The organism is Nocardia sp. NPDC004711 (genome assembly GCF_053601595.1).
This window is the reverse complement of record NZ_JBSGCB010000012.1, coordinates 112478-213377: the sequence shown is the minus strand read 5'-3', so window position 1 is coordinate 213377 and position 100900 is coordinate 112478. Positions and strand designations below refer to the sequence as shown.

General features: G+C 69.0%; 89 protein-coding genes and 2 pseudogenes (1 of these 91 only partly in view). 46 read left to right on the top strand and 45 right to left on the bottom strand.

The features are described 5' to 3' along the window. From ACWEKS_RS14670 to ACWEKS_RS14635, 8 genes are all read right to left on the bottom strand, one after another. Positions 1 to 500 (bottom strand): serine/threonine-protein kinase (locus ACWEKS_RS14670; RefSeq protein WP_452340533.1); only part of this gene is annotated, 500 nt, incomplete at its 3' end. A gap of 150 nt (positions 501 to 650) precedes the next feature. Next, positions 651 to 1418: a hypothetical protein gene (locus tag ACWEKS_RS14665; protein WP_452340532.1), complete on the bottom strand. Its 768-nt coding sequence runs from the start codon at positions 1416 to 1418 to the stop codon at positions 651 to 653. 16 nt (positions 1419 to 1434) lie between these two features. After that, positions 1435 to 2034, bottom strand: a complete 600-nt coding sequence (locus ACWEKS_RS14660) for an RBBP9/YdeN family alpha/beta hydrolase (protein ID WP_452340531.1) — start codon at positions 2032 to 2034, stop codon at positions 1435 to 1437. Positions 2035 to 2078: 44 nt separating this feature from the next. Continuing rightward, positions 2079 to 2903 (bottom strand): SDR family NAD(P)-dependent oxidoreductase, encoded by an 825-nt coding sequence (locus ACWEKS_RS14655; protein ID WP_452340530.1) that lies wholly within the window; start codon positions 2901 to 2903, stop codon positions 2079 to 2081. A 64-nt stretch (positions 2904 to 2967) separates the two neighbouring features. Then, a complete protein-coding gene (locus ACWEKS_RS14650; RefSeq protein WP_452340529.1) occupies positions 2968 to 4521 on the bottom strand; it encodes a long-chain-fatty-acid--CoA ligase in 1554 nt (517 codons plus the stop codon). A 67-nt stretch (positions 4522 to 4588) separates the two neighbouring features. Then, positions 4589 to 5926: an MFS transporter gene (locus tag ACWEKS_RS14645; protein ID WP_452340528.1), complete on the bottom strand. Its 1338-nt coding sequence runs from the start codon at positions 5924 to 5926 to the stop codon at positions 4589 to 4591. A gap of 118 nt (positions 5927 to 6044) precedes the next feature. After that, entirely contained in the window at positions 6045 to 7094 is a 1050-nt protein-coding gene (locus tag ACWEKS_RS14640; protein ID WP_452340527.1) for a 3-keto-5-aminohexanoate cleavage protein, read from the bottom strand. Between the two features lie 46 nt (positions 7095 to 7140). Next, positions 7141 to 7491: a carboxymuconolactone decarboxylase family protein gene (locus ACWEKS_RS14635; RefSeq protein ID WP_452340543.1), complete on the bottom strand. Its 351-nt coding sequence runs from the start codon at positions 7489 to 7491 to the stop codon at positions 7141 to 7143. 166 nt (positions 7492 to 7657) lie between these two features. Here ACWEKS_RS14635 and ACWEKS_RS14630 point away from each other — a divergent pair, with 166 nt between their 5' ends. Then, the gene (locus ACWEKS_RS14630; protein ID WP_452340526.1) at positions 7658 to 8653 is read left to right on the top strand and encodes an AraC family transcriptional regulator; all 996 of its coding nucleotides are present in this window, start codon (positions 7658 to 7660) and stop codon (positions 8651 to 8653) included. Positions 8654 to 8726: 73 nt separating this feature from the next. Beyond that, complete coding sequence (locus ACWEKS_RS14625) at positions 8727 to 10880, top strand: ArnT family glycosyltransferase (protein WP_452340525.1); 2154 nt, start codon at positions 8727 to 8729, stop codon at positions 10878 to 10880. 160 nt (positions 10881 to 11040) lie between these two features. On the opposite strand, the gene ACWEKS_RS14620 is transcribed toward ACWEKS_RS14625, so the two are convergent. Further along, a complete protein-coding gene (locus tag ACWEKS_RS14620) occupies positions 11041 to 12297 on the bottom strand; it encodes an alpha/beta hydrolase (RefSeq protein ID WP_452340524.1) in 1257 nt (418 codons plus the stop codon). Between the two features lie 97 nt (positions 12298 to 12394). Between ACWEKS_RS14620 and ACWEKS_RS14615 the strand changes: the two genes are divergently transcribed. From ACWEKS_RS14615 to ACWEKS_RS14600, 4 genes are all read left to right on the top strand, one after another. After that, complete coding sequence (locus ACWEKS_RS14615) at positions 12395 to 12850, top strand: MarR family winged helix-turn-helix transcriptional regulator (RefSeq protein WP_452340523.1); 456 nt, start codon at positions 12395 to 12397, stop codon at positions 12848 to 12850. A gap of 139 nt (positions 12851 to 12989) precedes the next feature. Continuing rightward, positions 12990 to 13745 carry a 4-hydroxy-tetrahydrodipicolinate reductase gene (gene dapB / locus ACWEKS_RS14610; protein WP_452340522.1) on the top strand — a complete coding sequence of 252 codons (756 nt, stop codon included), beginning with the start codon at positions 12990 to 12992 and terminating at the stop codon, positions 13743 to 13745. Next, positions 13742 to 14248: a hypothetical protein gene (locus ACWEKS_RS14605; RefSeq protein WP_452340521.1), complete on the top strand. Its 507-nt coding sequence runs from the start codon at positions 13742 to 13744 to the stop codon at positions 14246 to 14248. Before dapB ends, ACWEKS_RS14605 begins: the two co-directional genes overlap by 4 nt. A 55-nt stretch (positions 14249 to 14303) precedes the next feature. Continuing rightward, on the top strand, positions 14304 to 14951 hold the full coding sequence (locus tag ACWEKS_RS14600) for an SRPBCC family protein (protein WP_357006906.1): 648 nt from the start codon (positions 14304 to 14306) through the stop codon (positions 14949 to 14951). Positions 14952 to 15210: 259 nt separating this feature from the next. Here the strand turns inward: ACWEKS_RS14600 and puuE are convergent, their stop codons facing one another. From puuE to ACWEKS_RS14570, 6 genes are all read right to left on the bottom strand, one after another. Beyond that, the gene (gene puuE, locus ACWEKS_RS14595) at positions 15211 to 16128 is read right to left on the bottom strand and encodes an allantoinase PuuE (protein ID WP_452340520.1); all 918 of its coding nucleotides are present in this window, start codon (positions 16126 to 16128) and stop codon (positions 15211 to 15213) included. Positions 16129 to 16201: 73 nt separating this feature from the next. Continuing rightward, a complete protein-coding gene (alc, locus tag ACWEKS_RS14590; protein ID WP_452340519.1) occupies positions 16202 to 17233 on the bottom strand; it encodes an allantoicase in 1032 nt (343 codons plus the stop codon). Beyond that, positions 17230 to 18444 carry a DUF6986 family protein gene (locus ACWEKS_RS14585; protein WP_452340518.1) on the bottom strand — a complete coding sequence of 405 codons (1215 nt, stop codon included), beginning with the start codon at positions 18442 to 18444 and terminating at the stop codon, positions 17230 to 17232. The genes alc and ACWEKS_RS14585 overlap by 4 nt, the downstream gene beginning before the upstream one ends. Next, complete coding sequence (locus tag ACWEKS_RS14580; RefSeq protein ID WP_452340517.1) at positions 18441 to 19187, bottom strand: aspartate/glutamate racemase family protein; 747 nt, start codon at positions 19185 to 19187, stop codon at positions 18441 to 18443. The genes ACWEKS_RS14585 and ACWEKS_RS14580 overlap by 4 nt, the downstream gene beginning before the upstream one ends. A gap of 75 nt (positions 19188 to 19262) precedes the next feature. After that, positions 19263 to 19997 (bottom strand): GntR family transcriptional regulator, encoded by a 735-nt coding sequence (locus ACWEKS_RS14575; RefSeq protein WP_379383699.1) that lies wholly within the window; start codon positions 19995 to 19997, stop codon positions 19263 to 19265. A gap of 88 nt (positions 19998 to 20085) precedes the next feature. After that, complete coding sequence (locus ACWEKS_RS14570) at positions 20086 to 20532, bottom strand: MarR family winged helix-turn-helix transcriptional regulator (protein WP_379443048.1); 447 nt, start codon at positions 20530 to 20532, stop codon at positions 20086 to 20088. Positions 20533 to 20618: 86 nt separating this feature from the next. On the opposite strand from ACWEKS_RS14570, the gene ACWEKS_RS14565 reads away from it, so the two are divergent. From ACWEKS_RS14565 to ACWEKS_RS14555, 3 genes are read left to right on the top strand one after another with little or no spacing between them, the layout of a single operon-like run. Beyond that, a complete protein-coding gene (locus ACWEKS_RS14565) occupies positions 20619 to 22103 on the top strand; it encodes a DHA2 family efflux MFS transporter permease subunit (RefSeq protein ID WP_452340516.1) in 1485 nt (494 codons plus the stop codon). Positions 22104 to 22107: 4 nt separating this feature from the next. Then, complete coding sequence (locus ACWEKS_RS14560) at positions 22108 to 22692, top strand: DUF6817 domain-containing protein (RefSeq protein ID WP_452340515.1); 585 nt, start codon at positions 22108 to 22110, stop codon at positions 22690 to 22692. Positions 22693 to 22743: 51 nt separating this feature from the next. Continuing rightward, positions 22744 to 23901 (top strand): lipase family protein, encoded by a 1158-nt coding sequence (locus ACWEKS_RS14555; RefSeq protein ID WP_452340514.1) that lies wholly within the window; start codon positions 22744 to 22746, stop codon positions 23899 to 23901. Positions 23902 to 23998: 97 nt separating this feature from the next. On the opposite strand, the gene ACWEKS_RS14550 is transcribed toward ACWEKS_RS14555, so the two are convergent. From ACWEKS_RS14550 to ACWEKS_RS14540, 3 genes are read right to left on the bottom strand one after another with little or no spacing between them, the layout of a single operon-like run. Continuing rightward, complete coding sequence (locus tag ACWEKS_RS14550; protein ID WP_452340513.1) at positions 23999 to 25003, bottom strand: PHP domain-containing protein; 1005 nt, start codon at positions 25001 to 25003, stop codon at positions 23999 to 24001. A gap of 40 nt (positions 25004 to 25043) precedes the next feature. Beyond that, the gene (locus ACWEKS_RS14545; protein WP_452340512.1) at positions 25044 to 25331 is read right to left on the bottom strand and encodes a hypothetical protein; all 288 of its coding nucleotides are present in this window, start codon (positions 25329 to 25331) and stop codon (positions 25044 to 25046) included. A gap of 42 nt (positions 25332 to 25373) precedes the next feature. Then, positions 25374 to 26030: a TetR/AcrR family transcriptional regulator gene (locus tag ACWEKS_RS14540; protein WP_452340511.1), complete on the bottom strand. Its 657-nt coding sequence runs from the start codon at positions 26028 to 26030 to the stop codon at positions 25374 to 25376. 70 nt (positions 26031 to 26100) lie between these two features. Here ACWEKS_RS14540 and ACWEKS_RS14535 point away from each other — a divergent pair, with 70 nt between their 5' ends. Next, complete coding sequence (locus ACWEKS_RS14535; protein ID WP_452340510.1) at positions 26101 to 26571, top strand: VOC family protein; 471 nt, start codon at positions 26101 to 26103, stop codon at positions 26569 to 26571. Between the two features lie 10 nt (positions 26572 to 26581). On the opposite strand, the gene ACWEKS_RS14530 is transcribed toward ACWEKS_RS14535, so the two are convergent. Then, complete coding sequence (locus ACWEKS_RS14530; RefSeq protein WP_452340509.1) at positions 26582 to 27517, bottom strand: alpha/beta hydrolase; 936 nt, start codon at positions 27515 to 27517, stop codon at positions 26582 to 26584. Beyond that, positions 27517 to 28929: a flavin-containing monooxygenase gene (locus ACWEKS_RS14525; protein ID WP_452340508.1), complete on the bottom strand. Its 1413-nt coding sequence runs from the start codon at positions 28927 to 28929 to the stop codon at positions 27517 to 27519. Before ACWEKS_RS14525 ends, ACWEKS_RS14530 begins: the two co-directional genes overlap by 1 nt. 99 nt (positions 28930 to 29028) lie before the next feature. Between ACWEKS_RS14525 and ACWEKS_RS14520 the strand changes: the two genes are divergently transcribed. Then, positions 29029 to 29676: a TetR/AcrR family transcriptional regulator gene (locus ACWEKS_RS14520; RefSeq protein WP_452340507.1), complete on the top strand. Its 648-nt coding sequence runs from the start codon at positions 29029 to 29031 to the stop codon at positions 29674 to 29676. A gap of 71 nt (positions 29677 to 29747) precedes the next feature. Then, positions 29748 to 30227, top strand: a complete 480-nt coding sequence (locus ACWEKS_RS14515) for a DnaJ family domain-containing protein (protein ID WP_452340506.1) — start codon at positions 29748 to 29750, stop codon at positions 30225 to 30227. Between the two features lie 183 nt (positions 30228 to 30410). Here ACWEKS_RS14515 and ACWEKS_RS14510 read toward each other — a convergent pair whose 3' ends face one another. After that, a complete protein-coding gene (locus ACWEKS_RS14510; RefSeq protein WP_452340505.1) occupies positions 30411 to 30890 on the bottom strand; it encodes a MarR family transcriptional regulator in 480 nt (159 codons plus the stop codon). A gap of 178 nt (positions 30891 to 31068) precedes the next feature. Here ACWEKS_RS14510 and ACWEKS_RS14505 point away from each other — a divergent pair, with 178 nt between their 5' ends. Further along, the gene (locus ACWEKS_RS14505) at positions 31069 to 31911 is read left to right on the top strand and encodes an NAD(P)H-binding protein (protein WP_452340504.1); all 843 of its coding nucleotides are present in this window, start codon (positions 31069 to 31071) and stop codon (positions 31909 to 31911) included. 28 nt (positions 31912 to 31939) lie between these two features. Here ACWEKS_RS14505 and ACWEKS_RS14500 read toward each other — a convergent pair whose 3' ends face one another. Then, complete coding sequence (locus ACWEKS_RS14500) at positions 31940 to 33127, bottom strand: cytochrome P450 (RefSeq protein ID WP_452340503.1); 1188 nt, start codon at positions 33125 to 33127, stop codon at positions 31940 to 31942. A 568-nt stretch (positions 33128 to 33695) separates the two neighbouring features. Here ACWEKS_RS14500 and ACWEKS_RS14495 point away from each other — a divergent pair. The 4 genes from ACWEKS_RS14495 to ACWEKS_RS14480 all read left to right on the top strand — a co-directional run bounded on the left by ACWEKS_RS14495 (position 33696) and on the right by ACWEKS_RS14480 (position 37242). Further along, entirely contained in the window at positions 33696 to 34148 is a 453-nt protein-coding gene (locus tag ACWEKS_RS14495; RefSeq protein ID WP_357006853.1) for a flavodoxin family protein, read from the top strand. Positions 34149 to 34224: 76 nt separating this feature from the next. Continuing rightward, a complete protein-coding gene (locus ACWEKS_RS14490; protein WP_452340502.1) occupies positions 34225 to 34923 on the top strand; it encodes a LuxR C-terminal-related transcriptional regulator in 699 nt (232 codons plus the stop codon). Then, positions 34920 to 36209, top strand: coding sequence for a sensor histidine kinase (locus ACWEKS_RS14485; RefSeq protein ID WP_452340501.1), 1290 nt, complete (start codon positions 34920 to 34922; stop codon positions 36207 to 36209). Before ACWEKS_RS14490 ends, ACWEKS_RS14485 begins: the two co-directional genes overlap by 4 nt. Further along, a complete protein-coding gene (locus ACWEKS_RS14480; RefSeq protein ID WP_452340500.1) occupies positions 36196 to 37242 on the top strand; it encodes a hypothetical protein in 1047 nt (348 codons plus the stop codon). The genes ACWEKS_RS14485 and ACWEKS_RS14480 overlap by 14 nt, the downstream gene beginning before the upstream one ends. A 4-nt stretch (positions 37243 to 37246) precedes the next feature. On the opposite strand, the gene ACWEKS_RS14475 is transcribed toward ACWEKS_RS14480, so the two are convergent. Beyond that, complete coding sequence (locus tag ACWEKS_RS14475; protein WP_452340499.1) at positions 37247 to 37696, bottom strand: hypothetical protein; 450 nt, start codon at positions 37694 to 37696, stop codon at positions 37247 to 37249. A 146-nt stretch (positions 37697 to 37842) separates the two neighbouring features. Here ACWEKS_RS14475 and dapA point away from each other — a divergent pair, with 146 nt between their 5' ends. Further along, positions 37843 to 38751, top strand: a complete 909-nt coding sequence (gene dapA, locus ACWEKS_RS14470; RefSeq protein WP_452340498.1) for a 4-hydroxy-tetrahydrodipicolinate synthase — start codon at positions 37843 to 37845, stop codon at positions 38749 to 38751. Further along, positions 38748 to 40763, top strand: coding sequence for a ribonuclease J (locus ACWEKS_RS14465; protein ID WP_452340497.1), 2016 nt, complete (start codon positions 38748 to 38750; stop codon positions 40761 to 40763). Before dapA ends, ACWEKS_RS14465 begins: the two co-directional genes overlap by 4 nt. A 203-nt stretch (positions 40764 to 40966) precedes the next feature. Here the strand turns inward: ACWEKS_RS14465 and ACWEKS_RS14460 are convergent, their stop codons facing one another. After that, positions 40967 to 41527 carry a hypothetical protein gene (locus ACWEKS_RS14460; RefSeq protein WP_364614829.1) on the bottom strand — a complete coding sequence of 187 codons (561 nt, stop codon included), beginning with the start codon at positions 41525 to 41527 and terminating at the stop codon, positions 40967 to 40969. A gap of 38 nt (positions 41528 to 41565) precedes the next feature. Then, on the bottom strand, positions 41566 to 41955 hold the full coding sequence (locus ACWEKS_RS14455; RefSeq protein ID WP_379398493.1) for a DUF4189 domain-containing protein: 390 nt from the start codon (positions 41953 to 41955) through the stop codon (positions 41566 to 41568). Positions 41956 to 42202: 247 nt separating this feature from the next. On the opposite strand from ACWEKS_RS14455, the gene ACWEKS_RS14450 reads away from it, so the two are divergent. From ACWEKS_RS14450 to ACWEKS_RS14425, 6 genes are all read left to right on the top strand, one after another. Further along, positions 42203 to 42820 (top strand): TIGR03085 family metal-binding protein, encoded by a 618-nt coding sequence (locus ACWEKS_RS14450; protein WP_452340496.1) that lies wholly within the window; start codon positions 42203 to 42205, stop codon positions 42818 to 42820. A 126-nt stretch (positions 42821 to 42946) separates the two neighbouring features. Further along, a complete protein-coding gene (locus tag ACWEKS_RS14445; protein WP_452340495.1) occupies positions 42947 to 45799 on the top strand; it encodes a BTAD domain-containing putative transcriptional regulator in 2853 nt (950 codons plus the stop codon). A 216-nt stretch (positions 45800 to 46015) separates the two neighbouring features. Then, positions 46016 to 48616 (top strand): DNA translocase FtsK, encoded by a 2601-nt coding sequence (locus ACWEKS_RS14440; RefSeq protein ID WP_452340494.1) that lies wholly within the window; start codon positions 46016 to 46018, stop codon positions 48614 to 48616. Between the two features lie 185 nt (positions 48617 to 48801). Beyond that, entirely contained in the window at positions 48802 to 49608 is an 807-nt protein-coding gene (locus ACWEKS_RS14435) for a class I SAM-dependent methyltransferase (protein WP_452340493.1), read from the top strand. A gap of 232 nt (positions 49609 to 49840) precedes the next feature. Next, complete coding sequence (locus ACWEKS_RS14430; RefSeq protein ID WP_452340492.1) at positions 49841 to 51400, top strand: alpha/beta fold hydrolase; 1560 nt, start codon at positions 49841 to 49843, stop codon at positions 51398 to 51400. Between the two features lie 76 nt (positions 51401 to 51476). After that, a complete protein-coding gene (locus ACWEKS_RS14425; protein ID WP_379383748.1) occupies positions 51477 to 52706 on the top strand; it encodes an acyl-CoA dehydrogenase family protein in 1230 nt (409 codons plus the stop codon). Positions 52707 to 52714: 8 nt separating this feature from the next. Here the strand turns inward: ACWEKS_RS14425 and hutH are convergent, their stop codons facing one another. From hutH to hutU, 5 genes are all read right to left on the bottom strand, one after another. Further along, positions 52715 to 54304, bottom strand: coding sequence for a histidine ammonia-lyase (hutH, locus tag ACWEKS_RS14420; protein ID WP_452340491.1), 1590 nt, complete (start codon positions 54302 to 54304; stop codon positions 52715 to 52717). Between the two features lie 64 nt (positions 54305 to 54368). After that, positions 54369 to 55778: an amino acid permease gene (locus ACWEKS_RS14415; protein WP_452340490.1), complete on the bottom strand. Its 1410-nt coding sequence runs from the start codon at positions 55776 to 55778 to the stop codon at positions 54369 to 54371. Between the two features lie 117 nt (positions 55779 to 55895). Continuing rightward, positions 55896 to 56855, bottom strand: a complete 960-nt coding sequence (gene hutG, locus ACWEKS_RS14410) for a formimidoylglutamase (RefSeq protein WP_452340489.1) — start codon at positions 56853 to 56855, stop codon at positions 55896 to 55898. After that, entirely contained in the window at positions 56852 to 58039 is a 1188-nt protein-coding gene (gene hutI, locus ACWEKS_RS14405; protein WP_452340488.1) for an imidazolonepropionase, read from the bottom strand. The genes hutG and hutI overlap by 4 nt, the downstream gene beginning before the upstream one ends. A 6-nt stretch (positions 58040 to 58045) precedes the next feature. Next, complete coding sequence (gene hutU / locus ACWEKS_RS14400) at positions 58046 to 59716, bottom strand: urocanate hydratase (protein WP_452340487.1); 1671 nt, start codon at positions 59714 to 59716, stop codon at positions 58046 to 58048. Positions 59717 to 59913: 197 nt separating this feature from the next. Here hutU and hutC point away from each other — a divergent pair, with 197 nt between their 5' ends. Beyond that, positions 59914 to 60669: a histidine utilization repressor gene (gene hutC, locus ACWEKS_RS14395; protein ID WP_452340542.1), complete on the top strand. Its 756-nt coding sequence runs from the start codon at positions 59914 to 59916 to the stop codon at positions 60667 to 60669. 4 nt (positions 60670 to 60673) lie between these two features. On the opposite strand, the pseudogene ACWEKS_RS14390 reads toward hutC, so the two are convergent. Together ACWEKS_RS14390 and ACWEKS_RS14385 are read right to left on the bottom strand one after the other, a co-directional pair. Then, positions 60674 to 64018, bottom strand: a pseudogene (locus ACWEKS_RS14390) (NAD-glutamate dehydrogenase); the annotation flags it as partial. An 83-nt stretch (positions 64019 to 64101) separates the two neighbouring features. Continuing rightward, positions 64102 to 64899, bottom strand: a complete 798-nt coding sequence (locus ACWEKS_RS14385) for an IclR family transcriptional regulator (protein ID WP_452340486.1) — start codon at positions 64897 to 64899, stop codon at positions 64102 to 64104. A gap of 141 nt (positions 64900 to 65040) precedes the next feature. Between ACWEKS_RS14385 and ACWEKS_RS14380 the strand changes: the two genes are divergently transcribed. Next, positions 65041 to 65463: a hypothetical protein gene (locus tag ACWEKS_RS14380; RefSeq protein ID WP_452340485.1), complete on the top strand. Its 423-nt coding sequence runs from the start codon at positions 65041 to 65043 to the stop codon at positions 65461 to 65463. 63 nt (positions 65464 to 65526) lie between these two features. Here the strand turns inward: ACWEKS_RS14380 and ACWEKS_RS14375 are convergent, their stop codons facing one another. Then, positions 65527 to 66417, bottom strand: coding sequence for a DUF5995 family protein (locus ACWEKS_RS14375; protein ID WP_452340484.1), 891 nt, complete (start codon positions 66415 to 66417; stop codon positions 65527 to 65529). A 116-nt stretch (positions 66418 to 66533) separates the two neighbouring features. On the opposite strand from ACWEKS_RS14375, the gene ACWEKS_RS14370 reads away from it, so the two are divergent. Further along, positions 66534 to 67019 carry an FKBP-type peptidyl-prolyl cis-trans isomerase gene (locus ACWEKS_RS14370; RefSeq protein ID WP_452340483.1) on the top strand — a complete coding sequence of 162 codons (486 nt, stop codon included), beginning with the start codon at positions 66534 to 66536 and terminating at the stop codon, positions 67017 to 67019. 108 nt (positions 67020 to 67127) lie between these two features. Here ACWEKS_RS14370 and ACWEKS_RS14365 read toward each other — a convergent pair whose 3' ends face one another. Both ACWEKS_RS14365 and ACWEKS_RS14360 read right to left on the bottom strand, forming a co-directional pair. Further along, positions 67128 to 68141, bottom strand: coding sequence for a fatty acid desaturase family protein (locus ACWEKS_RS14365; RefSeq protein WP_452340482.1), 1014 nt, complete (start codon positions 68139 to 68141; stop codon positions 67128 to 67130). Between the two features lie 298 nt (positions 68142 to 68439). Next, positions 68440 to 69789: a carboxylesterase/lipase family protein gene (locus ACWEKS_RS14360; protein WP_452340481.1), complete on the bottom strand. Its 1350-nt coding sequence runs from the start codon at positions 69787 to 69789 to the stop codon at positions 68440 to 68442. 29 nt (positions 69790 to 69818) lie between these two features. Here ACWEKS_RS14360 and ACWEKS_RS14355 point away from each other — a divergent pair, with 29 nt between their 5' ends. Further along, positions 69819 to 70043 carry a hypothetical protein gene (locus ACWEKS_RS14355; protein ID WP_452340480.1) on the top strand — a complete coding sequence of 75 codons (225 nt, stop codon included), beginning with the start codon at positions 69819 to 69821 and terminating at the stop codon, positions 70041 to 70043. On the opposite strand, the gene ACWEKS_RS14350 is transcribed toward ACWEKS_RS14355, so the two are convergent. The 4 genes from ACWEKS_RS14350 to ACWEKS_RS14335 form a co-directional block, all read right to left on the bottom strand. Further along, on the bottom strand, positions 70017 to 70607 hold the full coding sequence (locus ACWEKS_RS14350) for a DUF4291 domain-containing protein (RefSeq protein ID WP_452340479.1): 591 nt from the start codon (positions 70605 to 70607) through the stop codon (positions 70017 to 70019). The two genes, ACWEKS_RS14355 and ACWEKS_RS14350, sit on opposite strands and share 27 nt — an antisense overlap. A 111-nt stretch (positions 70608 to 70718) precedes the next feature. After that, positions 70719 to 71018, bottom strand: coding sequence for a hypothetical protein (locus ACWEKS_RS14345; protein WP_452340478.1), 300 nt, complete (start codon positions 71016 to 71018; stop codon positions 70719 to 70721). 260 nt (positions 71019 to 71278) lie between these two features. Continuing rightward, a complete protein-coding gene (locus ACWEKS_RS14340; protein WP_452340477.1) occupies positions 71279 to 72160 on the bottom strand; it encodes a sulfite exporter TauE/SafE family protein in 882 nt (293 codons plus the stop codon). 160 nt (positions 72161 to 72320) lie between these two features. Further along, complete coding sequence (locus tag ACWEKS_RS14335; RefSeq protein ID WP_452340476.1) at positions 72321 to 74675, bottom strand: hypothetical protein; 2355 nt, start codon at positions 74673 to 74675, stop codon at positions 72321 to 72323. Between the two features lie 80 nt (positions 74676 to 74755). Here ACWEKS_RS14335 and ACWEKS_RS14330 point away from each other — a divergent pair, with 80 nt between their 5' ends. Both ACWEKS_RS14330 and ACWEKS_RS14325 read left to right on the top strand, forming a co-directional pair. Next, positions 74756 to 75661, top strand: a complete 906-nt coding sequence (locus ACWEKS_RS14330; protein WP_452340475.1) for a LysR family transcriptional regulator — start codon at positions 74756 to 74758, stop codon at positions 75659 to 75661. 141 nt (positions 75662 to 75802) lie between these two features. Then, positions 75803 to 77401 carry a GMC family oxidoreductase gene (locus tag ACWEKS_RS14325; RefSeq protein ID WP_452340474.1) on the top strand — a complete coding sequence of 533 codons (1599 nt, stop codon included), beginning with the start codon at positions 75803 to 75805 and terminating at the stop codon, positions 77399 to 77401. A gap of 161 nt (positions 77402 to 77562) precedes the next feature. On the opposite strand, the gene ACWEKS_RS14320 is transcribed toward ACWEKS_RS14325, so the two are convergent. After that, positions 77563 to 78264, bottom strand: coding sequence for an SDR family NAD(P)-dependent oxidoreductase (locus ACWEKS_RS14320; RefSeq protein ID WP_452340473.1), 702 nt, complete (start codon positions 78262 to 78264; stop codon positions 77563 to 77565). 136 nt (positions 78265 to 78400) lie between these two features. On the opposite strand from ACWEKS_RS14320, the gene ACWEKS_RS14315 reads away from it, so the two are divergent. The 6 genes and pseudogenes from ACWEKS_RS14315 (at position 78401) to ACWEKS_RS14290 (ending at position 83881) form a co-directional block, all read left to right on the top strand. Then, positions 78401 to 79240 (top strand): helix-turn-helix domain-containing protein, encoded by an 840-nt coding sequence (locus tag ACWEKS_RS14315; RefSeq protein ID WP_452340472.1) that lies wholly within the window; start codon positions 78401 to 78403, stop codon positions 79238 to 79240. Between the two features lie 164 nt (positions 79241 to 79404). Then, positions 79405 to 79611, top strand: coding sequence for a hypothetical protein (locus ACWEKS_RS14310; protein ID WP_452340471.1), 207 nt, complete (start codon positions 79405 to 79407; stop codon positions 79609 to 79611). A 1-nt stretch (position 79612) separates the two neighbouring features. Next, a complete protein-coding gene (locus ACWEKS_RS14305; RefSeq protein ID WP_452340470.1) occupies positions 79613 to 80464 on the top strand; it encodes an alpha/beta fold hydrolase in 852 nt (283 codons plus the stop codon). A 34-nt stretch (positions 80465 to 80498) separates the two neighbouring features. Then, positions 80499 to 80945, top strand: a complete 447-nt coding sequence (locus tag ACWEKS_RS14300) for a VOC family protein (RefSeq protein WP_452340469.1) — start codon at positions 80499 to 80501, stop codon at positions 80943 to 80945. Between the two features lie 22 nt (positions 80946 to 80967). Further along, the gene (locus tag ACWEKS_RS14295; RefSeq protein WP_452340468.1) at positions 80968 to 82443 is read left to right on the top strand and encodes a dihydrolipoyl dehydrogenase family protein; all 1476 of its coding nucleotides are present in this window, start codon (positions 80968 to 80970) and stop codon (positions 82441 to 82443) included. After that, positions 82440 to 83881, top strand: a pseudogene (locus tag ACWEKS_RS14290) (aldehyde dehydrogenase). The gene ACWEKS_RS14295 and the pseudogene ACWEKS_RS14290 overlap by 4 nt, the downstream one beginning before the upstream one ends. A 99-nt stretch (positions 83882 to 83980) precedes the next feature. On the opposite strand, the gene ACWEKS_RS14285 reads toward ACWEKS_RS14290, so the two are convergent. Continuing rightward, positions 83981 to 85030, bottom strand: coding sequence for an alpha/beta fold hydrolase (locus tag ACWEKS_RS14285; RefSeq protein WP_452340467.1), 1050 nt, complete (start codon positions 85028 to 85030; stop codon positions 83981 to 83983). 69 nt (positions 85031 to 85099) lie between these two features. After that, positions 85100 to 87814: an ATP-binding protein gene (locus ACWEKS_RS14280; RefSeq protein ID WP_452340466.1), complete on the bottom strand. Its 2715-nt coding sequence runs from the start codon at positions 87812 to 87814 to the stop codon at positions 85100 to 85102. Positions 87815 to 87943: 129 nt separating this feature from the next. On the opposite strand from ACWEKS_RS14280, the gene ACWEKS_RS14275 reads away from it, so the two are divergent. The 5 genes from ACWEKS_RS14275 to ACWEKS_RS14255 all read left to right on the top strand — a co-directional run bounded on the left by ACWEKS_RS14275 (position 87944) and on the right by ACWEKS_RS14255 (position 92613). Next, positions 87944 to 88372: a hypothetical protein gene (locus ACWEKS_RS14275; RefSeq protein WP_452340465.1), complete on the top strand. Its 429-nt coding sequence runs from the start codon at positions 87944 to 87946 to the stop codon at positions 88370 to 88372. Beyond that, positions 88372 to 88491 carry an alpha/beta fold hydrolase gene (locus ACWEKS_RS14270; protein WP_452340464.1) on the top strand — a complete coding sequence of 40 codons (120 nt, stop codon included), beginning with the start codon at positions 88372 to 88374 and terminating at the stop codon, positions 88489 to 88491. The genes ACWEKS_RS14275 and ACWEKS_RS14270 overlap by 1 nt, the downstream gene beginning before the upstream one ends. 5 nt (positions 88492 to 88496) lie before the next feature. Beyond that, positions 88497 to 88637, top strand: coding sequence for a hypothetical protein (locus tag ACWEKS_RS14265; protein WP_452340463.1), 141 nt, complete (start codon positions 88497 to 88499; stop codon positions 88635 to 88637). Positions 88638 to 88686: 49 nt separating this feature from the next. Continuing rightward, positions 88687 to 89274, top strand: coding sequence for a DUF308 domain-containing protein (locus tag ACWEKS_RS14260; RefSeq protein WP_452340462.1), 588 nt, complete (start codon positions 88687 to 88689; stop codon positions 89272 to 89274). Positions 89275 to 89394: 120 nt separating this feature from the next. Further along, positions 89395 to 92613, top strand: coding sequence for a BTAD domain-containing putative transcriptional regulator (locus ACWEKS_RS14255; RefSeq protein ID WP_452340461.1), 3219 nt, complete (start codon positions 89395 to 89397; stop codon positions 92611 to 92613). Here the strand turns inward: ACWEKS_RS14255 and ACWEKS_RS14250 are convergent. From ACWEKS_RS14250 to ACWEKS_RS14240, 3 genes are read right to left on the bottom strand one after another with little or no spacing between them, the layout of a single operon-like run. After that, on the bottom strand, positions 92603 to 93040 hold the full coding sequence (locus ACWEKS_RS14250) for a nuclear transport factor 2 family protein (protein WP_452340460.1): 438 nt from the start codon (positions 93038 to 93040) through the stop codon (positions 92603 to 92605). The two genes, ACWEKS_RS14255 and ACWEKS_RS14250, sit on opposite strands and share 11 nt — an antisense overlap. Before the next feature lie 36 nt (positions 93041 to 93076). Beyond that, positions 93077 to 94033, bottom strand: a complete 957-nt coding sequence (locus ACWEKS_RS14245; protein WP_452340459.1) for an alpha/beta hydrolase — start codon at positions 94031 to 94033, stop codon at positions 93077 to 93079. Between the two features lie 27 nt (positions 94034 to 94060). Beyond that, positions 94061 to 95461 carry an MFS transporter gene (locus ACWEKS_RS14240; RefSeq protein ID WP_452340458.1) on the bottom strand — a complete coding sequence of 467 codons (1401 nt, stop codon included), beginning with the start codon at positions 95459 to 95461 and terminating at the stop codon, positions 94061 to 94063. On the opposite strand from ACWEKS_RS14240, the gene ACWEKS_RS14235 reads away from it, so the two are divergent. From ACWEKS_RS14235 to ACWEKS_RS14220, 4 genes are all read left to right on the top strand, one after another. Further along, positions 95460 to 96989 (top strand): aldehyde dehydrogenase family protein, encoded by a 1530-nt coding sequence (locus tag ACWEKS_RS14235; RefSeq protein ID WP_452340457.1) that lies wholly within the window; start codon positions 95460 to 95462, stop codon positions 96987 to 96989. The two genes, ACWEKS_RS14240 and ACWEKS_RS14235, sit on opposite strands and share 2 nt — an antisense overlap. A gap of 29 nt (positions 96990 to 97018) precedes the next feature. Beyond that, the gene (locus ACWEKS_RS14230; RefSeq protein WP_452340456.1) at positions 97019 to 97381 is read left to right on the top strand and encodes a nuclear transport factor 2 family protein; all 363 of its coding nucleotides are present in this window, start codon (positions 97019 to 97021) and stop codon (positions 97379 to 97381) included. Positions 97382 to 97445: 64 nt separating this feature from the next. Further along, on the top strand, positions 97446 to 100778 hold the full coding sequence (locus ACWEKS_RS14225) for an AfsR/SARP family transcriptional regulator (protein ID WP_452340455.1): 3333 nt from the start codon (positions 97446 to 97448) through the stop codon (positions 100776 to 100778). An 84-nt stretch (positions 100779 to 100862) separates the two neighbouring features. Continuing rightward, a protein-coding gene (locus tag ACWEKS_RS14220; RefSeq protein ID WP_452340454.1) for an MFS transporter crosses the window boundary here: on the top strand, positions 100863 to 100900 show its 5' portion. 1201 nt of this gene lie beyond the right edge of the window; only the first 38 of its 1239 coding nucleotides appear in the window; the start codon lies at positions 100863 to 100865; its stop codon lies beyond the right edge, outside the window.

Below are 100900 nucleotides of genomic sequence, written 5' to 3'. Positions count from 1 at the left end.
ATCCCGAAATCGGTCAACGCGGGCTCACCGTAATCGGTGAGCAGGATGTTTCCCGGCTTGATATCGCGGTGCAGCACCTGCGCTCGATGCGCGGTCTCCAGCGCCCCGGCGATCTTCACCCCCAGGTGCAGCACCTGCGCCAGCGACAACGGACCGTCGCGGCGCAGGCGCGCATCCAGGGACCCACGCGCGTGATAGGGCATGACCAGGTACGGGTGACCACTCGCGGTCTCACCGACCTCGAGCATGTCGACGATGTTCGGGTGCCCGGTCAACCGCCCCATCGCACGCTGCTCGCGAAAGAAACGCTCCCGATTCTCATCCAGCTCACCGGTCAGCACCTTCACCGCGACCGTGCGACCCGCAGCCGGCTGGCTACAGCGGTACACCTCCCCGAAACCGCCCCGCCCGATCTCCTCGGCCTCCTCGAAACCCGCAGCACGCAACTCCGTGACGACATCGACATCACGCTGCGTCATGAACAGATCTCTCTCGACCATCGGTCACTCGTGATCTCCCCACCGGGCACCAGCCACAATATCCCGACTGGTCTGTCCTCCGCACGCTGTTCGCCGTCTGGCGGAGGCGGCCTTCCTACCGTCGGCCGTCCCGGTGTGGCGGCCGACGGTTTCGGGGACCGTCGTGGGTTGTTACTTGCCGGGGTTGGTGGCCTGTGCGGGGTCTTTGCAGTAGGCGAGGTCGGGCGGGCAGGGAGCAAGGATCGTGGAGAAGTACTGGATCGCGGAGAACAGTGTGATGGGCCCGCCGGCGACGACGAGTCCGGCCATCGTTCCGACGGCGCCGAGGGTGGCGGCACCCAGGACGCAGCCCGCGATGGTGGCGCCGACGAAGGGAACGAGCAGTGCCATGACGGGACTGGTGAGCACGGCACCGGCGGCCGCACCGACCAGACACCCGACGCCCGCGCCGAGTACAGCGCCCAGGACCGCGCTGACGGCGGCTCCGATGGCTGCGCGCTGGGCGAACACGCCGAGGGCTTGGTTGTCACGGGGAGTGAACGATTCGGCGATCTGGGTGGCGGCCCGATCGGTGGTGATGGTCTGGTCGGGGGTGACGGCCTGCGCGGCCGGCACGGGTTGTCCGGCCGTCTTGTCGGGGGTGAGTGTTGCTGTGCCACCGTCGATTCGGGCGGCGATCGGGTAGGCGGTGTTGTCGATGCGGTAGGTGAGCGGGACCGCGGCGACCGGCCGGTCGGTGGGATCGGTGAGGACGAGTTGGTCTCCGGCGAGCTTCAAGGCTCCGCCGCTGATGGTCAGCAGCGCGGCATCGCCTTGACGCGTGACTTCGTAATGGACGTCGGCATTTTCGGCGTGGCCGGGTTGCGGGGCGGCGTTGGCGGTCGCGGCGGTCAGCGCGAGGGCGGTCGCGGCGAGCACGGCGGTGGTGGTTTTCCTCATCGGGTGTTTCCTTGATTCATCGGTGTACTTCCGTGGTGGAAGGCTTTGTGCGCGTGACCAGTCCGGTCAGCAGTGAGGTGGCCCGCGGCCATGGCCCGTAGCCGGCGGCGGAGTCGAGGTGCCCGACCGGACCGAGATCGACCGGCCTGCTTCCCCAGGCTTCGGCCATCCCGGTCACCCGCCGGACGTTGGCGAACGGGTCGTTGGTGCTGGCCGCCAGAGTGGTTTGGAACGGCAGGCGACCGCGCGGGATGGGGCACCAGCCATGTGCTGTGCCGATTCGCCGAATCCCCGGATCATCCGTGGGCGGGTTTTCGAAGTCCGGCGGTGTGACGAGCAACGCCGCACGGATCGGCCGGCTCGGCCGCTGCGCCCAGTGCACGACAGTGAGAACCCCGGCGCTGTGCGCGACCAGAACGAGGTCGTCCGGGATGGCCGACACCGTGGTCTCCAGGCTTGCCACCCAGGCGTCCCGATCCATGTGTGTGCCATCGGGAGGACGTGGGACGGTGTGCGTGCGGGTATCGGTGGCGGCCAGCCGGTGCAGCCAGTGGCCCGGGGGCGGGTCGTTGAGCCCCGGGACGATGACGACGGCGGGCTCGGGGGAGTAGTTCAAATCGATGCTCCGATAAGACTTTCAGGTGTTCGCGAGCGCGCAGCTCAGATCACGACCCCGCCGTTGGGGCTGATGATCTGCCCGGTGAGATAGTGGTTCTCGCTCGCGAGGTAGACGGCCAGCGAGGCGTATTCCTCGGGGGTGCCCAGTCTTCCGACAGGGATCATCTGGTAGAGGCTGTTCTTCTGTTCCTCGGTGGCCGTGGCGAGGTATGCCAGGAATGGTGGGGTGGCGACGCCACCGCAGGCGATGGCGTTGACCAGGACACCGGCTCCGGCGACATCGAGCGCGACGGTCTTGGTGAGGCTGGCGACCGCGGCCTTGGCGGCGGAGTAGCCGGGGCTGTGCGCGCTCGCCGCCGAGATCCCGGCGACGGAGCTGATATTGATGATCCGGCCGTAGCCCTGCGGCTCCATGTGCCGCAGGGCGGCGCGGGTGCACCAGAACACGCCGTGCACGTTGACGTCCCACCACCTCAGCCAGTCGTTATCGGTGAGACTTGTTGTGATGCCCAGGGATTGGCGCTCGATCGGGGTGGTCAGGTAGGCGTAGTGCCGGTTGCGGCGCGCTACATCGGCCGGTGAGTCCGGTACCAGGGCAGCGTTGTTGACCAGGATGTGAACCCCGCCGAAGCGGTCGGCGGCCTCGTCGACCATCGCGTCGACCGCTGCCCGGTCGGAAACGTCGACCTGAGCCGGCATGCAGCGGCGGCCGATCGCGAGGATCTCATCGGTGACGGTCGCGAGTGTGTCGGGCCGAATGTCGCAGGCGACGATATCGGCGCCTGCGTGCGCCATCGCGACCGCGATGGCGCGGCCCAGTCCCTGGCCCGCACCGGTGATGACGGCAGTTCTGCCGACTAGCTGCATGATGTTCTTCCTTTCGGTTACCGTCTCACGTCCGGGCGGTGATGATGTTGCGGCGCAAGCGGTTTCAGTGGTGGGCGCGGAGTTCGCGTTTGAGGATCTTGCCGGTCGAGGTCATCGGCAATGCGGACACGAGTTCGATGTGGCGGGGGTACTTGTAGGCGGCCATGCGCTGCTTGGCCCAGTCGATGAGCGACCGTTCGGACGGTGCCGTTCCGGGCGCGGCGATGATGTAGGCCTTGATCTCTTCGCCGTGGCGCGCGTGCGGGATCCCGACGACCGCGGCCAGCGACACCGCTTCGTGGGTCATCAGTGTTTCTTCGATCTCACGCGGATAGACGTTGAGTCCGCCGCGCACGATCATGTCCTTGGCACGGTCGACGATGTAGTAGTAGCCGTCGGCGTCGCAGCGGGCCAGATCGCCGGTGCGCAACCAGCCATCGTGCATGACTTCGCGCGTTGCGCCGGGTTTGCGGTGGTAGCCCTTCATCACGTTGTGGCCACGAATGGCGATCTCACCGACCGCGCGCTCGCCGGTGACCGTCTGCCAGTCGTCGTCGACCAGGCGCACCTCGACGCCCCATACCGGTCGCCCGATCGAGCCGGGGCGCGGCTCGTCGGCCAGGTCCGCGAACAATGCTAGCGGCGAGGTTTCCGACAGCCCGTAGCCTTCGGCGATGGTCACCCCGAACCGTTGCCGGAAGCGGGTGTGGATCTCGACGGGCAGCGCGGCCCCGCCGGAGATCGCCAGCCGCAGACTGTTGCCGACCGCGCCTACGTCATCGGTGCCGGTGGGGGCGTCGAGCAATGCCCAGTACATGGTCGGGACACCGGCGAACAGGGTGATGTGTTCGGCGCGCAGCAGCTCGAGTGTCGTCGTGGCGTCGAAGCGGGGTTGCAGGACGAGGGTTGCGGCGACGGAGAACCCGGCGTTCATGTTGACCGTCTGCCCGAAGGAGTGGAACAGCGGCAGCGTCACCAGATGCCGGTCGTGGATCCCGGGATCGCTGCTGAACTGCCGGTTGGCGGTGAAGGCGTTGAGCAACATATTGGCGTGGGTCAGCTCGGCGCCCTTGGGCGTTCCGGTGGTGCCGGAGGTATAGAGGATGACCGCCGTGTCGTCGGGATTCATGGCCCGCGTGCCGAATTCGCCGGGAAATTCCCGCAGCATGGTGGCCAGCTCGCCGGGCCCGCCGACCTCCCCGGGGGCTGGGGAATCGATGAGGAAGAAGTGGCGGCAACTGGGGGCCCGGTCGAATCCGGCACGACCGTACTCGCCCATCGCAAGCTCAGCGGTGTCCTCGAAGCAGAAGAACGCCTTAGCCTCGGAATCGTCGAGGTGGTACGCGATTTCGCGGTCCTTGAGCAGAATGTTGAGCGGTACGACCGTTGCTCCCGCTTTCAGGATGCCGTAGTAGATGATCGGGAACCACGCCAGATTCGGGCATGACAGCGCGACCTTGTCACCCCGCTGGATGTCGCGGGCGGCGAGCAGGTGGGCGATCCGGTTCGCGGCGACGTCGACCTGGGCATAGGTCAGTCTCTGATCGCCGGCGACGATGGCATCGTGCCCCGGATGACGGCGGGCTGTGTCTTCGAGCAGCACAGCGAGATTGAGCATGGGAAGACCTCACGGAATTGATGGGACCGGATCGGTTGCGGCCGAACGGCCGGACAGGGCGGCGTGGTCAGGCGGCCGGACGGCTCGTTTCCAATCGGGCGAGGCGGCGCAGTCCGGCCGGGTAGGCGTATCTGCCCACGGCCAGGGCGGCGATGGCGCCGATATAGGCGAGCGGAACCAGGCGCAGCGCGGCGGCGAGCCCGTAACGGTCGGCGAGGAGGCCCACGACCAGCGGCCCGAGGGCGAGCCCGAAGATGTTGTTGGCCAAGGTCACCGTGGCGAGCGCGGTCGCCCGCAGGCTGGCGTGGGTGAGGCTGGCGACCATCGAGGTCGTCGCTCCCGCCGATCCGGCGGCGGTCACTGCTCCCAGTGCCAGGATGGTCAGCTGGGCGGCACCGGTGCCGAGGCTGAACGCGATGGTGAGCAGGACCAGCGAGACCGCGCAGTAGACCAGTGCAGTGCTCCATTGACGTATCGGGTGCCGTCGGCCGACGCGGTCGGTGATGATGCCGCACATGATCATTCCGGTCCCGATGAGCAGCACATATCCCGAGGCCACAAGTCCGGCGCGGTCGGTGGGCATGGAATAGGAGCGGTTGAAGAAGCTCGGCAGCCAGGCCATCAGCACGGCCGCGACGAACAGTTGCAGACCGCCGCCGACGTAGGCGCACCACACCGACACCGAGGAGAACAGGCTCGAGAGCGGTGCCCGCACCGCGCCGCCGGTCGGCGTGGCGGCCGCTGCGCCGGTCGCCGGTGATTCGGCGAAAGTGTGTCGGCGCAAAGCGGATTCGGTGACCACCGTGCGGAACGCGCCGACCAGCAGCAGCCCGAGGCCGGCCATCAGGGCGAAGGTCCAGCGCCAGCCGATGTGCGAGGCGACGACACCGCCCAGCGCGACACCCAGGACCGACCCGAACGAGCCGCCCGCCAGGAACGCACCGCTCAGGGAGGCGCGCAGGTGCGGGGCGAACACCGCCAGCATCACCGCGGCGCCTACGCTGCCATAGGCGGCTTCGCCGACTCCGACCAGGAAACGCGCGCCCAGCATCTGCCCGTATCCGGTGGCGAGCGCGCACAGCAGAGTGGCCAGACTCCAGACCGTCGCCATGATCAGCATGCTGCGCACGCGTCCCCAGCGATCCGCCACCAGGGACAGGGGGAACGCCAGCAGCCCCACCATCAGGGCCACGATGCTGCTCAACGAGCCCAGCCGTGAATCCGACAGTCCCCATTCGTTTTTCAGTAGCGGGAACACCGCCGATAGCACCTGACGGGACATGTAGTCCGACAGCATCAATCCGAAGGTCAGTCCGAACACGACCCACGGGAAGCTCCGTGAGCGGACTCGCGATGGTCCGGCGGCCGTCGCCGACAAGTCGGTGGGGGTGGTGGAGATGTCCATGGCGCTTCCTCGAGCCTGGTGGAACCGACGGACCGGCGCGGCCGGATCCTGTCGACGAACAAATCTGCGTGGTGCGCCGGCCGCACCGAGTGCGACCGGCCCACTCACCTGCGAAAGATCAAGCGTGGTGCAGGAATCCGACCTGGCCGGGCTGCCGGTTGGGCGGGTATCCGATCTTGGCCAGCGCGTCGTCGGTGCCGGAGTAGATCTCGTCGAACAGGTAGATGTCGCGTGCCTCCTTGCAGGAGGCCACATCGCGGCCGAGTTCGTCGGCTATGCGGACCATCTGCTCGACCTGTTCGACCGAGGTGCGTCGTTCGCCCTTGCGGCCCCACAGGTTGTCCTCGATGCCGACTCGGACGTGCTGGCCCAGCGCGATCGCGATGGTGCACATCGGGGTGACATTGCGCATGATCGTTTCGATGGTCAGCACCGCGCCGTCCGGAGTGCGGCGGATGAACTCGAACAGGTCCGCCGGATGCAGGCCCGCCGCGCCGCCGCCGATCGCCACGTAATTCAGCACCAGCGGGCCGGTGTAGAGGCCACGGCGGATCAACCGCTCGACGGTCTCGAGCTGATGCACCGAGCCGAGCATGAAATGCGGCTGGATACCCGCCGCGGTCAGCCGCCGCAGATGCTCGATATAGAACTCCGGGCCCGCCTCGACGACCATGTCGCGATACGCCTTCTGCAGCACGGGATTCTGCAGCGAGGTGCCGGCGATGTCGTCATCGGTCAGCAGCTCCATGAGGTTCATCTGGCTCGTGTTGATGGCGATGGTGACCTGGTCGGGTTTCGGATCCAGCTCCGCCAGCAGGTGGCGGGTGTCGTAGTCCAGCCACTGCGCCTGGTCGCCGCCTTCCGGCGGCGCGAACGAAATCGAGCCGCCGACCTGGAGAATCATCTCCGGTACCGCTTCGCGCAGGCGGCCCAGCATCTCGTTGAACAGCTCGAGCCGCTTCGACCCGTGTCCATCGGCTTCCCGCACGTGGACGTGCAGCACCTGTGCGCCCGCGTTGTAGCAGTCCACCGCCTTCTGGATCTGCTCGTCCATCGTCACCGGGATGTCGTCGGAGTCTCCGGGCAGGAATTCCGGGCCGTACGGCGCTACCTGGATGACCAGTTTCTCCTGGTTCTCCGGTAGCAGCGAATCGTCGAGATAGTGCATGATCGTCCTTCCTGATTCTGGTGAGTTGCGCTTTGCCGCAGCGGATTCACCGCTGTTGCGCGCGGCGACGCTCGAAGGCGTCGAGTTCTTCGGCGAGCACGGGGACCCCGATGTTGCACGCGTGAATGCCCAGCACACTGGTCAGCTCGAGGACGGCGAGGATCTCCTCGCGGGACACGCCCAGCTCCAGGGCGGCGCGAATGTGGCGGCGCACGCCCGGCGAGTACATGTGGGTGCACGCGGCGTCGACCGCGATGCTCAGCAATTCCACGAACTGTGGGGACAGCACGCCACGGCGGACCGGCAGCGTACCCATGGACATGAATTGCTCGGTCCACTCCGGGTCCCAGTCGGACAATTTGTCCCACAACGGATTCCATGCTCCTTGTGCGCGCATGGCGTCGACGACGGGCGTGGGCACGGACGCGGGCTCGGTGGTCACGGGCAGCTCCTGTGATGCGGTGAACGTGATAGCCGTCACGCTATGTGTGCACGAGTCATCATGTTTGACTGAGCGGGACCGAAAGATTGACAATCTGGGACATCATGAAGGAGGGATGCCGATGGCTCCGATGATCCGAAGCGCCGTCCTGTCCGGCTATGTCGATTTGACCCTGTCCTTGGGGGTCGATCCGATGCTGATGTTGCGATCGGTGGGCATCGGCGCCGGGGCGGTCAGCGCCAGCGATACCTGGCTGCCCGCCGCCGCGGTGGATCTGCTGCTGGAACGCACTGCGCGCGAAGCGAACTGCGAGGAGTTCGGCCTACACCTGGCCGAGCGTCGCAGCTTGGCCAACCTCGGGCCGGTCGCGCTCGTCGCCCGCGAGGAACCCGACGTTCGCAGTGCCCTGCAGATCGCGCTCCGCTATATCTCCTTGCACAATGAGGCGCTGCGCACCAGCCTCACCCAGGCCGACAGTCTGACCACCATTCGCATCCAGGCCGCACCCGGCGCCTCGCTCGGCCGGCAGGCCACCGAGCTCGCCGTCGGTGCCACCTGCCGCATCCTGCGAGAACTCCTAGGTCAGGACTGGCATCCGTTGTCGGTCTGCTTCACCCACGGCGCACCCGAGCGGCGCGGCGATGCTCACCGGATCCTCGGGCCCGCAATCGAATTCGAGCAGAGCTTCAACGGCATCGTGTGCTACACCCGCGACCTCGACACCGCCAACCCGCTTGCCGACCCCCTGCTCCGCCCCTATGCCCGCGAATACCTGCGATCCCTGACCCCGGTCGGCGAATCCACCGCCGAGCAGGCACGCGCCATCATCGAAACCCTGCTGCCCACCCATCAGTGCTCGGCCGCCACCGTCGCCGCCCGCCTCGGCATCGACCGCCGGACTCTGCACCGATACCTGGCCCGCAGCGGAGAAACCTTCACCACCCTCCTCAACAGCACTCGCCTCGATCTCGCCCACCGCTACCTCACCCACCACGACCGCACCCTCACCGCCATCGCCACCGAACTCGGCTTCTCCGAACTGAGCGCCTTCTCCCGATGGTTCCGCCACCACACCGGCCAGAGCCCCACCCACATCCGCACACCCCGACTCCAGTAGGGCGCAGCTGCGGCCGCGGCTCACCGGAAGCTCCCGGCGGGCTCACAGGGTTCATTGGACTCCGGGGCGCTGAATGGTCAGCGTGACCACATCACTCCAGGACAACCCGCCAGTGGTTCCGCCGCCGCCCGCGGCGGCTGCACAGGAGGCCGGACGGTTCGGCGGTAAGACCGCCGAACGTGCCGGTCTGGCCGCGCTCCTAGTCGCGACGGCGGTGATGTATCTGTGGAACATCACCATCGATGGGATGGGCAATCAGTTCTACGCCGGGGCCGCGTGGGCCGGGTCGAAGAACTGGGAAGCGCTCCTGTTCGGTTCACTGGATCCCGCGAACTTCATCACCGTCGACAAGCCGCCGGTGTCGCAGTGGGTGATGGGGCTGTCGGGGCAGATCTTCGGGTTCTCCAGTGCCAGCATGCTGATTCCGCAAGCCCTGATGGCGGTGGCCGCGGTGGGGCTGCTGTACGGCGCGGTGCGGCGGCTGACGGGTAGCCATTACACCGGGCTGCTCGCCGGAGCCGCGCTGGCGTTGACGCCGGTCGCGGCGTTGATGTTCCGGTTCAACAACCCGGACGCGGTCATGGTGCTGCTGATGATGGCCGGCGCGTACGCCACGGTTCGCGCTCTCGAACGCGCCTCGACCAAGTGGATTCTGCTGGCCGGTGTGGCGCTGGGGTTCGCGTTCCTGGCGAAGATGCTCGAGGGCCTGATGGTGCTGCCCGCGCTGGGGCTGGTCTATCTCGTCGCCGCGCCGAATCCGATCCGCGCCCGCCTCGTGCAGCTGGTCGGGGCGCTCGTCGCGCTGGTGGTGTCGAGCGGATGGTACGTGCTGGTCACGCTGCTGTGGCCGGCGTCGAGCCACCCGTATCTGGCCGGGTCGACCGACAACAACTTCATGAATCTGGTGCTGGGCTACAACGGCTTCGCCCGCGTGCTCGGCCGCAACCACCGTGGTGCTCCGGGCGGCGGCGCGCCGCACGACCCGGCCACCGCGGCACCCGGCTTGACCACTGCGGCACCCGATCCGGCCGCCGCGGCGGACACGGCCGCGCAGGCCGGTCCGGGCGGACACGGCGGCGGTGGATTCGGCGGCTTCGGCGGGCAGGTCCGCGGCGTGGGACGCCTGTTCACCGGTGAATTCGGCTTCGAGATCGGCTGGTTGCTGCCGGCCGCGCTGCTGGCCATGGTGCTGGTGCTGGTCTCGCGGGGCCGGGCGCCGCGCACCGACCCGGTGCGGGCGGCCGCGATCCTGTTCGGGCTGTGGATCCTCATCGACGGCGGCGTGCTCAGCTACATGAGCGGCACCGTGCACCCGTACTACTGCCTGTCGATCGCACCGGCCGTGGCCGGCATGTTCGCGGTCGGCATCCACGAGATGTGGACCGGGCGGGACACCATCCTCGGTCGCTTCGGCCTGGCCGCGCTGGTGGCGACCACCGGCGTGTGGAGTTTCGTACTGCTGCACCGCAACAGCGGCTGGTACCCCGAACTGCGCTGGGCGGTTCTGGCACTGACCGTCGTGGCGACCGTGCTGCTCGTGCTGCCGTGGGTCCGGGACAACCGCCGTCTCGCCGCCGCGGCACTGGCGCTCGGCCTGTTCGCGAGCCTGTCCGGCGCGACCGCCTACTCGATCGCCACCATCGCCACCCCGCACGGTGGCGGCGGTCCGACCGTCGGCCCGGCGAGTGCCGCGGGCGGCCGGGGCGGCGGCTTCGGCGAGTCCCGGCCCAACCAGCAGCTGGCGGCCCTGCTGAAGACATCCGACTCGACGTGGGCGGCCGCGATCAACGGCTCCTCCGCCGCGGCGGGCCTGGAGTTGCAGACCGACAAGGCGGTCATGGCCATCGGCGGCTTCTCCGGCAGCGATCCGACCCCGACCCTGGCGGAGTTCCAAGCCGATGTGAAGGCCGGCAAGATCGGCTACTACATCGTGCAGAACAACAACGACCGTGGCGGCAACGGAAACGGCAACGGCGACAACGGAAACGGCAACCGCGATCCCGGCGCCCCCGCCGGTGCCGAGCACAACCGGCAGCAGGGCGGCGGCCAGAACCCCGCCGATCAGTCGGCCCGCCAAGGCGCCCAGCCCGAGCAGGGCGGCCCGGGCAACCAGGGTGGCTTCGGTCGCAACCAGCACACCGACATCACGGACTGGGTGACCGCAACCTTCACACCCCAGCAGATCGGCAACACCACGGTCTACAAGCTGACCGGCTACACCGGCTAGTCCACCGACCCGAAAGGCCGGGCGCGCAATGGAATCCCTTGCGCACCCGGCCTTTCGAGTCCCGGTCGGCCATGATGTCGAACGGCTCGCGGTGTGCCGCCCTCGGACCGGGCCTCAGCGCGCAATTACGCTGAGCGGCAGGCGACTTCGGGATCGGTGCTCACGCCGAGCGCAGCCGTTGGATGGCCGACGGCACTGCGCCCGACCACCATTGCGGATCGGCGGTGCCGTCGGTGGTGCGTCCGTCGCGGTGGACGTAGTGCCGCACATCGCGCCCCGGCGTCGTGAATTCGCCGGTCAGGGCTCGTTCCAGCCATTCGGCGCCGAATCGGAAGACCTCGGCCGCCACGCCTCCCAGTGGATGGAATTCGCCCTCGTAGACGCGAATCTCCTTGGGCGCGCGAACGAGTTCGTAATTGGCGAGCGCCTGTTCGAGTGGGGTCAGCTCGTCGAACTCGCCGATGCCGTACAGCACCGGGCACGCGATGTCACCGACCAGATCATCCAGCGGCATCCGGTCCCGTAATTCCCGGTCGAAGGCCGCTTCGTCGTCGTAGCCCGCCATATACATGTAGTTGTTCTTGAAGGTCGGCTGCGCCTGCTCGAAGATGGTCCGGAAATCGCCGGTCGGCGCCTCGAAGGCCGCCAACGCCGCCAGCCTCGGCTCCGTCGCGGCCGCACGCGATCCCCAGTACCCACTCATGCTGATGCCGAACATGCCGATGCGGAGCGGATCCACTTCCGGCAGTTCGCTCAGATAGTCGATGTAATGCCGCACGGCGCGCTCATAGTTGGTGAGATCGACGGTCAGGCCGTGCGCCCGGCTCTCGCCCTGCCCAGGACCCTCGATGGACAGCGCGACCACGCCCCGCGAGGTGTAGTACCGCTCGGCCGCGGCGATGTAGTCCTCCTTGATCATGTCCATGCCGGGGCCGAGAATCACCGCCGGAGCCCGATGCACCGGCCCCGCCGGCAGATGCAGCAGTGCGAAAATCTGCTTGCCCTCGAAGTCCAGCGCTACCCGCCGGACCAGTCCGCCGCGCAGTTCCCCCAGCCGTTCGACGCAATGGTTGGTGCGCTCGCGGAAGGCGAGTTTGCGTGGATCGGCCGCCTCGAAGATCGAGTACTGGGCCCGGCCCCACATCACGGCCGCCCGGGTATAGAGGTCGGCGGCGGTGCGCGCGAACCCGTTTCGCTCATGGTGGGCGGCGCGCTCCTCGGCCTGGGCGGCGATACTCACCCACGCCTTCGGCAGCATCGCCCCGCTCCGCACGAGTTCGAAGACCTTGTCGAAGTCGGTGTGGTCGTGACCGAGTTGCTCCATGGTGCCCTTCGCCTGTGGATGCAGGGCGTCGAATCCGCCCTGGGCGAGGGCGATGTCGAGGGCCCAGCTCTGGCCCAGGGATCGAGTGGTCATGGTGAGTGCTCCTATCGATAAGCTAAGTACTTATCTATTAAGTACTTAGACTAAGCTGCTGTCAACCCCGCACGATCCGCCGACAGGAGAACCCACCGTGACCGAAGACCTCGATGCGGACCGCGCGACAGCCCTCGATCTGCTGGCCCGGGCCGCCTACCGGCTCAGCGCGGCGGATTCCCGGCTCCGGGGGCGCGCGACCCGATCCCCCAAGGCGCTGTCGCTCACCCATGCGCGCGCCCTGCGCGCGCTGGCCGACCACGGGCCGCTCACGATCGGCCAACTCGCTGCCCTGGCCGAAACAACCGGCGCCGCAACCACTCAGCTGGTCAACGGCCTGGCCGCGGCGGGATATGTCACCAGGGAACGCCCACCCGGCGACAAACGCTCGGTGCTGGTCACGCTGACCGAGGCCGGGCGCACCCGGTGCCGCGAGCGCATGACGGCCATGACCGACGCCCTGCGAGACGAACTGGCCGATCAGGACATCGCCGCACTGAGATCCGCCACCGAGGTCCTCGACCGGCTCGTCGCGGTCTACGACCAGCTGTGACCACCGACCCGGAGCAGGCCGGCCGCACCTGTGCCCCGTAGCCGGTGGCCGACTCGTCCGAAACGGCCGCGCGGCGTGGCGTTTCGCCGACCCGATAGGCTCGAACCGTTCCTTGATCGGTCATAGCGAAGGAGACCAGGTGACCACGAACCGGATCCGGGTGGGTGTGCTCGGGGCGCGCGGCAAGGTCGGGCAGGCCATTTGTGCCGGGGTCGAGGCGGCCGCGGATCTGGAGCTGGTGGCGCAGGTCGACAAGGGTGACTCGCTGGAGGCGTTCACGGCCGCCGGAACCGAGGTCGTGGTCGACTTCACGCACCCGGACGTGGTGATGCCCAATCTGAAGTGGCTGGTGGAGAAAGGGATTCACGCCGTGGTCGGCACCACCGGCTTCGATGCCGAGCGGCTGGAGCAGGTGAAGGGCTGGCTGGCCGCCGAGCCGGAGGTCGGGGTGCTGATCGCGCCGAACTTCGCCATCGGCGCCGTGCTGAGCATGCGGTTCGCCGAGCAGGCCGCGCGCTTCTTCGACTCGGTGGAGGTCATCGAGCTGCACCACCCGAACAAGGCGGACGCGCCGTCGGGCACCGCCTTCCGGACCGCCGCGCTCATCGCCGCGGCCCGGGAGAAGGCGGGTGTGGGCCGCAGCCCCGACGCCACCAGCCAGGAGCTGGAGGGTGCGCGCGGCGCGGACGTGGACGGGGTGCGGGTGCACTCGGTGCGGCTGGCCGGACTGGTCGCGCACCAGGAGGTGCTGTTCGGCACGCAGGGGGAGACGCTGACCATCCGCCACGACTCGCTCGACCGCACCTCCTTCGTACCCGGTGTGCTGCTGGGCGTGCGCAAGACGCCGCTGCGCCCCGGTCTCACCGTGGGCATCGACCCGCTGCTCGACCTGTGAGCACGCCCGCCGCGAATCCCGCCGACGGCAACGGCCGCGAGGTCTTCAAGCGGGTCGGTTTCATCGCGGCCCTGGTGGTGGTGCTCGGGTTCTACTTCGTGCTGCTGGGCCGGATCGGGATCGACCTGATCGCCACCGGTAAGCCGGCCGCGGTGGGCCTGGGCATCGGCGTGTTCATCCTGCCGGTGCTGGGCGTGTGGATCGTGGCGACCAGTGTCCGCGCCGCCTTCGCTCACCAGCACCTGGCCCGCCGCATGCACGAGGAGGGCGGCGAGCTGGATGTCTCCGATCTGCCGCGCCGCCCGTCCGGACGCATCGAGAAGGCTGCTGCCGACGCGCTTTTCGAGCAGGTGAAGCAGGAATTCGAGGCGGACCCGCAGAACTGGCGCACCAACTACCGCGCCGCCCGCGCCTACGATTACGCCGGCGACCGCACCCGCGCACGCGAAATGATGAAGCGCGCAGTGGAATTGGAGCGTGGGGACCGGCCCGGGGCACGGTAGCCGCGATTTCGCAGGAAACCTGCCGGTAGGTTGCGACCGGGGTAAAGTCCGGCCGGTGAGGTTCAAGGTGGGTTATGCGCTGGCGATAGCCTGCGCGACGATGGGGTCGCCTGCGGTGGGGTCGGCGATGGCACGCGCGGACGACGCGCCGTCCTGCATCGAGTCGGAGAACGACTACAAACTGGAATGGCAGGTCAGCTGGTCGATCTACGAGGCCGAGCAGCAGAATCCGGCCGACGGCCGATCGGTGACCGAGGTGGATCTGCCGGTCACCATCGCCGCGCCGCTGGACAAGGTGTGGGACGTGTACACCGATGTCCGCAACGGTATCGGCCGCCACTCGTTCCTGAAGGACATCATCGTCCACCGCACCTGCGATGACGGTGACACGCAGATCGCGGATTTCACCGCGCTCGAGGACATTCCGATGGGCCCGGTCACCTTCCCCGGGCACACCCAGGCCGAGCAGCGCCTGCACCCGGACGAGCACTACTACACCACCGACAGCTGGGACGTCCCGAACGTGACCACCCACCAGCTGATCACCTTCGCCGACAACGGCGATGGCACGACCACCGTCAACGAGCATCTGACCTTCGTCGCCGATGCGGCCCTGATCGACTTCACGGCCGGCAACGGGGTGGCCGCGCACCAGGCGACGCAGGAGGGCATCAAGCGCGATATCGAAAGCGGCGCGCTCTGAGGCGGTTTCGCCCGACAGCAGCGAGCGGTGATATCGCCGGCACGCAAATACGGCCCGGAACCTGGTGGTTCCGGGCCGTATTCGTGGTGCCGCCGATGCGTCCGGCGGTACCCCACACCGGAAGGGAGATCCGGGCACCCGTGACGGGCGGGTCCCCGGTGGAGAGTCGGTGTGCGGTTCCGGCCGCACCGGCGTTCCCGGTACCGGGGTGATCGCGCAATCACCCCGGGCCGCAGTGGTTTTCGGGTTCTCCCGGGCGTCAGGACGCGGGATGCACCGTGCGCCAGTGCTCGGCGATGTCGATGCGCCGCGCCAGCCACACCTGCTCGTGTGACTGCACGTAATCCAGGAAGCGCTCCAGCGCCTTGGCCCGCGCCGGCTTGCCGATGATGCGGCAGTGCAGGCCGACCGACAGCATCTTCGGCGCACCGGCCGCGCCCTCGGCGTAGAGCACGTCGAAGGCGTCCTTCAGATAGGTGAAGAACTCCTCGCCGTTGGCGAATCCGGCGGGGGAGGAGAAGCGCATGTCATTGGATTCGAGCGTGTACGGCAGCACGAGGTGATCCTGGCCGGCGACCTTCACCCAGTAGGGGAGATCGTCGGCGTAGGAATCGGAGTCGTAGACGAAGCCGCCGTGCTCCACCACCAGCTCGCGGGTCTGCGGCGAATCGCGGCCGGTGTACCAGCCCTTGGGCGCCTCACCGAAGAGCTTGGTGATGATGCGCACCGCCTCTTCCAGGTGCGCGCGCTCGGTCTCGGCATCCACCATCTGGTAGGAGATCCAGCGCAGACCGTGCGAGCAGATGTCGTAGCCATTGCGTTTGAACGCCGCGACGGCCTCCGGATTGCGTTCCAGCGCCCGCGCCACCCCGAAGATGGTCAGCGGGATATCGCGGGATTCGAACAGCCGCAGCACCCGCCAGAGTCCGGCGCGGGAGCCGTACTCGTAGATGGTCTCCATCGACATGTGCCGGTTCGGGAACGCCGCTGCCGGAACGATATCCGACAGGAACGTCTCCGAGGCCTCGTCGCCGTCGAGGACATTGTTCTCGCCGCCCTCCTCGTAGTTGAGCACGAAGTTGACCGCGATGTTCGCCTCACCCGGCCACTGCGGGTGCGGCGGGTTGGGGCCGTAGCCCACCATGTCCCGCGGGTAGTTCAGATCGAAATCGCTCATGGCTGCATATCCTTTCGGCGCGCTCGGGGGCCCTCCGTGGTTACGCGAGCTTCCGCCTCCGGGCCCTGACCGATCACGCCAGGTCATTTTCCAGCTCGGCGCGCAGTCGCGCCCGAGCTTCGTCGGTCAGGGTGCCGAAGAGCCGCAGCCGGGCCAGGCCGCCGTCGGGGAAGGCGTCCAGGCGCACCTGCACGACCGCCGCCTCTGCGTCGATCAGGAAGCGGTGGCGGGTGTCGGGCTGCAGGCGGGTGCGGCCCAGCAGTTCGACCTCGGTGCCGTCGGCGCGAATGCCGGTGAGGGCGCCCGCGCCCGGGCTGTTGAACAGGAAGTACGAGGTGTCGATCTCGGCGGCGGTGATCACGCCCTCGGCGGCCAGCTGCACCAGCACCCAGTCGTTGGTGTTCTTGTCGCGGCGGCGCGCGGTCTCCCAGCCATCGCCCATGCTGCGGGCGCGGCCGGGCATGAGCACGTTCTGCGGGTGCGAGAAGAAGCGGTTGGAGCAGTCGGCGACCAGGCCGCCGTTCTCCACCGCGGCCAGGTCGAACGGGCCGGACTCCAGCCAGGCCAGGTCGGGCTTGGCGACGCCGTGCACGCGCAGGCGGGCGATGCCGCCGTCGGGGAACATGCGCAGCCGCACGTGGGTCCAGCGCTTGGGGGAGTCCACGGCGAACGGGTTCTGCGAATCGCCGGACACCTTGGCGCGCTCGACGATCGTGGTCCAGCCCTCGGCGGCGACCAGCTCGTCGACCGACGGATTGCCTTCCACCGCAATGGCTTCCACCGACACCTCGGGCGGGTAGTTGCCCTTGAACCAGGCGGTGTCCACCACGACGCCCTTGATCACGCCGGGCACGCCCAGGCGGACGATCGCGGTGTCGCAGTCGTCGCCGGCGGGGTGGTCGCCCTCGGCGCTGCGCCGGCGGCGGGTCTCCCAGCCGTCGTACACCTGGCCCTTGTGGCCGAAGGTGGCGGGGGAGTAAGTGGCCTGCTCGGGCCGGATCAGGTTCTCCTTCTCGGCGAAGGACTCGTCGTTCGCCCACAGCACGGCGCCACCCAGGGTGCGCACGGCCAGATCGGGAAGCAGCGTGAAATCAACGTCGCTCATAGCGCCGGAATCTTCCTCTCTCGCAATTGATGCAATACCTCGACAGTGGCTTTGGGGGCGATCGCGGTGACCTCGGCGGGTTCGAAGGCGCCGCACTCCAGTCCGCGCAGCACCACGGTCGCCAGCGCCTGCGCGGTGGCCGGTTCGTCCATCACCGCGCCGCCCTGGCGATCCAGGTAGCGGCCGATGCGCGGGGCGGCGATGCCCAGCCCCTCGCGGAAGAACGCGAAGGTGGCCAGCCAGCGGGTGACCAGGTGGCCCGCGCCCATGTCCCAGCCCTGGTAGTAGCCGCGCTCGAGCGAGCGGGTGACCAGGCGGAAGTGCCGCGACACCGCCGCGCGCACCTCCGCGTCGGTGCCGATCGGCAGCACCTGGGTGGAGCCGTCGCACACCCACACCCCGGTGGTGGCGGCCGCGGCCTGCATGACCGCCTTGGCGTGGTCGGCGACCGGGTGCTCCAGCGACTGGAACTTCGGGGCGATACCGCAGGCGGCGCTGTAATCGTAAGTACCGTAGTGCAATCCGGTGCAGCGTCCGGCCGAGCGCTGGATCAGCTGGGCGACCGGGGCGGTGCCGTCGGCGGCGATGATGGCCTGCGGGCTCTCGATCTGCAGCTCGAACCGCAGCGATCCGGCGGCCAGCCCGTGGGCCGATTCGATGGCGTCGCACAGCTGCACGGTGAGATCGGCCTGCTCGACATGGCGGATCTTCGGCACGGTGAACACGAAGCCCTCGGGCACGCCGCCCGCGCCCTCGAGGACCTTCTCCAGGGTGCGCACGGCGCGCGCCCACTCCAGGGTGGTGAGGCCCTTCATGCGGATACCGCGCGAGAATACTTCGGCCGGAAGGGCTTTCAGCACCGCGCCGGCGTGCAGGGCGTCGCGGTCCTCGACCTCGTCGCCGCGGGTGCCGTAGCCGTCCTCGAAGTCCAGCCGCAGGTCCTGGATGGGGCGCTCGCTCAGGGTGCGGAAAACCCGTGCGACGACATCCTCGCCGGCCAGCCCGACCAGCAGCTCCCGCTGGCTCTCGGCGAGTTCCAGTGCGGCCGTGCCCCATTGGGCCGGCAGGTCGATCGAGGAATCCGCGCCGGAGGCGTACGCGGTGTGCACCGGCTGGCCCGGGCGGTCGCCCGGATAGAGCCGCAGCAGCTCCGAATCCACAGCCTGCAAACGGGATTCGATCCCGTTCCATGTCTCCGGTGGCAGCGTCACGCCTGAGCCTCCTGTTCTTCGATGCCGAAATCGGCGAGCAATCCCACATACGTCTTCGGTAGTGGGGCCGCGAATTCCCCGCGGCCGGACTTACGCAACTTCATGGTGACCAGCGACTGCACGGTCAGCGTGGCGGCGGCGACGCCGTCCACCACGGGCACCCCGACCTCCTCGGTCAGGTACTCGCACAGGTCCGCCATCCCCGCGCAGCCGAGCACGATGGCGTCCGAGTTGTCCGCCAGCACGGCCTCGCGGCAGGCGTCGGCGATGATCTTGCGCGCCTCGGGATCCTCGAGTTCGAGCACCGGGATCTCGCAGGCGTGCACGTTCGCGCAGAACCGTTCCATCCCATAGCGTTCCGCCAGCTCCCAGGCCCGGCCGGCGGTGCGGCCGAGGGTGGTGACGACGCTGAATTTCCGGCCCAGATGGCTGGCCGCCTGCATGGCCGCCTCGGCGATGCCGATCACCGGGCCGCGCGCCAGCTCGCGTGCGGCGTCCAGGCCGGGATCGCCGAAACAGGCGATGACGTAGCCGTCCGCGCCCTCGGCCTCGCCGCGCGCGATCTCGGCCAGCAGGCCGGGCACGGCCAGCGCCTCGTCGTAGTGGCTCTCGATGGAGGCCGGGCCCATGTCCGGGTTGACGGCGTCGACCACCGTGCCGGGCGCGGCGACCAGGCGCGCGCTGTCCCCGATGAGCGCCGTCATCGCGGCGGTGGTGTTGGGATTGATGACCCGGATCCGCATGGATCCACGCTATCGAACAGAAATGGCTCCGGCGTTGCTTGAACCGTATATGTTCGAAAGCCCCAGGCTCAGGGGTTATATATCTTCTTCACCTGCGGGTTCGGCGAACAAACCGGTGTCGGTGGGCAGGTGCGAGAGGACGCCGTTCAAGCGTGCGTGATGCCCCTCGGTGGCAGTCAGCAATGCTTCAGCATCCCTCGCGAGGAAGGCCTGCAGCTGCTTGCTGTGGTCGGCGTGCAGCACCACGCGATCCATCGTCGACACATGCACCATGGGCTGCACGGGTTCGGTGATGTTCCAGGCGTATTCGAGCATGTGCACCACGCGCGGCATGCCCGACGGGCGCACCAGGGCCAGGTGGAAGTTGCGGGTCTCGCGGTGATAGGCCACCGCGTTCTCGGTGAGCACCGCCTGCTCGAGGCGGGCGTGGATCTCGCGGGCCAGCTGATGATCGGCCTCGGTGGCATTGTGCACGGCCGCGGCCAGCGCGGCGGACTCCAGGCGCTCGCGCACGATGTACAGCTCGCGCAGCTCGTCGGCGGTCAGCATGGTGACCTGGTACCCGAAGTTGGGCCGGTGCTCGACCAGGCCCTCACCGATCAGGGTCTGCAGCGACTCGCGCACCGGAATGGCGCTCACGGTGAATTCGCGTGCTATCTCGCCCAGCGGCAAACCGGTGCCGGGCGGCAGGTTTCCCTCCAGGATCAGCCGGCGCATTTCGCCGAGAATCTCCTGCTGGGAGTAGCCGCGGCGGGCGTCCAGCGGCGGGTTGAGCTGGGGCAAACGGGGTAGGCGGGGTCGAGAAGGCACGGCCCCAACCCTAGCCCTACGCGTAACCGGGTTCACAGCCGTCACCGGTTGTGAGCCATTTCGCGGCGGTTGCCCGGCCGGGTGTGGGTCAGCTCTCGTCGGTGTCGTAGCCCAGGGCCTTGAGTGAAAGCCGGTGCAGGGTATCCCTTTCCGCCGGGGTCAGGCGGGCGAGCAGCACATCGGTGGCGGCGGCGATCTTCGCATCGGTCTCCGCGCGGACCCGATTGCCGGCGGCGGTGATAGCCAGCCGGTATTTCCGGCGGTCGTGCGGATCGCGGGTGCGGGTGACCAGACCGGCCTTCTCGAGGCTGTCGATCAGCCGCACCACTTCGCTGCGGTCGATCTCCAGGACGTTGGCCATCTCCTGCTGGGAGATCTCACTGCTCTCGGCGAGGTAGGTGAGCACCCAGTGCTCGCGCAGGGGTGTCCCGAGGTGGGAGTGCATCGCCTTGTGCAGCTTGCCCAGTGCGTAGGTCGGGTGGCGCAGCAGGCTCGGGGGGTGGGCCTCGGCCGGGACGGAAGGTTCTTCGGGCACCCGCTGATTATATCTATTGTTGAGCTACTCAATCATTGGTACTCTCTGCAATTGAGTTGCTCATCAACTATTGAAGGAGAGGTCCGATGACGCAAATGCGTTCGGACACCAGGACATCCGGTGCCGGGGGAGCGCCCGCCCGAGCTCCCGTGCCCGCCGATTCCGGCAAGATCCCCGCGCATGTCTGGCGCACCGCCGGCGTGGTGGTGTTCGGCGCGGTCATGGGCATGCTGGACACCTCGCTGGTCAATATCGGGCTGCACACCATCGGCGCGGATCTGGGTGCGTCGCTGGCCACGATCCAGTGGGTGGCGAGCGGATACCTGCTGGCCCTCGGTGTTTCGCTCACCGTGTGCGGCTGGCTGGCGCGGCGGGTCGGCGTCACCCGGCTGTGGATGGGGGCGCTGGTCGCCTTCACCCTGACCTCGGCGGCGTGCGCCTTCGCGCCGACCGCGGGGTGGCTGATCGGAATGCGCGTCCTGCAAGGACTTGCGGCGGGACTCATGATCCCAGCCGGGCAGACCATCCTGGGTCAGGCGGCCGGGCCGCAGCGCATGGGCCGGGTCATGGGTGTGGTCGGCATCGCGGTGGTGGGCGCGCCCGCCATCGGGCCGACCATCGGCGGGCTCATGCTGGCGCACTGGAGCTGGGAGTGGTTGTTCCTCATCAACATTCCGTTCGGACTGGCCGGATTGGCGCTGGGGCTGCGGTATCTGCCACGGACCAGCGGGGTGGCGACACAGCCGCTCGACGTGACCGGGCTGGTGCTCGCGGGTGGCGGCGTATCCGCCGTGGTGTACGGGTTGTCCGAGGTCGGGACCACGGGGTCGGTCACCTCGCCGTCGGTGTGGCTGCCCGTCGTGCTCGGGCTCGCGGGCCTGGCCGGATTCATCACCCGTGCGCTGCGCGGTGAACGGCCGCTGCTGGACATCCGGATGTTCGGCAACCACGCTTTCCGGGCCGCCACCAGCGCCAGCTTCTTCGCGGGCGGCGCCATGTTCGGCGTGATGGTGTTGCTGCCCTTGTACTTCCAGGTGCTGCACGGCACCGGGCTCATTCGCACCGGCGTCGATCTGCTCAGCTACGGCCTGGGCGGCATCATCATGCTGCCGCTGGGCGGACGGCTGACCGACCGGTTCGGCGGCGGCCGGGTCGCGGTGCTCGGCAACCTCGCCATCGCCTGCGCCGTACTGCCGCTCGCGTTCCTGCCGGTCGGCGCGAACGAAATCCTCATCCAATTCCTGCTGTTCGCGGCGGGTATGGCCACCGGTGTCGGCGCCATGCCGCTGGTCTCGGCGGCGTATGCGGCGGTCCGGCACGAGCAGCTGCCCGACGCCACGGCCTTCGTGAACATCCTGCAGCGGGTGGGCGGCGCCGTCGCGGTGGCGCTGGTGGCGGTAATCCTCTCCCGGGCAACGTCATCCGGCTGGGCGCCGGTGTCCGCCTACCACCTCGCCTTCGGGGTCCTCGCCGCCCTCTCGGTGGCTGCGTCCGCGGCGTCGCTCGTCCTGTACCGGCTGCAGCGGCGGGTGAGAGCGGCTGCCGCCGAACCGGTTCCCGCGCGACAATGAACAGATGAACGAGCCGGAATCCCTCGCATCCCGCAGGAACCGCGTCGAGCGGTTCCTGCGGGATCGCGGCACACAGACCATCGATCATCCCGGCGGGACGCTGCTCGCCCACCTGGGCCGGGTCGCCGACACGCTCGCGGCGTGGGGACACGACGGCGACCTCCAGCTCGCCGGCCTGGCCCATGCCGTGTACGGCACCGACGGATTCGGTGTCTCGCTCGTCGAATTATCCGATCGCGCAACGGTTGTCGAGCTGGTCGGCGCCCGGGCCGAGGGATGGATCTATCAGTACGCCGCCTGTGATCGCGGAACGGTCTATCCCCGTATCGACGCGGATCCGGTGCGGTTCCGGGACCGCTTCACCGGCGGCGAATTCGAGCCCTCCGCGGCCGATTTCCGGGCCTTTCTGGAGCTGACGATCGCCAACGAGCTGGACGTGTTGGCGCAAAACGCCGAACTGGCAGCGAAATACAGCGCGGGGCTCTACGAGCTCTTCGCGCGCGTCCGCTCCCACCTCTCGCCGTCCGCCTGGTCCGCTTGCGAAGGTCAGCTGACCTCCTTCCCCGGCCGGGGCCGTCGCAACAGCTAGATTCGAGTTAATCGAGGCGGCTGTCATCGAACCCCGATCCGAAGGAGCGGCATGCGAGCAGCGATTGTCTTCCCGGTACTGGCTGCCCTGTTTCTGACCGCCTGCGGCGCCACCTCCGACACGACCACACGAGCGGTGGAATCTCCTGGGAAGCTGGTCTCACAGCGATCACTGGGCAATCTCGACCCCGCCCTGACGGCCGCGATGTCCTCGGCCACCTACATCCGCTATCAATCCACCTCCCCGACAGGGAAACCGATCGAGGTGTCGGGCGCGGTCTTCCTCCCCACCGGGGACGCCCCCGCCGGCGGCTGGCCCGTCATCGCCTTCGCCCACGGCACCTCCGGAGTCGTCAGCGCCTGCGCACCCACCAATTCGCCCACCCTCTTCGGCTCCGCCGCCACGGTGGCCGGACTCCTGGCCGGGCACCGCGCCGTGGTGATGACCAACTACCAGGGCCTCGACGGCCCGGGCAACGCCCCGTACCTGGACTCGCGATCCTCCGGCTACGACGTCCTCGACTCGATCCGCGCCGCCCACTCCACCGGCCTCCCGCTGTCCTCCGACACCGTGCTCCTCGGCGTCTCCCAGGGCGGCCGCGCCGCCGAATCGGCCGCCGAAACCGCGAAATCCTATGCGCCGGACCTGAACCTCCACGGCGTCGTCCTGCTGTCACCCGCCCTGCAACTCCAGCTCGTCGACACCGTCCGCACCGGCACCCTCAACGCCCCCGACCAATACCTGATCATCCCGTATCTCGTTGCCGCAGTACGCGACACCACCCCCGACTACCGCTACGACCAGGTCCTGCACGGCGACCTGCTCACCGCCGCACCGCATCTCGAATCCGCCTGCAGCGGCACCCTCACCCCCGCCGACATCGCCCTCGGCCAGGCCGCCACCCCCGCCGAGGCATCCTTCACCGACGACGCCGCGGCCCGCCCGTTCACCGACTTCCAATCCCGGACGAACCTCCCCCGATCCGCCACCCCACTGCCCATCTACATAGCCCGCGGCGACGCCGACAAACTGGTCGACACCGCCTGGTCCACCGCCGCGATCTCCACAATGTGCGCCCTGGGCACCCCGGTCCACGACCTCACCGTCCCCGGCGGCCACGACGCCCCCGCCACCGTCACACCCCAGTGGTCGTCCTGGATCGCAGACCTGTTCGCGAACAAGCCCTTTCAGTCCACCTGCCCGCACTGACCCGCCGATTTCGTCCCACGCCCCGAGCGTCAGGGAGCTCTCACTGCGGCTTCTCGCACAGATTCCCGCGCTCGGAGCTCCCCGATCTTGATCGGGGCTAGGAACCCGCCCAGCTCAGCAGCTTGTCGAGTGGCCAGGTGTTGATGATGCGGTCGGCGGGAACGCCGTTGTCGAGGGCGCGCTGGGCGCCGTAGCCGAGGAAGTCGAGTTGGCCGGGGGCGTGGGCGTCGGTGTCGATGGCGAAGTGGCAGCCCAGGTCGAGGGCCAGGTTCAGGAGGCGGGTGGGTGGGTCGCGGCGTTCGGGGCGGGAGTTGATCTCGACGGCCACGCCGTGGTCGCGGCAGGCGGAAAAGACCTGTTCGGCATCGAATTTCGATTCCGGGCGGGTGCCGCGGTTGCCTTCGACGAGGCGGCCGGTGCAGTGGCCGAGGACCGTGGCCCGACCTCCGGATACGGCCCGCACCATGCGGCGGGTCATGGCGGCGGCGTCCATCTTCAGCTTGGAATGGACGCTGGCGACCACGATGTCGAGGCGGTCGAGCAGTTCGGGTTCCTGATCGAGTGCGCCGTCGTCGAGGATGTCGACCTCGATGCCGGTGAGAATGCGCATGGGCGCGAACCGGTCGCGGAGCTCGTCGAGCACATCCAGTTGCTGCCGTAGCCGATCCGGTGAGAGTCCATTGGCGACGGTCAGGCGGGGTGAGTGGTCGGTGAGTGCGCAGTATTCGTGCCCCAGCGCTTGCACGGTGGCCATCATCTCCGTGATGGACGCCGATCCGTCCGACCAGTTCGAATGCACGTGCAGGTCGCCCTTCAGCGCGGCCCGCACCTCGCCGCCCCCGAGATCCTTTGCGGCGGTCCGCAATTGGATCAGCGTGTCCGGCTCCCGTCCGGCCCATGCCTGCGCGATCACCGCCGCCGTCTTCGGCCCGATCCCCGGCAGCGACTGCCAGTCACCGGTCCGCCCCAGCCGTTCCCGCTCGGCATCGTCGAGCCCCTCCATGATGTCGGCGGCATTGCGATAGGCCATCACCCGCCGGGAATCCTCCCGGTCCCGGTCCTTGAAGAACGCGATCATCCGCAACGCGACGACAGGATCCATGTCTTCAGTGTGCCCGCGGAACCCGGCGAAGTGGTTGCGGTTACGCGCGTGTGGTGCGGCGTAGCAGGACGGCTGAACCCGCCGCGACCACCAGACCGCCGACGATGAGGAAGCCGTCCGTCGAATCGCGCAGGGACCGTTGCTCGTTGAAGGTCCTGACCACCTGCCGCCCTTTGACGGTGTCGTGGCATTCCTGCCCGGGTTCGAGGGTGTGGCCGGAGCATTCCAGGGGCAGGAACAGCCGGACGATTCCGGCGATCAGCAGCACCAGGCCGACGGCGACCCCGATGGTGTGGGCGATTCTGAGTGAGCGCCGGGTGGGCGGCATGGCATTCCTCGAGCATGGGCACTGCGTTCCGCAGCGCGTGGATCAGGCTTCCGGAAGCGTAGAGGGCGTGGTCGCCAGGCGCAGCCAGGTGCCGGACAGCCACCGCTCGTAACCGTCCGGGTCCATGCCGAGGGTGCGGACCATGAGGTTGTAGGTGTCGGCCTGGCCGAGCGGGCCGACGGTGGCGATGATCCAGTCCAGATCGGCGTTCGGATGCAGCAGCCCGTCGGCGTGCATATGACGCCAGATGTCGGCTATGTGCTGCTGCGTGGCGGCGCGCCCGGCCTGGGCGGCCTCGGCGATCAGTGGTTCGCTGGCCTCGGCGGCGACCGCGGCGGCGATGACCGGGGCGGCGCGTTCCATGAGTTCGCGAGCGCCGCGCGCGTAGGCGGTGATCCGTTCGTCCAGGGTGGGCGCGGTGGCGGCCCGGATGTGCCAGTCGCGGTGTGCCACATCGATGTCCTGCATGTCGCCGACGATCGCCACGTCGATCGTCCGTTTGAGCAGTTCCGCCTTGGACCCGAAGCGCAGGTAGACGGTCCGCGAGCCCACCTCGGCGGCCTCGGCGACCGCGGCCAGGGAGGTCACCGCGTACCCGTCGGCTATGAACAGCCGGCGCGCCGCGTCGAGGATCTTCCGTTCGGTCTCGGCCTTGCGAGCGTCCCACAGCGGAGACGTCTTCTTGACACCGGGGCTCATTTGCTGCATCCTTACTGCATCACTGCAGTGATGCTGCATCATTACACTGATACTGCAAAGGATAGCAGCGATGATCCCCACGCTCGCCGGGGTGCATCACCTCAAACTCCCCGTGTCCGATCTGGCGCGGTCCATCGACTGGTACCGCACCCGCCTCGGCTACACCGTCGGCGTCGAATTCCGTGAGCAGGGCGACCTGAGGGGTGTCGCCCTGCATCACCCGGCCGGTGGCCCCATACTCGGTCTCCGGCTCGACCCCGAAAAGGCCGCCGCCGCAGCCGGATTCGACTACTTCTCGATCGGCGTACCCGACCGGGCCGCCATGCGGGCGCTGGCCGCGCATCTCACCGCCCTCGGCGAACCCCATGCCGGCGTCCATTTCGCCACCATCGGCTGGATCCTCCCCGAGCTGCGCGACCCCGACGGCCACGAAGTGCGCTTCTACTCCGTCGAATCCCACACCGAGCTCGGCGACGACCCGCTGGCCATCGACAATGCCCGCGAAACCGCGGAAGCTCTGGAGCGCAACGAGACTCGCTGACCACGGTCGATCATGCCCGCGGTTCTCCATCGACTGGGACGTGACGGTGCAGGAAGTCCAGCTGATCGGCGACCACGTGATCGAAGGCCGCGCCGCGGTAGATGTCGAAATGCCCGGCGGCGTAGGTGCGGACCTCACCGCGCGGCGCCCGGGCCGCGTAGCGCAGGGTGGCCTCGGCCGGTGCGACGGAATCGGTTTCGCACACCGCGAACAGGATCGGCACCTCGATGCGGTCGGTGAACCGGCCGGGCCGATCGGTCAGGATGTCGAAGACGACGCGGGCCGCGGCTTCATTGCGGAAGTCCGTGCCCGGCGGAACCAGTGCGAGATAACCGGATTCGGCGTCGGGCGCGGTCATCAGGGCGGTACCGTCCACGGGCCCGGCGGTCGTGATCATGTGCGGTGCGCGGCCGAACAGCGCACCGGCGATGTCACGGACACCGGCGAGGGTGGCCTTGACCGAGTTGACCGGCGGAATGGCCAGGGTGGAGGCGATGCCGTCGGTGAACGGGCACTGGGCGATGGCCGCGACCAGTCCGGCCGGGCGCCGGGCCGCGGTGTAGATGGCGTGCCCGCCGCCGAAAGAGGTGCCCCAGGCCACGATTCGCGCGCCGTCGACCTGCGGCAGCTGCCGGGCGAAGGCGATCGCGGCCGCCCAGTCGGCGCGCTGTCGGCGGGTCGACAGCAGATACCGCGGCATGCCCTCGCTGTCGCCGAAGTGGCGGTAGTCGAAGATCAGGCAGGCGTATCCGGCGGCGGTGAAACGTTCGGCGTAGGCGGCCAGGCCCATCGCGCGGATCGCGCCGAGCCCGTGCGCCATGACGATCACCGGCGGACGGCTCCCGGGCCGCTGGTCCGGCAGATAGAGGGTCGCCGCGCAGTGGTTCCCGTCCTCGGACGGGAACCACACCTCGTGTTCGCTTGCGCCCGTGGTGTTCTCGCGCATCACGCCACCGTCTCGCCGTCGCGGGCGCGGCGGGCGGCGACGCTCGCGGTCGGGCGATCGACCCGGGAGAGCCCACCCGGGCGTTGCGCGCCACGGCGTCGTTCCAGCCGCAGATCGCGCATGTAGTCGTCGAAGTCGACCTGGATGGTGTGGCGCTTGGAGGCCACGTAGCGACGCTGGATGCCGCGCCGGTGTGTGGTGATCTCCCGCTCCATCTCGGCCGGGCCGGGCAGGTGGTAGCGGCCCTGCAGGTGGTCGGCGATGAGGTGGGCCTGGCGTTCGGCGATCGGCATGATCGCACCCAGCGGCTGCACCAGCCCCACGAAGTACAGACCCGGCACCTCCGGATGGAAGACCCGGCGGTACAGGCGTATCCGATTGTCACCGGACGGGTCCAGGAAGCCGGGTTCGAAGAACGGGAAGCTGATCTTGTATCCGGTGCAGAACACCACCAGATCCGCGGTCACCCGGCGGCCGTCGGTGAACACCACCTCGTCGCCGTCGAAGCGATCGATGGTCGGCATCGGCGTGATCGCCCCGTGTGCGAGCCGATCCAGGATCCGGCTGGACATGGTCGGATGCGCCTGGGCGAACTTGTGATTCGGCGCGGGCAGCCCGTAGCGGGTCATCGGCCCGGTCGCCGCGGCCATCAGCTTGCGGGCCAGCGGCCAGCGCAGGAACGACGGGAACCATTCGGCCGCTCCGATCCGGTCATAGGGGCGGCCCCACACGTACTTCGGGATCACGTGCACCCCGCTGCGCGCCGAAAGATAGGTCTCCGCAGCGTGATACGAGGCATCGACCGCGATGTCCATCGCGGAGTTGCCCATGCCCAGCACCACGACCCGTTTGCCGGTCAGCTGCGCTTCCTCGATGTAGGCGTGCGAATGCATGATCGTGCCGCGGAATTCGCTGGCGCCGGGGAACATCGGCTCGGGCAGGCGGGGATCCCAGTGGTGGCCGTTGGCGACCAGCACCGCGTCGTAGCCGACGGTCTCGCCGCTCGACAGCGTCACGCGGAAGGTGCCGTCGGGCAGCGGCTGCACGCGGTCGACCCCGGTGCGGAACCGGATGCGGTCGCCGAACCCGAAATGGCGCACGTACGCATCGAAGTAGTCGGCGATCTGATCGTGACGGGCGAAGTCGGGCAGGTGCGCGGGCATGGGGAAGTCGCTGAACTCCATGCGCTGACGCGAGGTGTTGATGTGCAGCGACCGATACGCCGCCGACACCCCGTTGCTGTTGCCCCACACCCAGTTGCCGCCGACCCGGTCGGACAGCTCGTAGCAGTGCACGTCGATCCCGGTTTCGGTCAGCACCTTCACCGCCGCGATACCCGCGGAGCCCGCGCCGATGACGCAGACCCTCGGCTCGTCGGCGCGGGTTCCCGGCTCGTTGGACTTGGTGGACATGATTCGGACTCCTTTATGACCAGCGGTCATATGACCGCCGGTCACTGTAGGATCGAAACCGTCGCACAGTCAATAGCCCGCGGGCAGAGGAGATCGGTGATGCCGACAGGAACTTGGGACCGGCTTGCCGCGCCGCGCCGGGCCGCCGTGGTGGCCGCCGCCGAGGCCGAATTCGCCGCCCGCGGGTTCAGCGGCGGCAGCCTCAACACCATCTGCCGCGAGGCCGGCGTCTCCAAGGGCAGCCTGTTCCAGTACTTCGCCGACAAGGCCGACATGTACGTCTACCTGGCGGAACTGTCCAGCGAACGGATTCGCTCGACCATGGAGGCGACCGTGAGCGAACTCGACTGGGACAGTGACTTCTTCGGCTCCCTCGACGTCCTCCTCGAAGCCTGGATCCGCTACTTCTACGACCACCCGCTCGAGCGCGCGATGACCGCCGCCGCCAACCTCGAACCCGACCCCGTGGCCCGCACCGCCGTCCGGGAAGCCGTCAACCGCCATTACGTGGCAGTGCTGCAACCCCTCTTCGACGTGGCGACCGCGCGCGGCGCCCTCCGCCCCGGCACCGACACCCAGGCCCTGCTCGCCCTGCTGCTGGTCATGCTGCCCCACCTGGCCCTCGCTCCCCACGTCCCCGGCCTGGACCCGCTGCTCGGCCTGGCAGAGGGCGACGCCGGCCACGCCGTCGCCACCGCCCACCGCATGGTCACCACCGTGTTCGACCCCTACCGCGCCGGCAACTGACCCCGCGCCGGAAGGGATCTCGCCATCGCGCGCTCACCCGGCTGTCCCGCGGTGATCGGTAGGATCGGGTCATGACCGAGCGCAAATCGCCCGGGCTCTCCTTCGAATCGTGGATCGACAAGCAGGTCCGCGAGGCAACGGAGCGGGGTGAATTCGACAACCTGAAGGGCGCGGGCCAGCCCATCCCGCCCGGTGCGGCCGACGAAGACTGGTGGCTCCGCAACTATCTGAAGCGCGAGGGCCTGGGCGGAGACGCCCTCCTCCCCGAATCGATCATCCTCCGCCGGGAACGCGAACGAATCCAGGAAACCGTCCGGGACATGTTCTCCGAGCAGGATGTTCGCGCAACCGTGGCCTCCCTCAACGACCGCATAGTCCACTACCTCCGCATGCCCACCGGCCCCCACGTCCCGATCGGCCCCCTGAAGGTCGACGACGTCGTCGAAACCTGGCGCGCCGAACGCAAATCCGCCCGCCCACCCCGCGTTTCCGCCCCGCTCGAACCCATCGCTACCGAACGGTCTTGGTGGCGAGGACTTTTCAGGCGCTGAGTCGCCAGAACAGACTCCTGGACCTGGACATTCTCGGCCGACGTCCAAGCGACACAGGGTGGGCTCCGCCCCCATCGGCTGCACCATTGACGCCGACCGGACCTGAGCCTGGTGGGCGTTGTGACCGTAAGCGGGTGCCGTTGCCGCCGTGGGGATTCTGTGATGGGCGAAGGTGGGTGGCGGTTATTGGAGTTCGCGGCCGGAGTCGTGGCCTGCGATGGCGCTGCGGCGGAGGAATTCCGCGATGAGCTGGAGTTGCTCGGTTGTGTAGTCCGCGCAGATGTCGTCCAGTGAGCTGTTCATGCCCGACAGTAGGTGGTAGAGCTCGCCGAGGCGGTCGGGGAGGGTGCGGACCACGACCGAGCGCCGGTCGGTGGCGGCGCGTTCGCGGACGATCCAGCCGCCGCGCTCCAGCCGGTCGAGGATGCCGGTGAGGGTGGCGGGGTGCAGTCCTGCGGCGCGGGCCAGGGCGGTGGGGCTGATGGGGCCCTGACTGTTGATCACGTCGAGGCAGTCGACGTCGACGTCGCGCAGTTCCAGGCGTACCCCGACCTGACGGTTGAGCATGGCCAGGTTGCTGCGCAGCCCGCGCATCGCGCCCTTGATATCGCCTGCTGCGCGCCGCCGCAGCCGGGCTTCTTCGCGATCCGCCGCCGCACCCACCACGCCTCCCGTCGGCTCGTATGAGCTTCGTACTTTACGTCACCCGTAGTTGGCACTGGATGGGCCTCGACCTGCGATTGTGCTGACAAATGAGTGATCCAGCTCACCTTGTAGTACGAAACTCGTAGCATCTACCCTTTGAATTATATGAATTTCGTACAAAAGATTGGAGTTCACGATGATCGTCATCACCGGTGCGACGGGAGTCGTCGGCCGCGAAACCATCCAGCTCCTACTGGAATCCGGACAGCAGGTGACCGCCGTCAGCCGCAACCCGCAGCGGGCGGCGCTGCCCGCGGATGTGCGTGTGGTCGGCGGGGATCCCTCGGACCCGCGCTCGCTGGGTCCGGTGTGGGACGGCGCGGAAGCGGTGCTGATCAGCCCGCGTGCGGCCGGAGCGGCGGCCGGTGACCTGCTGGGCGCGGCCGCCGGAGTGGGCGTGCGCCGCGCCGTGGTCATCTCCGCGCTGACGGTGCAGTACCCGGCGGGAGAACCGCGCTTCGCCGACGGATTCCGGGCCGCGGAACAGGCCGCGCGGGACTCCGGCCTGGAGTGGACGGCCTTGCGCTGCGCGGACTTCGACGCCAATGCGCTGGCCTGGGCCCCGCAGCTGCGCGCCACCGGAACCGTCCGCGGTGCGTACGCCGCCGCGGCCACCTCGCCGATCCACCAGCGCGATATCGCCGCCGTGGCGGTTCGCGCGCTCACCGAATCCGGCCATGGCGGAAGCGCTTACGTCCTCACGGGCCCGGAGTCACTCGACCAACGTGACAAGGTGCGCATCCTGGGCAAGGCCCTCGGCACCGACCTGTCGTTCGCCGAAGTCGCGCCGGACCAGGTGCGGGCCGCGCTACTGGCCCAGGGCCTGCCCGAGGAGGTTCCGGACCGGCTGCTCGGCTCGCTCGCCGACTATGCCCGCACCCCTGGCCCGACCACCGGCACCGTCGCGGAATTGCTGGGCCGGCCCGCGCTCACCTTCGCGCAGTGGGCCGACGAGAACACCTCCGCATTCCAGAACTGAAGGGATCCACCGAATTCCGTAGGGGTACTCACGAGGTCGGGACGGCCAGCGGCAGGGCGGGCGGGAAGATCACCGGAACCGCGGCGGGTGCGCGGTGGAATGCGCTCGGCCGCCATTCGAGTTGGTCTGCGGGCATGGCCAATTCGATCTCGGGAAGCGCGTCCAGCAGTTGGTCCAGTGCCTCCTGCACGATGACCAGGGTCACGGATTGGGCTGGGCACGACCGTGATCCAGCGCCCCAAGCCAGATGCGAGCGGTTGCCGATGCGGTCGCCCGCCACCGCCGGATCGGAATTGCATCCGGTCGAGCTGATGATGACCGGGTGGTCGGCCGGCACCCACACATTCTCGACCAGCTGCGGCTGACGGGGATAGCGGGCACAGGAGTTGGCCAGCGGGGGATTGACGAACAGCACCTCGTCGATCGCGTCCCGCACGGTCAACGCACCGGCGAGCAGATCATCGTGGAACTGCTTGTCCGTCAACATCAACAGCACCGTATTGACGATCAGATTCCAGGTGGGCTCGCTGCCGCGGGCATAGAGGACCGCGAGCTGCGCCACGATCTCGGCGTCGTCGAGCCCGGCCGGGTGCGAGATGAGCCGCGAGATCACGTCCGTGCCGGGTTCGCGCCGCTTGGCGGAGACCGCCTCCAGCAGGTCTCCGGTCAGGCGCTGGTTGTAGCGGTCCGAGGTCTCCTCGTCGGGGGCGTCGCGCAGGACGGCCATCGCGTCGAACACCCGCTCGCCGACCTCCGGGGACAGGCCGAGCAGATTGTTGACCACCCGCACGGTCAGCGGCACCGCGAACTGGCCGAGCAGGTCGGCCTTTCCCGCACTGCAGAATTCGTTGATCAACGGCACCGCGGCGGCCTCGACCTCACGCCGCAAGGTGAAGAGATCGACGGCGCGCAGCGTCTCGAGGTAGGCGGGCCGATAGCGCGTGCGGTGCTCCTCCTCCGCGCCGGAACCGATCGTCCCCCACTCCATGATCGGCAGGACGGGACAGTTCTGGGGGAGGCTCGACTCCCAGGCTCTCGGATCGGCGGGAAAGCGGTCCGGATCACTCAAAATACGCAGTGCCGCACGGTATCCGATCACCAGCGTCGCCGAGACTCCGGCCGCCACTTCGACCGGGGCAAGGTGGCCGTGCTCGCGCCGCATCCGGTCGAACGCGGTGCGGGGATCGGCGGTGAACTCGGGCGAATACAGCCTCATGCGGCCTCGAACACGTCAGTTACCAAGGTGTAGCTCCCATGGACGGATGAAATGCGACCAGTTCCACGACCCTCGGTGCAACGATCACACAGGATCGAGAACGGTCGGTATTGCTGCTGGAATGCTGGTGGCGCGTATCCACTTGCCGGGCAATCGGATACATCGATGCCGTCTTCAGTTCGCCAGCAGCACTCCAGTTTCGAGTCAATGATCAGCGTTCACTGCCCGAACACGTCCATTCGTGAGATATGTTTCGCTGGAACGTGTTTCGGTGATGCGGGAATCTTACCGCAATCCTCGATGAAGGCGCAGCGAACTCTGAGGTCGACGGTTGCGTCCGTCATCGCCCACGGTCACGGCCGCTGCCGCGGCCAATTGCCGAGGCGCGGGAACATGGAGTCCGACACCGGCTCGGCCACAACGGCTCAGGCGTTCAGACCGATGTTGCAGCGCGTTCACCGCCATGTGAACTACAAACTCTCGCGGCCTCGACCGACGCGCGGATCGGGGCCGCCGCCGGACGGCCGAGGGCCCGGGCTGGGCGGCAAAGGAGGGTTAGGCTCGGGACGTGCCGACTCTGTTGATCATTCATCACACGCCGTCGCCGTTCATGCAGGAGATGTTCGAGGCGGTGGTGGCGGGCGCCACGGATCCCGAGATCGAAGGGGTCGACGTCGTACGGCGGGCCGCCCTGGGCGTGACGGCGAGTGATGTGCTCGCGGCGGACGGGTACCTGCTGGGGACGCCCGCGAATCTCGGCTATATGAGCGGAGCGCTCAAGCACGCATTCGACACCTTCTATTACCCGTGCCTGGATTCGACCCGGGGCCGGCCCTACGGGCTGTACATCCACGGGAATCAAGGGACCGAGGGGGCCGAACGGAGTGTCGAGAGCGCGACGACCGGACTCGGCTGGGAGAAAGCGGCCGCGCCGGTGATCGTGTTGGCGAAGCCGGAGAAGGCGGAGATCGAGCGCTGCTGGGAATTGGGGGCCACCATCGCCGCACAGCTGATGGGTTGAGCCCCCGATTTCTGGTGGCTGACATATTCGGCGGCTCGCCCGTCATACTCGTGGGGGCGTTCTCGGGGAACGTCACTTGGGAGTGTGGGAAGAGGTGACGGCCGCCGTGGAGGCGCAAGAGTCGGGGATACAACGCATCGGGCTGGTCGAGGACCATGAGTCGGTGGCGATCGGGTTGTCGGCCATGCTGGCCCCGGAAGCCGATCTGGAGTTGGTGATCACGGCGGGGACCGTGGCGGAATTGCTGTCGGCGGGGCCGCGATTGGATCTGGTGGTGCTGGATCTGCGGCTCGCGGACGGGTCCTCGCCCGATGACAATGTGCGGGCGCTGCGGGCGCGGGGGATCGAGGTGCTGGTGTTCACCGGGGCGGACAATCCGTTCCTGGTGCGGTCGGCCGCCCGGGCGGGCGTGCTGGGTGTGGTGCGCAAGTCCGAGGACATGCCGACCGTGGTCGCGGCGGTACGCCGGGCCGCGCACGGCGAACAGGTGGTGACCACCGACTGGGCCGCCGCCATCGACGGCGACCCGCAGCTGTCCGATGTCGGGCTGAGCCCGCGCCAGCAGCAGGTGCTGCAGCTGTACGCGTCGGGGGAGAAGGCCTCGCGGGTCGCCCGCATGACCGGCCTGTCGGAGCAGACCGTCAACGACTATCTGGGCCGCATCCGGCAGAAGTACGCCGACGCCGGCCGCCCGGCCCCCACCAAGACCGATCTGTACAAGCGGGCCGTCGAGGACGGGTGGCTGCCCGTTCCCGAGCGGAATCCGCGGACATGACGGCCTCGGGCACCCTGGAATCCCCGGCCGCACCCCGGCCGATGCCGTCCCTCGCGGCATTCACCCAGCGCCTGCGCGCCCGCCTCAGCATGCGGGAGGACCCGGCCACCGCCGCCTACGACCGCATCATGCGGCGGCTGGGCATCTCCATCGGCATCGCCGGCATCATCGTCGGCGGCGTCGAACTGCCGGAGGTGGCCGAACAGGGCCGCTACGCGCCGGGCTGGTGGACGGTGACCGCGGTGATGCTGGCCTTCGGCTGGTATCCGATCATCGCCGTGGTGTCGGCGGTGTCGGGTCCGCGGGCCATCCGCTTCGTCTGCGGCTGTGCGGCACTGAGTTTCCTGGGCGCCCTGGCCTCCATCCCGTTCGGGCTGGAAATTCACACCGTGGACGCCACCACGGTGTGGCCGTACCGGGTGACCGCGCTGGCGGTCACCGCGGCGGTGCTGGCCTGGTCCAGCCGAGTGACCGTGATCTATCTGCTGGCCGCCGCGACCTCGGCGGCGCTGGCCACCGTGTACACGCTCAGCTCGGTCACCCCGCAGCATGTGACCGAGAACTTCCTGCGCTCAGCGGGTTTGGCGGCCCTGTTCGTCTGGTGCGGCACCGCCGCCACCGGCGCCGCGGCCCGGGTCGACCGCGAATCCGCCATCACCAGCCGTCGCGCCGCCGCCCAGGCCGCCGCCCAGTCCCGCGACCGGGAGCGCGCTCGCTTCGCCGCCCTCATCCACGACGCCGTGCTCTCCACGCTGCTCGAGGCGTCCCGGGCCGGCACCAAATCCGATGTGCTGCAACGGCAGGCCGAACGCACCCTGGAGCAGCTCGACGCGTGCCGCGGCGCCCAGCGTGATCCCGATCTGCTCGACGCCCGCTCGGCGGTGCTGTTCCTGCGGGCCGCGGTGCAGGAGATCAATCCGAGCGTCCGTTTCGCCACCCGCACCTGGCCCGGCTACGACGATCTGCGCATGCCCGTGCACTCGGCCAGCACCATTGCCGCCGCGCTCACCGAGGCGGTGCGAAACAGCCTGCGGCACGCCGCCGTTCCGGGCCGGGAGGTGCGCCGCACCGTCACCGCCACGGTCAGCGCGGGCAGCATTCGCATCGTCTTCAGCGATGACGGCGCGGGTTTCGACCTGGCCGCCGTCTCCGCCGACCGCCTCGGCATCTCCATGAGCATCCTGGGTCGCATGCGCCAGCTGGCCGGCGGCTCGGCGTTCGTGGAATCCCAGCCGGGCGAGGGCACCACCGTGACACTGGTATGGGGTGGCGATGGCTCACGCTGACAGCTCCGGTATCGACCTGGAACCCCGGTTCGGGCTGCGCGATCTGCTCGGGTTGCGCGGCAGCACCGCCTGGCTGTTCCTGCTCATCCTCGAGGCCGTCATCGCGCTGTACATGATGCGCAATTTCGGCCAGTCGCCGCCGTGGGCGGCCTTCGCGAGTCTCGTGCTCATGCTCAGCGCGGGCGCGCTGGTCACCGCGATTCCGGTGGACCCGCTGCCGATCCCGGTGGCGTTGTACGCTGCGGCCGCACCGCCTGTCGCCACCGCCCTCACGGTCATGACCCCCACCCACGATCTGCCGAACGAGTCGGTGTGGTCGGCCTTCGCCTCGTCCTATGTCCTCGCGGTCCTGGTGCTGCGCGGGCGGATTCGCACCGCGTGGCTCGGCGTCATCGCCGTCGCGACGGTGCTGGTTACCCTCGGTCTGGGCTCGCATCTGCAACCCGGCACCCTGGTCGGCTCGCTGGTCCCGGTCGGCACCGTCACCGCCATCTCGGTGTTCACCGCGGTCATGCGCCCTATGCAGCGGTCACTGCGCATCCTGCGCGAGGACGCCATGATGCGGGCCGCGGCCGAGGCCACCATGGCCGCCGCGGACAGTGAGCGCACGCGTCAGCTCGCCCGTCTGGACCGGGTGGCCCGGCCGATCCTGGAACGCATCGCCGAGGGTGCGGAGCTGACCGCCGCCGAACGTGAGGAATGCCGGCTGCTGGAAGCCGAACTCCGCGACGGCCTGCGCGCACCGCAGCTGGTCACCGACGAGCTCAGCGGCGCGGCCCGCGGTGCGCGGGCGCGCGGCGTGGAGGTCGTGCTCCTCGACGATGGCGGTTTCGCAGGCGTCCCCGAATGGGTGCGCAAGCGCGTGATCGATGCTGCCACAAGGGAACTCGACGCCATCAACGCCGGCCGCATCACGGTCCGGGTGCTGCCGCTGGGCCGTCACGTATTGGCCACGGTGCTGGCGACGGCCCCCGACGAGGATCGCCGCACCGAGATCGACACCGACGGCAAGGTCACGACCATCACCGATTGATTGGTCACGGTGCGTCGCAGCGGCCGGGGCCACCCCGCTTCATCTGGTCGCGCAGCGCGGACTGCACGGTGGTCGACAGCCACGAGTTCAGCGACTGCCCGCTCTGCGCGGCCGCCTCCTCGGCACGGGCTTTGATCTGCTCCACCAGCCGCAGTGTCACCCGGCTGATATCACCGGTGACCTCGTCGAAGGTGGGGTGTTCCTCCTCGCCCGCGGTCTTGCGCACGTCGATGTGGGCATCGGTCCGGTCGACCGACACGTGCACCGTGCGGTCGGGGAGAGTCGTGCTCACCTCGGCGGCCAGTTCCGAGAGCGCGGCCAGCAGGACCAGCCGGGCGGAGTTCTCGGTGGCGGCGGCCAGGGCGGCGGCTGTAGCCTGGGTTTTCTCATCGCCGAGTGCCGCGGCGGCAATCAGGTTCTCGCGCAGCTGGGCGGTGTATTTGTTGAGATCCATGACACCAGTGTGACGTCGTCTCCGACGTCATTCAAGGAAACTTCTGACGCCAGAAGCGGTCGCTTGACGCGAATCGCCATCGCGCCGGGCGCGGTTCGGGTATAACGATGCAAATCCCGTTCCGGCGAGGCTGTAGCCTTCTGACTATGACGAACGGTGAATCGACGCGAACCGAGCTGCACGCGTCCGGCACAGTAGGTGTCGCGATGGTGACCCCCTTTACCGCCGAAGGCAAGCTCGACGTCGATGCCGGTGTCGCGCTGGCCGCCCGCCTGATCGACCGTGGCGTCGATCTGCTCGCCATCTCCGGCACCACCGGGGAATCGCCGACCACCACCGAGTCCGAGAAGTTCGATCTGCTGCATGCCGTCGTGGACGCCGTGGGCGACCGTGCCACCGTCATCGCGGGCGCCGGCACCTACGACACCGCGCACAGCATCGAACTGGCCCGCAACGCGCAGCGCGCGGGCGCGCACGGCCTGCTGGTCGTCACCCCGTACTACTCGCGTCCCAGCCAGGACGGCCTGTTCGCCCACTTCACCGCCGTCGCGGACGCGACCGACCTGCCGGTCACCCTCTACGACATTCCGCCGCGCTCAGTGATTCCCATTGCCACCGACACCATTCGCCGGCTCGCCGAGCACCCGCGCATCGTCGCGGTCAAGGACGCCAAGGGCGACCTGGGCGCCGGCGCCGAGCTGATCGCGGAGACCGGGCTCTCCTTCTACTCCGGCGACGATGTGCTCAACCTGCCGTGGCTGTCGGTCGGCGCGACCGGATTCATCAGCGTCATCGGCCATCTCGTGCCGGACCGCCTGCGCGCCTTGATCGACGCCTACCGCGCCGGCGACGTGCAGCGGGCCCGAGAGATCAATGTCAGCATGGCCCCGCTGAACCGGGCTATGGCCCGCCTCGGCGGCGTCGCCATGACCAAGGGTTCGCTGCGCCTGCTCGGCGTCGAGACCGGGGAACCACGGCTGCCACAACTCATGCCGACCCAGGATCAACTCGACGAACTCGCGGTGGACCTGCGCGCGGCCGGGGTGATTGCATGACCGGCCCCGCTCGTCGCCCCCGCCGTACCGCCAGCCGCGCCGCCGGTGCGCCCGCCCCGGCTGCGGAGACTCCCGTGCAGCCCGCGCCGGCTCCGGCCCAGGCCGAACCCGCCGCGCAGGCGAGCGCCGCTGCCGCGCCGCGGGAATCGGTGAAGGCCGCCGCCGCGCCGCAGGAATCGGTGAAGGCCGCCGCCCCGCGCACGGAATCGGCTGCGGCCGAACCGGTTCGGGAGCGTGGCGGCCGTGGCGGCCGCGGCGGTGACCGCACCCGACGCGGCGGCGGCCGGTCCCGGCAGGGCGGCCGCGATCGCGAGCCGGCCCCGGCCCCGCGCGACCCGCACGCGATGGGCACCCCTCCCAAAGCGCCCAAGGGCGGCCTGCGGGTGTTCGCGCTCGGCGGCATCGGTGAAATCGGCCGCAACATGACCGTTTTCGAGTACGACGGCAAGCTGCTGATCGTCGACTGCGGTGTGCTGTTCCCGGAGGATCAGCAGCCCGGCGTCGACCTGATCCTGCCCGACTTCGGTCCGATCGAGAACCGCATGGACGATATCGCCGCGGTCATCCTCACTCACGGTCACGAGGATCACATCGGCGCGGTGCCATTCCTGCTGCGCCTGCGGCGCGACATTCCGGTCATCGGTGCGAAGTTCACCCTCGCCCTGGTGGCGGCCAAGTGCCGCGAACATCGGTTGCAGCCCAACCTGATCGAGGTCACCGAGGGCGAGCGCACCCAGCACGGCGCGTTCGACTGCGAGTACTTCGCGGTCAACCACTCGATCCCGGACGCCATCGCGGTCGCCATCCGCACACCCGCGGGCATCGCGCTGCACACCGGTGACATCAAGCTCGATCAGCTGCCGCTCGACGGCCGCCTCACCGACCTGGCCGGGTTCTCCCGCCTGGGCGACGAGGGCGTCGACCTGTTCCTGGTCGACTCCACCAATGCCGAGGTGCCGGGCTTCGTGACGCCCGAGCGCGAGATCGGCCCGGTGCTCGACAACGTGATCGGCAAGGCCAAGGGCCGGGTCATCGTGGCCTCCTTCGCCTCTCACGTGCACCGCATCCAGCAGGTGGTGGACGTGGCGCAGCGCTACGACCGCCGGGTGTGCTTCGTGGGCCGGTCCATGGTCCGCAATATGCAGATCGCGCAGGACCTCGGCTACCTGGACATCCCGGACGGCCTGGTGGTCGACCTGGATCAGGCCGCCAACCTGCCGGTGCACAAGCTGGTGCTGATCTCCACCGGCTCGCAGGGTGAGCCGCTGTCGGCGCTGTCGCGCATGGCGCGCGGCGACCACCGCCAGATCAATATCCGCCCGGACGATCTGGTGGTGCTGGCCTCCTCGCTGATCCCCGGCAACGAGAACGCGGTCTTCGCGGTCGTGAACGGCCTGGCCCGCCTGGGCGCCACGGTCGTCACCCAGCAGAACGCGAAAGTCCATGTCTCCGGCCATGCTTCGGCGGGTGAGCTGCTCTACCTCTACAACGCGGTCCGCCCGACCAACGCCATGCCCGTGCACGGCGAGTGGCGGCACCTGCGCGCCAACGGCGCGCTCGCGGTGGCCACCGGCGTGCCCGAGGAGCGGGTCATCCTGGCCGAGAACGGCGTGGTGGTGGACCTGGTGGACGGCATCGCCACCATCTCCGGCCGCGTCCCGGTCGGCCAGGTCTACGTGGACGGCCTGTCGGTCGGCGACGTCGGCGAGTCCACCCTCTCCGACCGCCTGGTCCTGGGCGAGGGCGGCTTCATCTCCATCAACGTCGCCGTCGACTCGGCCACCGGAAAGGCCGTCAGCACACCAGAGGTCAGCGGCCGCGGCTTCTCCGACGACCCCGAGGCGCTCTCCGGCGCTCAGGAACTCGTCGAGAACGAACTGCACCGCCTGGCGGTCGAGGGTGTCACCGACACCCACCGAATCGCCCAGTCCATCCGCCGCGTGGTGGGCCGCTGGGTGGCCGAAGTCTACCGCCGCCGCCCCATGATCGTCCCCACGGTCATCGGCGTCTGACCCGGCACCCAACCGAAAACCCAACCGCCCGAGCAGTATTCCGCTGCTCGGGCGGTTTCGCTTGCCGCACGGCCGAATCCGCTGCGAACACAGCTCCGCCCCCGACGGTGCTGCTGTCGGGGGCGGCAAAACTGGGCGGGTCTCCCGCCCGGGGGTTCCTCGTCCGGAGACGGCACTCCGCCGGGGGCGGGAACTACACGAGTTTACTTATCCTGGCAGGCGGCCGAATCGAGCTTCGCGGCCTTGACGATGCTGCAGGCGTAGTTGTGGTCGATCTTCCAGTCGCTGCCGTCGGCGACGAAGGAGACCGTGGCGTTCTGGACCGGCTTGCCGTCGATGGTGACGTCGGCGTCGGCCTTGAGCTTGCCGTTCGCCGGGTCGCCGACGTTGGTGATCTTGATGGTGACGTTGTTGGCCTTGGCGGCGTCGACCAGCTTCTGGGCCAGCTGGGGGTCGAGGGCGGCGTCCTCGATCCAGTCGGTCTTGGTCTTGGAGTCGATGGACGGGTCGAACGCCTTGGTGACCTTGTCGTTCAGTTCCTGCACGCTCGGCTTGGGCAGATCCGCGACCGTGGTGGGGGCGGGGGCCGCGCCGGTGATCTTGCCATCGCCCTCGGTGCTGCCGTCGAACTTGCCGGCGGGGGCGGCCGCGGAGGTGGTGGACGCGGCCTTGGTGCTGTCATCGGACTTGCTGCAGGCGACCAGGCCGAAGGCCGAGGTGGCCAGCATCAGCGCGGCGGTCGCGCGAAAGATGGTGTGCTTCAACGAAATTCTCCCCGTTGTTGTGGAATGGCGCCGTCGGATCAGAGCTGGTAGCCGGTGGTGCAGTTCCAGTGAATGATGGTGGCGTCGCCGGAGTTCCGGCCCAGCGCCTGGCTCTTGGCCGCGCTGCGCGAGGAGGCCGCGCCGAAGGTGTAGTAGCCGTCGCGCGACGAGTAGGCGATCGCGCCGCAGCCGTTCGCGAAGCGCGCCACGATGTGGCAGTCGGCCTGGGGGCACGAGCTCATGGCGGCGTTCTGCGCCGAGGGGCTGTCGGAATAGTCGTAGGAGTAGCCGATATGACCCGTGGACGGCGACAGCGCGATGGCGCCGTAGTAGTAGTCCTGGTAGGCATTGGCCGGAGCCGCGGTCGCGGCCAGCAGGGAGCCGGCGGCCGCGACCATCACGGCTGCGCCGCTGACAATCTTCTTCAAAGTGTTGCCCTTCTTGTGCTTTCGAATCCACGACCCTATGGACCGAGGGATCAAGCTACCGATACGGAAAGGTTGCCGCCAACCCGGATCTGTGTTTTGTGCGGTGTCCTCGAGCGCGGCGTCGCCGCCGGCCGCACTGGCACAACCGGAAGCCGCGATCACGATCAACTGTCGTGCTTATGAAGGACCGGGTGGTTCCCTTAACGCCGTCGTGCGCATTCCGACATCCCCGACTAAGGTTCCCCTTATGACTTTGGCTCAACGGGAGCGCCAGGCCCTGGTTCAGGCGATGGCGGAAGCCGGCCCGGACGCGCCCACCCTGTGCGGTGACTGGACGGCCCGAGACCTGGCCGCGCACTTGGTCGTCCGGGAACGCCGCCCCGACGCCGCCCCCGGCATCCTGCTGAAGCCCTTCGCCTCCTATCTGGACAGCGTGCAGCGCAAGGTCACCCAGCGCCCGTTCGCCGACCTGCTCGACGAGGTGCGCAGCGGCCCGCCGTTGCTCCTGCGCCCGGTCGACTCGCTGATGAACACCACCGAGATGTTCGTCCACCACGAGGACGTCCGCCGCGCCGCGCCCGGCTGGGAGCCGCGCACGCTGCCCGCCGCCGATGAGAACCAGCTCTGGAAGGTGCTGACGGGCTTGGCGCGCATGGCATATCGCAAATCGCCGGTTACTGTCGCGCTCTCCACGCCCGACGGCCGCCGCACCGTCGCCCGCCAGGCCGGTGACCGCACCGTGGTGCTGGCCGGGCCGCCCTCGGAGCTGCTGCTGCATGCGTTCGGCCGCAATGCCGTCCGGCTCGAGGCCACCGGCGCTCCGGACGACGTGGCACTGGTGCACGCCCTCGACCGCAGCGTCTGACCCGTCCGCCGTCGCGACCGCCCGCCCGGCGGGAGTGGCAGCGCGCCCACCGGTCATGAAACGATCACGCGTCGAGCGGTAGCTTGCGTCCTCGGCAGCGGCCCGTGTGTGATGAGGTGGTAGGCAATGTCTTGGCAACTGGCGGTTCTCGGACCGGTCGAGTTGACGGCCGATGGCGTGCCGATTCCGCCCATGCCGCCCAAACAGCAGGCGGCGCTGGCCATGCTGGCGTGCGCGCGCGGGCGCACGGTCTCGGTCGAGGAACTGGTGGACGGCATCTGGGGTGCCGAGCGGCCGAGCTCGGCGGTGGGCGCGCTCCGGAATTACGCGTGGGCGCTGCGCAAGCATCTGGCCGTGCAGCAGTCCGTGTCGCTGTCGTCGGAAGCGCGCGGCTATCGCCTGGACGGGCCGCTGCACCTGGATGTCGACCGCATCGACCGGTTGCGTGGCGAGGCGGCCGAGGCGCGTGCCGCCGGCTGCCTGGAGACCGCCGACGTCGCGCTGCGTGACGCACTGGGCGCGTGGCGCGGTGATCCGCTGACCGGCGTGCCCGGGCCGTGGGCCGCGGCCGAACGTGCGCGGCTGCGGCGGCTGCATCGCGTCCTCACCGAGGATCTCCTCGAGCTCACCGTGCAACGCGGCGACTTCTCGCACGCCATGGCCGAATTGGCCGCGCTCATCACCGGTGATCCGCACAGCGAGCGGCTGCGCGGGCTCATGATGACGGCCCTCTACCGGGCGGGCCGCCGCACCGAGGCGCTCGAGGAATATCAGCGCATTCGCAGGCTGCTGGTGGCCGAGCAGGGCATCGAGCCGGGTCCGGCGCTGGCGGAGCTGCACCGTCAGATCCTGGCCGACGAGCTGCCCACCGTGGCAGCGGAGACCGCGCCGATCGCCGTCGTCGCGCCCAGGCCGGCCCAATTGCCGCCCGACACAGCCGATTTCACCGGCCGCCAGGATTTGGTGCGGGAGTTGTGCGCCGTGCTCGGCGCGACCCGGCCGATCGTGGCTATCTCCGGGATGGGCGGGGTCGGGAAGACGGCGCTGGCTCTGCATGTGGCACACCGCATCCGGGACCTGTACCCGGACGGCCAGCTGTACATGGATCTGTTCGGCGCGGGCGCGACGCCGGCCGAACCGGAGCACGTGCTGGGCGCGTTCCTGCGCGCACTGGGCGTGGCGCAGAAGGAGATTCCGGTCGGCGTCGCCGAGCGGGCCGCGCTGTTCCGGTCCGCCAGCAGCGACCGCCGCCTGCTGATCGTGCTCGACAATGCTTGCGACGCAGCGCAAGTCGCGCCGCTGCTGCCGGGGGACTCCGGCTGCGCGGTGCTGGTGACGGCGCGCCGCCCGCTCACCGCCCTCCCCGGTGTGCGCTCCGCGGCCCTGACGGTGCTCGAACCCGAGGAGGCCGTCACCCTGTTCACCCGCATCGTCGGCGCGGTGCGAGTGGCGGCCGAACCCGACGCGGTGCGCCGCATCGTGGAACTGTGCGGCCTGCTGCCCATGGCGGTGCGCATCGTGGCCGCGCGGGTGGCGGCCCGGCCGCAGTGGACCGTGGTCTCGGAGGCGGACCGGCTCGCGGCCGAACGCCATGACCTGGACCGCTTCCGGGCCGGGGACCTGGCGCTGACGGCCGCCTTCCACGCGGGCTACGAGCAACTGCCGCCGGACACGGCGCGCGCCTTCCGGCTGCTCGCCGTCGCGGATCTGCCCGAGCTCTCGCTGGCCGCCACCGCCGCGGTCCTCGATACCGTCGAATCGGTGGCCGAGGACCTGTGCGAGGAGCTGGTGGACCGCGGCATGCTGGAATCGGTCGGCCGGGGCCGCTACCACTATCACGATCTGATGCGCCTGTTCGCGCTCGGCCGTCCCGACCGCGAGCGCGAACTCGATGTCACCGCCCGCCTGCTCGACTACTACCTGGCCACCATGAAAACGGTGCTGCGCGTCCGGCATCCGGGCCTGCGGCTGCGTCTCGCGCCCACCGGGCACCCCGGCACCCGCCTCGACGATCTGGACTCGACCCGCGACTTCCTCACCATCGAGCGCCGCAATCTGGCCGCCGTCTACCGGCTGGCGGTCGCGGGGACACCCCGGCATCGGGTGCTGGCGGCGGATCTGGCGCTGACCGTCGCCGAGACGGGGCTGGCCTGTGACGCCACTGTCGACCTGGTCAAGGTTCTCGAAGAGCTGGTGCAGGCCATCACCTCCGACGGTGACATCGTGGCCGCCCGCCGGGCCCGGCTGACGCTGGTCTTCGCGCTGGCCGCAGAACTGGAAGAGCCGCACGCGGCGGCCGTGCACGTGCGTGGGCTGCTCGCCGACGACGATCCGGATATCGATCCCTGGACCTCCGGCGCGATTCAGGGCTTCGCGGGCGTGCTCGCTCTGCACGACGGCGACCCGGCCCGCGCCACAACGCATTTCGCGACCGCCCTCACCTACTACCGACGCGCCGACAGCTCCGAGTGTGTCCGCGTCGCGTATTCGCTGCTCGCCCGGGCCTATTCGGCGGCCGGCCGCAACCGCGACTCCCTGGCCGCCGCGGCCCGGGCGGTGGTCGGCGACAACGAGTCCGGGGTGCGCCGCAATGTGGTGTGGGGCCTGACCGAGGCCGCTTGGATTCTCAGCAGCGAGGGCGATGCCGACCGCGGCGCCCGCCTTTTCGATGCCGCCCTGGTCACCGCCCGCCGCTTCGGCAACACCCGCTTCGAATCGGTGATCCACGCCCGCGCCGCGCGCGCCGACCTGGCCGCCGGCCGCTACGCCCAGGCCGCCGACCACGCCGAACGCGCCGAGGCCACCCGGATCTCGGCCGGCGGTGCCGCCCACACCCACAATCTCCTGGTCCGCTACACGGCTCTGCGCCGCCTGGGCCGCACCCTCGACGCCGCCGAGTGCTACCGCACCGCCAGCACCCAGATCCCCGATTTCGACGCCGCCCTCACCACCTGGACCGCCCTCCCCGCGACTCGCTGATCCAGCCCCGCTGCAGGCCGTGGCGGTTTTCCGACGCGCGAATGGGCCGGTACAGCCCGGGCGCGGCGTGGTGTGACGGGTGGTTTCGGGCCGCTTCGAGGCGGGTAATCCCGCCGTCGGCGTGGGTTTTTGGTTGTGAGCGCCACAGTTTCTGATTCGGGTGGGCCGGGTGTTGCGGATGGTCCGGGTGGTGCTGTTGCGGCTAGCCTGGGACGCATGGCAGGTAAGGCCCGCACCGGAACGTCACGTTCGCGAGCGGCGGCTACGCGGGGGCAGGCTCCTGCACAGGCCCGCGCTCGCAGCCCACGCACCCCCGCGAAGGGGCGCGGGGGAGCGGGACGGAAGGCGCCGGCCCGGCGGCCCGCTCCGCGGCGCGGGTCGAATACCGCACCGCTGGCGGTGGTTCGGCGGGGCGTCACCAGCGGCTGGACCATGATGGCGCGGGGGCTGGGCGCGACGACGCGGGCGGTCAGCCGGGCCGGGGAGATCGAGCACGGGCATCGGCGCGACGGGATCGCGCTGGGGCTGGTGGCTTTCGCCTTCGTGATCGCGGCGGCCGTGTGGATGTCGGCGGGCGGTCCGGTCGGGCACTGGGTCGATGCCGTGGTGCGCGCGGTGGCCGGATCCGCCTCGGCGGCACTGCCGTTCGTGGCGGTGGCCATCGCGGTGATTCTGATGCGGACCGAGCCGCAGCCGGAGATCCGGCCCCGGCTGGTGCTGGGCGGTCTGCTGGCCGGGCTGCCGGTGCTGGGTCTGTGGCATCTGGCGGCGGGTTCGCCGTCCGACGCGCACGGTCGCGCGCACGCCGCCGGATTCGTCGGCTACGTGGTGGGTGGTCCGCTGGGTCAGGGGCTGAGCGCCTTCTTGGCGGTGCCATTGCTCATGCTGGCCATCGGTTTCGGGCTGCTGCTGATCACCGGCACCCAGGTGCGGGATGTGCCCGCCCGGCTGCGGGAGATCTTCGGCACCGGCGCGGGCGGCGACGAATACGAGAGCTACTCCGAGGAACGCGGCCTCTACGACCCCGACAGCTATGACGTCGACGGCTTCCCGATGCACCGGCCCGAGGTGCGCAAGCGCCGCGGCCGTACGCCGTCGGAGAACTATCCGACCGACGAGTTCTCAGGTTCCGACGCGGTCACCGAGATCATCGGCGAGCCGCCGCTGCAGGACGCCAAGGACATCGCCGCGCCGGAGGAGAAGCCGAAGCCCAAGCCGCGCAAGGCCATCGCGAAGGTCGTCGATCAGACCCCGCCGCCGCCGGAGCCGCAGCAGCTGGAGTTCGTCACCGACCGTGAGGTGGACGGCGATTACACGCTGCCGTCGCTGTCGCTGCTCACCGACGGCGAGCCGCCGAAGAAGCGCAGTGCGGCCAACGAATCCATGATCGAGGCCATCACCGAGGTGCTGGTGCAGTTCAAGATCGACGCCGCGGTCACCGGTTTCGTGCGCGGCCCGACGGTCACCCGCTACGAGGTGGAGCTGGGCCCCGGCGTGAAGGTCGAGAAGATCACCGCCCTGGCCCGCAATATCGCGTACGCGGTGGCGACCGAGAATGTCCGTCTGCTGGCGCCGATTCCGGGCAAGTCGGCCGTCGGCATCGAGGTGCCGAACGCGGACCGCGAACTGGTGCGCCTGGCCGACGTGCTGAAGGCCACGAGCACCCGCAACGACCATCATCCGCTGGTGATCGGTCTGGGCAAGAACATCGAGGGCGAGTTCGTCGCGGCCAATCTGGCCAAGATGCCGCATCTGCTGGTGGCCGGTTCGACCGGTTCGGGTAAGTCGAGCTTCGTCAACTCCATGCTGGTCTCGCTGCTGTGCCGGGCCACCCCCGATGAGGTCCGCATGATCCTCATCGACCCCAAGATGGTGGAACTGACGCCCTACGAGGGCATTCCACACCTGATCACCCCCATCATCACCCAGCCCAAGAAGGCCGCGGCGGCGCTGGCCTGGCTGGTGGAGGAGATGGAGCAGCGGTATCAGGACATGCAGGCCAACAAGGTCCGCCATATCGACGACTTCAACCGGAAGGTGAAGTCCGGCCAGATCACCGCGCCGCTGGGCAGCGAAAGGGTCTACCGCCCTTACCCGTACATCCTGGCCATCGTGGACGAGCTCGCCGACCTCATGATGACCGCGCCGCGTGACGTCGAGGACGCCATCGTCCGCATCACCCAGAAGGCCCGTGCCGCAGGCATTCACCTGGTGCTGGCCACCCAGCGGCCCTCGGTGGACGTGGTCACCGGTCTGATCAAGACGAATGTCCCGTCCCGCCTGGCCTTCGCGACCTCGTCACTGACCGACTCGCGCGTCATCCTGGACCAGCCGGGCGCGGAGAAGCTCATCGGCATGGGCGACGGCCTGTTCCTGCCCATGGGCGCAAGCAAACCGACCCGTCTGCAGGGCGCCTTCATCTCCGACGAGGAGATCGCCGCCGTCGTCGACTTCGCCAAGACCCAGGCCGAACCCGACTACCAGGAGGGCGTCACCGCCGCCAAGGCCGGCGAGAAGAAGGACGTCGACCCCGACATCGGCGACGACCTCGACCTCCTCCTGCAGGCCATCGAACTGGTCGTCACCTCCCAATTCGGTTCCACCTCCATGCTGCAACGCAAACTCCGCGTCGGCTTCGCCAAGGCCGGCCGCCTCATGGACCTGATGGAAACCCGTGGCGTCGTAGGCCCGTCGGAAGGCTCCAAGGCCCGAGACGTCCTCATCAAACCCGACGAACTCGACGGCCTCCTCTGGACCATCCGAGGCGGCGACGGCGCGCCGCCCGCCTCGGATGACGCTGAGCCCGAGGGCCTTTAGCCGTTCAGTCCTCGCCGGGAACATTTGTTCAATCCACCGACACACCTCGGCCGGGATAGTGCACGTATGACTGTTTCCGGCAACAATTTACGCGCAGCCGCCGAGCTGATTCGGCCACTGCCGCTCATTACGGCACCCCCGCTCGGCCTTCATTGCGAAACACGCACGGTGGGAAGGGAAGACAGATGACCCGAGCCGAACTGACGGGCGTGCCCGAGACGGCGTTGTGGACGCTGCGCAACCGGGCCGAGGAGGCGCTACGCGCGGATTCCGGCTACGCCGACGACGAGGCGGTGCGGCTCTACCGTGCACTGGCCGGGGAGGACTTCGAGCGATTCGGGCCACCCAGCCAGGTCCACTCGTTGCGCGCGATGGTGATCGACGAGATCATCGCCGACTTCCTCGCCACCCACCCCGGTGGGCCGGTGGTCGCACTCGGCGAGGGGCTGCAGACAACGTACTGGCGTCTGGGCGAACCCGCGGCCGCCTGGTTCTCCCTCGACCTGCCGGAAATGGTTGCCGCCCAGCAGCGACTGCTACCTCCGGCCCCGGGGATCACCCGCCTGGCACGCTCGGTGCTCGACCGGTCCTGGCTCGACGAAGTGCCGTCCGGCCCCGCGGTGGTCACCGCCGAAGGCCTGTTCATGTACCTCCCGCCCGCCGAGGTCCACCTGCTGATCGCGGACCTGGCCGCACACTTCCCCGGCGGCATACTCCTCTACGACTCCATCCCACGCGTATTCAGCGCGCTGACGACGAAGGGCAGGGTGCGCCTAAGCAACCGCTATACCGCCCCACCGATGCCGTCCAGCCAGTCCCTCCGTCAGGCGCGCCGGCTGCCCACTCGAATTCCGGGAGTCGTTGCGTCCGAGGACCTCATCCCGCCGCCCGGCCGGGGCCGATGGGCCTCCCCACTGCTGCGCCGGGTCGCGAGTGCCCCGGTCATGCGCGCGCTGCGCCCCTCACTCACCCTGCTCCGATTTTCGGAGTGAGCTTTCGACGGCCTGCAGCACAAGTAGCCGCACAGGGTGCTGTACTTCCCGCGCAACAGTCAAACCTGTCACGCACACTGCGCCCCGGATCCGGTTGCCCGGACCGGACCTCGCGAACCGGCCGATCCGTCCGGCCTGCGGCACGGTGCGGCGGAATCACCGTGCCGGACATGGTTGTTCGATGCGAGGTAGGGTGGCGGCGGATTCGATCGCGCCTTGGGGAGGGGCAGTGATGGGTGGAGTGCGTTCGGCACGGTGGTTGCTACGGACGGCCGCCGCGGCCGCCTGCGGAGTGATGGCCACCGGGATCGCGCCGGTGGCGGCCGCCGATCCGGGCAGCGAATTGCTGTGGGGGCCTTGCCCGGCCGAGGCGAAGGCGGGCGATGCCGAGTGCGCCGGCCTGTCGGTGCCGATGGATTACGCAGTGCCGGACGGCCGGCGCATCGACATCACGATCAGCCGGATTCCGGCGAGCGATCCGGTGCACAAGCGCGGGGTGCTGTTCGCCGGCCAGGGCGGGCCGGGTGCGGACGCGCTGGGTTTCTGGGCGCCCCGGAACGTGACAGTGCCCGACCTGCATCGGGAGTTCGATGAGATCGCGGTGCAGCCGCGCGGGCTGCGGTGGGCGACGCCACTGCAGTGCAGGACGACCACCATGGTCGTCATTCCGGTGACCGACCGATCCGCGTGCGAGAGCGCCGATCCAGGCTATCCGCGCACCATCACCACCGAAACCTTGGCGCGCGACCTGGATTCGGCGCGGCGGGCCCTGGGCGCCGACCGGATCGATTTCTACGGCGGCTCGTACGGCACATTCCTGGGCGCCGCGTACGCCACCGTGTTCGCCCCGCATGTCGATCACCTGGTGGTGGACGGAAATGTGAACCCGCTGTGGGATTGGCGGGAGCAATTCGCGCAGGGCTGGCGGGCCAGGGAGGCGGGCTTCACCGAACTGTTCGATTGGATCGCCGGCAACGACTCCGTCTACGGCCTGGGCGCCACACGCAATGCCGTTGCCGCCGAATGGGTCCGGCAGGTCGACGCGCAGGGCGGCGGCTGGCTGGCCCGCCTCGATCCGGCGCTCGGCGGTGCGGGCGGTGCGCTCACCGTCCCGGGCCGGACGCCCGCTGCGGACGAGGTCTCCGGGCGCATCGCGAATCTGGTGCAGACCGTGCGGCATCCGAGCGGCACGACCAGTCCGACCTATGCCGCCGCCTCGATCGCGGTGTACTCGCGCAACCTGTGGCCGGATCTCGCCGAGGGGATGCGCCGGTACCGCGCCGACCCGCAACACACCGAATTCCTCACCTATCTGACCAATCGGACCGCCTTGGATCCGACCGGCCAGTGGATGTACGACGCGATCACCTGCAACGAGGACACCGGAACCCCGGACCCGGCCGCGGTCCCGGCCGCGATCGGTGACTTCGTCTCCGGCGCGAGCATTTTCGCCTTCTTCTCCCGCCTGCAGGCTTCCGGCGCGTTCTGCGGAGCCTGGCCCGCCTCGTCCGACCGCATCCGTGTCGACGGCACCGGCCTGGCGACCCGTCCGCTGGTGCTGCAGAGCACCCGCGACACCGCCACCCCCGCCGCGGGCGGTCCGGCCATGGCCGCCGCCCTGAACGGCACCCTGGTCTGGGTGGATGGCACCGACCACGGCTCGTTCGGTCGCGGCAATTCGCCCGTCGACGCGACGGTCGTGCGCTATCTCGAATCGGGCGATGTCACTCTCACGGCGGCTGCGGCCGCGGCCATCACCACACCCAACCCGCCCGCCGAGCTGCCGGGCTGATCTCACCGGCGGCCAAAATAGAACGTGTTCTATATTCGAGGGTAACCGTTCCGGCGAGCCCTCGGGAGTTCACTTCATGTACCAGTGGTCCGACGAAGACCTGATGTTCCGCGATGCCCTGCGCGGATTCATCGACAAGGAGATCAAGCCCAACGTCGAGCAGCTGGAAAGTGGTGCGCTGCCGCCCTTCGACACCATTCGCAAGCTGTACGCGACCTTCGGACTGGACGAGTTGGCTCGCGAAGGGCTGGAGAAGGCCTTCGCGCGGGAAGAGGGTGGCGCCGAGAACAAGCCGGGCAAGTCCGGCGGTGGGTTCAGCGGATCCGGCAGCATGGGCGTGATCCTGAACAGTGAGCTGGCCGGCATCAGCCTGGGCCTGGTGGCCTCGATGGGCGTGAGCCTCGGCCTCACCGTCGGCACCATTCGCAGCCGCGGCACCCTGGCACAGAAGAAGCGCTGGCTGCCCGAGCTGGTCACCTTCGAGAAGGTCGGCGCCTGGGCCATCACCGAACCCGATTCGGGCTCGGACGCTTTCGGCGGCATGAAGTCCTACGTCCGCCGCGACGGCGAGGACTACATCCTCAACGGCCGGAAGACCTTCATCACCAACGGCCCGTACGCGGACGTCACCGTCGTCTACGCCAAGCTCGACGAGGAGGACGGCACCGACCGTCGCGACCGCAAGGTGCTCACCTTCGTGCTCGACAAGGGCATGCCGGGCTTCACCCAGAGCGCCGCCTTCAAGAAGATGGGCATGAACTCCTCGCCCACCGGCGAACTGTTCTTCGACAATGTCCGCATCACCCCCGACCGGCTGCTCGGCGAAACCGAGAATCCGGCCAAGGGCGACGGAAAGGATAGTGCCAAGGAGTCTTTCGCCGCCGAGCGCATCGGCATCGCCTCGCTGGCGTTGGGCATCATCAACGAATGCCACCGGCTCAGCGTCGATTACGCCAAGTCGCGCAAGCTGTGGGGCAAGGAGATCGCCCAGTTCCAGCTCATCCAGCTCAAGCTGGCCGAGATGGAGATCGCGCGAATCAATGTGCAGAACATGGTGTTCAACGCCATCGAGCGCACCGCTGCGGGCGAGAAGGTCTCCCTCGCCGAGGCCTCGGCCATGAAGCTGTACTCCTCGCGCGCGGCCACCGAGGTCGCCATGGAGGCCGTGCAGCTCTTCGGCGGCAACGGCTACATGGCCGAGTACAAGGTGGAGCAGCTCGCCCGCGACGCCAAGTCGCTCATGATCTACGCGGGCAGCAACGAAATTCAGGTCACCCACATCGCCAAGGGCCTGCTCGGCGGGTAACCCCGCGCTCAGGACAGCGGGCCCACCACGGATTCGGCGCCGGCCAGCAACTCGCCCGAGGCCGCCAGCTGCACGACCGCTTCGATCTCCGGTGCCAGGTAGCGGTCGGCGCCCGGTCCCTCGACCACCGCACGAATCCGGTCGCGGACCGCGGCGGTCGCGGGGGACGGTTCCAGCGGAGCCCGCAGATCCAGGGCACGGGCCGCGGTGAGGGCCTCGATGGCCAGCACCCGGGTCAGGCCGTCGATGGCGCGACGCAGCTTGCGAGCCGCGGACCAGCCCATCGACACGTGGTCCTCCTGCATCGCCGAGGAGGGGATCGAGTCCACGCTCGCGGGCGCGGCCAGGCGCTTGAGCTCGGAGACGATCGCGGCCTGGGTGTACTGGGCGATCATGTGGCCGCTGTCGACGCCGGGATCGTCGGCCAGGAACGGCGGCAGGCCGTGGTTGCGGGCCCGGTCCAGGAAGCGGTCGGTGCGGCGCTCGCTGATGCTGGCCACATCGGCGACGACGATGGCCAGGAAGTCCAGCACGTAGGCCACGGGCGCGCCGTGGAAGTTGCCGTTGGACTCCACCCGGCCGTCGAGGGTGACCACCGGATTGTCCACGGCACTGGACAATTCGTAGGACGCGATCCGTTCGGCGTGCGCGAGGGTGTCGCGCGCGCCGCCCGCGACCTGCGGGGCACAGCGCAGCGAGTAGGCGTCCTGCACCACCGTGCAGTCGGGGGTCGCGTGGCTGGCCACGATGCCCGAACCCTGCAGCAGCCGAACCATATTCGAGGCGGCGAGCGCCTGACCCGGCTGCGGGCGCAGGGCCTGCAGGTCGGCGGCGAACACCTTGTCGGTGCCGAGCAGGCCCTCGACGCTCATCGACGCGGTCACGTCGGCCAGGCGGAAGAGCCGGCGCAGGTCGTGGCAGGCCAGCACGAGCATGCCGAGCATGCCGTCGGTGCCGTTGATCAGCGCCAGGCCCTCCTTCTCCGCGAACACCACCGGCTCGAGGCCGGCCGCGGCCAGCGCCTGCGCGGCCGGCATGAGCGTGCCGTCCGCATCGCGGACCATGCCCTCACCCATCACCGCGAGGGCGACGTGCGACAGGGGAGCCAGGTCGCCGGAACAACCGAGGCTGCCGTACTCGTGCACGACCGGCGTGATCCCCGCCGACAGCAGCGCGGCGTACGCCCGGGCGACTTCCACGCGCACGCCGGTCCGGCCGGTCGCCAGCGTGGACAGCCGCAGCAGCATGAGGGCACGGATCACCTCACGCTCGACCTCGGGCCCCGAACCGGCCGCGTGCGAGCGAACCAGGCTGCGTTGCAACTGAGTTCGCAGTTCCAGCGGAATGTGCCGGGTGGCCAGGGCGCCGAAACCGGTCGATACGCCATAGACCGGCTTCGGTTCGGCCGCCAGCGCCTCGATCCGTGTGCGGCTCGCCGCGATCACGGTGAGCGCGTCCTCCGACAGCCGCACGGTGGCATTGCCACGGGCGACCCGGACCACGTCCTCGGAGGTGAGGGCGCCGACGCCGACGACGACTTCGGTGTCGGATGCCGCCGCGGCGTGCTGCTCGGAAAGTCTGAGGGTGTTCGCGTTCATCGTGTTGTTGTCCAATCCAATCTGCGGTCAGGGAAGAGTTCTGCGCTCAGGAAGAGCTGTGCGGTCAGGGAAGAGCGATTTCGGGCGCCGGGTCCGTGAGGGTCACCGGTGCGGGTTGCGTTGCGGGCCGGACCCACAGCCGGTAGGCCGCGGCGAGCAGGACCAGCCACACGGCTCCGACGACGAGCGCCACCCGGGTGTCGGCGTCGAAGGCGAGCAGCACGATCACGAAGGCCAGGCCCGCGATGGCGAAGATCGGCAGGTACGGCCACAGCGGCACCGGGAACTTCAGCGCGGCAGCCTCTTCCGCGCTCATCTGCCGGCGCGAGCGGAAGTGGGACACCAGGATCATCAGCCAGACGAAGACCGTGGCGAAGGTGGCGATGGAGGCGATGACCACGAAGACCCGGTCCGGGATCAGGTAGTTGAGCATCACGCCGACCAGCAGGGCCGACACCATGATCACGACCGTCATCCACGGCACGCCGTTGCGGGAGACCCGCCGCATCACGGCCGGGGCCTGCCCGCGCAGGGCCATGCCGTACATCATCCGGCCCGCGCCGAAGATATTGCTGTTGATGGCCGACAGCGCGGCCGTGATCACCACGACGTTCAGCACGGTCGCCGCGGACCCCAGGCCCAGGCTCTTGAAGATCTGCACGAACGGGCTGCCCTCGTCGCCGATCTGGTTCCACGGCGTGACCGCCATGATCACGGTCAGGGTCAGGACGTAGAACAGCATGATCCGTGCGGGGACGGTGTTGATCGCCCGCGGAATCGTCCGCTCGGGATTCTCCGCCTCGCCCGCGGTGACGCCGATGATCTCCGAACCGCCGAACGCGAACATGACGATCGCGAAGCACGCGAGGAAGCCGCCCACGCCGTTGGCGAAGAATCCGCCTTCGGCGTGCAGGTTGGACAGGCCGGTGCTGGTGTCATGGATGCCGAATCCCCAGATCAGCACGGCGGTTCCGCCCGCGATCATGGCGATGATCGCGACCACCTTGATCAGGCTGAACCAGAACTCGAGCTCGCCGAACACCTTGACGTTGAGCAGGTTGATCGCGCCGATGAAGAAGACGATCGCCAGCACCCAGATCCACCGGGGGACATCCGGGAACCAGAACCCCATGTAGACACCGAAGGCGGTGGTGTCGGCCAGCAGCACGATGACCATCTCGAAGATGTAGGTCCAGCCGGTCATGAACCCGGCCAGGGGACCGATGTGCTGGCTGGCGTACTCACCGAACGACCCGGACACCGGGTTGCGGACCGCCATTTCGCCCAGCGCCCGCAGCACGATGAAGATGATGGCGCCGCCGATCAGGTAGGCCAGCAGCACCGAAGGGCCGGCCTGTTTGATCGCCTCGGCCGACCCGTAGAAGAGGCCGGTGCCGATGGCCGAACCGAGTGCGATGAATCGGATGTGGCGGGCGGTCAGACCCCGGGTCAGGGTCGAGGAGATGTCTTTCACGGATCGGACTCCCTGGTGTTGTTCATAACGCAGCCCGACAGGGATTGTGAGTGCGTTCACATATGTATAGGGCTGTCTATACAACTGTGTCAAGAGTGGGTAGTTACACAACGGCAACTAATCTAGTTGGCCGTCGCGCCGAGTCACGATCCGGTGGATCAGCCGAGCGGCGGTGCGCGCGGTCCGGTGGTCGATATCGAGCTCCGGATTCAGCTCCGCCACATCCAGCAGCGCCAGCTTGCCGCTGCCCGCAACCAGGTCACACACCCGCTCGATCACATCGAGCGGCACGCCGTACGCGGCCGGAGCGCTGACGCCCGGCGCGACCGGTGCAGGGAGCACATCCAGGTCAATGGTCAGATACACGACATCGACGGTGCCCAGGAACTCCTCGACGAAGCCCCGCACCCCGGGCGAATCCGCGACGGTGCAGTCCTCGTCGAGCCGATAGCGCACTCCCAGCGTCGCGGCCGTGTCGAACAGTGCCACGGTGTTGCTCGGCTGCGAGATGCCGAGCACCGCATAGTTGAGCACCCGCCCGGCTGCCGCCTCATCCTCGGCCATCTGCCGGAACGGGGTTCCGGAACTGGGCGTCGGGTCGGCACGCAGATCGAAATGGGCATCGAGGTTGAGCACGCCCAGTCGTGCACCGGCCGCGACCGCGGCCCCGGCGGCGATGCCGAGATAGCTGGCGTAGGCCACCTCGTGCCCACCGCCGAGCACCGTCACGAAATGCCCGCCGTCGAGCAATTCGGTGACCACCGCGCCCAGCCGTCGCTGACCGGATTCGAGATCCCCGTCCTCGACCGCTACGTCACCGGCGTCCATGACGCGTGCCGGGCGGGGTAGCGCCATGGACGACAGTGCCTGCCGCAGGGCGGCCGGGCCGGCGGCAGCTCCGGTCCGCCCCTTGTTGCGGCGGACCCCCTCATCGCTGCGGAATCCGGCCAGAACGCTTGCCCCGGGCGGGGTTTCGGGGGTGAACGGGGATATCGCGCTGTGCCAGCGCAGATGTGCCGGGCCCGGGCCGTCGTCGCGGCCGGACCAGGGGGCGGGCGGATGATCGACAGCGGTCACAGCCGGTGCCCGTCCTTCCAGATCTCGCGCACCAGCGCCACTCCCGGCCGGTATGCCAGGTACAGGTGCGAGGGTGCGTCCAGTGCGATCAGATCGGCCCGTGCGCCGACCCGGATGTGCCCGATGTCGTTGCGCCGCAACGCCGCCGCGCCACCCGCGGTCGCGGCCCACACGGCTTCGTCCGGGCTCATGTGCATTTCGCGCACGGCCAGTGCGATGCAGAACGGAATGCTCGTGGTGTAGCAGGTGCCCGGATTGCAGTCAGCGGCCAGGGCGACGGTCACGCCCGCGTCGATCAGCGCCCGCGCGTCGGGATATTTGTTGCGCGTGGAGAAGTCGGCTCCCGGCAGCAGGGTGGCGACCGTGCTGCTCGCCGCCAGCGCCTCGATGTCCTCGTCGGTGGTGTAGGTGACGTGATCGACCGAGGCCGCGCCCAGCTCGGCCGCCAGCTGCACGCCGGCGCCGTAGCTGAGCTGGTTGCCGTGCACCCGCGGCGTGAGCCCGGCCGCGATACCGGCCTCGAGCACGGCACGCGACTGGTCGGCGTCGAAGGCGCCCTCCTCGCAGAAGACATCGATCCAGCCGGCGTGCGAGGCGCACGCGGGAATCATCTCGTCGATGACCAGCCGTACGTAATCGTCGGTGCGACCGGCGAATTCCGGCGGCGTGACATGCGCCGCCAGCAGGGTCGTCTCCGCCGTGTGCCGGGCGGCGATCTCGAGGCTCCGCAACTCGTCGGCAACGGTCTGCCCGTAGCCCGACTTCGTTTCGATCGTGGTGGTTCCGTTCCGCAGGGCCTCGGCGACCAGGCGGGCGACATTGGCGCTCAGCGCCGTGTCGGTGGCCGCCCGGGTCGCGGCGATGGTCGTCCGGATGCCGCCCGCGCTGTAGGGCGCGCCCGTCATGCGGGCCGCGAATTCCTCCGACCGCTCACCGCCGAACACCAGATGCGCATGGCTGTCGACGAATCCGGGCAGGGCGGCACGACCTTCCAGATCGACCCGGGTGCCGGCGCTGCCCTCGGGCAGGCGCGTCCGCGGGCCGGCCCACTGGATCAGGCCGTCGCCGAGCACCACCGCGGCATCCCGGATCACGCCGAGCGGGCCCGCGCCGATCTCGGGATCATTGGTCACCAGGGCGCCGATATTGTCGATGACCGTCCACTGCCCGGATTCGTTGTGCATGTGAGTTCAGTTCTCCTGCATCGGGATTCGGACGCCGCGCGTGGCGGCGACATCGGCCGCGTGCTGGTAGCCGGCGTCGACGTGGCGGATCACGCCCATGGCGGGATCGTTGGACAGCACCCGTTCGAGCTTGCGGGCGGCCAGTTCGGTGCCGTCGGCGATGCACACCTGCCCGGCGTGGATGGAACGGCCCATGCCCACTCCGCCGCCGTGGTGGATCGACACCCATGATGCCCCGGAAGCGGTGTTGACCAGGGCATTGAGCAGCGGCCAGTCGGCGATGGCGTCGGAGCCGTCGGCCATGGCCTCGGTCTCGCGATAGGGGGAGGCGACGGAACCGGAGTCCAGGTGGTCACGGCCGATGGCGACCGGCGCGGACAGTTCTCCGGAGGCGACCATCTCGTTGAACTTGAGTCCCGCCCGGTGGCGTTCGCCGTAGCCGAGCCAGCAGATGCGGGCGGGCAGGCCCTCGAAGTGGACCTTCTCCCCGGCCATGGTGATCCACCGCTTCAGGTGCTCGTTCTCCGGGAACAGCTCGAGGATGGCCTGGTCGGTGGCGGCGATGTCCTTCGGGTCGCCGGACAGGGCCGCCCAGCGGAACGGGCCCAGGCCCTCTTCGAACAGCGGCCGGATGTAGGCGGGCACGAATCCCGGGAATTCGAAGGCCCGCTCGTAGCCGCCCTTGCGGGCCTCGTCGCGGATCGAGTTGCCGTAGTCGAACACCTCGGCGCCGGCGTCCTGGAAGCCGACCATGGCCTCGACGTGGGCGGCCATGGACTTGCGGGCCTCGGTGGTGAACCAGGCGGGGTCCTCGGCGGCGCGGCGGTGCCAGTCGGCCACGTCGACGCCGATCGGCAGGTAGGACAGCGGGTCGTGGGCCGAGGTCTGGTCGGTCACGATGTCGATCGGCGCGCCCATGGCGAGCAGGCGCGGGAAGATCTCCGCGGCATTGCCGACCACGCCGATGGACAGCGGTTGCCGCGCGTCGCGCTGCTGGACGGCCAGTTCCAGTGCGGCTTCGAGGCTTTCGGCCTTGGTGTCGAGGTAGCCGTGCGCGATGCGGCGATCGATGCGGGTGACGTCGACGTCGACGCACAGCGCCACGCCGTCGTTCATGGTCACCGCGAGCGGCTGCGCGCCGCCCATGCCGCCGACGCCGGCGGTCAGGGTGATGGTGCCCGCGAGGGTGCCGCCGAAACGCTTGCGCGCCACCGCGCCGAAGGTCTCGTAGGTGCCCTGGAGGATGCCCTGGCTGCCGATGTAGATCCACGAGCCCGCGGTCATCTGGCCGTACATCATGAGGCCCTCGGCCTCCAGCTTGCGGAACTGCTCCCAGTTGGCCCAGTCGCCGACGAGGTTGGAGTTGGCCAGCAGGACGCGCGGCGCCCATTCGCTGGTGCGCATCACGCCGACCGGCTTGCCGGACTGAACCAGCAGCGTCTCATCGTCTTTCAGGGTGGTCAGCGTGCGCACGATGGCGTCGTAGGCATCCCAGCTGCGGGCGGCGCGGCCGGTGCCGCCGTAGACGACCAGATCGTCGGGTCGCTCGGCGACCTCGGGGTCGAGGTTGTTCATCAGCATGCGCAGGGCGCCCTCCTGCTGCCAGCCGAGGCAGTTCAGTTCGGTGCCGCGCGGCGCACGGACCGGGCGGGGGCCGGACGTGGGGTTGGTGGTCATCGGGACTCCTGTGTATGGGCTGATCGTGACGCCCATAACACCCCGGATTCGACGCCTGGAACAGCGTCGGCGCGAGAGATTCTCGGATCCGAGACACCTGACCGCTGCGGGGCGGCCCCGGCGCGCCGATACACTTGGGCCCGAACCGGCGGGTGTCCACCGATGGGCAGGATGTGGAACAGGTGACGAATGTGGCGATGGACGAGGTGGATATCGCGTCGCTGTATCGGGCTCGCGGCCGTGGAGCAGCCCCGGCGTATCAGCGCGTCAAGGATCTGATCACCGAGCAGATCGTCTCGGGGCGCTGGCGGGAGGGCGAGCTGCTGCCGTCGGAGAATCAGCTGGTCGGTGCGCTGGGACTGTCGCGCATGACGATCAATCGCGCGCTGCGGGAGCTGAGCGCCGACGGTCTGGTGGTCCGGCTGACCGGTGTCGGCACCTTCGTGGCCGAGCGGAAGGTCAGTTCGGCGCTGGTCGAGGTGCGCAATATCGCCGACGAGATCGGGGACCGGGGCCACCGGCATCGGGCCGAGGTGGTGGCGCTGGAGCAGCGACCGGCGGATTCGGTGATCGCGCAGGATCTCGGCGTCGCCGAGGGCAGCCCCGTATTCCATTCGAAGCTGGTGCATTTCGAGGATGGACTGCCGATCCAGCTGGAGGATCGCTTCGTGAATCCCGAGTTCGCGCCGCGCTATCTGGAACAGGATTTCACGACCACGACACCCAACACCTACCTGGTGTCGGTGGCTCCGCTCGGTCGTGGCGAGCATGTGGTGGAGGCGGTGCTGCCGACCCCCGACGAGTGCGCCCTGCTCGGGCTCGCCGAGTCGGAGCCGTGTCTGCTGATCCGCCGTCGTACGTGGTCGGAGGATCGGCTGGTCAGTTCGGCGCGGTTGCTGCATCCCGGTTCCCGCTACCGGCTCGCGGGAACCTTCGACGCGCAGACTTCCTGACGGGTTACCCGGTGCGGACCAGGCCGCGGATCTGACGCACCGCCACGGACATGGCGGCCACATCGGCGGCCGGGCTCTCGAGGATTTCGGTGAGGGTGGAGCTGGTCCGGTGGATGCGGGTGGCGTTGCGGCTCGCCCACCGGGCGATGGTGTCGGCGGGCGGCTCGGCCGGATCGGGCCGGTCCGCCAGCAGCGCCAGGCACAGCAGGCGCAGGGATCCGTACAGGTCGTCGCGCAGGGCCAGGCGGGCCATCGAACCCCAGCGGTCCTCGGTGGACAGTCGCGAAACCGATTGCAGCAGGCGCACTGTGCCCAGATGCTGGCTCAGCGCGTAGTACAGCCCGGCCACGTCGGCCACCTCGTGACCGCCCGCGTCGGCGACCTCGATGATGTCGAGCAAACCGAACTGGTCGAGCAGCAGGTGCACCCGGGTGGCCAGCTCGTGCGGCACCCCGGCGTCGATCGAGTCGGCGATGCGGCCGTGCAGGTCCGCCAGTTCACGGTCGCGCAGCCATTCCGGGACCAGATGGGCGTGTGCCGCCAGGCGCGGGGCGAATCTGGCTGTCTCGCTGGCGATGTCGAGTGGCTGCGGGCGGTTGGCCAGCAGCCAGCGCACCGCCCGGTCGAGCACCCGCTGCGTGGTGCGGACGAGCCCGTTGGTCACCGCCGCCGGCAGTCCGCTGGCGGCGATGTCGTCCCAGAGGCGGTGCAGTCCGAAGACACGGGTGGCGACGAGATAGGCGCGCACCACGTCCGGCCCGCCCGCCGCGGAGTCTTCGGCCAGCCGGAAGACGACACTGATTCCGCCGTGGTCGATCACGTCGTTGGCGAGCTGCGTCGCCACGATCTCGCGGTGCAGCGGGTGCTCGGACACGCTGTCGCCGAAACGTTCTCGCAGTGAGGCGGGGAAGTAGGCGAGCAGATGATCGTGCATCGCGGGGTCGTCGGGCAGGTCCCCGGCGAGCAGTTCGTCCTTGATCGCGAGTTTGGCGTGCGCCAGCAGGGTCGCCAGTTCCGGGGAGGTCAGACCGCGGCCGCTGTCGGCGCGCCGGGTGAGCTCGTTCTCGTCGGGCAGTGCCTCCAGGGCCCGGACCAGTCCGCGCCGGGTCTCCAGCTGCGCGATCATGCGGGCGTGCACACCGAGGCGGGCGGCCGCGTCGGCCCGGCTCACGCCCAGGACCCGGTTCTGGGAACGGTTGTCCCGCAGGACGATCCGGCCGACCTCGGCGGTCATGTCGGCCAGCAGCCCGTCGCGCTCGGCCGGGTCCACCCGGCCCGCCGACATCATGCCGTCCAGCAGAATCTTGATGTTCACTTCGTGGTCGGAGCAGTCGACCCCGGCCGAGTTGTCCAGCGCGTCGGTGTTGATTCTGCCTCCGCCGCAGGCGTATTCGATCCGGCCGCGCGCGGTGAATCCGAGGTTGCCGCCCTCGCCGACCACGGTGGCCCGCACGTCGGCGGCGTTCACCCGCACGCCGTCATTGGCCTTGTCGCCGACGTCGGCGTGTGATTCGGTTGCGGCCTTGACGTAGGTACCCACCCCGCCGTTCCACAGCAGGTCGACGGGTGCGCGCAGGATCGCGCGGATGACCTCGTTCGGAGGCGCCGCCGTGACCGACTCCGGAAGCCCCAGGGCGGCACGGACTTCGGGACTGAGGGGCACCGATTTTGCCGATCGCGGCCACACCCCGCCGCCGGCGCTGATGAGGGTGGGATCGTAGTCCGCCCAGGACGAGCGGGGCAGTTCGAACAGTCGCCGGCGTTCGGCGTAGGAGACCGCTGCCCGCGGCTGCGGGTCGAGGAAGATGTGCCGGTGGTCGAACGCGGCGACCAGCCTGATGTGCTCGCTGAGCAGCATGCCGTTGCCGAAGACGTCGCCGCTCATATCGCCGATCCCGGCCACCGTGAAGTCGGCGGTGCCGGTGTCGCGGCCCATTTCGTGGAAGTGGCGTTCGACGCTCTCCCACGCGCCGCGGGCGGTGATGCCCATCGCCTTGTGGTCGTAGCCGACCGATCCGCCCGAGGCGAACGCGTCGCCGAGCCAGAAGCCGTAGCCGGCCGCGACATCGTTGGCGATATCGGAGAAGGTCGCGGTGCCCTTGTCCGCGGCCACCACCAGGTAGGTGTCGTCGCCGTCGTGGCGGACGACGTCACGGGCCGGGAGCACGGCGCCCGTGGCCGCGTCGATATTGTCGGTGACGTCGAGCAGGCCCGCGATGAACTGCCGGTAGCAGGCGATGCCCTCGGCCAGGTGGGCGGCGCGGTCGGCCGCGTCGTCGCCGGTGGGCCGCGGGGGTTGTCTGACGACGAATCCGCCCTTGGCGCCGACCGGCACGATGACGGCGTTCTTCACCGCCTGTGCCTTGACCAGTCCGAGGACCTCGGTGCGCAGGTCCTCCTTGCGGTCCGACCAGCGCAGGCCGCCGCGCGCCACCGCGCCGAACCGCAGATGCACGCCCTCGACCCGGGGCGAGTAGACGAAGATCTCGAATCGTGGCCTGGGATGGGGGAGTTCGTCGATTCGCTGCGGGTCCAGCTTGATCGACAGTGCTGTCGCATTGCTGTCGCGCACGAAGTAGTTGGTGCGCAGCGTGTTTCGCACCAGTGTGGTGAGGGCGCGCAGAATGCGGTCCGCTTCGAGCCCGACGACCCGGCCGATGGCGTCGTCGAGCCGGTCGGTCACATCGGCCTCGGCGGATGCGGAGTGCCCGTCCGGCGCGAACCGCGCGTGGAACAGGTGCGTCAGCAGCCGCGCGGATTCGGGATGTGCGGCCAGGACTTCCGCGATCCGTTCCGGGCTGTACGGGAATCCGCCCTGTCGCAGGTACTTCGCGTACGCCCGCAGTACCGACACCGGACGCCAGGCCAATCCCGCGCCCAGCACCAGGCGGTTGAAGGTGTCGCTCTCGGCGTCGCCCCGCCAGGCGGCGGCGAAGGCTTCGGTGAAGCGGGCGTGCGTGCCGTCGTCGGGTGCCGGTTCGTTGTCGAAGGCCAGGCCGAAGTCGTATATCCAGCATTGGTTTCCGGCCGAATCGTCGACCGGGTAGGTGCGTTCGTCCAGGACTTCCACGCCGAGGGACTGGATGACCGGCAGGATGCGGCTGAGCGAGACGGCCGCGCCGGCGATGTAGAGCGTGAGCCGCAACCGCCCGCGCGCCCGTCCGGTGGGTGGGTGCAGGGCCACGTCGCACGAGTCGGGGTGCAGCGTTTCGATCCGGGCGATGTCGGCGGCGGCCCGGGCGGGGTCGAAATCGTGTTTGTACCACTCGGGCAGGGACCGGGAGTACGCCTTCGCCAGGGTGTGGTCTGCCATGCGTGCGTAGAGGTCGTCGTCCCAGTCCTGCGTCATTGTCGGAAATCTCCCCGTTGCGGCGGTTGTATATACAGCAACATACAACTGTTGTGAGGGGCCTCACAAGCAGGGGTGCCGAGTCACCGCGCTACCGGTGCCTGCCCCGCGATTCGCGAGGTCAGGCGCTCCGCACCCCACCGCAGGGCCTGGCCCACCACCTCCGGCTCGGGATAGGACAGCGTGCGCCACGTGGTGCTGAGGGCCGCGACCGGACGGCTGTTGTGGTCGAACGCCGCCGTGCCGACCGACCGCAGGCCCGCCGTCACCAGTTCCACCTCCTCGGCCCAGCCGCGGGCGCGGATCTGTTCCAGGTCCCGGCGCAGCTCGGTCAAGGTCCGGGGTCCGCGCCCGGTGCGGGTGATGAAGTCGGAACGCTTGGCGTACAAGGCTTTTACCTGGGCATCGGGCAGCGAGGCGAGAATCGCCCGCCCGTTCGCGGTCAGATGCGACGGCAGCCGAACCCCGATATCGGTGATCAGCGAGACCTCGGCGGCCGGACCGGAGCCGGGGCGTTCCTTGAGCAGGTAGACGGTCTCGTTGCCGTGCAGGATGCCCAGATGCACGGCCTGCCCGAGCTGTCTGGCCAGCTGGTGCAGAATCGGCTGAGCCAGCCGTTCCAGCGGTTCGTGGCGCAGGTAGGCCGAACCGATCTCGAAGGATGTCACGCCCAGCCCGTAGGCCTGTTCGCCCGGCACGTACACCACGAATCCGCGGTCCACCAGCACCGACAGGATGTGGTAGACCGACGAGCGCGGCAGCCCCAGATCGCGGGCGAGCGCCGCGGCCCGGACCGGGCCCGGACCCTGGGCCAATCGGACGAGGATGTCGAGCGCCCGGCCGACCGCCGGCGACGTGGTCGAAACCGAAGATTGGGCCATGCCCCGGATTCTGCCAGCGCCGCCGAATCGGCAGTGGCGACGGCGAAGTGGGTCTCGGGCAATCCGCTTCGATCGCAACAGTGAAGCGCTATCGTTTCTCATTGCTCACGCTGTCGTGAGCGATACGTGAGGAGCACAACCATGAAGAATTCCCGCCGAGCCGGAATCGGCGCGACGGCGTTCGGCGCCGCGGCCGCCGTCGCCGCCCTGACCGCCCCCGATGCGAGCGCGCTGGTCACCGGAATCACGGTCAGCGGCAGCCAGGTCTGCGTCAACCAGGCCACCACCGTCACCGTCGCCGTCACCGCGACCTCGTTCCTGTTCGACGTGTCGCTGACCGACAACGACACCCAGGTCGGCAACTCCAAGGTCTCCAACAGCCAGGCCACCTTCAGCTGGACGCCCACCACCACCGGTTCCCACACGCTCAAGGCGACGCAGGAGGTGGTCAGCACCAAGACCACCACCGTGAACGTCGTCGATTGCACCCCGTCGGGTGGCGGCTCCGGCTCCTCCGCGTCCAACCCCCTCGCGGGACTCCTCAGCAGCCTCTCGGCCCAGTGAGCCGATAGCGCGAGCCAGTCGAAAGCCGCTGCCGGCCAGTGGCTTTCGCCTCCCGACCCGATCTCAGATTCCGTTGAGCCGGGCCAGGATGTCGAACGCGCGTTCCGTGGTCTGTCGCTCCAGCTCGATCTCCGCGGCCGTCGCCGTCGTCAGTGCCGGATTCGCGAGGGCGAGCCCGTTGGCGAAGATCGTCACATTGGCCGCGAGGTCGGCGGCGACCAGCAGCGGCTTGGTGGCGACGCCCTGGCCGAGCACCTGATCGAGTCCTTCGCCGAAGAAGTAGAACCGCCACAGCGGGCCCATGTTCGCGTGGTAGATCCGGTCGGTCCGCTCGGTGATGACATCGCCGGTCTGGGCGATGCTGGCCACGATCTTGAAGTAGTCACCGGCGTCGGCCGGTGTCGATCCGGCCTCGGCGACCGCCCGCGGCAGATCGACGATCAGATGCGCGTTGTAGCCGGCGAGCGCGACCCGGCCGGCCGAGGCCGCGCAGTCCGCGGCGAGCGCGAAGTAGTTGGCCCAGTGCGGTTCCGGCGTGCCGCCGCCGAACTCGGCATGCACATTGTCGAGGAACCGGCGCAGCAGATCGAAGCTGATCCGGTGCGCGTACTCCGAGTCGGCGAACGCCTGCGGATCGCGCTGCAGGGGCAGCACGGCCTGCTGCTCGACGACGTCCAGACCGGTGGCGAAGCTGCCCCGGCGGTCCGCGTGCTGCTCGAGGATCTGGGTGATCAGGTGGTCGCGGGACACGGCGTCCTCGAGCCGTGCGAGTTCGTCGTCGCCGGTGAGCGTGCCGGTGTCGGCGAGCCGGGCGATCTCGTCGTTCTCGGCGGCGGACAGGGTGGTCGCGCATTCCGGTGTCGACGGTGGTGCGGCGAGTGCGGTCGCGGGCGCGACCACTGCGGTGGCGGAAACGGACAGTGCGGCAACGAAATGCCAAAATGCATCGGGCACGATGGGGTTCTTAGCAGGGGCGGCCGCGAGCGCCCGGCGGACACGCCGAGCAGGCGCCGGAAAGTTGACGGGATACATTTGCGCGGTCCGGATTCCTCTGTGAAAGGGTTACCGCCATGCCGATCGCTGCTGACAAGGTTGTCTCCATCGAATACACGCTGAAGGCCGATGACGGCGAGGTGCTGGACACTTCCGTCGGCGAGGCGCCGCTGGTGTACCTGCACGGCGCGGACAACATCGTGCCGGGCCTGGAGCAGGCCCTCGAGGGCAAGAGCACCGGCGACGAGCTGGTCGTCGTGGTGGAGCCCGAGGACGCCTACGGTGAGTACCTGGCCGAACTGGTCAGCGCCGTGCCCCGCGACATGTTCGAGGGCGTGGACGAGCTCGAGCCCGGAATGGAGTTCCACGCCGAGGCGCCGGACGGCGATTCGCAGATCGTCGTCGTCCGCCAGGTCGAGGGCGACGAGGTGACCATCGACGCCAACCATCCGCTGGCCGGTCAGCGCTTGCACTTCACCGTCAAGGTCGTCGACATCCGCGACGCCAGCGAGGACGAGCTCGCCCACGGCCACCCGCACGGCGAGGACGACCACGACCACTGAGGTAGGCGCGCTGTCTGCCACGGTCACCCCGCGGTGTCCGCCGGCAGTCACGAACCTGCCGCCGTGCCAGGGCCTCGTCCGAAAGCCGGCTGGATGGATCGGTCCGCGCTATCCGGAGCGGGTGTGGCGGGCGACGGTGTTCAGGTGGCGGAGGGCTTGGCTGTAAGAGGCGACGAGGGAGGTCTCGGCGTAGGGGATGGCGAGTTCGGCGCAGCAGGCTCGGACCAGGGGTTGGGCGCTGCGGAGGGCGGGTCGGGGCATGGAGGGGAAGAGGTGGTGTTCGATCTGGTAGTTGAGTCCGCCCAGCGCGAGATCGATCAGGGGCCCGCCGCGCACGTTCCGGGAGGTCAGGACTTGCCGGCGGAGGAAGTCGGTGTTGTCGCCCGCGGGGAGAACGGTCATGCCTTTGTGATTGGGCGCGAAGGTGCAGCCCATGTAGAAGCCGAACAGGCCCTGCTGGACAGCGATGAAGACCAGCGCCTTGACCGGTGACAGCGTCAGGAAGACCGCGGTCGGGTAGGCGATCGCGTGTGCGGAGAGCAACGCGCCCTCCCGGATACGGTGTGGGATGGGCCATTTCAACACGGCGCGCACGCTCGAGTTGTGCAGGCTGCCCGCCTCGAGGAACAGCATCGGGAAGAAGAGCCAGGCCTGGTAGCGGAAGACGAAGCGCCGCCAGCCTTTTCCGGTGACCGCTCGTTCGCCGGAATGGGCCAGGATTCCCGCGACGTCGGGGTCCGCGCCCTCGGTGTTGGGGTGCGCATGATGGCGGTTGTGATTGCTGGTCCACCAGCCGATGCTCACCCCGGTGGCGAGATTGCCGACGATGAGCCCGTACAGATGGTTGGCCCGGCGGGTTCGGAAGATCTGTTTGTGCCCGGCATCATGTCCGAGGAACGCGAGCTGCGCGAATACAGCGGCCAGGAAGACCGCGGTGCCCAGCTGCCACCACGAATCGCCGATCACCCACATTGCCGCCCATCCGGCCGCGAAAGCCGTTGCGGTGAACGCGGTTTTCCACCCGTAATACCGCATTCGCCGGTCGAGCAGACCCGCCTGCCGTACCTGCCGCAACAGGGCCGCGTACTCACTACCACGCGTCGGCGCGGATTCGGCCCTCACCGGTGGCGGGATCTTCTGCACCGCCGGCCGGTGTCGTACCGTGTCGATTACCAAGGGTTTTGCACATCCTGCTGTCGTGGTGTCCAGCGATCGCTCCGCGAGCGGGCGCCGCACGGGATTCCGAATTCGGCCCCGGGCCGCGCACGGCACCGCCAGCGGGCCCGCGCACCCGCCACCAGCGTGTCGCGCCGCGGTCACCATCAGGTGAACGAACATACGAAGCACCGACACATCTGCATGACGATTTCGCGACCGTTCACGATCCAGCGACCGAACGCCGACCGTCCGCTGACCGGACTCAGCCGGCTGCGCCCAGGTGCCGGACGCAGGGCTTGGGCGCGGTGAACGGCGACCATTCGGGGTCGGCGCCGGGGGCGCCGGTGCGCACGAAGCTCAGCCATGCGGCACGCGTCTGCCGTCCGATGGTGTCGAGCTCGCGTCGATCCGCTCCGGCGAGCATCGGCGCGTCGGCCCAGGCGGCGTCGCTGCCGAGGATGAACGGCAGTTCGATGCAATGTGTGGCACCGAAGCCGGAATCCGGTGCGCGGTAGTCGAATCGGTACATCCATACGCGGGCACCGGCTTTGCTCAGTCGGCGCGCCAAGCGGCGGCTCGGGATTTCGAACATCAGGGCGCTGATCGTCTGTTCGATCGCATCGGCCAGCGCCGGGCCGATGGCGGGAATCGCACGTAGTCGCAGCATCCATGGGACCTGCCGATGGAAGGCGGTCATCTCCTGTGCTGTGGTGCCGATGATCACGTCCAGATCCTGTGCACGGGAGTCGATCTCGGCGTTCCACTGCGCCTGGGTGGGCATGACGCCGACGCCGGGAACGGTCATGTGACCCGAGGCGGGGATCAGTTTCAGCCTGCCCCCGGACTCGGCAATGAGCGTGCCCTGTGCGCCGAGAATCGAGGCGATCGATGCCTGACGCGGGTCGCTACCGAGATGGTTCACGAAACGCCGGCCGCCGCGGCTCGCCATGCGGGCGTTGCCGATCCCGACCGTGCCGGTCGGGTCGCTCTGAATGATGGCTCGGTGGAAAAGCCCACGGGTCTGGGGCATTCCGAGCAGGCAACGCACACTGTGGGCCCCGGCGGACTGACCCGCGATCGTCACCGCACCCGGATCGCCTCCGAAGGCCGCGATGTTCTCGTGAACCCATTGCAATGCGGCGAGCTGGTCGGCGGGAGCGAAATTCCCGTCCGATACCCCGGCCGTACGCAGGTACCCGAGCGTTCCGATGCGATAGGTGACCCCCACGACCACGACATCGCCCTCGCTGGCGAGCCGATACCCGCCGTACCAGCGCAAATTGCCTGCCCCGGTGACGAACCCGCCGCCGTGGAACCACACCAGAACCGGTCGCAGCGAGTGGTCCACCGCCGGAGTGGTGATCGTCAGGTTCAGGCAGTTCTCGGATTGTTCATGATCCTCCTGCACGCCCATCACCGCCTCCAGCCGCGACGGCAACTGCGGACAGATCGGCCCGTCCCGGGTGGCGTCCCGTCCCCCGCGCCACGGCTGAACCGGTCCAGGCGCACAGAACCGATCGGCTTCCGCATACGGCACACCCCGGAACACGACGACACCCTCTTCGACCGCCCCGCGCAGCACACCGTTCTTCGTGTCCGTCGTTGTGATCATCGGTGAACTCCAATCTGCCGGTGCCGCCGATGAAAACAATCGCAGACCCAACCCCGGTGCTGGCCGGTTACTCCTACGCCGGCGCGATGATCACCGTCGACGGTGTGGCCGACACCGTGATCGGTCTGGTCTACGACTCCGGTTACGCGATCGAGGAAGGGGAAATCCTCGGACAGTTGACTCGGTCGCGGCGCCGCCGGGTTCGTCCACCAGTGCTCGAATGTAAGTCACAGGGCCCCAAGGCTTCTCGCTAGTTCTTCGCCGAGTGGATAGAGCTTCTCCGGAGGGAGGAGGCGCTTGGCGCGGTCGGCCCGCCCCTCGCGCAGATGTGCGGAGATCCGGTGCGCGAGGGGAGTGCAATCGCGTATCTCTACGGTCCAGTCGCTGACGTAGCGTTCGACGATGTTTCGAGACAAGCCGACCTGAATGCTGCGGTGGTCGAGCTTCGCCCCCTGGATCGAGTATTCCGGATCCCATTGGACATGGACGAGCGCGTGCTTGAACATCGCCCGCCACGCTGTGGCATCAGCGTAGACACGCCGCTCGGGACTGGTGAGGACTGCGTGAGTGAGGGCCTCTTCCCATCCCGCCCGGGTGATCCGGACGGCGAGAATGCGTTCCTGACCGGGCTTGCGGGCCCAGTTGCTGCGCTGCATGAGCCAGCGGAAAGACGGCTTGATCCACGTCATGCGATTGAGTGAGAAGGGCTCGACCAAGCGTTGCGCTGCGACAGCGGCGGAGGCGATGGCCTCGTTGAAGGCCTGGTAGACGACGATCGTGTCGCGGTCGAAGTCTGCGCGGATCTCGTACTGATTCATAACGAACGCAGGGTATGGCCGTGCACGCCGTGGTTGCCACTGCTTTACCCGCAGAGCTGGTGTTCGTGACGCGGCGCGTTGACGCCGCGCCGCATCTGCCGAGCGCGATCGTCAGTGTTCGTCGTAGTGCCCGTTGTGGGGTGCGTGCCGGTGCCCATCGTGGATGTAGTCGACGTGGTCGCCATGGGGCACGGCGGTGTGGCCGCAGTCCTCGCCGTGGACGTGATCGTGGCTTTCGTGCGCGGTGTGCGCGGTCGGTTCGCACTCGTCGTAGTGATCGCCGTGTGCGCGGTGCAGGTGACCGTCGTGTACGTAGTCGGTGTGGTCGTTGTGTGGAACAGCTACATGTCCGCAACCTTCGCCGTGATGGTGGTCGTGCTCGGCGTGCGTCGCATGCTCGGGTGTGGTCATGATCCTCGTTCCTTTCTCGTGCCTCTCTTCGTGCGCTTCCCCGCCGCTGTCATTTTCACATCATAATGTGCGCATCCTTTTGTGTATGTGCTGATAGGTAGCTATTTCTCAGGTGGCCGGATGTGCTCGGCAGCTTGCCGGTTCGCACAGATGACCGGTTCGGATTCGGCATGGAAAAGGGGCGGAATGGCTGTCACGTTGCTGGTAACGATTTCGGATTTCACGATCTCGTGAAGGTTGCAAGATGGCTGGTCTGGTTTTCAGCAAACGCGCTGTGCCGTCACCGCTGTTCGAGGCTTGACGGTGGTGAGGAGGGCGCTGGCGGTGAGTGCGAAGGCCGCGGCGAGTGAGATGACGGTGATGGTCGCGTGGAGGAGGGCCAGGGCCGAGGCGGTGAGGACGGCGGTGAAGGCGGGGCGGATGATCGCGGCGGGGGAGCGGGAGGAGAGGAGGGCGCCGAGTATCACGCCCGGGATCGCGCCCAGGACAAGGGATCCGGTGAGGGCGAGGCGGACATCGCCGAACAGCAGGTGCCCGAGGGTGGCGGCGGCGACGAGGGGGATGGCCTGCACGATGTCGGTGCCCACCAGCTGGTTGGGGCGCAGGGTGGGGTAGACGATCACCAGTGCGGCCATCATGACCGCGCCCGCGCCGACGGAGGTGAGTCCGACGAGCAGGCCGCCGAGGACTCCGATCAGGACGGTCGGGACGGGACGGATCGTCAGCGGCGGGTCATCGGTGGCGAGCGGGCTCTGCCGTCCGCGTTCGATCGCCTGGCGTACGAGGGTGAAGACGACGGACAGGGTCAGTCCGACCCCGATGGCGAATTTCAGATTGTTCTGGACGGCCGCGGCGTGGCCGAGCACACCGACCAGGACCGCGCCGAGGAAGGCCGACGGGACCGATCCGAGGGCGAGCAGCCCGGCCAGCCGCCAGTGAACTGTTCTGCGGCGCAGGTGAACCGGGACCGCGAACGGTTTCATGATGAGCGAGGCGAACAGGTCGTTGGAGATGGCGGCCAGGGGTGGGATGCCGAAGCCGAGGACGAGCACCGAGGTCAGCAGGGCGCCGCCGCCCATGCCGGTGAGGCCGACGAAGAACCCGATGACGAGCCCGACGGCGCCCAGGGTGGGGGAATGCATGTGTGTGTGCCTTCTGAGGATGACGCGCGGCCGGTCTCGGCGCGCGGTGCGGAGAATCGGGCAGGAGTGCCGGAGGGCTCACACGATGCGGTGGTGATGCGCATCAGGTCGATGTGCAGGCGGCGGATCAGCCTGATGCGGGCGGGAATCGCCATGGGGTTCAGAGGTTTTCGGTGCGCGTGAGGAACAGCGGACTGGTCCACGCCTGGTGGCCGTCGAATTGGCGGGCACGAAGGTAGACGGCACTGTCGCGCGGCGGCACCGCGAGAGTAACGGCGCCGCGCACGCTGACCGGGAGCCCGGCCGGGTCGGCGATGCGTTCGATCCGGAGCCGGAGATCGAGCCCGCCCATGGCGAGTTCCCGGTGGCCCGACCGGATCAGCTCGGCACCGGTCACCTCGAGCGTGCCGCGCCGATCGTCCTCGCGCACGGTCGTCTCCAGCTCGAAGCGGGCGGTGGCAAGCGCTCCGAGGGTCAGGACCACGCCGATATCCGCGCCGTAAGTTTTTGTGTGCCAAGTGATCTCGTCACCGGTTGCAACGATCTGCTGCTCGGGATGCAGGGCCGCCCAGGTCTCGGCGGTCACGACGTCGGTGCCGGTGATCCGCATTCGTCCGGTCCAGCTCGCCCAGCGATACCGATCGCGATGGCGGGCCCCGCCCCAGCGCACGCGAACGAGCGTGTCCGACAAGCCGGTTTCGGCGTGCAGGTCGCGCCGCCAGACCTCGCCGGTGGTGTCGAAGAGCCGTATCTCCTCCCACCCGGTGGTGCCGTACACGGCGTACTCGGCATCGAGTTCTGTTGCGGCGGAGACGATATCGTCACCCATCCACCGATCGCCGGAGCGCAGCAGGGCGACGGCGCGGGCGCCGGTGGTGGCCCAGGTGCGCCGGGCGCGCAGGGTCCGTCCGACCTCGGCGGCGGTCAGTTCGGGTGCGAGCACGCCGGTCAGGCCGCCGGCCGCCCCGAAGATATTGGCGCCGGGCGCACCGCTGCCGGGCCGTCCGCGGTGCTCGTCGCTGGCGGCGCTGACGCCCAGGCGCAGCCCGCGGGCGAGGGCGTCCTCGAGGAACCAGGGGCTCGAGCCCCAGGTGGAGTGGACCTCGATCAGCCGCTCCAATTCCGGGTGATGCCAGTCGAGGACGGCGCGCCGACCGCCGACGTGCGGGATGAGCAGGTAGGAGTCGGGGTCCTTGTCGTAGGCCGCGTACAGCTCGGTGATGGGCCAGGTTTCGGGCACGGGCGTGGTGCTCGACATGTTCGCGTGCCAGCTGAGCGAGCGGGCGAGAGTGGTTTCCTCGCCGAGGAATACGACATTGTGGTCGCCGCCGACGCCCGCGGTGCCGCACCATTCCACACCCGGATAGCAGACGAACCGGCCGTCCTCCCCGGCCCGGCGGCAGGCGGCGACCACCTCGTCCCAGGTTTCGTCGGTGATCTGGAAGTCGTTGGCGGTGTAGCCGAGCACATCCAGCGCGCCGATCTCGCGTCCGTAGGCGAGATTCCATGCGGTGTCCTGGGTTCCGACGGTGTCGTCGGAGTGCACGTGCAGGTCGGCGAAGAACGCGCGCGGTGCCGGCAGGTCGGCGATGGCATCGAGGTGGCAGCGCGCGGATGCGACTGCGCCGCCGTCGAATTCGGCCGTCACCAGGATCTCGTTGATGTCGCCGACCGGCGGCACGGTGAGGGTGGCGCGCGCCCAGCCCGTCGCAGGCGTGGTCGCGGTCGCGACGGTGCGGTCCGCGCGGGTGGCGCGCAGCCGGACGGGCAGGTCACGGCAGGCGTTGCCCCAGCGGTCCTGCAGATGCGCGTGCAGGTCGACCGCCCCGGCATCGGCGCGCACCAGCCGGGGGCCGTGCACGACCAGGCGTTCGGGCGGGCCGGGCACGACAGCGAGACGGCAGGCGCCGGCGTGTGCCATGCGGGAGGTGCCGAGCGGATCCACGAACAGATGGAAGGCGAAGGCATCCTCCACGAAGGTCTGCACCCGGGTACCGGGACCACCGAAACGCCGGTCTCCGAGCCGGATTTCGATCACGTCACCGGGCCGCAGGTACCCGTCCACCACATGGACGAGGACGGATTTCTGGAAGGGGCGCTCGCCGCCCTTCACGTCGTAGCGCACGTCCAGGCGTTGTGCGGTGGCAGCGCTGTCCGGTGACGCGCCGCCGATCAGTGAGCGGTGTATCAGCCGCGCGCTGGCATAGTCGCGTCCGGCGGGGTCACCGACCTGGAGGTCCCAGTCCGAGTAGTACCGGAAGCAGAGCTTGAGCCATCCGCTGTCGGCGATCCCGGAGCTGCCGACGGTGTAGGTCAGCACCAGTTCCTCCGTCGCGCCCGCGGTCAGGGTGTGGGCCGAGCAGGTCAGCGTTCCCAGGAACGGCAGGGCCGTGATCTCGCCGGTAATGCGCTCGCGCACAGCGGGATCCGAGCAATCGTTGACTCGCGGGCCGCCGTGCGGGCGCAGCGGCACCGGGGCCGTCGGGGAGAGTCGGAGATCGGGGTGCGTGGGCATGCCGATGATTCTGGGCCGCCCGAACTATCCAGTCCAAGGTATAAATATGATCGTATTCATCATCGAGAGTGATTGATCGGATGAACCTTCAGCAGTTGCGCTATGTGGTCGCCGTGGCCGAGCTCGGCAGTTTCACCAAGGCGGCCGCCGATCTGTTCGTCGTGCAGTCGGCGCTGAGCCAGCAGGTGCGCAAACTCGAGGACGAACTCGGGGTGCGGCTGTTCGCGCGCACCACCCGGTCGGTCGTCCCGACCCCGGAGGGGGAGGCGCTGCTCCCGCAGATCCGGCAGGTGCTCGCCGGAGTGGACCGGCTCCTCATCGACGCGCAAGCGCTGCACGGCGCCGTGCGCGGCCGGTTGACCGTGGGGCTGATGGAGGTGCCGCCGGAGCTGCTGGACGTCGCCGCGCTCATGGCGGCCTTCCATGCCCGCTATCCGGAAGTGAGCGTGACACTGCGCAGCGGCGGCAGCGACCTGCTGGTCGGTGCGGTGCGCGACCGGAAACTCGATGTCGCGATCGTGGGACTGGCCGTCGAATCGGCCATGGCGCACGTGGAATTCACCCCGCTGCTGAGCGAGCCGTTGGTCGCGGTGCTGCCGGTCGATCATCCGGCGTCGGCGGGCGCGTCGGTTTCCGTGCACGACCTGGCGGCCTGCCCGTTCATCGACTTCCCGCCCGGCTACGGCCTGCGCCACGAGACCGACTGCGGATTCACCAGTGTGACAAGGCATGTCGCGTTCGAGGTGACCCGAGTCGAGCAGGTGGCCCAGTTCGTCCGTCAGGGTCTGGGCGTGGCGTTGCTGCCGGAGTCCGTCGCCCGGTCGCATGCCGACCGGGACGCGAGCCTGGTGCTGCGGCAAGTATCCGACGCCGCACTGCGGCGGCAGGTCAACCTGGTGACGCCCCGAGCCCCGGTCTCGGCCGCCTGCCAGGCGTTCGTCCGGTGCGTGAACGAATTCGTGCTCAGCGCCGTGCACTCGCGGTGATGCCCGGACACCAACCGGGCCAACTCCGCCTATCCGTGCTCCGAAACGAGTTCCTGGGCGGCCGCTTTCGAGTACTTTCGCAACATGTTCCAGTTTCGTCGGTGACTCGCGGCGAGACCTGTGCGGACAGAAGGGCTGGTCATGGCGGCGACGGACTACATCATCATCGGTTCCGGGAGCGCCGGGGCCATTATTGCCCGCAGGCTGGCCGATACCGGCGCCGCTGTCACGCTGCTCGAGGCGGGCGGTCGTGACAACAGCCGGCTGGTGCGCAAGCCCGGCATGATCGGCCCGATGCACAGCGTGCCGCAGCTGAAGAAGCGGATCGACTGGGGCCACTACACCGTCGAGCAGAAGCATGCCCTGGGCCGAACCATCCCGCAGACGCACGGCAGGGTGGTCGGCGGTTCGAGCTCGGTCAACGGCATGGTGTTCGTGCGCGGCAACCGGCGGAACTTCGACGACTGGGCCGGCGAGAGCAACAGCGGCTGGTCGTATGAGGACGTGCTGCCGAGCTTCAAGAAATTCGAGTCGTTCGAGGACGGCGCCAGCGAGTTCCGCGGTGGCGCAGGTCCGATCAAGGTGATCCGGGCGCGCGATCTGACGCCCGCGTCGGAGTCGTTCATGGAGGCGCTGGCCGAAACCACCGATCTGCCGCGCAACCCCGACTACAACGGCGCCGAGCAGGAAGGCGTCTCGATCTTCCAGCAGAGCAACAGCAACGGGTTGCGCTACAGCACCTCGGTCGGTTATCTCGACGATCGCCCGAAAAACCTCACCGTGCTGCCGAATACGCACGTGACGCGCATTGTGATCGAGAACGGCCGGGCGACCGGTGTGGAATACCGGACCGAGCAGGGCAATGTAGTACTGCGTGCCGAGCGCGAGATCATCGTCAGCGCAGGCGCATTCGGCTCCCCGCAGCTGCTCATGCTCTCGGGCATCGGACCGGCCGACCATCTCCGCGCCTTCGGCATCGACGTCGTCGCCGACCTCCCGGTGGGCGACAACCTGCACGACCACCTGTTCGTGCCGATGACCTTCGCCATGCCGACCGCCGTGCGCCGTTCGTCCGCGGGTTATTTCGCCTGGGCGTTTCTGCGGGAGTCGTTGCGCAACAACAGCACCTGGCTGTCGCGCAGCGTGTTCGAAGTCGTCGCCTTCCTGCGTACCCCGCATGCGGCCGGGGCGCCCGATCTGCAACTGCACGTGCTGCCGTGGAGCTATCCCGGCCCCAATCAGGATGCCCCGATCCGCCACACCCCCGATCCGCGCCGGTCACTGACCGTCCTGGTGACGATGATCTACCCGCAGAGCCGGGGCACGCTGCGCCTGACCTCGGCCGACCCCGCCGCGGCGCCCGCCATCGACCCCAACTATCTCGCCGAGCAGCGCGACGTGGACACACTCGTGTACGGCATGGAGCTGACCCGAGAGGTCATGGCCGCGAAGTCGATCATCGGCGCGGTGGACACCGAGATCTCTCCGGGCCCGCAATACCCCGCCCGCCCCGAGCTGGCCGCCGAAGTCCCCAACCGCGCAACCACCGTCTACCACCCCGTCGGCACCTGCCGCATGGGTGTAGACGACCGCGCAGTCGTAGACCCGACGCTCCGGGTGCGCGGAGTAGACGGACTGCGCGTCGCCGACGCCTCGATCATGCCGAGCATCGTCGGCGGCAACACCAACGCGTCCACCATGATGATCGGCGAACACGCCGCCTCGATCATCCTGGCCTGAGCCCGTGTGGAATTCAGCGGATCTGTGTGGCTTGTGACCACACCACCTGCCACCGGCCGTCGAGGAATTCGTAGTTGTCGGTGTGGTTCCCTCTACTGTCGATGGCTACCCGGACAGTTTGCCGCTGACGGTCATCGCCGAGGTCGCGGGGACCTCGGGCGCTACCAGGGCAAAGTTCCGGAGGCATCGAAATAGCCTCCGGTGGGGCCATTTTGGGGAACGCGGGCCATCCGTACGATGATCTCGGCACCCTCTTCGACGGTCTGGTTGCCTGCGTGGGCGTTGAGGTCGGTCGCGGTGTATCCGGGCTCCACCGCGTTGATCCGAATATCGGGGAATGCTTTCGCGTATTGCACGGTGATTCTGTTCAGTGCGGTCTTCGATGCGGGATAGGACAGTCCGGGATAGGCGTAGGTATGGGTGCCCGGGGTGGTGCCGCGTGCCATCGAGGCCAGGGAACTGCTGACATTGACGATGACCGGTGCGGTGGATTGCCGTAGTAGCGGCAGGAACGCGTGCACGACGCGCACGACACCGAAAACATTGGTGTCGAATACCGTTCGCATCATGTCGGCTGTGACCTCGGCCAGGTCGACCGCGCCATTGCCCTCGATATCGATGCCCGCGTTGTTGACCAGGACGTCGAGTCCGCCGTCCGCCTCGATGATCTTCGCGGCCGCGGCGGCGGACGCGTCGTCGGTGACATCCAGCTGGACGGAGCGTGCCCCGATTTCCGCCGCGGCGAGCCGCCCACGTTCGGCGTCGCGGCTGCCGACATACACCGTGTGGCCCGCCGCGACGAGCCGACGGGCGGTTTCGAAACCCAGCCCCTTGTTGGCGCCGGTAATGAGTGTTGTTGTCATGTCTTCAGATTCGCGCCGCCCGGCGGCATCAGCCAGTCGCCTGATCTTCCTGGGACTGTCGATACCAGGCTGGGACGGTCGATTCCGCGCAATCCGCCGACGGTGAGCGGATCGGCGAACGGGCAGAATGAATCCCATGGCGACAGCGGAATTCGGAGTAGCGGTGCGGCGCTGGCGCGATCAGGTATCGCCCGACGCCGTAGGGCTGTCGGCGAATGGCGCGCGCCGTGCGCCGGGCCTGCGCCGTGAGGAACTGGCGCTGCTGGCCGGTATCTCCGTCGACTACGTCACCCGGCTCGAACAGGGCCGGGCATCCAACCCCTCGCCCCAGGTGGTCGAGGCGCTGGCGCGGGCCTTGCGCTTGTCGGCCGACGAGCGTGCGCATCTGTATCGGCTGGCCGGACTGGTACTGCCCGAGCCCGGAACCGTCCCGACCGCTATCCCGCCCGCGGTACAGCGCATGCTGGATCGGCTGGTCGGCATCCCGGTCGCCGTCTTCGACGCGTCCTGGACACTGTTGCAAGCGAATCCGGCATGCGCGGCGCTGCTGGGCGATTCCACGACCTGGCGGGGCAACGAACGCAACCGGGTGTGGCGGCATTTCATCGGCCCCGGCTCCCTCGGCCGCTACGCACCGGACACCCTCGAATCCCTCGAAACCGCACTGGTATCCGACCTGCGCGCCGCCGAGGCCCGCTACCCCGCCGACCAGCGCCTGCGCCACCTCATCGCCGACCTGCGCACCCACAGCCCCCGCTTCGCCGCACGGTGGGAGTCCGGCGCCGTCGCCGGCTACGACATCACGGTCAAGACCATCGACCACCCGACCGCGGGCGCCCTGACCCTGGACTGCGCCGTCCTCACGGTGGCGGGCTGCGACCTGCGAATCATGATCGACACCGCCGAGCCCGGCAGCGCGGACGCCGAACGCCTTTCCCTGCTCACCGCCCTCGGAACCGCAACCGCCATCGGCTGATCATTCGGGCCGGACGGCGTCGGACTACGTCACCCGAACTCGGCCTGACCGACAGTAATTACGTCATCCGACGCTCGCCGCGGCATTCCCGCGAAACCTATCTTCCTCGACGCGGACCTTCGCGCCCGCGATTCACGGCTCGCGAAGAGGAAGGGGTCCCACCGATGACAGCCACATCCCAGTACGCCGTCGCCGACGGCCCGGTGGCCGAGGTCGGCGCCACACCCGCACAGGTCTCGCCGGCCTGGCCGCTGCATCGATCGCCGGGTGACGACTACGTCATGGTCGGCGTCAGCCGACAGATGTGGCGGTGGGGGAGCGGAAACCAGAGTGGAAGCCGCACAACGTGCTTCACCTCGAAAGGACAATGACATGGTCGACATTCGACACCTCCGGATGCGGCGCGCGGGCCGGGCGATCGCGGCGGTCACGGCGGCGGTCGCGGCCGGTAGCCTCGCCGTCGCGTGCACCGCGAGCACCACCACCCATGCCGGACCGACCGAGGACGCGCCGAAGCCGACCATCGTGCTGGTGCACGGCGCGTTCGCGGACGGATCGAGCTGGAACGATGTCATCGACCAACTCCGCAAGGACCACTATCCGGTTGTCGCGGCAGCCGATCCGCTGCGCGGGCCCGCCGCCGACGCCACCACGCTGCGGGGGCTGGTCAGCCACATCAACGGACCCGTCGTGCTGGTCGGGCACTCCTACGGCGGATCGGTCATCAGCGCCGCCGCGGCCGGCAGCGATCAGGTCAAGGCCCTGGTGTACGTGGCGGCGTTCCTGCCCGCACCCGGCGAGACCGCGCTGGAGCTGACCAACAAGTTCCCCGGGTCCACCCTGCCCGGCACGCTGGACCCGGTCCCGTTCACCAATCCCGACGGCAGCAGCGGCACCGACCTGTACATCCAGCAGGCCAAGTTCCACGACCAGTTCGCCGCCGACGTCCCCGCCGACCGCGCCGCCCTGGCCGCCGCCGCCCAGCGCCCGATCCTGCAGGCCGCGCTCGAGGAGAAGGCCACCGTCGCCGCCTGGACCGACAAGCCCAGCTGGGACGTGATCACCACCCAGGACCTCAACATCCCCGTTGCGGCACAACGGTTCATGGCCGAGCGGGCGCACGCACAGGTCACCGAGATCGCGGCCTCGCACTCGGTGGCCGTCTCGCACCCCGATCGGGTGGCCGAGGTGATCGAGCGGGCCGCCAAGCATTCCGCCCACTGACAATCGCGAAAGACATTCGAGGAGAACACGAATCATGGATATGAAACTGGAAGTCGTCGTCCTGCCCGTCGCCGACGTCGATCGCGCCAAGGTCTTCTACACCGAGCGCCTCGGCTTCCGTCTCGACGCCGATTTCCCCGTGGACGACGGTTATCGCGTCGTGCAGGTCACCCCGCCCGGCTCGGAGTGCTCGATCATCTTCGGCACCGGCGTCACCGGGGCCGCGCCCGGATCCCTGCGGGGTCTGCATCTGATCGTCACCGATATCGAGAAGGCCGTCGCGGAGTTGACCGGACGCGGGATCGCGGTGGACGGACCGTTCCGCGATGCCACCGGCGTGTTCCACCATGCCGGAACCGAAAGGCGGGTCCCCGGAGCGGATCCGCAGCGCCGCAGTTACGGATCGTTCGCCGCTTTCACCGATCCGGACGGCAACGACTGGTTCCTGCAGGAAATCACGCAGCGCGCACCCGGCCGCTGACTCGGCCATCGAAGGGAACCTCATGTCCGACAAGGAAGTTCGTACCTACGACGTCGTGGTCGTCGGGGCCGGGCCGGTCGGTGAGAATGTCGCCGACCGCACCCGCGCCGCCGGGTTGAGCACCGTGATCGTCGAATCCGAACTGGTGGGCGGCGAATGCTCGTACTGGGCATGCGAACCCAGCAAGGCGCTGCTGCGTCCCGCGCTGCTCTACCGCGAGGCCGCCCGCTTCCCCGGTGTCGGGGAGGCGGTCACCGGACCCCTAGACACGGCCGCGGTGCTGAAGCATCGTGACCGGATGGTGGCCGACTGGGACGACCGGGACCAGCTCGACTGGCTCGCCTCGGTCGATGTCGAACTCATCCGTGGCCACGGCCGGCTCGCGGGACCCCGGCGCGTGACGGTCGAGACGCCGGAGGGCGAGACCGTGCGGCTCGCCGCCCGTTATGCGGTGGCCGTGTGCACCGGCACGTCGGCCGCTCTGCCGCCACTGCCCGGCCTGGATGCCGTGCGGCCGTGGACGAGTCGCGAAGCCACCAGCGCCCGGGCGGTACCGGACCGGCTCGCGATTCTGGGAGCCGGAGTCGTCGCCACCGAGATGGCCGCCGCCTGGCAGGCATTGGGCGCGCGGGTCACCCTCATCGCCCGCGAATCCCGGCTGCTGGGCCGTGTCGAAGCCTTCGCCGCGGACCTGGTCGCCGAGCAGCTCCGGGACGCCGGAGTGGACCTGCGGTTCGGTACCACCATCACCGCCGCCGAGCGCGCGGGCGGACCCGACGACAGCATCCACCTCACCCTCGCCGACGGCACCCGGCTGGTCGCCGATGAACTCTTGCTCGCGACCGGACGCGCACCCCGGACCGACGACCTCGGCCTCGACACGATCGGCCTGACGCCCGGCCAGTGGCTCACCACCGACGACGCCTTCACCGTGACCGCGGTCGACGGGGAGTGGCTGTACGCGGTCGGGGACGTGAATCACCGTGCGCTGCTGACCCATCAGGGCAAGTACCAGGCCCGCATCGCCGGGACGGTCATCGCCGCCCGCGCGCGCGGGCTGGCACTGGACACCGGACGCTGGGGTCGCCACGCGGGAACCGCCGACCTCGAGGCGGTGCCGCAGGTCGTGTTCACCGACCCGGAGATCGCGGCGGTGGGTCTCACCACCGACGACGCCGCGCGCGCCGGGCGCGGCGTGGACGTCGTCGACTACGACATCGGCCGGGTCGCCGGGGCGATCCAGCACGATCCCGGCTATCGGGGCCGGGCCCGAGTCCTGATCGACCCGGACCGCCGGGTCATCGTGGGCGCGACCTTCGCCGGACCGGGCGTCGCCGAACTGCTGCACTCGGCCACCATCGCCATCGCCGGCGAGGTCCCCCTCGACCGCCTCTGGCATGCGGTGCCGTCCTTTCCCACCATCAGTGAAGTCTGGCTCCGGCTGCTGGAAACCTATCGCGACCAACAGCATTCGCCGACCGCAGGAGAAACCAGATGATCACCTACGATCGGCTCTACGTCGGCGGTTCGTGGACCGAACCCAGCGAACCGGCACTGCTGGAGATCCTCTCGCCGCACGATCGATCGGTCATCGGCTGGGCGGCGCAGGCGCAACCCGCCGATGTGGACCGCGCGGTGGCGGCGGCGCACGCGGCCTTCGAGGGCCGCGTCTGGCGTGATACCCCGCCCACCGAGCGAATCGCGGCGCTGCGACGGTTCAACAAGCTGCGCGAGGAGCAGGCCGACCGGATCGCCGAGCTCATCACCGACGAAAACGGTTCCGCCGCATGGTTCACCAAGGCCGGCCAGGCCGGTCTGACCCGGCAGGCGAATGCCTACCTCGCGGCCGCCGAGAATCTCGACTGGGAGCACACGCTCACCCCGTCGGACCCGGATACCGGTGTGCGCAGTTTGGTCCGGCGCGAACCGGTCGGCGTGGTGGCGGCGGTGATCCCGTGGAATTCGCCTTTCTCCTCGGCGACGTCGAAGATCCTGCCCGCCCTGCTCGCCGGAAATTCGGTGGTGTTGAAGGTGTCTCCGGAGAATTCGCTGAGCATGGGTCTGCTGGCCGAGCTGGTGGATCGAATCGGCCTGCCGGAGGGCGTGATCAGCGTGCTGCCCGCGGATCGGGAAACGAGCGAGTACCTGATCTCCCATCCGCGCGTGGACAAGATCGCGTTCACCGGCTCGACCGGGGCCGGTCGCCGGATCGCGTCCATCGCTGGCACCCAGCTCAAACGGGTGAGTCTCGAACTGGGCGGCAAATCGCCGGCGGTGATCCTGCCCGATGCGGATCTGACGGCGGTGATGAACGGCCTGAAATTCGGCTCGCTCTCGAACAATGGAGAGTCCTGTATCGCCCAGACGCGGATCCTCGCCCCGCGCTCCCGCTACGAGGAGGTGGTCGCGGCGCTGGCGGCGCTGGTCGAGTCCTTGCCGGTCGGTGATCCGCGCGACCCGGAAACCTTCATCGGGCCCATGGTGCGCGGCGATCAGCAACAGCGGGTCCGCGATTACATCGAGGCCGGTATCGCCGAAGGCGCGCGCCTGGTGTGTGGCGGTCCGCAGGTCCCGCCCGGACTGCGGGACGGCTTCTATGTCACCCCAACTGTTTTCGCCGACGTCACCCCGGACATGCGCATCGCCCGTGCGGAAATCTTCGGCCGGTCCTGGTCGTGCTCGCCTACGACGACATCGACGACGCGGTGCGCATCGCCAACGACTCCGACTACGGACTCTCCGGTGGCGTCTGGTCGGCGGACGAGGCCGCCGCGCTGGCCGTTGCCCGCCGCATCCGGACCGGCACGGTCACCATCAACGGTGCGCCGATCGGATTCGACGGCCCCTTCGGCGGATTCAAGACCAGCGGCATCGGCCGCGAGTACGGCGCGGTCGGTTTGGGCCAGTACACCGAGTATCAGACGATCACCGTCTGACACCCTGGTAAGGCGGTGCGTGCGATCGAGTCCGGCGAGACCGGACAGCGAACCGCCGGGCCCAGCGGCAGCTGCCGGGCCCGGCGGTGCACGGGTTGTTCAGAGGTGGTCGGCGTCGATGATCGCCTGCGCGAACGGATGTGGCGCCTCCTGCGGGACGTTGTGCCCGATGCCGTCGAGGACACGGTGCTCATGTTTACCGGTGTACTTGGCGGCGTAGGGCTTTCCGTCCTTGGCGGTTCCGTCGAAGTCGCTGCCGATGGTGATCGCGGGCACGGTGATGGCGGGTCCGGTGGCGAGCTGCTGTTCGTAGGCGTCGTATTGCGGCTCGCCCGGGGCCAGGCTCAAGCGCCACCGATAATTGGTGATGACGATGTCGACATGGTCGGGATTGTCGAAGGCGGCCGCGGTGCGGTCGTAGGTCGCGTCGTCGAAATTCCATGCCGGGGACGCGCGCTTCCAGATCAGCTTGTTGAAGTCGTGCCGATTGCGGGTGTAGCCGAGGCGACCGCGTTCGGTGGCGAAGTAGTACTGGTACCACCAGCCGAGTTCGGCCTCCGGCGGCAGTGGCTGCTGCTGTGCCGCCTGCTGCGTGACGATGTACCCGCTCACCGCGACCATCGCCTTGACGCGCTGCGGCCACAGCGCGGCGATGATGTCGACCGTGCGTGCGCCCCAATCGAATCCACCGAGCACGGCCCGGTCGATGTGCAGCGCGTCCATGAAGTCGACGATGTCGCGCGCGATCGCCGACTGCTGGCCGTTGCGGACGGTCTGCGCGGACAAGAAGGTGGTCGGGCCGTAGCCGCGCAGGAATGGGACGAGGACCCGGTACCCGGCCGCCGCCAGCAGCGGCCCGACATCGGCGTAGCTGTAGGCGTCGTAGGGCCAGCCGTGCAAGAGGATCACGGGCTGCCCGGTGCTGGGCCCGAATTCCGCGTAGCCGACGCTGAGGACACCGGCGTCGATCTGCTTGATCGGTCCCAGTGTCGTATTCGCGCCCGAGCCCTTCCGCAGGTCCGCGCCGACCGGAGTCGTGGTCGCCGGCGCGGTCGCGGAATCCGTGGCGCAGGCGCTCAGCGAGGCCGCGGCCAGGCTTGCCGCGCCCGCTGCGAGCGCACCACCGAAAAATCGTCTGCTGATGTTCATGTCATCAGACGCTAGGAACCGGGCGACCGGAGTCGCGAGCGTCGGATGACGTACTCGGTGTCGGTTGGGCTACCGCGCCGGCTCGTCCTCGGTCGACAGCAGCGCCGCGAGGTCACCGCGCGAACTGATCCCGAGCTTCGGGAAGATGCGGTGCAGGTGCGTGCTGACGGTCCGGTGCGACAGGTACAGCCGCTGCCCGATCTCCCGATTGGTCAGCCCCTGCGCCGCCAGCTGCGCGATGCTCAGCTCGTGCGGGGTGAGCCGCTCGCGGGCATCCGGATCGCGGTTCGGGCTCGATTCGCCCGCACTGCGCAGTTCCAGGCGGGCCCGCTCGCTCCACGCCGTGAAGCCCAGCGCATCGAAAGTCTCTCGGGCCGTGCGCAAATGGGTGCGGGACTCCACCACCCGGCGCTGCCGCCGCAGCCACTCGCCATAGGCGAGATGCAGGCGGCCGCGTTCGGCGGGCCACCCGGTGAGATCCGCCTCCAGCGCGGCGGTGAACAGCTTGCCGGCCGAGTCACCGGCGAGCACCGCTCGGGCATACCGCATTCCGATGTGCAGGGCGGGCGACGACGTGGACTCCGCCACCGGTTCCAGGCCGCGCAACAGTTCCGCCGCCGCGTCGGTCTGCCCTGCGCGGACCGCGGCCTCGGCGAGTTCGGTGAGGAAACACGCGCGCAGCGCCGGCGAATACGACGGGTCGCGCGGATCGTGGATGCGGGCCAGATCGGTGAAGGCGTCGTCGAATCGGCCCTCACCGAGCGCGATCAGCCCCCGGGTGAGCTGCACGGTGGCCAGCACGGGCCGCGCACCGGCGGCCAGTCCGGTCCGTTCGGCGTCCGCCGTGAGCTCGGCGGCCTGCAAGTAGTCGCCACGCAGAGCCGCGATTTCGGCCTGTACCGCGATGACCACCGCATGCATGAACGGCGCCGCGGTCTCGCGGGCGAAGGCCGCGGCCTCGGCCGCGATGGGCGCGGCGGCGGCGAGGTCACCGAGCCGGGCCAGGCTCCAGGCCTGGATCGCGAGGGCCCGGGTCAGCAGCCCCAGCCGTCCGGCGGAACGGAATCCGGGTGCGGCGGCGCCGGCGAACTGCGCCGCGAGGTCGAAGGCGCCGACCTGGTATGCCGCGCTGCTGAGAAAGTGATCGACCTCCGGATCGCGGCCCGTGGTCGCGGCCAGCGCCCGCAGGTGGCGCAGCACCTGTTCGCCGCGTTCGAACGGGGCCACGATCGAGTCGATCGCCAGCTTGCGCGGGTCACCGTCGGGAATGCCGAAGGTGTCGGCGACCGCGAGGACCGCGCGCCGGGTCTCCGGCCCGGGTTCGGACCAGAAGCACCGCATGGCCGCACCCCACATGATCCGCAGCGCGGGATCCGGATACCCTTCGGCGGCGACGGAGGCCGCGAGCGCGGCCAGTTCGCCGATGCGCGACGGACTTTCGCGCATGCCGTCCTCGAATCCGCTCAGCAGCCACTTCGCGGTGGCCTCCTGCGCGGGGGTGAGGGGGAGGGTGCGCGCGGCGTCGACCAGTCGGTCGGCCGTGTCGCGGTGACCGGAGTCGACGGCCAGTTCGGCCGCACGCAACAGGCGATCCGCGCGCCGGCCCGGGGTGGCGCTGAGCGCGGCGGCCCGCTCCAGCGCCGCGACCGCACCGCCGCGGTGCCGGGACCGTTCGGCGACATCCTCGAGCGCCGCGGCCACCTCCTCGTCGGCTCCGGCGGTACCCGCCGCCCGATGCCACACCTGGCGATCCGGAGACGCGGTGAGCAGGTCGGCGAGCGCCAGATGCGCGCGGCGGCGCTCCTCGGCCGTCGCGGCCGCCACGAGAGCCGAGCGGACCAGTGGATGGCGGAAAGTCACTGTGCCGGAACCGATATCGATCAACCGGGCCGCCACGGCGGGGGCGAGAATGTCAGCCCCGACCTCGGACCCCAGGAGAATCCCTGCGGCAGCGAGTGTTTCGGCGACCGAATCGCCGTCGTCGAGCGCCGCGACCAGCAATGCCGACCGGGTGCGCTCGGGCAACGCAGCACTGCGCGCCGAGAACGCTCGTTCGAGGCGTTCGGTCAACGGGAGGGTCGGCACCGGTTCGGCGAGATCCCCGACGGCCGTGGGCAGTTCGGTCAGGGCGAGCGGATTGCCGTGCGCCTCGGCGAGCACCCGGCGGCGGACCTGGGCGGACAGCTCCGGCGCGGTGCTGTCGAGCACGGCGTTCGCGTCCGCATCGGACAGCGGGCCGAGCCGCATGGCGGTCAGCTCGGCGTCGCGCAGCGGCGAGTTCGTGCCGTCGCGCACGGTGGCGACCAGGGCGACGGGCTCGGAGTCGATACGGCGTGCGACGAAGGCGAGGACCTCGGCGCTGGCGGGATCGAGCCAGTGCACGTCCTCGGCGACGACCAGCAGCGGCTGTTCGGCCGCCAGATCGGCCAGCAGTGTCAGGGCGGCGAGCCCCACCAGGTGGGGGCTGGGCTCGCCCACGGCATCCGACATGCCCAGGGCGGTTGTCAGCGACTCGAACTGGCGCGCCGGCAGGGCATCGAACGCGCGGCGCAGCGGGTACAGCAGCCGCTGCAGCCCGGCGTAGTCGAGGCCGTGTTCGGCTTCCGCACCCGCGGTCCGCAGCACCCGCAGCCCCGTGGCGGCCGCGATGGCGACCGTCTCCTCGACGAGCGACGACTTGCCGATTCCGGGTTCCCCTTCGATCAGGATGCCGCTCTGGTCGCCGGGGCCGTCCACGAGTGCGGCCAGGGCTTTCAGCTCGGTGTCTCGTCCGACCATCGGCATGGGTGGTGCTCTCCTCCTGGACCCGTGACGACGTACGGGACCGGTCGCGACCTTACCGAAACAGGATTACGTCACCTCAACGTCAACTGACAGATTCGGCCGCCTGCCCGCGGCGGCGAAGGTATTTCCATGGCTACGGTACGTTTTCATCTCCTGTCCACACTGACTCCCGCCGAGGTCGTGCGGGTGCTCACCGACTTCGGCCCCACCCGCACCGAGGCGTGGCCGAGCATCGACGCCGAGCATTTCGTCGTCCACGACCGCGGCGAGACCTGGGCCGAGGTCACCGAAGGCACGGCCGGCGCCTGGGAACGCGCCCGCTACCAGTGGGATCCGGACGGCGACACCGTCACCATCACCACCCTGGATTCCAAGCTCTTCGGCGCGGGCGGGGGCTGGGTCTTCCGGGCCACGCCGGAAGCGGGCGGCACCCGGGTCGATGTCGAACTGACCCGGACTCCGCAGGCCTTCAAGGGCAAGCTGCTGGCGGCACTGCTGCCGCTGGTCGGACCGTCCTCGCTGCGCAAGTCGTTCGCCGGCCCGCTGCGGGCGGTGTGATGTCCGCGCCGCACTCGCGACTGGCCGTCCTGGAGCACAGCGGGCACATGGGGCATCTGGAAGAACCCCAGCGCTTCGACCACGCGGTCCGGGAATTCGTCTTCTCACCCAAGGAGTGATCGACATGTCTCCGTTTCGTGCGTTCCGCTGGGGCGAGCAGGTCAGTGCGGCAACGGTTTTCGCTGGTCCGGCGGCGCTCTGGAGCTGGGCCGAGCTCGCGGTACTGCACGGGCGGGGACCCACCACACGGGATCTCATCGGCTAGCGATCCCACCGCCTTTCCTGCCTCACCCCGATCGAATGGAAGAGTTTCCATGAACACCACTGCGGTACAGCCTGTTTCGATGTCCGGGCGCTCGTCGCTGATCCGCCTGTCCCTGGTCCGCGGCCTCCTGGCCATTGCATGGGCCCTGGCCTTCGCCGCGGCCCACGACCCCCTGAACGCCGTCGCGCTCACCCTGCTGATCGCCTACCCCCTCATCGACGCGGTGTCCTCCGCCATCGACTGGCTCGCGGTACCGGAGGGCTCCGAACGCCGCGTGACCGCCCTCAACGGCACCCTGAGCACCGTGGCCGCCATCGCCCTGGGCATCGCCGGAACCGCCGGCGGCGTGGCCGCCGTCCTGGCCGTATTCGGTGTCTGGGCAACGATATCCGGTGCGGCTCAACTCGCGGTCGGCCTCTACCGGCGCGGTCCCACCCTGGGCAAACAATGGCCCACCCTCATCTCCGGCGGCCTGTCCTTCCTGGTCGGCGCCGTCTACGTCGCCCAGGCCACCGCCCCCTCCCCATCCCTGAATGTCTTATCCGTCTACGCCACCGGCGGCGGCATCTTCTTCATAGCCCAAGCCGCACTACTGGTCTGGAAGTCGCGCTCCCAGGGAATGACCGGACAGGTATAGGCAATGTCATCGGTGCACCGCTGCGATCTGCGGCTGATACGACACTGACGGCTGATTGCCAGCGGGGGAACGCATCCTGGACGCCGTCGGCGGGCGAACGGGAACAGAAGGTGGCACAGGGTGATTCGGATCAGGCTGCTGGGGGCGGTGGAGGTGATCTCCGGCGATGGGGTGGTTGCCGGGGTGCGCGGGACGCGGCTGTCGGCGCTGCTGGCCATGCTGGCGCTCGAGGCCGGGAATGTGGTCCCGGTATCGAGGCTGATCGATGCGGTGTGGGGTGAGCAGCTGCCTGTTTCACCCGAGAATTCGCTGCAAAGCTTGGTGAAACGGCTGCGGGCGATCACCGGGCAGGATGCCGTGGTGTGGGTGGAACCGGGATACCTGCTGGCGGTCGAACCCGAAGCGGTGGACGCGATTCGGTTCGCGCGATTGCTCGACGCCGGGCGCGATGCGCTGTCGGAGGGCAGGCCGGACGATGCCGTGGGGGCGTTGGAACGGGCGCTGGGACTCTGCCGCGGACCGGCGCTCGGCGATGCCGTCGAGACCGCGGTGCTGCGCGTCGCGGCCGAGGTGCTCGCCGAACGGCGGCTGACGGCGATCGAGCTACACGCCGATGCCTTCCTCGCGCTCGGACGGGCCGCGGAGGTCGTGCGCGGGCTGGCCGCCGAGTCGGCCGCGCACCCGTTCCGGGAGTCGCTGGCGGCTCGCCTGGTGACGGCGCTGGCCGCCGCCGGTCGCACATCCGATGCGCTGCAGGAGTTCCGCCGCACCGAGCGGTTGCTGCGCACCGAACGCGGGGTCGAACCGTCGCCGGTGCTGCGCCGCGCGGTCGCGGACCTCGATCTGCCACCCGAACCACCCCACGTCCCCCGCGACGTGCCGGCGTCGCCTCGACGGCTCACCAGTTTCGTCGGCCGCGTCACGGAGGTCCCCGAGATCGCCGGGATGCTCGAGCGCCACCGCCTGGTGACGCTGGTCGGCCCCGGCGGTATCGGCAAGACCAGGCTGGCCACCGAACTGGTACTCGCACGTCCCGAACAATGGCCGGACGGAGTCGCATTCGCCGAACTGTCGGCGGTCACGCCGGAACGCCCGGGCGCCAGAGTCCGGAATGCGGTTGCGGCAGCGGTTTTCGCCGCCGTCGCACCGGGCGTGATCACCGATGAGCCCGGCCAGGACTGGATCGATCTGCTCGTCCGTATGCTGGGGCAGCGGCGGATGCTGCTCATTCTGGACAATTGCGAGCACCTGATCGCCGCGGCGGCCGATCTGGTGGTGAGTCTGCTGGATCGGCTTCCGCTGCTGACTGTTCTCGCGACCAGCCGTCAGCTGCTGGCGGTGGATTGTGAACAGTTGTACCCGGTGCGGGCCCTGCCGGTACCCGCGGCAGATGTGACGGTCGAGGAGGCCGCCGCCAGCACCGCCGTCCGGCTGTTCATGGATCGTGCTGTCGCGGTCCGGCCGGATTTCCACCTGTCCGAGGACAATTGCCGTGCGGTCGCGGCCGTCATCCGCAGACTCGACGGGGTGCCGCTGGCGCTCGAGCTCGCCGCCGCCCGCCTGCACGGCCTGTCACCGCGGGCGCTCGCCGACCGGCTCGACGATCGTTTCGCCCTGCTGGCCAACGGATCCCGTGGGGCGGCGCCTCGGCATCGCTCGCTGCGGGCAATGGTTGCCTGGAGCTGGGGGCTGCTGCCCGCCGCCGATGCCGAGTTGGCCCGCCGCGTTTCGGTTTTCGCCGGCGGCGCGACCTTGGATGCTGTCGTGGGGGTGTGCGGAACAGACTTCGACGATGCCGAGGCCGTCGCCGATCGGCTGGCCGGATTGGTCGCGATGTCATTGGTGGAATTCGACGGCCACCGCTATCGGATGCTCGACACCATTCGCGCCTACGCGGCGGAGGAACTGGCCCGGGTGGGTGAGACCGAGCGGTGGGAACGCGCGCATGCCGCGTGGTTCGTCGACTTCAGCGAGGTCGGCGCGCGGGAATTGCGTGGGCCTGCCCAGCACGAATGGCTGCACCGATTCGCCGCCGAACACGGCAACTGTGAAGCGGCTCTGGGCTGGGCGGTGCGGCATCGGGCACCGGAATTCGCCGTGCGGCTGTTCGGTGATCTGGCCTTGTACTGGTTGCTGCGCGGACACCGAGCCCAGGTGTCGGCCTGGCGATCCGAGGTGCTCGGCGTCGCAGGCGCGCGGATACCGCCCGGCTGCACGGGATCGTTTCTGATGTGCCGGTACGCCGAGGAATTCCCGGAACCGACAGTGACTGTCGTATCGGAGTCGATTGCCGACGCCTCCGTCGAGTTCGAACAACTGATCCGGGTGGCGATGGCCGAACCACGCGGTGTGCATCCGTTCTTCGTGCTGATCCTGGCCTTGCGGGAGCATCACCGCGGCGATCCGAGTCTGCTCGACCGCTGCGCGATCGACGAGGATGCCGGACTACGCGGCCATGCGCTGATACTGCGGGCGTTCGAGGATGTCGACGCCAAGCCGATCGCGCACATCTTCACCGATCTCGAAGCGGCCGTGGACTGCTTGACCGAATCCGGTGATCCGCGCACGCTGAGCACGGCGCTGCTCACACTGGCGCAAATGCGTGCCATCTGGCACGGAGTCGGCTGCGCCGCACCGTTGATCAGCCGTGCGACGGAACTGCTGACCGCCGAACTCGGTGCCGATGTCCTGTACCGGACATTGGCCGCCGCCGCGAACCTGCATCTTGCCGATGGCGATGTCGCGGGCGCCGCCGGCTATCTCGCCCGCGCCGAGCGCATCGACCCCGCGGAGCTGACCGACCGCCTGGGACACAGCCGATGCCTTGTCCAGGCCCACCTGGCATGGCGGGAAGGGCGGACCGACCGCGCACTCGAGCTCTTCGGGCCGGTTTTCGCGGCCACACCGCTGATCACCGACCACCGCAACGTCATGCGAATGTATTCGCCGGTCTACTGGCGTGTCACGTACGCGAACGTATTGCTCGAGGCGGGCCGGACAGAGTGCGCCGCGCACCATCTGCGGATCTGTCGCGAGTATGCGGTCTCCGTGACCCCGTTGATGCTGTTGGACGTGGCGTTCGGGCATGCGCTGGCGGCTCTTGCCTCGGGCCTGCCCGAACTGGCCGCGCGGATCATCGGCATCCTGCGACGGGAGTACCAGCGCGAGGGCCGCACGGTGCTCGGACCGGACGGCGAGCGCGCGGTGGCCCTAGCCCGGAACATGCTCGGCGACACGGCATTCGAGAGGGTTTCGGGCGAAGGGGACGCCACCGCGCTGGAGGCGCTGCTCATCGAGGCCGAACACGCCGCGCTCGCCATTACGGACGCTACGCGATGAGCCCCCGGTTGCCCCGGCCCCAGGTCGCGGTCATCACGACCGCGCGGATCCGCCAGTCGCCCGCCGCGCGGGTCAGGTCGAAGCGATAGGTTCCGCCCAATGTCCATGTCGGCGCGCCGAATCGATCGGCGAGGACGTGCGTGGCCTGGAAGTAGGCGGTGCAGACGGCGGTGTCGCCGTCCACGGTCACCAGATGGTTGGTGATCACGTGCTGGGTCGCATCGAACTTGCCCAGCACCTGCGACCACGCGGCGCCGATCTGTGTGGGTGTCAGCGTCACCGGCTCGCCGCCGTTGAGACTGGTGTAGTCCAGGACGGCCTCCTGGGTGAAGACCTCGCCCAGCCGGTCCCAGTCCCGGTGATCGGCGAGCCAGGCCATGAGGGAGCAGGTCGCGATGATGTCGAGCCGATCCTGCACAGCATTCATGATGTCGAGTTCTCCTGTCGTGGTGGATGATTCGTCTCAGGCGAGGTGGCGGTCGAGCCAGCGCAGGGCGTGGCCGGCGGCCTCGGAGACGTAAGGGTCCTGGTCGTAGAGTTCGATGTGGTTGCTGGTCTCGATCCAGACCAGTTCCTTCACCCCGAGGGCGGCATCGTGGACCTGGCGGGCATATTCCGGCAGTAGTGCGGTATCCCCGGTGCCGTGGATGATCTGCAGCGGGGTGGGTGCGACCAGCGGGGCGTGCACGATCGAGTTGTAGATGAAATACGGTTCGAGCGAATCCGCGGTCAGCATGCGCGGCCAATTGGGTGCTTCGGTCCTGCTGGTGCGGTCGTAGTAGCCGTACGCCTCCGGGTTCGGCATGACCGCCACCGGAATCTGCTCGGTCAGCTCCTCGGCAATGGTTGGTATGTAAGCGATTTCGCCGGTCTCGTACTGGTGCTGGACCAGATCGTTGACCCGCCGGAAGTAGATCGCGAAGCCTTCGATGCCGAGGCCCTGCTGAAAGGTCCCGCCGATGTTGTACCCGCCGGCGATGCTCACCACGGCCCTCAGCCGCTTGTCCCGGGCCCCGACGGAGACGGCATAGCCGCCGCCCATGCAGACACCCACGGCCGCAATCCGTTCCGGATGCACATCCGGCCGCATGAGTAGATAGCTGATGGCGTTCGCATAGTCGGCGATGACCAGATTGGGGTCGTAGCGATGGCGTGGTTCCCCTTCGCTCTCACCGAAATTGCGGGGATCGAAGGTCAGCACCGTGTATCCGGCGTCGCTGAACCGCTCGGCGTAATGCGGCAGTGTCTGTTCCTTGACGCTGCTGATCGGCCCGCACATCACCACACCCGGCGTGCGCTCGCCGGGTGCGGCGGCCGGCGGCCGGTACAGGTGGCCGGCCAGGGTCGCGGTCCCACTGGCGAATCGGACCGGCTCACGCCGGGCGGGATCGGCCTGCAGGAATCGCTGTGCCGTGGTCATCGAGGTTCCTTTCGTGATGGGTCGTGCTCAGGCGTGCGCGGCGACGACGCGCGGGTTCGCCGCGACGGTGCCGGGGCACGGCGCCGGACAGGGCGGGGCGCCGGTGAGGGTGCTCAGTGCGCCCCGGTGCCGGGCGCTGCTGAGCACGGCGATGAGTTCGAGGACGAGCACGATCACGCCGTAGCCGAAGGCCGTGGCGGACAGGTCGAATCGGCTCAGGCAGAGTCCGGCGAGGACGGCGGGCAGGCTGAACGCGAGGTATGCCGCCACATAGGTCGCCGTGATCACCTCGGCTCGCCGATCGGCCTCGGTCAGCCCGGTGAGCATCCGCAGGATGCCGGTGAACGTCGGTCCGGTGCCGAGTCCGGCGATACTGCTGCCGACGAGGAACAGCCACACCTCATGCGTCGCGACGCCGGTCAAGGCGATCACGACACCCGTGACCAGGAAGGCCGGGCCTCGGCCCAGTGCCCGCTCGATGGTCCAGTTGCGGGTGAAGACGGCGGCGGTGAGCGAGGCGCCTTGCAGCGCGACGATCACCAGCCCGCCGGCCAGCGGGCTGTTCAGATGGAACTGCGCGCGCATGAGCGCCCCACCGAGCGACAGATACAGCCCGCCCAGCGCCCAGGTGGCGACGATGGACGGCAGCAGCGTCCGGAAGACCGACCGGACCGATTGCGGCACCGAGACTTTCGGAATCAGTGAGTCCAGCGCACGACCGTCCGGCGCGGCCGTCTCGGGCATCATCGTGACGCCCGCGATCAGCACCAGATAGGCAGCCGCCAGTAGCCAGAACACCAAGTGGGTGGGTGCCGGCGCGTAGGTCACCAGCAGTCCGCAGGCCATCGCGCCCGCGGCCGATCCGGCTCCGGCGGCCACGCTGGACATCAGGACGCCCAGCCGTGAACCCGGCGGCTGCAGATCGATCAATGCCGCGCTGATCGCTCCGGTGGACAGCCCGGCCGCGATGCCCTGAACGCCGCGCGCCACGAAAAGCCATGCCACCGACTGCGCCTCGGCGAAGATCAGCGTCCCGGCCAGCGCCGTCACCGCGGCGGCGAACAGCACCGGCCGGCGTCCGATGTGGTCGGACAGCGACCCTGCCACCAGCAGAGTGGCGAGCAGGGCAAGGACATTGATCGCGTACACGCCCGTCGATACCAGCGAGGAGTAGTGCCACTGCTGCTGATAGACGGGATACAGCGGCGACGGCGCCGAGGAAGCGAACAGCATCAGGGCCAGTGCGGCCACCAGTAGCCAGAACGCCGCCATGCGCGGAAGTCGATAGCTCGCGGCACGGGCAGGCCTCCCCGGGCCGGGCCGGATCATATTGTCCACCATGTCCGCAAGCCTGATCGCGGCCACTGATACCGGACTGTCGCCGCGTGCCAGTCCCGTGTCCGCGAGGCCGGTGAGTGTGGTCGGCATGACGAATATCGACAATGTCGGCCAACTCGACTTTTCCGTTCTTCCGCACCGGGATGCTCTCGAGATCGCCCCGGGGCGGCTCTACATCGACGGCCGGTGGGTCGATTCCGATTCCGATGCACGCTGGCAGCACCTGAGCCCCGCGACCAACGAGGAGGTCACCACCATTGCCGACGCTTCGGCCGCCGATGTCGATCGGGCCGTCAGCGCGGCGCGGCGAGCCTTCGACGAGGGCCCGTGGCCGCGGCTGCGGGCCAAGGAGCGCAAGGCGATCCTCGAACCCCTGGTGCGATTGCTGCGCGCGGCCGCACCACGGCTGAGCAGGATCCAGACGCTCGAGAACGGCATGCCGATCTCTTTCACCACCCAGTACCGGCTCTCGGCCGAGGTCGCCGGGGACGTGTTCGATCACCACCTCGGCTGGATCGACAAGCTCGGCGGGGAGACCTATCCGCAGTACACCGAGCGAAGTGACCTGCAGTACCTGAGTTTCCGTGAGCCGGTCGGTGTGGTCGGGGCCATCGTGCCCTGGAACGCGCCGGTGCTGCAGCTGGCCAACAAGGTCGCGCCCGCGCTGGCCGCCGGCTGCACGGTCGTGCTCAAACCCTCCGAATACGCGAGCCTCAGCAGCCTCGCGATCACCGAACTGATCGATCAATTGGATTTGCCGCCCGGCGTTTTCAATCTCGTCACCGGCGTCGGGACCACGTCGGGCGAGGCGCTGATCACCCATCCCGGCGTCGACAAGATCAGTTTCACGGGCAGTCGCCGGGTCGGCGGACGCATTCTCGAGGCCAGCGGGCAGGACATCAAACGCGTCACCCTGGAACTCGGCGGTAAGAGCCCCAGCCTGGTCTTCCCCGACGCGGACGTCCGCGAGGCCGGGAGGACGGTGATGCGCATGATCGCGCTGGGCATGTCCGGACAGCAGTGCACCGCCCAGACCCGGGCCCTCGTGCACGTCGACTGCTATGACGAATTCCTCGACGGTGCACGGGAGATCGCGGCATCGGTGCGGTACGGCGACCCGTTCGACCCGGCCACAAACGCGTCGCCACTGATCAACAAGCAGCAACTGGTGAAGGTGCTGGACTACATCGAGTCCGGCACCGCCGAGGGGGCGCACCTGCTGCTCGGCGGCGATCGGCCGAGCGACGCGCTGAGCGCCGGCAACTATCTGAACCCGACCATCTTCACCCAGGTCGACAACGGCATCCGGCTGGCGCAGGAGGAGATCTTCGGGCCGGTGCTGGCCGTCATCCCGTTCGCCGACGAGGACGAGGCGGTCCGTATCGCCAACGACACCGAGTACGGCCTCGCCGCAGGCATTTACACCGCCGACGTCGGGCGCGCTTTCCGGCTGGCCCGCCGCATCCGCGCCGGAGCGGTCGGCATCAACGGCTACACCTTCATGCCCAATGCGCCGATCGGCGGGTACAAGACCTCGGGGTTGGGCCGGGAGGGCGGGCGCACCGCGCTGGAGGCCTACACCGAGCAGAAGACCGTCATGATCGAGACGGGCGCTTGATCGCTCGACCATCGCACGGCCGCAGCGAGATGACCGCACTCGTCGTCGACTACCTCGAAGTGCTGTGGAATCGGGGCCGTGCCGATCTGGCCGATCGCTTCGTCGCCGACGAGCTGGTCGAGCACGGTCCGAGCCTGCCCGACGGCCGCCGGGCATTGATCGAGCTGATCAGCGGTGTGCGGCAGCGGTTCCCGCACGCCCGGTTCGATCTGCGCCGGATCGCCGCCACCGGAGATCTGGTGTTCGCGCACAGCCTCTTCACAACCGGACCGGGGGATCGCGGCACGATGGTCGTGGATGTCTTCCGCATCCAGGGTGACCTGATCGTCGAACACTGGCAGGTCCGAGAACGGGTGCCCGCCAGTGTCGTCGGCGGCCATCCCGTCGTGTGAATTCCGTTCGACAGCGGCCGCGGATTCCAGTGATCATGGGCGGGAGGTCAGGTGGAGGTGTCACGTGGTGCAGGTGAGGGTGCTCGGCCCGGTCTCGGTGGTCGCGGCCGATGGGCGCGAGTTCGCGATCGTCGGGCCACGGTTGCGAACCTTGCTGGCGCTGCTCGCACTTCGCGCCGGGACGACGGTTCCGACCGGGCTGCTGACCGACGGGATCTGGGACGGGGATCCGCCGGCGCGCGTCGAGAATGCGCTCCAGGCCCTGGTGAGCCGATTACGCGCGGCAGTCGGCTCCCATCGCGTGGTGAAGGACGGAACGGGGTATCTACTGGCGGTCGAACCGGACGCGGTCGACGCGTGCCGATTCGACCGGCTGCTCGGTGAGGCTCGGCGGTCAGGATCGGCCGGGCGGCATGAGCCCGCCGTCCGCGCGGTGGATCTGGCTCTGGCACAGTGGCGTTCGGACGCGCTCGCCGGCGTGGTCGACTCGGCGGACATGCGCTCGACGGTCACCGAGCTGACCGAGCGGCGACTGGCGGCGATCGAGCTCCGCGCCGATCTCCTGCTCGCGCTCGGCCGGGCCGGCGAGACCCTGCCCGAACTGGCTCACCACTGCACGGCGCACCCCTTCCGGGAAACCCTTGCCGCCCGGCGCATCACAGCACTCGCCGCTGCGGGCCGGAAATCGGAGGCCTTCGACATCTACCGGCACACGGCCGAGTTGGTGCGCCGTGAACTCGGCGCCGAACCCGGCCCGGCGTTGCAGGCGGCACTGACCTCCATCGACGCGGGTGCGGCCGCCGAGTCGGACCACCCGCCACATCCGACGCCGGCTGGACCGAGGCAGATTGAGCTGGATTCGCAACTGATACAATATGATTCGGCACCATCTGTGCCGGAATCCGCCGTCGGATCGCCGGAATCATCAGCGGGAGCGCCCCTCGTGCGGGGGCGGGGAGTGCCGCGACGCTGGACCAGCTTCGTCGATCGAGAACGCGATCTCGACCAGCTCACCCGGATGCTCCGCGACTCCGCGCTGGTGACCCTGACCGGTACGGGCGGCGTCGGGAAGACCCGGCTGGCGACGGAACTCGCTGCGGTCCAGCCGGATTGGCCCGACGCCTGCGTTTTCGCCGACCTCGCGGGCATCGCACCCCAGCGCGAAGACGACGCGCCGACGCCGACTGCGGTTCCGGCCGTTCTGCTGTCCGCCCTGGGCCTCGGCGGATCCAGCGACGACGCCGACTGGCGCGCGGTGCTGCACCGATCCGTGGGGCAGCGCCGAATGCTGGTGATCCTGGACAACTGTGAGCATGTGATCGACGCGGCCGCCGAGCTGGCCGCGTTCCTGCTGTGCCACTTCCCCCTGCTGACCGTGCTGGCCACCAGTCGTGAGCCGCTCGGCATCGACGGCGAAAAGTTGTACCCGGTAAGGGCTTTGGCGGTGCCGGAGCCCGGTGCATCGGTGGAGATCGCCGCCGAATCCGCCGCCGTCCAGCTATTCGTGGACCGCGCCCGCGCGGTGCGACCGGACTTCCGGCTGGCCGACGCCGAATGCGCCGATATCGTGTCCATCGTGTGCTGCCTCGACGGGCTGCCGCTGGCGATCGAACTCGCCGCCGCCCGCCTGCACGCCCTGCCGGTACGTCATCTGGCCGACCGGCTGCCCCACCGCTTCCGCCTCTTGGACTCGATCGGCCGCAACGGATCAGCCCGGCATCGCACACTGCATGCCGTGGTGTCCTGGAGCTGGAACCTGCTCACCGGTGCAGAGGTCGAATTGGCGCGCAGGCTGGCCGTCTTCGCCGACGGCGCCACGCTCGACGCCATCCTCGCGGTGTGCGGCGGCGAGGACACCGCGCATACTGTGGCGGCGCTGGTCGCCAAGTCCCTCGTCGAGTTCGACGGCGCGCGATACCGAATGGTGGAAACGATTCGCGCCTACGCCGCATCGGAATTGGACGCGGCCGACGAGAGCCGGCGACTGGCGGACGCCCACGCCGGCAATTTCCTCGCTCTCGTACGGGACGCGGCACCACGGCTGCTCGATGCGCGGCAGCAGCAGGCGACGCGCCTGCTCACCATCGAACACGCCAACTGCCTGGCCGCTTTGGAATGGGCGGTGCGCACCGGGGACGGCGAGTGTGCGGTCGGTCTGTACGGCGGCCTGATCTGGCATTGGCTGCTGTGCGGGCTCCGTGGCGAGGCCCTGGCCTGGCAACCGCGGGTGCTGGCGTTGTTCGGTGCGGCTCCGCCGCCGGGCCGCGCCGCGGATTTTCTCGCCGTCCGCTACGCCCACCAGTTGCCCGCGTACCACGAGCCGTTGTGGTGGGGCCAAATACCCGATTGCTCGGGTGAATTCGATGAACTGGTGCGGACCGCCATGGGCGAGTCCCGGCCGCCGCATCCGATCTTCGTGCTGCTGCTGGCACTTCGCGACCGGCACCGTGGTGCCGGCGAGCTGCTGAACCAGTGCCTGGCCGCCGAGGACGCCTGGTTGCGCGGCAATGCGCTGGTGCTGCGGGCGCTGGACGAAATCGGCGGTGACACAGAGTCGTTCGAGCGATGCGTGGCCGACCTCGAAGCGGCCATCAGCATTCTGGAGAGACTGGGCGAGCCGCGCGGGGTGAGCCGGGCGCTGCTGCACCTGGCCCACCACCGGATCGAATCCGCGGGGCTCGCCGCGGGTGCTCCCCTCATCGCCCGGGCCGCCGAACTGCTGACCCCGGGCCTGGGGGCCGAGGAGGTCGTGGGCGTGCTGCGCCGCGCCGCGCAGTTGCATCTGCGGGAGAACGATGTGGATGGCGGCGCCGCCTACCTGGCGTCCGCCCGGAGGTGGGTGGATACCCAGGTGCCCGATGGAACGGCGCAGTGGCTCCGCATTGCCGAGGCCGATCTGGCACTGCGGCAAGGCGAACCGGGCACGGCGATCGAGCTGTACGGTCGATTGTTCGGCGACGACGGTCCGCTGCGCGGTGCGGACCGCAGTCCGGCCGCGGCCTTGGCCGCCGACGAGATCCTGGGGCGCACACACTACGCGATCGCACTGGTGAAAACGCGCCGAATCGGCGCTGCGACAAGGCAACTCGTGATCGCCCGCGATCTCGCCGCCGCCGCACCACGACTGTTCCCCGTCGTCGCCGTCGGCTATGCGCTGGCCGCCCTGGCCATCGGCGCACCCGAACCGGCCGCGCGCCTGCTGGGAGCCATCGACCAGGTGACCGGTCGCATCACGAACGGCAATCCCGGCCCCGACGTACGGCAGGCGTGCACCCTCGCCCGGAAAGCGCTGGGGCAGCGCCGATTCCTCTCCGCCCTGAACGAAGGGCGGCGCACCCCCTGCGACCAGGCCGACGTCCTCTTCGCGCAGGCCCTGTACCAGCGCGCTGTCAGCTGACGCCAGCGTCGCATCAGCGCCGCCCGGAAGTGTTGCGAACATGGCGAACACCACCTCCTCCTCCGACACGAGCAGGTGGAAGTAATGGCAGCCCCCATCGCTTCCACCCACGAATCCACCGG

Coding starts and splice junctions, on each gene's coding strand:
- ACWEKS_RS14535 (WP_452340510.1), top strand. CDS start 26,101: ATGATCCCCACGCTCGCCGGGGTGCATCACCTCAAACTCCCCGTGTCC.
- ACWEKS_RS14340 (WP_452340477.1), bottom strand. CDS start 72,160: ATGCATTCCCCCACCCTGGGCGCCGTCGGGCTCGTCATCGGGTTCTTC.
- ACWEKS_RS14435 (WP_452340493.1), top strand. CDS start 48,802: ATGACCCGAGCCGAACTGACGGGCGTGCCCGAGACGGCGTTGTGGACG.
- ACWEKS_RS14625 (WP_452340525.1), top strand. CDS start 8,727: ATGGTCAGCGTGACCACATCACTCCAGGACAACCCGCCAGTGGTTCCG.
- ACWEKS_RS14275 (WP_452340465.1), top strand. CDS start 87,944: ATGGCTACGGTACGTTTTCATCTCCTGTCCACACTGACTCCCGCCGAG.
- hutH (WP_452340491.1), bottom strand. CDS start 54,304: ATGAACGCGAACACCCTCAGACTTTCCGAGCAGCACGCCGCGGCGGCA.
- ACWEKS_RS14530 (WP_452340509.1), bottom strand. CDS start 27,517: ATGCGCGAGAACACCACGGGCGCAAGCGAACACGAGGTGTGGTTCCCG.
- ACWEKS_RS14315 (WP_452340472.1), top strand. CDS start 78,401: ATGGCGACAGCGGAATTCGGAGTAGCGGTGCGGCGCTGGCGCGATCAG.
- hutC (WP_452340542.1), top strand. CDS start 59,914: ATGGACGAGGTGGATATCGCGTCGCTGTATCGGGCTCGCGGCCGTGGA.
- ACWEKS_RS14250 (WP_452340460.1), bottom strand. CDS start 93,040: ATGAATGCTGTGCAGGATCGGCTCGACATCATCGCGACCTGCTCCCTC.
- ACWEKS_RS14270 (WP_452340464.1), top strand. CDS start 88,372: ATGTCCGCGCCGCACTCGCGACTGGCCGTCCTGGAGCACAGCGGGCAC.
- dapA (WP_452340498.1), top strand. CDS start 37,843: ATGACGAACGGTGAATCGACGCGAACCGAGCTGCACGCGTCCGGCACA.
- ACWEKS_RS14260 (WP_452340462.1), top strand. CDS start 88,687: ATGAACACCACTGCGGTACAGCCTGTTTCGATGTCCGGGCGCTCGTCG.
- ACWEKS_RS14655 (WP_452340530.1), bottom strand. CDS start 2,903: ATGCAGCTAGTCGGCAGAACTGCCGTCATCACCGGTGCGGGCCAGGGA.
- ACWEKS_RS14295 (WP_452340468.1), top strand. CDS start 80,968: ATGTCCGACAAGGAAGTTCGTACCTACGACGTCGTGGTCGTCGGGGCC.
- ACWEKS_RS14240 (WP_452340458.1), bottom strand. CDS start 95,461: ATGCCGACCACACTCACCGGCCTCGCGGACACGGGACTGGCACGCGGC.
- ACWEKS_RS14450 (WP_452340496.1), top strand. CDS start 42,203: ATGACTTTGGCTCAACGGGAGCGCCAGGCCCTGGTTCAGGCGATGGCG.
- ACWEKS_RS14540 (WP_452340511.1), bottom strand. CDS start 26,030: ATGAGCCCCGGTGTCAAGAAGACGTCTCCGCTGTGGGACGCTCGCAAG.
- ACWEKS_RS14230 (WP_452340456.1), top strand. CDS start 97,019: ATGACCGCACTCGTCGTCGACTACCTCGAAGTGCTGTGGAATCGGGGC.
- ACWEKS_RS14325 (WP_452340474.1), top strand. CDS start 75,803: ATGGCGGCGACGGACTACATCATCATCGGTTCCGGGAGCGCCGGGGCC.
- ACWEKS_RS14385 (WP_452340486.1), bottom strand. CDS start 64,899: ATGGCCCAATCTTCGGTTTCGACCACGTCGCCGGCGGTCGGCCGGGCG.
- ACWEKS_RS14300 (WP_452340469.1), top strand. CDS start 80,499: ATGGATATGAAACTGGAAGTCGTCGTCCTGCCCGTCGCCGACGTCGAT.
- ACWEKS_RS14520 (WP_452340507.1), top strand. CDS start 29,029: ATGCCGACAGGAACTTGGGACCGGCTTGCCGCGCCGCGCCGGGCCGCC.
- ACWEKS_RS14665 (WP_452340532.1), bottom strand. CDS start 1,418: ATGAGGAAAACCACCACCGCCGTGCTCGCCGCGACCGCCCTCGCGCTG.
- ACWEKS_RS14640 (WP_452340527.1), bottom strand. CDS start 7,094: ATGCACTATCTCGACGATTCGCTGCTACCGGAGAACCAGGAGAAACTG.
- ACWEKS_RS14635 (WP_452340543.1), bottom strand. CDS start 7,491: ATGCGCGCACAAGGAGCATGGAATCCGTTGTGGGACAAATTGTCCGAC.
- ACWEKS_RS14355 (WP_452340480.1), top strand. CDS start 69,819: ATGAAAACAATCGCAGACCCAACCCCGGTGCTGGCCGGTTACTCCTAC.
- ACWEKS_RS14380 (WP_452340485.1), top strand. CDS start 65,041: ATGAAGAATTCCCGCCGAGCCGGAATCGGCGCGACGGCGTTCGGCGCC.
- ACWEKS_RS14555 (WP_452340514.1), top strand. CDS start 22,744: ATGCGAGCAGCGATTGTCTTCCCGGTACTGGCTGCCCTGTTTCTGACC.
- hutI (WP_452340488.1), bottom strand. CDS start 58,039: ATGCACAACGAATCCGGGCAGTGGACGGTCATCGACAATATCGGCGCC.
- ACWEKS_RS14360 (WP_452340481.1), bottom strand. CDS start 69,789: ATGATCACAACGACGGACACGAAGAACGGTGTGCTGCGCGGGGCGGTC.
- ACWEKS_RS14525 (WP_452340508.1), bottom strand. CDS start 28,929: ATGTCCACCAAGTCCAACGAGCCGGGAACCCGCGCCGACGAGCCGAGG.
- ACWEKS_RS14235 (WP_452340457.1), top strand. CDS start 95,460: ATGACGAATATCGACAATGTCGGCCAACTCGACTTTTCCGTTCTTCCG.
- ACWEKS_RS14280 (WP_452340466.1), bottom strand. CDS start 87,814: ATGCCGATGGTCGGACGAGACACCGAGCTGAAAGCCCTGGCCGCACTC.
- ACWEKS_RS14505 (WP_452340504.1), top strand. CDS start 31,069: ATGATCGTCATCACCGGTGCGACGGGAGTCGTCGGCCGCGAAACCATC.
- ACWEKS_RS14330 (WP_452340475.1), top strand. CDS start 74,756: ATGAACCTTCAGCAGTTGCGCTATGTGGTCGCCGTGGCCGAGCTCGGC.
- ACWEKS_RS14560 (WP_452340515.1), top strand. CDS start 22,108: ATGAACGAGCCGGAATCCCTCGCATCCCGCAGGAACCGCGTCGAGCGG.
- ACWEKS_RS14350 (WP_452340479.1), bottom strand. CDS start 70,607: ATGAATCAGTACGAGATCCGCGCAGACTTCGACCGCGACACGATCGTC.
- ACWEKS_RS14320 (WP_452340473.1), bottom strand. CDS start 78,264: ATGACAACAACACTCATTACCGGCGCCAACAAGGGGCTGGGTTTCGAA.
- ACWEKS_RS14345 (WP_452340478.1), bottom strand. CDS start 71,018: ATGACCACACCCGAGCATGCGACGCACGCCGAGCACGACCACCATCAC.
- ACWEKS_RS14475 (WP_452340499.1), bottom strand. CDS start 37,696: ATGGATCTCAACAAATACACCGCCCAGCTGCGCGAGAACCTGATTGCC.
- ACWEKS_RS14645 (WP_452340528.1), bottom strand. CDS start 5,926: ATGGACATCTCCACCACCCCCACCGACTTGTCGGCGACGGCCGCCGGA.
- ACWEKS_RS14545 (WP_452340512.1), bottom strand. CDS start 25,331: ATGCCGCCCACCCGGCGCTCACTCAGAATCGCCCACACCATCGGGGTC.
- ACWEKS_RS14245 (WP_452340459.1), bottom strand. CDS start 94,033: ATGACCACGGCACAGCGATTCCTGCAGGCCGATCCCGCCCGGCGTGAG.
- hutU (WP_452340487.1), bottom strand. CDS start 59,716: ATGACCACCAACCCCACGTCCGGCCCCCGCCCGGTCCGTGCGCCGCGC.
- ACWEKS_RS14480 (WP_452340500.1), top strand. CDS start 36,196: ATGGCTCACGCTGACAGCTCCGGTATCGACCTGGAACCCCGGTTCGGG.
- ACWEKS_RS14440 (WP_452340494.1), top strand. CDS start 46,016: ATGGCAGGTAAGGCCCGCACCGGAACGTCACGTTCGCGAGCGGCGGCT.
- ACWEKS_RS14285 (WP_452340467.1), bottom strand. CDS start 85,030: ATGAACATCAGCAGACGATTTTTCGGTGGTGCGCTCGCAGCGGGCGCG.
- ACWEKS_RS14445 (WP_452340495.1), top strand. CDS start 42,947: ATGTCTTGGCAACTGGCGGTTCTCGGACCGGTCGAGTTGACGGCCGAT.
- ACWEKS_RS14550 (WP_452340513.1), bottom strand. CDS start 25,003: ATGGATCCTGTCGTCGCGTTGCGGATGATCGCGTTCTTCAAGGACCGG.
- ACWEKS_RS14620 (WP_452340524.1), bottom strand. CDS start 12,297: ATGACCACTCGATCCCTGGGCCAGAGCTGGGCCCTCGACATCGCCCTC.
- puuE (WP_452340520.1), bottom strand. CDS start 16,128: ATGAGCGATTTCGATCTGAACTACCCGCGGGACATGGTGGGCTACGGC.
- ACWEKS_RS14370 (WP_452340483.1), top strand. CDS start 66,534: ATGCCGATCGCTGCTGACAAGGTTGTCTCCATCGAATACACGCTGAAG.
- ACWEKS_RS14630 (WP_452340526.1), top strand. CDS start 7,658: ATGGCTCCGATGATCCGAAGCGCCGTCCTGTCCGGCTATGTCGATTTG.
- alc (WP_452340519.1), bottom strand. CDS start 17,233: ATGAGCGACGTTGATTTCACGCTGCTTCCCGATCTGGCCGTGCGCACC.
- ACWEKS_RS14650 (WP_452340529.1), bottom strand. CDS start 4,521: ATGCTCAATCTCGCTGTGCTGCTCGAAGACACAGCCCGCCGTCATCCG.
- ACWEKS_RS14580 (WP_452340517.1), bottom strand. CDS start 19,187: ATGCGGATCCGGGTCATCAATCCCAACACCACCGCCGCGATGACGGCG.
- ACWEKS_RS14485 (WP_452340501.1), top strand. CDS start 34,920: ATGACGGCCTCGGGCACCCTGGAATCCCCGGCCGCACCCCGGCCGATG.
- ACWEKS_RS14565 (WP_452340516.1), top strand. CDS start 20,619: ATGACGCAAATGCGTTCGGACACCAGGACATCCGGTGCCGGGGGAGCG.
- ACWEKS_RS14465 (WP_452340497.1), top strand. CDS start 38,748: ATGACCGGCCCCGCTCGTCGCCCCCGCCGTACCGCCAGCCGCGCCGCC.
- ACWEKS_RS14265 (WP_452340463.1), top strand. CDS start 88,497: ATGTCTCCGTTTCGTGCGTTCCGCTGGGGCGAGCAGGTCAGTGCGGCA.
- ACWEKS_RS14430 (WP_452340492.1), top strand. CDS start 49,841: ATGGGTGGAGTGCGTTCGGCACGGTGGTTGCTACGGACGGCCGCCGCG.
- ACWEKS_RS14425 (WP_379383748.1), top strand. CDS start 51,477: ATGTACCAGTGGTCCGACGAAGACCTGATGTTCCGCGATGCCCTGCGC.
- ACWEKS_RS14305 (WP_452340470.1), top strand. CDS start 79,613: ATGGTCGACATTCGACACCTCCGGATGCGGCGCGCGGGCCGGGCGATC.
- ACWEKS_RS14310 (WP_452340471.1), top strand. CDS start 79,405: ATGACAGCCACATCCCAGTACGCCGTCGCCGACGGCCCGGTGGCCGAG.
- ACWEKS_RS14515 (WP_452340506.1), top strand. CDS start 29,748: ATGACCGAGCGCAAATCGCCCGGGCTCTCCTTCGAATCGTGGATCGAC.
- ACWEKS_RS14335 (WP_452340476.1), bottom strand. CDS start 74,675: ATGCCCACGCACCCCGATCTCCGACTCTCCCCGACGGCCCCGGTGCCG.
- ACWEKS_RS14500 (WP_452340503.1), bottom strand. CDS start 33,127: ATGAGGCTGTATTCGCCCGAGTTCACCGCCGATCCCCGCACCGCGTTC.